118 protein-coding genes and 1 tRNA gene (2 of these 119 cut by a window edge) are annotated in these 113,570 nt (G+C 54.4%); 86 read left to right on the forward strand and 33 right to left on the reverse strand.

Translation table 11 applies throughout. The annotated features are described in order from the left end of the window. From WG31_RS04745 to WG31_RS04795, 10 genes are all read left to right on the forward strand, one after another. On the forward strand, positions 1–182 hold the 3' portion of the coding sequence (locus tag WG31_RS04745; RefSeq protein ID WP_063353805.1) for a hypothetical protein. It extends 97 nt beyond the left edge of the window; the window shows 182 of its 279 coding nt (coding positions 98–279); its start codon lies beyond the left edge, outside the window; it ends in the stop codon at positions 180–182. Next, on the forward strand, positions 182–769 hold the full coding sequence (locus WG31_RS04750; protein ID WP_063353806.1) for a hypothetical protein: 588 nt from the start codon (positions 182–184) through the stop codon (positions 767–769). Before WG31_RS04745 ends, WG31_RS04750 begins: the two co-directional genes overlap by 1 nt. Then, on the forward strand, positions 766–1,026 hold the full coding sequence (locus WG31_RS04755; protein ID WP_063353807.1) for a hypothetical protein: 261 nt from the start codon (positions 766–768) through the stop codon (positions 1,024–1,026). The genes WG31_RS04750 and WG31_RS04755 overlap by 4 nt, the downstream gene beginning before the upstream one ends. Next, the gene (locus WG31_RS04760; RefSeq protein WP_063353808.1) at positions 1,023–1,274 is read left to right on the forward strand and encodes a hypothetical protein; all 252 of its coding nucleotides are present in this window, start codon (positions 1,023–1,025) and stop codon (positions 1,272–1,274) included. Before WG31_RS04755 ends, WG31_RS04760 begins: the two co-directional genes overlap by 4 nt. After that, positions 1,271–1,609, forward strand: coding sequence for an SANT/Myb-like DNA-binding domain-containing protein (locus WG31_RS04765; RefSeq protein ID WP_063353809.1), 339 nt, complete (start codon positions 1,271–1,273; stop codon positions 1,607–1,609). Before WG31_RS04760 ends, WG31_RS04765 begins: the two co-directional genes overlap by 4 nt. A gap of 816 nt (positions 1,610–2,425) precedes the next feature. Further along, complete coding sequence (locus WG31_RS04775; protein WP_006116136.1) at positions 2,426–2,674, forward strand: hypothetical protein; 249 nt, start codon at positions 2,426–2,428, stop codon at positions 2,672–2,674. An 11-nt stretch (positions 2,675–2,685) separates the two neighbouring features. Beyond that, positions 2,686–2,895, forward strand: coding sequence for a hypothetical protein (locus WG31_RS04780; protein ID WP_123809130.1), 210 nt, complete (start codon positions 2,686–2,688; stop codon positions 2,893–2,895). A gap of 103 nt (positions 2,896–2,998) precedes the next feature. After that, positions 2,999–3,382 carry a hypothetical protein gene (locus WG31_RS04785; RefSeq protein WP_082823134.1) on the forward strand — a complete coding sequence of 128 codons (384 nt, stop codon included), beginning with the start codon at positions 2,999–3,001 and terminating at the stop codon, positions 3,380–3,382. After that, positions 3,379–5,940, forward strand: a complete 2,562-nt coding sequence (locus WG31_RS04790; RefSeq protein ID WP_063353812.1) for a DUF927 domain-containing protein — start codon at positions 3,379–3,381, stop codon at positions 5,938–5,940. The genes WG31_RS04785 and WG31_RS04790 overlap by 4 nt, the downstream gene beginning before the upstream one ends. Before the next feature lie 157 nt (positions 5,941–6,097). After that, positions 6,098–6,529 carry a hypothetical protein gene (locus WG31_RS04795; RefSeq protein WP_245191562.1) on the forward strand — a complete coding sequence of 144 codons (432 nt, stop codon included), beginning with the start codon at positions 6,098–6,100 and terminating at the stop codon, positions 6,527–6,529. A 325-nt stretch (positions 6,530–6,854) separates the two neighbouring features. Here the strand turns inward: WG31_RS04795 and WG31_RS04800 are convergent. Continuing rightward, positions 6,855–6,940 (reverse strand) — tRNA-Tyr (locus WG31_RS04800). A 184-nt stretch (positions 6,941–7,124) separates the two neighbouring features. Here WG31_RS04800 and panB point away from each other — a divergent pair. Continuing rightward, entirely contained in the window at positions 7,125–7,943 is an 819-nt protein-coding gene (panB, locus tag WG31_RS04805; RefSeq protein WP_063353813.1) for a 3-methyl-2-oxobutanoate hydroxymethyltransferase, read from the forward strand. Between the two features lie 68 nt (positions 7,944–8,011). Here the strand turns inward: panB and WG31_RS04810 are convergent, their stop codons facing one another. Beyond that, a complete protein-coding gene (locus WG31_RS04810; protein ID WP_063353814.1) occupies positions 8,012–9,103 on the reverse strand; it encodes an NADH:flavin oxidoreductase/NADH oxidase in 1,092 nt (363 codons plus the stop codon). Positions 9,104–9,199: 96 nt separating this feature from the next. On the opposite strand from WG31_RS04810, the gene WG31_RS04815 reads away from it, so the two are divergent. After that, entirely contained in the window at positions 9,200–9,532 is a 333-nt protein-coding gene (locus WG31_RS04815) for an ArsR/SmtB family transcription factor (RefSeq protein WP_063353815.1), read from the forward strand. A 16-nt stretch (positions 9,533–9,548) separates the two neighbouring features. Here WG31_RS04815 and WG31_RS04820 read toward each other — a convergent pair whose 3' ends face one another. The 7 genes from WG31_RS04820 to argH all read right to left on the reverse strand — a co-directional run bounded on the left by WG31_RS04820 (position 9,549) and on the right by argH (position 18,324). Next, a complete protein-coding gene (locus WG31_RS04820; protein ID WP_063353816.1) occupies positions 9,549–10,532 on the reverse strand; it encodes a zinc-dependent alcohol dehydrogenase family protein in 984 nt (327 codons plus the stop codon). Between the two features lie 116 nt (positions 10,533–10,648). Then, on the reverse strand, positions 10,649–11,383 hold the full coding sequence (locus WG31_RS04825) for a trypsin-like serine peptidase (RefSeq protein WP_170315307.1): 735 nt from the start codon (positions 11,381–11,383) through the stop codon (positions 10,649–10,651). Positions 11,384–11,399: 16 nt separating this feature from the next. Then, the gene (galE, locus tag WG31_RS04830; RefSeq protein WP_006116444.1) at positions 11,400–12,386 is read right to left on the reverse strand and encodes a UDP-glucose 4-epimerase GalE; all 987 of its coding nucleotides are present in this window, start codon (positions 12,384–12,386) and stop codon (positions 11,400–11,402) included. Positions 12,387–12,472: 86 nt separating this feature from the next. Further along, positions 12,473–15,271, reverse strand: coding sequence for a DUF4175 domain-containing protein (locus WG31_RS04835; protein WP_063353817.1), 2,799 nt, complete (start codon positions 15,269–15,271; stop codon positions 12,473–12,475). Next, entirely contained in the window at positions 15,268–16,611 is a 1,344-nt protein-coding gene (gene lysA, locus WG31_RS04840; protein WP_063353818.1) for a diaminopimelate decarboxylase, read from the reverse strand. Before lysA ends, WG31_RS04835 begins: the two co-directional genes overlap by 4 nt. A gap of 116 nt (positions 16,612–16,727) precedes the next feature. Beyond that, positions 16,728–16,871: a hypothetical protein gene (locus WG31_RS15790; protein WP_162853387.1), complete on the reverse strand. Its 144-nt coding sequence runs from the start codon at positions 16,869–16,871 to the stop codon at positions 16,728–16,730. A gap of 4 nt (positions 16,872–16,875) precedes the next feature. Further along, positions 16,876–18,324 carry an argininosuccinate lyase gene (gene argH, locus WG31_RS04845; RefSeq protein WP_063353819.1) on the reverse strand — a complete coding sequence of 483 codons (1,449 nt, stop codon included), beginning with the start codon at positions 18,322–18,324 and terminating at the stop codon, positions 16,876–16,878. 239 nt (positions 18,325–18,563) lie between these two features. Here argH and WG31_RS04855 point away from each other — a divergent pair, with 239 nt between their 5' ends. The 6 genes from WG31_RS04855 to WG31_RS04880 all read left to right on the forward strand — a co-directional run bounded on the left by WG31_RS04855 (position 18,564) and on the right by WG31_RS04880 (position 22,581). Beyond that, positions 18,564–18,884, forward strand: a complete 321-nt coding sequence (locus tag WG31_RS04855) for a hypothetical protein (RefSeq protein ID WP_063353820.1) — start codon at positions 18,564–18,566, stop codon at positions 18,882–18,884. A 101-nt stretch (positions 18,885–18,985) separates the two neighbouring features. Further along, entirely contained in the window at positions 18,986–19,765 is a 780-nt protein-coding gene (locus tag WG31_RS04860; protein ID WP_035351679.1) for an N-formylglutamate amidohydrolase, read from the forward strand. Beyond that, positions 19,762–20,628, forward strand: coding sequence for a shikimate dehydrogenase (locus WG31_RS04865; RefSeq protein ID WP_063353821.1), 867 nt, complete (start codon positions 19,762–19,764; stop codon positions 20,626–20,628). The genes WG31_RS04860 and WG31_RS04865 overlap by 4 nt, the downstream gene beginning before the upstream one ends. Before the next feature lie 16 nt (positions 20,629–20,644). Then, positions 20,645–21,232: a dephospho-CoA kinase gene (gene coaE, locus WG31_RS04870; protein ID WP_063353822.1), complete on the forward strand. Its 588-nt coding sequence runs from the start codon at positions 20,645–20,647 to the stop codon at positions 21,230–21,232. Beyond that, positions 21,229–21,903 (forward strand): DNA polymerase III subunit epsilon, encoded by a 675-nt coding sequence (gene dnaQ / locus WG31_RS04875; protein ID WP_063353823.1) that lies wholly within the window; start codon positions 21,229–21,231, stop codon positions 21,901–21,903. Before coaE ends, dnaQ begins: the two co-directional genes overlap by 4 nt. Positions 21,904–22,062: 159 nt before the next feature. Then, the gene (locus WG31_RS04880) at positions 22,063–22,581 is read left to right on the forward strand and encodes a hypothetical protein (protein ID WP_170315300.1); all 519 of its coding nucleotides are present in this window, start codon (positions 22,063–22,065) and stop codon (positions 22,579–22,581) included. A gap of 25 nt (positions 22,582–22,606) precedes the next feature. Here the strand turns inward: WG31_RS04880 and WG31_RS04885 are convergent, their stop codons facing one another. The 6 genes from WG31_RS04885 to purM form a co-directional block, all read right to left on the reverse strand. Beyond that, positions 22,607–23,716, reverse strand: a complete 1,110-nt coding sequence (locus tag WG31_RS04885; RefSeq protein ID WP_063353824.1) for a glycosyltransferase family 4 protein — start codon at positions 23,714–23,716, stop codon at positions 22,607–22,609. Between the two features lie 9 nt (positions 23,717–23,725). After that, positions 23,726–25,513, reverse strand: coding sequence for a heparinase II/III family protein (locus WG31_RS04890; protein WP_063353825.1), 1,788 nt, complete (start codon positions 25,511–25,513; stop codon positions 23,726–23,728). Positions 25,514–25,615: 102 nt separating this feature from the next. Then, positions 25,616–26,293, reverse strand: a complete 678-nt coding sequence (gene rpe, locus WG31_RS04895; protein ID WP_063353826.1) for a ribulose-phosphate 3-epimerase — start codon at positions 26,291–26,293, stop codon at positions 25,616–25,618. A 73-nt stretch (positions 26,294–26,366) separates the two neighbouring features. Then, positions 26,367–27,689 carry an RsmB/NOP family class I SAM-dependent RNA methyltransferase gene (locus tag WG31_RS04900; RefSeq protein ID WP_063353827.1) on the reverse strand — a complete coding sequence of 441 codons (1,323 nt, stop codon included), beginning with the start codon at positions 27,687–27,689 and terminating at the stop codon, positions 26,367–26,369. A gap of 44 nt (positions 27,690–27,733) precedes the next feature. Next, the gene (purN, locus tag WG31_RS04905) at positions 27,734–28,357 is read right to left on the reverse strand and encodes a phosphoribosylglycinamide formyltransferase (RefSeq protein ID WP_063353828.1); all 624 of its coding nucleotides are present in this window, start codon (positions 28,355–28,357) and stop codon (positions 27,734–27,736) included. Further along, positions 28,354–29,436, reverse strand: a complete 1,083-nt coding sequence (gene purM, locus WG31_RS04910; RefSeq protein WP_063353829.1) for a phosphoribosylformylglycinamidine cyclo-ligase — start codon at positions 29,434–29,436, stop codon at positions 28,354–28,356. Before purM ends, purN begins: the two co-directional genes overlap by 4 nt. A 111-nt stretch (positions 29,437–29,547) precedes the next feature. Between purM and WG31_RS04915 the strand changes: the two genes are divergently transcribed. From WG31_RS04915 to WG31_RS04960, 10 genes are all read left to right on the forward strand, one after another. Continuing rightward, the gene (locus WG31_RS04915; RefSeq protein ID WP_063353830.1) at positions 29,548–30,315 is read left to right on the forward strand and encodes a P-loop NTPase family protein; all 768 of its coding nucleotides are present in this window, start codon (positions 29,548–29,550) and stop codon (positions 30,313–30,315) included. 161 nt (positions 30,316–30,476) lie between these two features. Further along, positions 30,477–32,762 carry an RNA degradosome polyphosphate kinase gene (locus WG31_RS04920; RefSeq protein WP_063353831.1) on the forward strand — a complete coding sequence of 762 codons (2,286 nt, stop codon included), beginning with the start codon at positions 30,477–30,479 and terminating at the stop codon, positions 32,760–32,762. Positions 32,763–32,859: 97 nt separating this feature from the next. Then, positions 32,860–34,350: a Ppx/GppA family phosphatase gene (locus tag WG31_RS04925; protein ID WP_063353832.1), complete on the forward strand. Its 1,491-nt coding sequence runs from the start codon at positions 32,860–32,862 to the stop codon at positions 34,348–34,350. A gap of 170 nt (positions 34,351–34,520) precedes the next feature. Then, positions 34,521–36,839, forward strand: a complete 2,319-nt coding sequence (locus WG31_RS04930) for an adenylate/guanylate cyclase domain-containing protein (RefSeq protein WP_063353833.1) — start codon at positions 34,521–34,523, stop codon at positions 36,837–36,839. Beyond that, positions 36,836–37,732 carry an MlaE family ABC transporter permease gene (locus WG31_RS04935; protein WP_006116100.1) on the forward strand — a complete coding sequence of 299 codons (897 nt, stop codon included), beginning with the start codon at positions 36,836–36,838 and terminating at the stop codon, positions 37,730–37,732. The genes WG31_RS04930 and WG31_RS04935 overlap by 4 nt, the downstream gene beginning before the upstream one ends. A gap of 1 nt (position 37,733) precedes the next feature. Further along, a complete protein-coding gene (locus WG31_RS04940) occupies positions 37,734–38,435 on the forward strand; it encodes an ABC transporter ATP-binding protein (protein WP_006116099.1) in 702 nt (233 codons plus the stop codon). Next, on the forward strand, positions 38,435–39,385 hold the full coding sequence (locus tag WG31_RS04945; protein WP_063353834.1) for an MlaD family protein: 951 nt from the start codon (positions 38,435–38,437) through the stop codon (positions 39,383–39,385). The genes WG31_RS04940 and WG31_RS04945 overlap by 1 nt, the downstream gene beginning before the upstream one ends. Further along, entirely contained in the window at positions 39,382–40,320 is a 939-nt protein-coding gene (locus WG31_RS04950) for a hypothetical protein (protein WP_063353835.1), read from the forward strand. The genes WG31_RS04945 and WG31_RS04950 overlap by 4 nt, the downstream gene beginning before the upstream one ends. A 28-nt stretch (positions 40,321–40,348) precedes the next feature. Then, positions 40,349–41,725: a discoidin domain-containing protein gene (locus WG31_RS04955; protein WP_063353836.1), complete on the forward strand. Its 1,377-nt coding sequence runs from the start codon at positions 40,349–40,351 to the stop codon at positions 41,723–41,725. 122 nt (positions 41,726–41,847) lie between these two features. Next, a complete protein-coding gene (locus WG31_RS04960) occupies positions 41,848–42,882 on the forward strand; it encodes an ion channel (protein ID WP_082823135.1) in 1,035 nt (344 codons plus the stop codon). Positions 42,883–42,888: 6 nt separating this feature from the next. On the opposite strand, the gene WG31_RS04965 is transcribed toward WG31_RS04960, so the two are convergent. Together WG31_RS04965 and WG31_RS04970 are read right to left on the reverse strand one after the other, a co-directional pair. Then, on the reverse strand, positions 42,889–45,093 hold the full coding sequence (locus WG31_RS04965; protein ID WP_063353837.1) for an FUSC family protein: 2,205 nt from the start codon (positions 45,091–45,093) through the stop codon (positions 42,889–42,891). A gap of 111 nt (positions 45,094–45,204) precedes the next feature. Further along, positions 45,205–47,391 carry an FUSC family protein gene (locus WG31_RS04970; RefSeq protein ID WP_006116094.1) on the reverse strand — a complete coding sequence of 729 codons (2,187 nt, stop codon included), beginning with the start codon at positions 47,389–47,391 and terminating at the stop codon, positions 45,205–45,207. Positions 47,392–47,630: 239 nt separating this feature from the next. Here WG31_RS04970 and WG31_RS04975 point away from each other — a divergent pair, with 239 nt between their 5' ends. Continuing rightward, a complete protein-coding gene (locus tag WG31_RS04975; protein WP_006116093.1) occupies positions 47,631–48,005 on the forward strand; it encodes a YidB family protein in 375 nt (124 codons plus the stop codon). 73 nt (positions 48,006–48,078) lie between these two features. Beyond that, complete coding sequence (locus WG31_RS04980) at positions 48,079–48,606, forward strand: hypothetical protein (RefSeq protein ID WP_063353838.1); 528 nt, start codon at positions 48,079–48,081, stop codon at positions 48,604–48,606. Between the two features lie 27 nt (positions 48,607–48,633). Here the strand turns inward: WG31_RS04980 and ccmI are convergent, their stop codons facing one another. Genes ccmI through WG31_RS05010 form a run of 7 tightly spaced genes read right to left on the reverse strand, consistent with a single transcriptional unit; the run spans position 48,634 to position 53,908 of the window. Then, the gene (gene ccmI, locus WG31_RS04985) at positions 48,634–49,365 is read right to left on the reverse strand and encodes a c-type cytochrome biogenesis protein CcmI (RefSeq protein ID WP_006116090.1); all 732 of its coding nucleotides are present in this window, start codon (positions 49,363–49,365) and stop codon (positions 48,634–48,636) included. Then, a complete protein-coding gene (locus WG31_RS04990) occupies positions 49,362–49,853 on the reverse strand; it encodes a cytochrome c-type biogenesis protein (protein ID WP_063353839.1) in 492 nt (163 codons plus the stop codon). The genes ccmI and WG31_RS04990 overlap by 4 nt, the downstream gene beginning before the upstream one ends. Continuing rightward, positions 49,850–50,431: a DsbE family thiol:disulfide interchange protein gene (locus tag WG31_RS04995; RefSeq protein WP_063353840.1), complete on the reverse strand. Its 582-nt coding sequence runs from the start codon at positions 50,429–50,431 to the stop codon at positions 49,850–49,852. Before WG31_RS04995 ends, WG31_RS04990 begins: the two co-directional genes overlap by 4 nt. Beyond that, positions 50,428–52,413, reverse strand: coding sequence for a heme lyase CcmF/NrfE family subunit (locus WG31_RS05000; protein WP_063353841.1), 1,986 nt, complete (start codon positions 52,411–52,413; stop codon positions 50,428–50,430). Before WG31_RS05000 ends, WG31_RS04995 begins: the two co-directional genes overlap by 4 nt. 36 nt (positions 52,414–52,449) lie before the next feature. Then, on the reverse strand, positions 52,450–52,980 hold the full coding sequence (gene ccmE / locus WG31_RS05005) for a cytochrome c maturation protein CcmE (RefSeq protein ID WP_006116086.1): 531 nt from the start codon (positions 52,978–52,980) through the stop codon (positions 52,450–52,452). Next, positions 52,977–53,138, reverse strand: coding sequence for a hypothetical protein (locus WG31_RS15795; RefSeq protein ID WP_162853386.1), 162 nt, complete (start codon positions 53,136–53,138; stop codon positions 52,977–52,979). The genes ccmE and WG31_RS15795 overlap by 4 nt, the downstream gene beginning before the upstream one ends. Next, positions 53,135–53,908 (reverse strand): heme ABC transporter permease, encoded by a 774-nt coding sequence (locus WG31_RS05010; RefSeq protein ID WP_006116085.1) that lies wholly within the window; start codon positions 53,906–53,908, stop codon positions 53,135–53,137. Before WG31_RS05010 ends, WG31_RS15795 begins: the two co-directional genes overlap by 4 nt. Before the next feature lie 171 nt (positions 53,909–54,079). Here WG31_RS05010 and WG31_RS05015 point away from each other — a divergent pair, with 171 nt between their 5' ends. Next, a complete protein-coding gene (locus WG31_RS05015; RefSeq protein ID WP_035351641.1) occupies positions 54,080–54,373 on the forward strand; it encodes a YciI family protein in 294 nt (97 codons plus the stop codon). Between the two features lie 2 nt (positions 54,374–54,375). Beyond that, entirely contained in the window at positions 54,376–54,795 is a 420-nt protein-coding gene (locus WG31_RS05020) for an EVE domain-containing protein (RefSeq protein WP_063353842.1), read from the forward strand. Between the two features lie 108 nt (positions 54,796–54,903). On the opposite strand, the gene WG31_RS05025 is transcribed toward WG31_RS05020, so the two are convergent. Both WG31_RS05025 and WG31_RS05030 read right to left on the reverse strand, forming a co-directional pair. Beyond that, positions 54,904–55,239 carry a TIGR01244 family sulfur transferase gene (locus WG31_RS05025; RefSeq protein WP_006116082.1) on the reverse strand — a complete coding sequence of 112 codons (336 nt, stop codon included), beginning with the start codon at positions 55,237–55,239 and terminating at the stop codon, positions 54,904–54,906. 110 nt (positions 55,240–55,349) lie between these two features. Continuing rightward, on the reverse strand, positions 55,350–56,027 hold the full coding sequence (locus WG31_RS05030) for a hypothetical protein (protein WP_063353843.1): 678 nt from the start codon (positions 56,025–56,027) through the stop codon (positions 55,350–55,352). 226 nt (positions 56,028–56,253) lie between these two features. Here WG31_RS05030 and WG31_RS05035 point away from each other — a divergent pair, with 226 nt between their 5' ends. Then, positions 56,254–57,111 (forward strand): EcsC family protein, encoded by an 858-nt coding sequence (locus WG31_RS05035; RefSeq protein WP_035351640.1) that lies wholly within the window; start codon positions 56,254–56,256, stop codon positions 57,109–57,111. Between the two features lie 69 nt (positions 57,112–57,180). Here the strand turns inward: WG31_RS05035 and WG31_RS15800 are convergent, their stop codons facing one another. Both WG31_RS15800 and WG31_RS05040 read right to left on the reverse strand, forming a co-directional pair. Then, a complete protein-coding gene (locus WG31_RS15800) occupies positions 57,181–57,357 on the reverse strand; it encodes a hypothetical protein (RefSeq protein ID WP_006116078.1) in 177 nt (58 codons plus the stop codon). Between the two features lie 15 nt (positions 57,358–57,372). Then, positions 57,373–58,347, reverse strand: coding sequence for a 2-hydroxyacid dehydrogenase (locus WG31_RS05040; RefSeq protein WP_063353844.1), 975 nt, complete (start codon positions 58,345–58,347; stop codon positions 57,373–57,375). 177 nt (positions 58,348–58,524) lie between these two features. On the opposite strand from WG31_RS05040, the gene aat reads away from it, so the two are divergent. From aat to WG31_RS05060, 4 genes are all read left to right on the forward strand, one after another. After that, positions 58,525–59,166 (forward strand): leucyl/phenylalanyl-tRNA--protein transferase, encoded by a 642-nt coding sequence (gene aat / locus WG31_RS05045; RefSeq protein ID WP_063354881.1) that lies wholly within the window; start codon positions 58,525–58,527, stop codon positions 59,164–59,166. A gap of 92 nt (positions 59,167–59,258) precedes the next feature. Further along, positions 59,259–60,074: a DUF4412 domain-containing protein gene (locus WG31_RS05050; protein ID WP_006116074.1), complete on the forward strand. Its 816-nt coding sequence runs from the start codon at positions 59,259–59,261 to the stop codon at positions 60,072–60,074. A gap of 1 nt (position 60,075) precedes the next feature. Further along, entirely contained in the window at positions 60,076–60,705 is a 630-nt protein-coding gene (locus tag WG31_RS05055) for a hypothetical protein (RefSeq protein WP_063353845.1), read from the forward strand. Positions 60,706–60,751: 46 nt separating this feature from the next. Continuing rightward, a complete protein-coding gene (locus WG31_RS05060) occupies positions 60,752–61,303 on the forward strand; it encodes a hypothetical protein (protein ID WP_063353846.1) in 552 nt (183 codons plus the stop codon). A gap of 30 nt (positions 61,304–61,333) precedes the next feature. On the opposite strand, the gene WG31_RS05065 is transcribed toward WG31_RS05060, so the two are convergent. Further along, positions 61,334–64,519 (reverse strand): AsmA-like C-terminal region-containing protein, encoded by a 3,186-nt coding sequence (locus tag WG31_RS05065; RefSeq protein WP_209439382.1) that lies wholly within the window; start codon positions 64,517–64,519, stop codon positions 61,334–61,336. A 116-nt stretch (positions 64,520–64,635) separates the two neighbouring features. On the opposite strand from WG31_RS05065, the gene WG31_RS05070 reads away from it, so the two are divergent. Both WG31_RS05070 and bcp read left to right on the forward strand, forming a co-directional pair. After that, positions 64,636–67,713 carry a bifunctional [glutamine synthetase] adenylyltransferase/[glutamine synthetase]-adenylyl-L-tyrosine phosphorylase gene (locus WG31_RS05070; protein WP_209439370.1) on the forward strand — a complete coding sequence of 1,026 codons (3,078 nt, stop codon included), beginning with the start codon at positions 64,636–64,638 and terminating at the stop codon, positions 67,711–67,713. A gap of 80 nt (positions 67,714–67,793) precedes the next feature. Continuing rightward, positions 67,794–68,282, forward strand: a complete 489-nt coding sequence (gene bcp / locus WG31_RS05075) for a thioredoxin-dependent thiol peroxidase (protein WP_063353849.1) — start codon at positions 67,794–67,796, stop codon at positions 68,280–68,282. A gap of 27 nt (positions 68,283–68,309) precedes the next feature. Here bcp and WG31_RS05080 read toward each other — a convergent pair whose 3' ends face one another. Both WG31_RS05080 and WG31_RS05085 read right to left on the reverse strand, forming a co-directional pair. Then, positions 68,310–68,714 carry a hypothetical protein gene (locus tag WG31_RS05080; protein WP_063353850.1) on the reverse strand — a complete coding sequence of 135 codons (405 nt, stop codon included), beginning with the start codon at positions 68,712–68,714 and terminating at the stop codon, positions 68,310–68,312. 199 nt (positions 68,715–68,913) lie between these two features. Further along, positions 68,914–70,197 carry an MFS transporter gene (locus WG31_RS05085; protein WP_063353851.1) on the reverse strand — a complete coding sequence of 428 codons (1,284 nt, stop codon included), beginning with the start codon at positions 70,195–70,197 and terminating at the stop codon, positions 68,914–68,916. 235 nt (positions 70,198–70,432) lie between these two features. Here WG31_RS05085 and WG31_RS05090 point away from each other — a divergent pair, with 235 nt between their 5' ends. The 47 genes from WG31_RS05090 (at position 70,433) to WG31_RS14920 (ending at position 111,248) form a co-directional block, all read left to right on the forward strand. Further along, positions 70,433–71,704 carry a DNA recombination protein RmuC gene (locus tag WG31_RS05090; RefSeq protein WP_063353852.1) on the forward strand — a complete coding sequence of 424 codons (1,272 nt, stop codon included), beginning with the start codon at positions 70,433–70,435 and terminating at the stop codon, positions 71,702–71,704. Positions 71,705–71,707: 3 nt separating this feature from the next. Continuing rightward, positions 71,708–72,439: a response regulator transcription factor gene (locus tag WG31_RS05095; RefSeq protein WP_006116065.1), complete on the forward strand. Its 732-nt coding sequence runs from the start codon at positions 71,708–71,710 to the stop codon at positions 72,437–72,439. Next, positions 72,426–73,817, forward strand: a complete 1,392-nt coding sequence (locus WG31_RS05100; protein ID WP_006116064.1) for a sensor histidine kinase — start codon at positions 72,426–72,428, stop codon at positions 73,815–73,817. Before WG31_RS05095 ends, WG31_RS05100 begins: the two co-directional genes overlap by 14 nt. A gap of 97 nt (positions 73,818–73,914) precedes the next feature. After that, a complete protein-coding gene (locus WG31_RS05105; RefSeq protein ID WP_035351625.1) occupies positions 73,915–77,088 on the forward strand; it encodes an efflux RND transporter permease subunit in 3,174 nt (1,057 codons plus the stop codon). Then, positions 77,085–78,437, forward strand: coding sequence for an efflux RND transporter periplasmic adaptor subunit (locus tag WG31_RS05110; protein ID WP_063353853.1), 1,353 nt, complete (start codon positions 77,085–77,087; stop codon positions 78,435–78,437). Before WG31_RS05105 ends, WG31_RS05110 begins: the two co-directional genes overlap by 4 nt. Beyond that, positions 78,434–80,044, forward strand: coding sequence for an efflux transporter outer membrane subunit (locus WG31_RS05115; protein ID WP_063353854.1), 1,611 nt, complete (start codon positions 78,434–78,436; stop codon positions 80,042–80,044). Before WG31_RS05110 ends, WG31_RS05115 begins: the two co-directional genes overlap by 4 nt. 104 nt (positions 80,045–80,148) lie before the next feature. Then, positions 80,149–80,583, forward strand: coding sequence for a 50S ribosomal protein L11 (gene rplK, locus WG31_RS05120; protein ID WP_003622680.1), 435 nt, complete (start codon positions 80,149–80,151; stop codon positions 80,581–80,583). A gap of 4 nt (positions 80,584–80,587) precedes the next feature. Next, positions 80,588–81,280, forward strand: coding sequence for a 50S ribosomal protein L1 (gene rplA, locus WG31_RS05125; RefSeq protein WP_035351622.1), 693 nt, complete (start codon positions 80,588–80,590; stop codon positions 81,278–81,280). 279 nt (positions 81,281–81,559) lie between these two features. Next, on the forward strand, positions 81,560–82,078 hold the full coding sequence (gene rplJ, locus WG31_RS05130) for a 50S ribosomal protein L10 (protein ID WP_003622686.1): 519 nt from the start codon (positions 81,560–81,562) through the stop codon (positions 82,076–82,078). A 100-nt stretch (positions 82,079–82,178) separates the two neighbouring features. Continuing rightward, positions 82,179–82,553 (forward strand): 50S ribosomal protein L7/L12, encoded by a 375-nt coding sequence (rplL, locus tag WG31_RS05135; protein WP_006116056.1) that lies wholly within the window; start codon positions 82,179–82,181, stop codon positions 82,551–82,553. 219 nt (positions 82,554–82,772) lie between these two features. Beyond that, positions 82,773–86,945: a DNA-directed RNA polymerase subunit beta gene (rpoB, locus tag WG31_RS05145; RefSeq protein WP_035351617.1), complete on the forward strand. Its 4,173-nt coding sequence runs from the start codon at positions 82,773–82,775 to the stop codon at positions 86,943–86,945. A gap of 93 nt (positions 86,946–87,038) precedes the next feature. After that, entirely contained in the window at positions 87,039–91,214 is a 4,176-nt protein-coding gene (rpoC, locus tag WG31_RS05150) for a DNA-directed RNA polymerase subunit beta' (RefSeq protein ID WP_063353856.1), read from the forward strand. 338 nt (positions 91,215–91,552) lie between these two features. Beyond that, the gene (rpsL, locus tag WG31_RS05155) at positions 91,553–91,924 is read left to right on the forward strand and encodes a 30S ribosomal protein S12 (protein ID WP_003622698.1); all 372 of its coding nucleotides are present in this window, start codon (positions 91,553–91,555) and stop codon (positions 91,922–91,924) included. A 14-nt stretch (positions 91,925–91,938) separates the two neighbouring features. Further along, a complete protein-coding gene (gene rpsG / locus WG31_RS05160; RefSeq protein ID WP_063353857.1) occupies positions 91,939–92,415 on the forward strand; it encodes a 30S ribosomal protein S7 in 477 nt (158 codons plus the stop codon). A gap of 90 nt (positions 92,416–92,505) precedes the next feature. Continuing rightward, positions 92,506–93,696: an elongation factor Tu gene (gene tuf, locus WG31_RS05165; protein ID WP_006116052.1), complete on the forward strand. Its 1,191-nt coding sequence runs from the start codon at positions 92,506–92,508 to the stop codon at positions 93,694–93,696. Positions 93,697–93,803: 107 nt separating this feature from the next. Then, entirely contained in the window at positions 93,804–94,112 is a 309-nt protein-coding gene (gene rpsJ / locus WG31_RS05170; RefSeq protein ID WP_007282720.1) for a 30S ribosomal protein S10, read from the forward strand. A gap of 10 nt (positions 94,113–94,122) precedes the next feature. Next, a complete protein-coding gene (gene rplC, locus WG31_RS05175; RefSeq protein WP_035351615.1) occupies positions 94,123–94,806 on the forward strand; it encodes a 50S ribosomal protein L3 in 684 nt (227 codons plus the stop codon). A 4-nt stretch (positions 94,807–94,810) separates the two neighbouring features. After that, positions 94,811–95,425 (forward strand): 50S ribosomal protein L4, encoded by a 615-nt coding sequence (gene rplD / locus WG31_RS05180; protein WP_006116050.1) that lies wholly within the window; start codon positions 94,811–94,813, stop codon positions 95,423–95,425. Then, a complete protein-coding gene (locus WG31_RS05185; protein WP_003622708.1) occupies positions 95,422–95,757 on the forward strand; it encodes a 50S ribosomal protein L23 in 336 nt (111 codons plus the stop codon). The genes rplD and WG31_RS05185 overlap by 4 nt, the downstream gene beginning before the upstream one ends. A 16-nt stretch (positions 95,758–95,773) precedes the next feature. Beyond that, the gene (gene rplB, locus WG31_RS05190; protein WP_003628218.1) at positions 95,774–96,604 is read left to right on the forward strand and encodes a 50S ribosomal protein L2; all 831 of its coding nucleotides are present in this window, start codon (positions 95,774–95,776) and stop codon (positions 96,602–96,604) included. A gap of 13 nt (positions 96,605–96,617) precedes the next feature. Next, positions 96,618–96,896, forward strand: coding sequence for a 30S ribosomal protein S19 (rpsS, locus tag WG31_RS05195; protein WP_012812769.1), 279 nt, complete (start codon positions 96,618–96,620; stop codon positions 96,894–96,896). A gap of 6 nt (positions 96,897–96,902) precedes the next feature. Next, entirely contained in the window at positions 96,903–97,313 is a 411-nt protein-coding gene (rplV, locus tag WG31_RS05200; RefSeq protein ID WP_003622713.1) for a 50S ribosomal protein L22, read from the forward strand. 3 nt (positions 97,314–97,316) lie between these two features. Beyond that, a complete protein-coding gene (gene rpsC, locus WG31_RS05205; RefSeq protein WP_003622715.1) occupies positions 97,317–97,994 on the forward strand; it encodes a 30S ribosomal protein S3 in 678 nt (225 codons plus the stop codon). Between the two features lie 18 nt (positions 97,995–98,012). Then, positions 98,013–98,429 carry a 50S ribosomal protein L16 gene (gene rplP / locus WG31_RS05210; RefSeq protein ID WP_035351612.1) on the forward strand — a complete coding sequence of 139 codons (417 nt, stop codon included), beginning with the start codon at positions 98,013–98,015 and terminating at the stop codon, positions 98,427–98,429. Position 98,430: 1 nt separating this feature from the next. Beyond that, positions 98,431–98,667, forward strand: a complete 237-nt coding sequence (rpmC, locus tag WG31_RS05215) for a 50S ribosomal protein L29 (RefSeq protein ID WP_006116047.1) — start codon at positions 98,431–98,433, stop codon at positions 98,665–98,667. Between the two features lie 13 nt (positions 98,668–98,680). After that, on the forward strand, positions 98,681–98,950 hold the full coding sequence (gene rpsQ, locus WG31_RS05220) for a 30S ribosomal protein S17 (protein ID WP_063353858.1): 270 nt from the start codon (positions 98,681–98,683) through the stop codon (positions 98,948–98,950). 18 nt (positions 98,951–98,968) lie between these two features. Beyond that, a complete protein-coding gene (rplN, locus tag WG31_RS05225; protein WP_012812770.1) occupies positions 98,969–99,337 on the forward strand; it encodes a 50S ribosomal protein L14 in 369 nt (122 codons plus the stop codon). After that, a complete protein-coding gene (rplX, locus tag WG31_RS05230; protein ID WP_063353859.1) occupies positions 99,337–99,657 on the forward strand; it encodes a 50S ribosomal protein L24 in 321 nt (106 codons plus the stop codon). The genes rplN and rplX overlap by 1 nt, the downstream gene beginning before the upstream one ends. A gap of 10 nt (positions 99,658–99,667) precedes the next feature. After that, a complete protein-coding gene (rplE, locus tag WG31_RS05235; protein ID WP_035351604.1) occupies positions 99,668–100,237 on the forward strand; it encodes a 50S ribosomal protein L5 in 570 nt (189 codons plus the stop codon). A gap of 79 nt (positions 100,238–100,316) precedes the next feature. Further along, on the forward strand, positions 100,317–100,622 hold the full coding sequence (rpsN, locus tag WG31_RS05240; RefSeq protein ID WP_003622728.1) for a 30S ribosomal protein S14: 306 nt from the start codon (positions 100,317–100,319) through the stop codon (positions 100,620–100,622). Positions 100,623–100,631: 9 nt separating this feature from the next. After that, on the forward strand, positions 100,632–101,030 hold the full coding sequence (rpsH, locus tag WG31_RS05245; RefSeq protein WP_003622730.1) for a 30S ribosomal protein S8: 399 nt from the start codon (positions 100,632–100,634) through the stop codon (positions 101,028–101,030). A 10-nt stretch (positions 101,031–101,040) separates the two neighbouring features. Continuing rightward, positions 101,041–101,574 (forward strand): 50S ribosomal protein L6, encoded by a 534-nt coding sequence (rplF, locus tag WG31_RS05250; protein ID WP_003622732.1) that lies wholly within the window; start codon positions 101,041–101,043, stop codon positions 101,572–101,574. Beyond that, positions 101,574–101,936, forward strand: coding sequence for a 50S ribosomal protein L18 (gene rplR, locus WG31_RS05255; RefSeq protein WP_019090051.1), 363 nt, complete (start codon positions 101,574–101,576; stop codon positions 101,934–101,936). Before rplF ends, rplR begins: the two co-directional genes overlap by 1 nt. A gap of 15 nt (positions 101,937–101,951) precedes the next feature. Continuing rightward, positions 101,952–102,527, forward strand: a complete 576-nt coding sequence (rpsE, locus tag WG31_RS05260) for a 30S ribosomal protein S5 (protein ID WP_063353860.1) — start codon at positions 101,952–101,954, stop codon at positions 102,525–102,527. Further along, entirely contained in the window at positions 102,520–102,705 is a 186-nt protein-coding gene (gene rpmD / locus WG31_RS05265) for a 50S ribosomal protein L30 (RefSeq protein WP_003622738.1), read from the forward strand. Before rpsE ends, rpmD begins: the two co-directional genes overlap by 8 nt. Before the next feature lies 1 nt (position 102,706). Next, positions 102,707–103,195, forward strand: coding sequence for a 50S ribosomal protein L15 (rplO, locus tag WG31_RS05270; protein ID WP_006116040.1), 489 nt, complete (start codon positions 102,707–102,709; stop codon positions 103,193–103,195). Between the two features lie 135 nt (positions 103,196–103,330). Then, positions 103,331–104,689, forward strand: coding sequence for a preprotein translocase subunit SecY (secY, locus tag WG31_RS05275; RefSeq protein WP_063353861.1), 1,359 nt, complete (start codon positions 103,331–103,333; stop codon positions 104,687–104,689). Next, on the forward strand, positions 104,686–105,354 hold the full coding sequence (locus WG31_RS05280) for an adenylate kinase (protein WP_063353862.1): 669 nt from the start codon (positions 104,686–104,688) through the stop codon (positions 105,352–105,354). Before secY ends, WG31_RS05280 begins: the two co-directional genes overlap by 4 nt. 113 nt (positions 105,355–105,467) lie before the next feature. Then, positions 105,468–105,845, forward strand: a complete 378-nt coding sequence (gene rpsM, locus WG31_RS05285; RefSeq protein ID WP_006116037.1) for a 30S ribosomal protein S13 — start codon at positions 105,468–105,470, stop codon at positions 105,843–105,845. A 66-nt stretch (positions 105,846–105,911) separates the two neighbouring features. Beyond that, positions 105,912–106,304 carry a 30S ribosomal protein S11 gene (gene rpsK / locus WG31_RS05290; protein WP_003622750.1) on the forward strand — a complete coding sequence of 131 codons (393 nt, stop codon included), beginning with the start codon at positions 105,912–105,914 and terminating at the stop codon, positions 106,302–106,304. Positions 106,305–106,413: 109 nt separating this feature from the next. Then, positions 106,414–107,433: a DNA-directed RNA polymerase subunit alpha gene (locus tag WG31_RS05295; RefSeq protein ID WP_003622752.1), complete on the forward strand. Its 1,020-nt coding sequence runs from the start codon at positions 106,414–106,416 to the stop codon at positions 107,431–107,433. A gap of 34 nt (positions 107,434–107,467) precedes the next feature. Beyond that, positions 107,468–107,893, forward strand: coding sequence for a 50S ribosomal protein L17 (gene rplQ / locus WG31_RS05300; RefSeq protein WP_006116036.1), 426 nt, complete (start codon positions 107,468–107,470; stop codon positions 107,891–107,893). Positions 107,894–108,068: 175 nt separating this feature from the next. Then, positions 108,069–109,130 (forward strand): ABC transporter substrate-binding protein, encoded by a 1,062-nt coding sequence (locus tag WG31_RS05305; protein WP_063354882.1) that lies wholly within the window; start codon positions 108,069–108,071, stop codon positions 109,128–109,130. Next, positions 109,127–109,891: an ABC transporter permease gene (locus tag WG31_RS05310; protein ID WP_035351599.1), complete on the forward strand. Its 765-nt coding sequence runs from the start codon at positions 109,127–109,129 to the stop codon at positions 109,889–109,891. Before WG31_RS05305 ends, WG31_RS05310 begins: the two co-directional genes overlap by 4 nt. Further along, a complete protein-coding gene (locus WG31_RS05315; protein WP_082823136.1) occupies positions 109,879–110,697 on the forward strand; it encodes an ABC transporter ATP-binding protein in 819 nt (272 codons plus the stop codon). Before WG31_RS05310 ends, WG31_RS05315 begins: the two co-directional genes overlap by 13 nt. 82 nt (positions 110,698–110,779) lie before the next feature. After that, a complete protein-coding gene (locus WG31_RS05320) occupies positions 110,780–111,013 on the forward strand; it encodes a hypothetical protein (protein ID WP_035351594.1) in 234 nt (77 codons plus the stop codon). Positions 111,014–111,071: 58 nt separating this feature from the next. Then, the gene (locus WG31_RS14920) at positions 111,072–111,248 is read left to right on the forward strand and encodes a DUF1328 domain-containing protein (protein ID WP_006116031.1); all 177 of its coding nucleotides are present in this window, start codon (positions 111,072–111,074) and stop codon (positions 111,246–111,248) included. Between the two features lie 87 nt (positions 111,249–111,335). Here the strand turns inward: WG31_RS14920 and WG31_RS05325 are convergent, their stop codons facing one another. Both WG31_RS05325 and WG31_RS05330 read right to left on the reverse strand, forming a co-directional pair. Beyond that, complete coding sequence (locus WG31_RS05325) at positions 111,336–112,901, reverse strand: efflux transporter outer membrane subunit (RefSeq protein ID WP_006116030.1); 1,566 nt, start codon at positions 112,899–112,901, stop codon at positions 111,336–111,338. Beyond that, positions 112,901–113,570: the end of an efflux RND transporter permease subunit gene (locus tag WG31_RS05330; protein WP_063353864.1), read on the reverse strand. 2,639 nt of this gene lie beyond the right edge of the window; only the last 670 of its 3,309 coding nucleotides appear in the window; its start codon lies beyond the right edge, outside the window — the gene reads right to left on this strand; it ends in the stop codon at positions 112,901–112,903. Before WG31_RS05330 ends, WG31_RS05325 begins: the two co-directional genes overlap by 1 nt.

A 113,570-nucleotide genomic window follows, 5' to 3' on the forward strand; every position in this document is an offset into this window, starting at 1 on the left:
TGGCTGACTATCTGACAGGTGCCGCTTACGCCATTGGGTTTTCTGCTTACCAGAATGGCAGAGTTCAAACACAGCAAACTGCTGCTTTGGCACAGACAATTTCAGAGGCCGGTATTAAGCGCTGGAAGGAACTTACTCTGGGTCAAATCCTGATGGAAACAGAAGCCGGAGGGCATGCGTGATGCCAAAGTATAGCAGCGCCAAGGATATGCCGGACAATCTCAAGAACCCGACTGCTTTCATCGCATGGGAGCATGTGCGCGGGGTTTTTGTTCAGGAATTGGGAGATGACAAGGAAGGCTGGGTGTTCTGGCCCTGCATCCATTTCCAAGATGATACATGGCACCCATTGGCCAAGGATGGTGACATAACCAAAGCCCGCCAGATATGTGCCAGCCTTTCTGCAATCCATGACAAGCCAATACAGGATTGGACGCGCCCAGCCCCACCTGGACTAACCCTTGCATCAACACGAGAACAGATTTCCAATTATCTCAAAGGCACAAAGGAATGGCTGGAAACCACACATCCAGAACCTTCGCCGCTCTGGGGTGCAGGCTGGGAATATACAGATCACCTGTTCCTTGATGGGTTCACCCACTTCGAGTTTGAAGAAGAAATGCGGGCTATGCACAAGGCTGCCTTGGAAGTCTTTGGCGGCATGGAGCCCAGTAAGCTCAAGGCTGGTCTTGCCATAGTCAAAGAACAGGCAACCCGGAGGTGGAGCCTGTTGCATGCAGCCAACATCAAGCCGGAGGAAGTGGCATGACCACTCCAATACAGGCCGCCACGGTCGCTGCCATCAATTCTGATCGCCGTAGCTGGAAAGCTCATAATTTCATGGAAGGAGAAACGGAAAGCCGTCGCTTCACGCAGGCCTGTCGCGCTGTTGCGAACACCAAAGCCCGGAACATCAAGGATTTGCAATGTAAGGCCCGTCTGGTTCTTCTTGTGTCCGAAGATGACAGAAGTATGGAAGCCAGTCTGGCGCGGGATGTGCTGGCACTTACGGGGGTGAGAGCATGAGCCAGAAACAAACTTCTGCATCACAACGGTGCAAAACCCCTGTGGTCACACCTGATCGGCTGAGCGTCATTCAGGACGCAACCAGCGAATTGTCCTGCATCGGGATATGCCTTCAGGCCATGAGCAACGGCATGCTTACGGGATCGGAAGAAAGCGGCCCCGGCATGTGTGCTGTGGGCATGGCTCTGGAATGGCTATCCGGTGAAATGGAACGCCGATGCGCAGCCATTGCGGAGGCAGCATCGTGACGGATGGGCGTTCAAATTGGACAAAGGAGGAAATTGACCTTGTGGTGAGCCTGCGCACTCAAGGTCATGCATGGCGGGCAATCGCGCGTAAACTTGGCCGGTCTGATACAATGTGTCGGTTTCAGTATGAGCGCTACACTGGCGAAAAGGTAAGCGGGGATTCCTGCTTGCCCCATAAGAGTGCAGCAGAAACGTCTCCTCAATTGAAGGTAAGCGATATCAGGGCCGAGCGGGCACCTAATAGTGAGCCGCTTCCTATTGGGCATCCCGTCATCATGAAAGGCTTATGGAACGGTTTGGAGCGGTGGCGAGATAGCACTGACATCGATCAATAAGCATGCGATTCGGAGAAGTATGGAAGCAAAATGCTCTGACTTCTCCGATATCTGCATCATGCTTGGTGAAAAAAAATGTGTGGGTTCGAAGGTGATTTTGGGCAGCCGATATCAGCAATTGGTTGGATGAGGATGATGTCTTTTGTGAGGAAAATTAGGGCTATGTTTCGGTCGAGTCTTTTCGTTCCTGTGAAGACTTTTTGAGAAAATGGAAAGCAAAGCTGGTTTTGCATAATGAGCATGGATAGGAGCACCAGAAAGGCCCTGTTTTTGGTCTTCTCAATCATGCCTTCAGCCCATTGATCATTATTTATGCCGTAAAAACCTCGTAAATCGTCACTGAGGGCTCTCTGTTTGGTCTGTGACCAACAACAATGCGCGCAGAATGAAGCGCTTATATAGGGCGTATTTTAAGAGAAACGAAGCGTATGGCACTGGTAGCGCAGATTTTTATCAGATAGAACAAATGGAGAAGGCGTGATCAATGCCGAATGATCTTTTATTGAAGAATATTAGGTAGATGTGTTGGCTCCGATCGGGAGCCCCACATTCAAAAGAAAACCGCCCAAGGTGCGCCAACACCGAGAGCGGCTTTCCGATGATGAAACGCCTTTGTCGAACGAATAGATATGACTTCCTGGGTCAATCTATACGAACGAAGACGAACAAAAACCTTTGGTAACGGTTTTGTAGTCTTTGTATGCGTACTGACTTTGTTTTGGGAAGACAAAAACGATTAAAGACATCGTTTTTCATTCCTGATGACTGTCGTATTTTTCGTTCGACACCTTCTAAATTCGTTTTGACAGGTGTCATATGACCGAAGAAAAACATGACTGGGTGCATCTGGCTGATGCACTTCTTGAATTGAATCAGGCTCGTTTGGAGAAGGACGCAACTGCGGCTTGTTATGCCCAGTCAACTGCTTATGGCTTTGCTGCGGCAGGCCGTATTCCGACTGAACGAAGAGGACGTGCTTATTTTGTACGTCGTTCTGATTTGCCGCTTATTGCGTCTCGTCTACCGCTTGGGCGCCGCCGCCGTGCCGCAGTTCCTGCCGTCTGATGGAGGCGGTCATGGATCAAAAGGTTCCGCGTGCCGATATACGATATGTGTCGGTTAGTGATTGGATAACCCGTACAGGGATGTCCCGCACGGACACATATCGCAAGCTAGGCGATGGATCTTTGCATGGGAAAAAGATTGGACGCAAAACGGTTATAGATTTTCAGGCCGGGTTAACTTGGCTTGCGTCTTTGCCAGATGCTGAAATCATCACGAAATAAAACAGCCACCTGTCATTTCTGAGAGGTGGCTGCTTATCATTCTGTACAAGAAGAAAACCGCTCTCTTCTTGTACAGAAAAGATGAGTTTTCGTCCAATAAGAAATGACGTCTGGTGCTAGACTGGGACGTATAATTATGGCTGATAAAATGCCATCAAGCTCGGACTTTGTACATCTGGGTAGGGCAATAGACTTTCAAACTGTCAATCGTGCCGCTATGGGTATTCTTCCTGCGCTGCTGGGCCGTTGGCTGCCAGACGGCAAGAAGCAGGGTCACGAGTGGGTAGCGCGCAATCCCAAACGGAGTGACAGGAAACCCGGTTCTTTTAGTGTGAACCTGAACACGGGCCGTTGGGCAGACTTTGCGCAGGCCAATGTGCGGGGCGGAGATGTGGTCTCCCTTGCCGCCTACCTGGCGGACTGTTCTCAATATGAAGCCGCTGTGATGCTGGCAAAAATGCTCGGGCTGGCAGGAGGTGCGCAATGAGCACTTCCCAGCATATTCCAGCCATGGCCTGCATAGATGAAAACGGTCTGTTCAAACCGCTGACAGATATGGAAAAGCGGGCAGCCCGTGGGCTTGCGGCAGATACCCATGGTGCAGAAATTTGGGAGCCGATGACGCCAGCTCCTTCCGAACCGGAGAAGCCCCGCAATGCCACAGATATGTGGGTGTATCGGGATGCGGAGGGGCGGCCTTTGTTCGCTCGTTTTCGGTACGATGGCAAACCCGGTGCAGATGGTATTCCGAAAAAGGAAGTCCGCCCGCTGACGTATGGCCGCCGTGCATGGACAGACACTAATGGGAAACATCAAGACGTTACCGGATGGCATTGGAAGCAACCAGCCAAGCCGTTGCCTCTCTATGGCCTAGATAAAATTGCAGCCCAGCCCGATGCACCGGTTCTTTTGGTGGAAGGTGAAAAAGCGGCTGGCGCGGCCGGTGACCTGTTTCCCGATCTGGTCGTGCTCACCAGCGGAGGGAGCACATCCGTCCGAAGCGCTGATTGGTCGCCACTGGCAGGCCGGGATGTCACGATCTGGCCTGATAATGACGAGGCCGGTGAGAAATATGCTGAGCATGCTATTGAGGCGTTACGGGATGCCGGGGCTGCGTCTGTGCGAATGGTCGCGCTTCCCGATACCTTGCCGCCCAAATGGGACTTGGCGGATGATCTACCCCTTGAAATGACGGGAGGCGATGCGGTCTCTGTGGCGGAAGCCCTCCGCCCGTTCATTGATGCCGCGCCACAGGCAGAAGCCAATGTAAAGATGCCGCCCGGTTACAGTATGACAAGCCGGGGCCTCTATTACACTCCAGAAGCAGGAGAAGATGGCCTTCCCAAACCAGCCATATGGGTTTGTGCCGCTTTTGATGTTGTTGCTGAAACACGAGATGAAAACGGGACAGGGTGGGGATTGCTGATCAACTGGCGAGATCATGACCGGCGCGCGCATCAATGGTCCATTCCGCGTAAAATGGTGCACGGGGAAGGCAAGGATATTGCGGGTGAACTGGAAGATGCAGGCCTGAACTGCAATATTTCTGCTACCCGACAGCTTCGTCAGTTCATTGCTTCCGTTCATACCAAAAGTCGTCTGCGCTGTGTCACCAATTCAGGTTGGCACAGGACGGATAATGGACCGGCTTTTGTGTTGCCCAATGGCATGACATTGGGGGAGGGCCGTCGGGCTGTGGCGTTTCAGACAACGCGCGCAGCTGCTGGCATGGAATATGCCACGGCAGGCAAGCTGGAGGATTGGCAGAACGACCTCGCTGTCTACGCCGTGGGAAACAGCCGTTTGGCATTCGCCTTGGCTGTGGCTTTCAGTGGGCCGCTTTTGGATATCATGGGTGAGCAGTCCGGCGGCTTTCATATTGTTGGCGCCAGCCAGGCCGGTAAATCTACGGCCCTGTTCGCGGCGGGCTCTGTCTGGGGCAAGGGCGATAGGGACGGGCAGATACGCTCATGGCGTGGCACGACAAATGGGACAGAGGGCATCGCTGCCGAGACTTCTGACACCTTGTTGATTCTGGATGAGATGGGGGCGGCAGACGGACGCGAGGTCGGGGACATTACCTATATGCTGGCCAACAATACCGGCAAGCAGCGCGCAGGACGGAACGGGGAAGCACGGACCCGCAAGACATGGAGGTCCCTGTTCCTATCAACGGGTGAAGTTACTCTCGCCACCAAGATGGGAGAGGCTGGCCGTCGGGTTATGGCGGGGCAGGAGGTGCGTCTTGTCAGTATTCAAGCAGATGCCGGAGCCGGTATGGGGCTGTTTGAAAATCTGCACGGAATGCCTGGCGCCGGGGATCTTGCTGACCATATCCGCAGGGCTGCGCGCACCCATTATGGTACGGCCAGTCGCGCCTATCTTGATGCTCTTGTCAAAGAACGGGCTGACGATGAAGCGGGCCTCGCATCCGGTATCAAGAGTCTTGTTGATCGGTTTGAGGCGGACTGTCTACCTAATGGCATAGCAACAAGCGGGCAGGTGCGTTCTGTTGTGCGCCGTTTTGGGTTGGCGGCTGCGGCTGGTGAAATGGCCGTGGCTTACAAGATTCTGCCGTGGCCATCAGGAGAAGCTACGCGGGCTGCGAAAGCCTGTTTTATGTCATGGCTGGATGATCGTGGCGGAACGCAGGCTGGGGAAGATCAGGAAGCAGTTGAGCAGGTGCGCCTGTTCATAGAACAACATGGAGAAAGTCGCTTTACCTTGCTGGGCGGCAATGAAGGTCAAGAGGATGCGTATAGCAAGACATTGAACCGCGTAGGCTACCGCCGCACCATGGCTACCTCAGAGGGACATAAGTGGGAATATCTCATTTTCCCGACATCATGGCGTGAAGTGGTTTGCAAGGGCATTGATCCCAAGCGCGCAGCACAAGCTCTTATCGCGGCGGGTTATCTTATCCCCAGCCCGGACGGTAAAGCATCCAAGTTGGTTAAATCTGCTGAAATAGCTCGGGAGGCTGGGACATCAAAAACCGGCCGTTTCTATATTGTTAGCGGAGACATTATCGGAGGTGACCGATGATGATCAGTCGATTGGTAACACCGGTAACACGGAGCAAAAGGGAGTGTGTTACCGTGCTGCTTCATGAAAATAGGCGGAAAACAGCCATTTTTACGCATGGTAACACCAGTAACACCGATAACACCGCAAAAACATATACCCGGAGGGCTTTCGTGTGGTGAGCCAAGTTCTTCGTGATCTGTTTGCTAGGGATAGCGATCCATTCCAAGTCAGATTCTTGGTCAAGGAAATAGAAAGTTTGGGGGCGCATATTGTTCTTGCTGATGAGCAGCCAGTTATACGAGGTGACCGATCCGTAATCTCTCCCGATTTACTGGTGCGACTCAAAGAAAATAGGGCACTCATTATTGAGCATCTGAAAGAACAGGCTGCTCATAGTGCGGAGAGAATGGAGGGCATAGAGCAAGAACGATCTGGCATCCGCAGAGATATGAAGACAGGCAAGCTGCATGTGTTTGGGAACCCCAGTTCCCAATGGTTAATGGCGGAAGGCTGGGAATGGGATAAGCATCGCCGCAAGGTTTATGGCTCCCTATCCATTCGACAGGGAAGACCCGCATCCAAGTTGTATGATTGGAGGAGGCCCTAAATTAACTGATGATTATCCGGAACTGATGTTTGAGCCGCAGAACGAGCAAGCGGCATAGGTCTTACGCAGGAAAGCTAGACAGGGACTTCCATCATGGAGGTCCCTTTTTTGTATGGGGCGCGGTTATACAAGCACAGCATTACAGGCTTCAATTCTATTAGGTGTCCGCATTTATTTAATAAATATATATCTCTCATACAAAAATATAAGATGCTGATTTTGTGAGTGTTTATGGTGATTGTTTTAAGAGGGGGGGGGGTAAGAGGGGTAACGCTCAATAAGCGACCGCTATCTTTTTGTTTTTACTGGATATTTTTCAGGAAAATGGTGGAGGGAGTTGGATTCGAACCAACGTAGGCGTACGCCAGCGGATTTACAGTCCGCCCCCTTTAGCCACTCGGGCATCCCTCCGATTTGTTGAGCCGTGATCTAAAGGGTTGGAGGAGTGTTGTCAATGCTTTGAAGGGTATTCTTTTTCTTTTTGTGGTTTTGCTTTGCTTCGGCCCGTGGCAGGGCTGGACAGCAGAGGAGGATAGAGGAAAGCTGCCCTCACTTTTGATCCATGATCCTGAATTGAAACAAGGAGAGAATACGCGTGAGCCGACATCAAACAGTTAAGCGGCACACACCGCGATCTTTAGTGGCGTTGGATGCTCCTATCGTGTCTCTTACCGCTTATACGGCCCCTATGGCCCGCTTGCTGGATGCGCATTGTGATCTGCTATTGGTGGGGGATTCTTTAGGCATGGTGGTGTACGGCATGGATTCCACTTTGGCCGTAACCCCGGAAATGATGATAGCCCACGGCCAGGCTGTTGTGCGTGGCAGCCAGCAGGCCTGTGTGGCGGTGGATATGCCTTTTGGCAGTTATCAGGAAAGCCCGCAGCAGGCGTTCCGGGTGGCGGCGCAGATTATGGCGCAAACAGGGGCCGGGAGCGTAAAGCTGGAAGGCGGGCAGGAAATGGCCGAGACCATTCAGTTTTTGGTGCAGCGCGGCATTCCGGTTGTGGGGCATATCGGGCTTAAACCACAGGCCGTGCACGCGCATGGCGGCTTCCGCACCGTTGGCCGAGGCGATGAGGCCGAACAGATTCTAGCAGATGCACGCGCTGTGCAGGATGCTGGCGCATGGGCGGTGGTGATTGAAAGCACAATGGAACCGCTTTCCCGCAAGATCAGCGAGATCTTGCATATTCCGACTATTGGCATTGGGGCTTCTCCCGCATGTGGCGGGCAGGTGCTGGTTACAGAGGATATGCTAGGGCTGTTTCCTGATTTCACACCCAGATTTGTGAGAAAATTTGCTGATCTGGGCAAGGAGGTTGAGCAAGCCGCCGCTGCATATGCCCAAGCCGTGCGCAATCGTAGTTTCCCCGGTCCGGCTGAATGTGTGGGAATGCCAGAGAAGAAATAAGTGCTTCCAGTGTTCCGGGCCACTTTAGAGTGAACCCGGAATACTGGAAATACAAAGGTAACGCCGTGTTACTGATAACGGGCCAACCACCACCCGTAAGAGGGCGGCAGCACATTTCCCGCATTTTTAACGTGTAAAGCGCGTGCGGCTTCATACGGCCAGTGCGGGTTGGCAAGGAATGGCCGCCCAAGCGTTGCCAGATCCAGCGCACCTGTGCGGATAAGCGCATCAGCTTGCCTGCCTTCGCTGATATACCATGAGGTTGTGACAGGCAGCGCGGCTTCCTGTTTTACGCGTTGAGCGTAAGGCGCCATAAACCCGGCACCCCACGGAATATTGGCTGTGGGGGTAGAAAACCCGATGCTGACATCCAGAAAATCCAAGCCTGCCCCTTTCATTTTCTGAACAAGGGTAATGGATTCTGCCAGCGTTTGTTCATCCTGCCCATCAAATTCAATCACGCCAAAGCGGGCGGAAAGGGGCAGGTTTTCAGGCCATACAGCACGCACGGCTTCCAACGTTTCCAGCAAAAAACGACCACGATTTTCGGCCGAGCCACCGTATTGATCCGTGCGTTTGTTGGAGTGGGTGGACCAAAAACTTTGTGCCAGATAACCGTGCGCAAAATGCAGCATCAGCCATTTAAAACCGGCATCTCGCGCACGTTCTGCGGCGCGCACAAAATCGGCTTTTACGCGGGCAATATCATCCAACGTCATTTCCGTGGGCACGCGGGGCAGGTTGGCTCCAAATGCTACAGGTGAAGGCGCAATGGGTTGCCAACCTTCTGGGTCTGATTTCGGAATATGGTCATCACCTTCCCAAGGCACATGCGCACTGGCTTTGCGGCCGGCATGGGCAAGCTGGATGCCGGGCACTGCGCCTGCTTTGCTTATAGCCGCTGTAATAGGGGCAAAGGCAGCAGCCTGCTCATCATTCCATAAACCAAGGCAGCCGGGGGTAATGCGCCCTTCGGGGGAAACGGCTGTGGCTTCTACAACAACAAGAGCCGCACCGCCGCGGGCGAGAGTAGGATAATGCACGGTATGCCAATCATTCGGCACGCCCTCATGTGCTGTGTATTGGCACATAGGGCCAACCACAATACGGTTGCGTAAGGTAATATCTTTGAGGGTATAAGTATCAAACAGTGTCGGCATGCGTAGTCTCCGTTACGGATCAGGTCTGCACGACCATTAGTTCGACTATAATCGAACTAATTCTATAGGCAAGAGTTAAGGGCTCAAGCGCAATCCATGAAGCAGTATGACCATCCTGCGCCCGAAGCGTTCAAGTTGGCGGATATTCTGCACGCGCTGGCAGATCCTTTTCGGCTTTCTGTTGTGCGTAAGCTTGTGCAGCATCAGCCTCAGGCTTGTGCGCCATTGCAGGATGGGCGGCCCAAATCTTCTATTTCCCACCATTTTGCGGTGCTGCGTAAATCTGGTTTGTTACGCACGGAAGTTGTGGGCGTAACCCACATGAACAGCCTGCGTTTGCAGGAGATGGAAGCACGCTTTCCCGGTCTGCTGGCGGCCATTCTGGCTGCTGCGGAGCAAGAGGAAATGCCTGCTCCACAACCAGCCTGATATATTCATCTAGGGTTTAGGGCACCAGTACGGCGGCACCATCAAACCGACCATGCCGTAAATCATCCAGCGCTTTGTTGGCGTCTTTTAGGGCATATGTGGTTGTGGTGGTGTGGATGCCGATTTTTGGCGCAATGGACAGAAAATCTAACCCATCCTGACGCGTAAGATTGGCAACAGAAACAATTTCACGCTCTTCCCACAAGGTATCGTAAGAAAAGGCAGGTATTTCGCTCATATGGATACCAGCACATACCACACGGCCACCTTTGCGCAGGGTTTTGAGCGCTGCTGGCACCAAAGAACCTACGGGTGCAAAAATAATGGTGGCATCCAGTTGTTCTGGCGGCAGCTCATCCGAACCTCCGGCCCATGTTGCTCCTAATTCACGCGCAAAAGCTTGCGTTTTGGTATCACCGGGGCGGGTAAAGGCGTAAACCTGCTTTTTCTGCCACACCAGAACCTGCGCAATAATATGGGCGGCAGCCCCAAAACCATAGAGCCCAACTTTTTGTGCATTTCCGGTTTTTGCCAAGGAACGCCAGCCAATAAGCCCAGCACATAATAGGGGCGCTACTTCTACATCAGAGCCTTCTTCCCCCAATGGAAAAGCAAAGCGGGCATCTGCTACGGCCATTGTGGCGTAGCCGCCATCCCGCGTATATCCGGTAAATACGGGATGGTCACACAGATTTTCATGATGATCACTGCAATAAAAGCAGTGTCCGCATGTGTGCCCAAGCCACGGAATACCCACGCGCTGCCCAACAGATAAAGAGGTAACGCCAGAGCCAATTTGGTCAATCCGCCCGACAATTTCGTGGCCGGGGATAATAGGTAGTTTGGGGTGTGTAAGGTCTCCATCCACCACGTGTAAATCTGTGCGACATACACCACAGGCCAACACTTTTACCCGAATTTCACCGGGGCCGGGCACAGGGTCTGGCACTTCTTCCCATTGCAGGGGCGTTTTGGGCTGGTGCAGACGCATGGCAAACATGGGAGGCTTCCTTTTTGCGGTATCAAACCTTGGTATTTTCTACCAGAATGAAAGATATCCTGCGCAGCAGAAAGTGAGATGTCTTTGATCTGCCGCAGTTTGCAGCAGGGTTTTTGCTAGTTCTGGCTTAAAAGTGGCACAGCACGGCCACCGGCACCATTGGTGAATGCCTGCACCTGCACACCAATAACGTGCCACCCGCCCTGATCATGAAACAGTAAAGGTGCGCCGCTGCTGCCATGTGTGCCCGCGCAATTATGCACCAGTAGCGTGTTACCGCCCCCATCTTGTGTCATATTCAAAAAATGGCAGTTTTGGTCAGCGGTAATAATATCAGGCTGGTTTTGCTCATACCCGCCCAATACAACAGGCAATCCGGGTGTAAGGGCCTGTAGAGGTGTATCGATATGGAAAACCTCGTTCGGCTTGGCGATAGCATGATCCAGAATAAGCGTGGCATGGTCTAACCCGCCACTATTGCCTTCCTGATCTGTTCTGTAACCGGGGGGGATAATAATTTGCACGGCACGGGCATGGGCCATGTAATGGTCACCCGTATAAGCACGCAAAAAATGCACGCTTTCAGGCCGCACAAACCCACGCACATGGCTCAGCCACAGGCAGTGCCCGGCAGTTTCCACCACGTTGGGTGCAATTAAAAAGCCGGTGCATCTGCTGCCCAGTTCTGTTTGCACACGCCCCACGGCAGACCAAGGCGGCTGCATGGCATCCACTTTTTGGCGTGGGTCTTGCAGCCCTACGCCAGCCAGATGCGTGCGATAGGCTGGGCCTTCTGCGTTGGCGGCATGGCTTACCAAGGCGGCGTGCATGGCAGCGGTAAAGGCCACCATGCAGGAAAAAAGAAGGTTACGCGCCATAACCCTGCGGGTGGTTTTTGCGCCAGTTAAAGGCTGTTTCCACAATCCGATCAATATCCGTAAATTCTGGCGCCCAACCTGTTGCTTCCATCAGGCGCGCTGGGCTGGCCACCAGGCTGGCCGGATCACCCGCGCGGCGTGGGCCTGCCTGCCAAGGCACTTCCAGATTGCTCACGCGGCCAACGGCATCAATAATTTCGCGGTTGGAATTGCCGCGCCCTGTGCCAACGTTAAACACCACGCTTTTATCATTCAGAAGCGGCAGCACAGCCAGATGGGCGCGCGCCAGATCTGTAACATGCACATAATCACGGATACAGGTGCCATCTGGTGTGGGGTAATCCTCACCAAACAGCGTAAGGGCTGGGCGACGCTTCAGGGCGGCATCAATAACCAGCGGGATCAGATGCGTTTCAGGGCGATGGTCTTCCCCCGCACGGCCAGCCGGATCAGCCCCAGCGGCGTTGAAATAGCGCAGGCAGGCACTTTTTAGCCCATGAATTTTGTCAGCCCAGTACAGGGCGCGTTCCACCATATATTTGCTCTCGCCATACGGAGAGCCGGGGTTGATGGGGGCATCCTCGTTAATCGGGCCTTCCCCAGCAGAACCAAACAGGTTGGCTGTGGAGGAAAACACAAAGCGTTTTACACCGTGGCGCACGCAGGCATCAATCAGCCCAAAACCATAGCCAGCATTGGCTGTCATGTACATCATGGGGTTTTGCATGCTTTCTCCTACCAAGGAGAGGGCTGCAAAATGCAGAATGCCATCCCACGTGCCGGAGGAAAGAACCTTATCCAGACAATCAATGTCTGAAATATCACCTTGCACGAAGGTCGCCTGTTCTGGCACCGCGGCGCGGTGGCCAGTGCGCAGGTTGTCCAGCACAACAACGTCGTGCCCATCATCCAGCAGGGCAAGAACAACGTGGCTGCCAACATACCCAGCGCCACCGGTTACCAGAAAACGAGCCATACTCTCTTTTCGCTCCGTGCAATGTAAAAAGTCATACCCGGTTATCTTGCTGATAAGTCCAGGAAAGAGTTCGCTTCATTTCCGCTTCAGAACGGCTTAAGCAAACGGTCAAGATAATCCAGTTCCTGCTGTGGGCGGGTGCGGTCTGAATCACGCCGCCGCAGTTCCTGCTCAATTTCTCTGGCGCGCTGGCGGGCCACGTTATCTGGAATGTGGGTAGAATCATCTTCGGTCTGATCCTTGCCTTCACCCAGTTTACGGCCCAGCGGATCGCGCTTGCCGCCCTGTTTGTCTTCTTCCTCCTGATTTTCTGAGGAATCAGAGGGAGAGCCAGAACCATTCTGGCCATCGGATGCACTGCCAGAACCAGAAGATCCATCAGACGGGCTGCCCAGAGCGGGCAAAAAGCTGGGGATACTGTTTTTGCCGTTACCCTTAACGGCATCCTGCATTTGCTGGCGTGTTTTGCGCAGGGCTTCCAGTGCTTTTTCTTCAGCATTGGCGGCGGCGGCATCATCCCCATCGGCCAGCGCCTTGCGGGCATCCTGCATGCTTTTGCGGGCTTCATCAAAAGCACCGGGGGTTTTGCCTGTCAGATCCTTAAATTCGTCTTTCAATTCATCCAGCGCGTGTTCCAACGCATGCTGCGTGGCGCGCTCATTACGCCGGGCTGCGGCTTGTGCCTCTGCTTTTGCTGGGTCAGGCATAAGCGGTGTTTCAGGCTGCGAGGGCGGAGGTGGGGGTGCAGGCTGCGCTCCTTCCGAACCCGGAGGCATAGGCAGGCCCAAACGGCGCAACAGTTCGGATGTGGGCATGTTGGCGTAATCGGCCTCACCATCACCATCGTCTGCCAGATCACTTTGCTTCTGGGCCTGCGCTTTCAGGTTTTCATCAAGGCGAGATTGTGCATGATCCAACAAGGCGGTTTGTTTGCTTGCCAGATCATGTAGGGCGGCAGCCTGTTCACGCATTTTTTGTTGCGCCACCATCTGCTGCGCCAAGTTTGCCATATCCTGTGGCGTGGCGTTGCGCATGCGCTCGGTGGCGTTTTCCATATCCTGCAAACGCTTCAGCGCTTCATCTGCATGACCATTGGAGGCATCGGACTGGAGTTGGCGCATCAGGCGTGAAAAGGCCTGATTCCCTGCACTGGTAAAACCCGGAAGATCAGGAATAACCGTGTGATCTTTCATGGCCTGATTTGCTAGTGCCTGCATTTTGCGGCTGATGGCGCTTTGCAGGGTTTTGAGTCTTTCTTCCAGTTCCTGCTGGGCCTGTTGTCCTTGTTGCCCATTTTCGTGCATGTGCTGGAGTTGCTGCGCTACGGCGGCTTGGGCCGCGCGCACATCAATGGATGCCTGAGCACTGGCATCATCCCCTGTGCGGCGGTCTTCTATATCCAGAGCCAGATCCCACAGCAGGTTTGTGGCGCCAGCGCGGGCAGTGGCCGTGTCTGTCAGGTTGTTATCCAGCATGGCCACCACGCTGCTGAGCGCCAGCAACATACCGGTATGCTCACGCACCGGGCCGGGTGCATCGGCCAGTGCTTCCAGATCTAGTGCGGCATCCTGCCGGCTTTCCTGTCCCAAAGCGAAGCGCTTACGCACGTCCAACAGTGCGCGGGCAATGGGGGAATGGAAAACACGTGCGCCCATACGGAATGTGGCGGGGGCACTTTTGCCCTCATGCCCACTTACGGACGAGGCAATCACACGGCCGGTTACGGTTTCTCCTGCCCACGGATCTTCCGACAGATCGGGACTAATGGCACCTTTTACAGATTTGGGATGCCCAACAAGAGGAAGGGGAATGGTGAGTGTACGTTCTGACCCGCGTTTGGCGTGGGCCAGATGCAGCTCTACCTTAAGGGATGCCAGCCCATAAGCATGGCTGGCCTCATACGGCAGAAGAGTGCGCCATTCTTCTTTACGGGGAGAGCCGGGGTTTGGCCCCCATTTCACGCTGGGGTCTGCATCTGGCAGTACGGTTACGGGCCATTGGGCTAATGTTCGGCCGCGGCCTGTAAGGCGTACGGTGCCAGAATGCTCCAGCACCACATCCAGCTTCCAGCTATGGGCATCCAGTTTGTGGCGTGTGGCATCATGCAGCACCATGCCGCCCTGTTCCCGCAAGGTAGGGTGTGAGGCTAGGCCCGTGACAATGGCAGTAAGATGGGCCCCTTGCGGCGTTTGTGGGGGTGTTTTGATATTGCCCAAAAAAACAGGGGCATCTGGCGCGTAAGTAGGTGGGGTTATCCATGCCTCTACACGCGGGAAGGGGACATCAGGATCATCCCGCCCCGGAATAAACCCAGCAAGGATACGCCCCGGCGCGGAGGAACCTGCAAGCCCGGCTGTGCCAGCAAGGGCTGCAACCAATACCCATGCCCCAATCTGCTGCATGCGGCCTTGCGGCCAAAGGCGCGGCAAACCCACCCGCAGCCTGCCAAGTGATGCCAGAATACGCTGCTGATGCGCCTGCCATAAGATGGTGGAACTTTGCGAGGATGTGCCTGCGGGATGGTCTGTTAGTGTAGCGAGGGGGCGGTTGTGTAGGCCGGATGCCTGTTCAATTCGCCGGTCAACTTCGCTTGGGGTGGGGGGCGCAAGGTTTTCAATATCCTTGTGCAGTCGCCAGCCGCATAGGCTCAGCCATCCGGCCACCAGCAGCAGCCGGATGCCATCTGGCAGATGCTGAGGAATGCGTAGCAAAGAAGCTACACAGTAAACCCCCAGCAGGGCAAAAGTGGGCTGAAGCGCAGGCCACAGCCGTTCTATCCGCAAAACAATGGCGGCATGGCGGCGTGCGGTGGCAAGGCGCTCCGCCAGCGCTCCATCCTCAGCGGTGGAGGCGGTCAGGAATTGGTGCAGACCGCCTTGGTTCATGTGGCTTTGGCAAGGTGGGAGGGCACAGTTTCATCCTGCCACAGTTCTTCAACACTCTGCCTTTGGCGTATCACCTGCCATTGGCCATCTTCAACCAGAACTTCTGCAGCAAGCGGGCGGCTGTTGTAAGTGGAACTCATAACTGCACCATACGCGCCTGTATCCAGCAGGGCTATACGTGCATTGCGGGCCAGCGGGGGCAAAAGCCTATCCCGCGCAAATGTATCTCCACTTTCACACACAGGGCCGACCACATGGGCCAAGGAAACAGGTTGGCTGAACGCCTGCGGTGCAAGTGGTAAAATGCCATGCCACGCATCATACATGCTGGGGCGCAGCAGTTCGTTCATGGCCGTATCCAGCACAAGGAAAGGCACATCCATGCCTTGTTCCTTACGCAAGATCACGCTGCTCAGCAGCACACCAGCCGGGCCAATGGGCCAACGCCCCGGCTCAATTGCCAGCTTTACGCCCAGATCACCCAGTTCTGCCTTAATGGCGCCAGCTAGCGCTTCGGGCTGACCTTCGGTTTCATTGCGGTAGCAAATGCCAAGGCCACCGCCACAATCCACTACGCTTACGGCATTGCCAGCGGCGCGCACGGTACGCACCAGTTCCGCCACGCGGGCATAGGCTGCACGATAAGGGGTGGTGGTTAAAATCTGGCTGCCAATATGGGTGGCAAAACCAACAGGCCGCACGCCAGAGAGGGTGAACGCGTGGGCATAAAGTGCTGCGGCATCTTGAAATGGAATGCCAAATTTATTGGCAGCCAAGCCGGTTGTAATTTTGGCGTGGGTTTTGGCATCCACATCCGGGTTTATGCGCAGGGTAATGGTGGCCTGCTTTCCCAGTTTGGTGGCAATGGCTGAAATAGCTTCCAGCTCTTCTGCGCTTTCTACGTTAATCTGGCCAATGCTGTGGCTAATGGCCTGTTCCAGTTCGGCATCTGTTTTGCCAACGCCGGAAAACACAATGCGGCTTGCTGGAATACCGGCCTTTATGGCGCGCGCCAGTTCACCACCGCTTACAATATCCGCCCCAAAACCTTCCTGACCGATTAGGGTAAGAATGGCCAGATGATCATTGGCTTTCACGGCATAGTGGATGGAAACATCCAGCCCGGCATCTCGCATGGCAGCGTGCATCCGGCGCATACGCGTGCGCAGCGTACCCGCTCCCAATACCCAACAGGGTGTGCCAACAGAATCAGCTATGGCGTTTAGGGCCACGCCTTCCAGCATCAGCCCACAGGTAGGGCTAACCGTAAGCTGCGGGTGCGTTTGTAACAGTTCTGCCAGTGTTGGGTCGGCATCGGTATAAACAGGTGTTTCGGCCATGAGGCGTAAAGGCTCTGATTGCAAAAAAGGAGCAGGATGCCACACCAAGAAACTCTTGGCATGGCAGGTTATGCAGTGCGGTGCGTTATGAAACCCATATAGTGCGCACTGTGGTCTTATTCATCCGGCGGATACATACGCGGGTAAGAAATTTTGTTTTGCGGGCCGGGCTGATGCGGCGTGCCCTTTTTGCCGCATGCCGCCAGAGGCAGAAACAGGATAGTAGCCAGCGCAAGGCCAAAAATCAGGCGGTAGTTCATGGTTTTACTGCCCTGCTGTGGTGGGTTCTGCACCCAGAGCCTTCAGCCAGCGCTGAGCCTGCGCGCTGACGTTGCCGGATGCGGTGCCACCTTCGCTGGTGCGAGATGCAATGGAGGCATCTACGCTGAGAACCGAATAGATATCATCCGTAATGCCGGGTTCTTCTGCCTGCATTTCCTGCAATGTCAGATCTGCCAGCCCCACGCCTTTTTCCTCGGCTTTGGCAACCAGGCGGCCTGTTACGTGGTGCGCGGTGCGGAATGGCACTTTCAGCACGCGCACCAACCAGTCTGCAATATCTGTAGCGGTGGAATAGCCAGAACCTGCCAGTGCACGCATTTGGGCGGTGTTGGCTGTCATGTCCCGCACCATACCATCGCATGCGGCAAGAGAGAGGGCAGCGGCATCCGTGGCTTCAAACACGGGTTCCTTATCTTCCTGCATATCCTTGGCGTAGGCCAGCGGCAGGCCTTTCATAACAGTTAGCAGGCTTACAAGGCTGCCGGTGATGCGGCCAGTTTTGGCACGCACCAGTTCTGCGGCATCCGGGTTACGCTTTTGCGGCATGATGGAAGAGCCGGTGGTGAACGCATCTGAAAGGCGGATGAAAGAGAAAGGTGAGGAGCACCAGATGACAATTTCTTCCGCCATACGTGAAAGATGCATGGCCATGATGGACAGCGCAGAAAGATATTCCAGCGCAAAATCACGATCAGATACAGAATCCAAAGAATTGGCGGTGGGGCGGTCAAAATGCAGCAGTTCGGCAGTCATCTTCCGGTCAATGGGGAAGGATGTCCCAGCCAGCGCGGCAGAACCCAGCGGGCATTCGTTCAGGCGCTTGCGTGTGTCTGCTAGGCGGCCCCGGTCACGCGCCAGCATTTCCACATATGCCATCAAATGATGGCCGAATGTTACAGGCTGGGCTGTTTGCAGGTGGGTAAAGCCCGGCATGGGAGTGGCGGCATGTTCCTCCGCCCGGCGGGCAAGGGAGCGCATAAGGGCGGCAACCTGTTGATCCAGCCCATCAATGGCATCCCGCACCCATAGACGAAAATCCGTTGCAACCTGATCATTGCGAGAGCGGGCAGTATGCAGGCGCTTACCGGCCTCACCAATACGGTCAGACAGGCGGGCTTCGATATTCATGTGAATATCTTCCAGCGCTTCGGAAAAGGGAAAGTTGCCAGCAGCAATTTCCTGCCCGATTTCTGTTAGCCCCTTGCGGATTGTGGCTTCATCATCCTTGGAGATAATGCCTACATGCGCCAACATGGCAGCATGGGCGAGGGAGCCAGCAATATCCTGCTTCCACATTACCTTATCAAAGCCAATGGAGGCATTGATGGCCTGCATGATCTCAGAAGGGCCACCGGCAAACCGCCCGCCCCACTGGACATTGGCGTTTTTCTGGTTTTCCGTTTCCGTGCTGTTCTGGCTGTTCAGAGACATTTTAGGCCCTAATTCCGTCCTGCTGCGTAAGATGTGCTCAGGCGTTGGCTTATACTGCCGCGGCGCGGATGCAAAGATGCCACAGTAATGTTGCGCGCCCTAGGGCGCAAATGCCGGTTTTGGCAAAGAGCGTGGCAGAGCCGATCCTGCGGCGGGGCTGTTCTGTGCATTGCAGTGCGGGAAAGGGCTGTGCCCAGCGGCATTTCTCTGCTTAAAAGCAAGTGAAATTCAGGGAGTTCATGAACATGACAACACCACACAAGCTTACAACCTTTGCCGTAATCGACCCCGGCCCGAATGTGCTTTTGGAAGTTATTCGCGCAGAAAGCCCGATTGTGGCTGTTGAACGTCTGGAAAGCAAAATGCGCGGCCCGGAATATGTGGCAGCCCGTAGCTACGATGTTGGCGGCGAAGAATCGCTGGATGGCGCAGATCCGGCCTATCTGGTGTACGAGCTGGATGATAGTGGGCTGGATGCAGAGGGCCTGACAGGGGAAGACGCAGGGCAGGTGCGCGCGCAGGCTGATCTGGCTGCGGTTGTGGTATCTTCCGCCAAATAAGTTTTCAAACACGAACAAGAGTGTTTTGCTGCATGGCGGAAAGGGCGGGTAATGCGTGCCGATCTTTCCGCCATGCCGTGCGATGCAGGAGGTGGAAAGGCATGTCTGTGGATCAGGTGCTGATGGCAGAAAGTTTTGTGGTGCATGGTCGGGATGAAGGTGGCCCCTTTGTGCTGGTAAGTGACCATGCAGGCCGTGCCATTCCGCCTGAATTGGGTGATCTGGGGTTAAGTGCGCAGGAACGTGCGCGCCATATTGGCTGGGATATCGGCATAGATGGCGTAGGCCGTAAACTGGCTGACCTGCTGCCTGCTGTGTTGATTGAGCAGGTGTATTCCCGCTTGGTGATTGACTGTAACCGCGCCCCCGGCCACCCAACCTCTATCGTGCAGGTAAGTGATGGCACAACAGTGCCGCGCAACCAGAATATCTCTGCGCAGGATCGGGCATGGCGGGAGCAGACAATTCTGCACCCTTATCACGCCCGTATCCGGCAGGAACTGGATGCCCATATGGCCGCAGGCCGCCAGACGGTGGTTGTGGCGCTACACAGTTTTACACCATTTATGCATGGCAAACAGCGCCCGTGGCATGCCGGACTTTTGCATAATCATGATTCCCGGCTGGCCCGGATCATGATTGCACTTTTGCAACAGGATGGCTTGGTGGTGGGGGATAACGAACCCTACGCCCTCACAGATACATCGGACTACACCATTCCCCAGCATGGTGAACGGCGTGAACTGCCACATATTGAAATTGAAATTCGGCAGGATTTGATTGCTGATGATGCCGGGCAGACCGAATGGGCTAATCGTCTGGCCCGTTTGCTGCCACAGGCATGGCGCCAGTTTTGTGAACAGTATGGAGAAAACGCATGACCGCCACAGATATAGCCAAGCCGCAGATTATTACAGGCAAGGCAAAGCTGGCAGGTGTTCTGGGTTGGCCCGTAGCGCATTCGCGTTCTCCGGTTCTGCACAATTACTGGCTGCGGCGTTATGAGGTAGATGGTGCCTATGTGCCGCTGCCGGTTGAGCCAGATGCGTTTGTGGCAGCCGTTCTGGGCTTACAGGCTGCGGGCTTTCGGGGCGCAAATGTAACCATTCCGCACAAGGAAGCCGCCTTTAAAATTGCCGATGTGCTGGATCATTCCGCCCAGCGTGCAGGTGCAGTGAATACACTTGTGTTTGAAGATGACGGCAAAATTCACGGTTACTCAACCGATGGCGCAGGTTTTGTGGCCAGCATGGAATCGGCTGGGTTCAATCTGCCTGAACAAGCGCAGGTTCTGCTGTTGGGCGCTGGCGGTGCTGCGCGGTCTGTTGCTGCCGCGTTACAGGATTGTGGCCTACGTGTTGCCGTGACCAATCGCACCCAAGGGCGGGCAGAAGAACTGGCAAAAGCCCTGCCGGGGCTGGACGTGGTGCCGTGGAATATGTGGGAAGACCGCCTTGGCGCGTATAGTTTGCTGGTAAATACCACCTCTTTGGGGATGGAAGGCGGCCCGGATGCTGCGTTTCGTCCTTCTCTGGCACATGCGGCCAAGGAACTGGTGGTGGCAGATATCGTTTATGTACCACGCGTAACGCCTTTGTTGGCAGAGGCGCAATCTGCTGGCCTACGTACTTTGGGCGGGCTTGGTATGTTGCTGCATCAGGCGCGGCTGGGTTTTCAGAAATGGTACGGCGTGAACCCGGAAGTGGATGCCGCAACGGAAGCTTTTGTGCAGGAAAGTTTCTAAGGGCTACGGTAAGGGCATGAAAATTCTGGGCCTTACCGGCGGTATGGGCATGGGCAAAAGCACTGTAGCCACGTTGTTGCGGCATGCAGGCTTGCCGGTGTTTGATGCAGATGCCGAAGTGCGCCAATTGCAGGCAGATCATGGGGCAGCCTTGCCAGCTATCGCCCAACTGGTGCCGCATGCTGTGCAGAACGGGCATTTGGATAGAGCCGTATTGCGGCAAGCCGTTATAAAAGAACCGGCGCTGCTCAAAAAACTGGAGCAGATTATTCACCCTATGGTGCGGGCTGCACGGGCAAAGTTTTTGCGTGCACAGCGTTTGCGTGGGGCGCGCTGTGTGGTGCTGGATATTCCACTGCTTTATGAAACAGGCGCTCAGCGAGAATGCGATGATGTTTTGGTGGTATCTGCCCCACATTGGGTACAAGCACGCCGTGTGGCCAAAAGGCGCGGGATGCCTCCAGCCGAGGCTTGCAAATTGATTGCTCGGCAAATGCCAGATGCCCAACGCGTGCGCCAAGCGGGCAAGGTTATTCGCACCGGCGGCAGTATGCGAGAAACAGAACGGCAAGTGCGCCAGTTCATCAGGAGCCTAAGGGCATGAAAAGATCCATTCTGTTTGATACAGAAACCACAGGGCTAGACCCGGCAACGGGAGACCGGGTGATTGAAATTGCAGCCCTTGAATTGGTAGGAGACCTGCCAACAGGGCGCACTTTTCATAAGCTTATAGACCCGGAGCGCGATGTGCCGGAGGAGGCTTCCCGCGTGCATGGCTTTACGCGGGCGGATCTGGAAGGCAAACCCAAATTTGCTGAAGTGGCGGATGACTTCCTGGCCTTTGTGGGGGATGACCCACTCATTGCGCACAATGCCCGGTTTGACTTTGGTTTTATGAATGCGGAGCTCAAACGCGCAGGCAAAAAAACGCTGGGTTTGGATCGCATGGTGGATACGCTGGATATGGCGCGTGAGCGCTTTCCCGGCATGCCCAACAGTTTGGATGCCTTGTGCCGCCGTTTTGGCGTAGATCTTTCTGCCCGAACCACCCATAACGCGCTGCTGGACTGCAAACTGCTGGCTGATGTGTATGTGGAGCTTATGGGGGGCCGCCAGCACGGTCTTGGGCTGATGGCGGAAGATGGGCAACTGCCTTCTGTGATGTATGAAGGCCCGGTGAACCGTAAGGTTGTGCGTGTGCAGCCAACACCGCAAGAGCTGGCTGCACATGTGGCATTTGTTGCGGGCCTGAAAGAGCCGATTTGGGAACACTGACCGCACATTGAAACCGTGTAGTGAAATCTTGCGAAAAGGGCTTTGCAGGGGCGGGTGGGTATGCCATCCTTGATTCTACAAAACGTGACAAAACGTACAAAAATGTTTTGTCAGCCGTTTCCACCGCTTTTTACGCAACGGAAAAGGTAAGTTGTTTCAATGAATTCGGGGAGCCCTTTGATGCGTTCTGCATCCCGCCATTTTGCTGCTGCCTTGGCGCTGTGCGGAGCATGGTTCATGCCTGCGGGCGCAGAAACCATGCTTGGCCCGGTTACGGCAACAGTTACATTTAATACGCGTTCGGCGGATCTGGGTGTAGGATATACATGGGGCCGGGGTGTGCTGACATATGGCGGCCGCCAGTATCCGTTTGAAATCAAGGGTGCTTCCGCTATTGCTGTTGGGTATTCTTCTGGCCACAGCGTAGGCAAGGTGTACAACCTTCAGCGTATTGAAGACTTTGAAGGCACATTCTGGGCGCTTTCGGGTGAGGCCACAGTGGGCCGTGGTGTTGGCGGCCTGCTGATGGAAAATAATGACGGCGTGCGCATCCGGTTAGATGAATGTCGTTCTGGGGGCCGTATTGCGGCATCACCCTCGCGTTTGACAATTCATTTGCTGGATAAAACAGGCACACCCATTACAACAGCGCCGGTTGCCCAGAAGTCAGCTCACTAAATACATTACACCCACGCCTGGTGGCTTAATGTGTCAGCAGGCGTGTGGTGGTTTGTAGAATTGTTTTTTCATCAAATAAGCGTAGAGCACGTTTTAGCCCAGCAGTACCCATGTGCTGGCATAAAGCTGGGTTTTGCACCAGCGTTGTAAGGGCTTCTGCCAGTTCTGCCGTAGTGCCGGGGGGCACAAGTAGCCCTGTTTCATGCGGCACAACCTGCTCGCGCGAGCCTCTAATATTAGTGGCCACAACTGGCAATCCGCACAACATGGCTTCAATAATAGACATAGGCAGGCCTTCAAAATGGCTGGGCAGCACAAAAATATCTGCTGCGGCCAATAAAGCCGGAATATCAGCCCGATAACCAAGGCATTTTAGTCGCGGGCCAAGTGCAGCTCGCGCTTTAGCAAGGTATTCATCCATATTGGCACCGTGGTCTGATGCCAGTCTTTCCCCCACAATCCATAATTCTGCATCTGGCACGCGCTCCATGGCGGCCAGGAGTTCTGGATACCCTTTGTGGCGCACAAGGCGAGAGACAACAATAATTACAGGCGTTTGCGCGGATGTGCCAAGTTCTGCCCGGATACGTGTTCTGGCTTGCGCATCTGGGTGAAACTGGGCTGGATCTCGCCCATTCCCAATTGCAACGGGGTGGGGGTGAACATGCAGGCGTTTGGCATCCTGCGCTTCTTCACGGCTGACGGTCAGATAAACATCAGTTATGTGCCCGCATAGAACTTCCAGCACCAATGCTAATCCGCGCCGTAGGTGAGAGCCGGGTTGGTTGAATAAAAAACCGTGGCACGTATAGGCAATGCGTGGCACGCCACATAACTTGGCTGCCGCCCGCGCCAGAATGCCACTGATAGGCATATGTGTATGCACCAAATCCGGCTTTTCTTTTTTTATAAGCCGAACAAGAGCCCAAAAGGCTCGAAGTTGCGCGGGCACAGAAAATGAACGGGCAAAGGGCAGTGTTTCAACCCGAAACCCCTCGTTTCTGGGGTGTTGAAGCAAAGGGCCATCCGCACAAACGCCTATCACTTCATGTCCTTCTGCCCTTAATTCTCGCATAAGGGGCAGTAGAAAATGGGTGAGTGAAAAATCGACGTTTGTGATTTCCAGAATCTTCACGTCAGCCCATTACGCGTTTTTGAGGGAGAGCGACCAACGGATAGGTGGCTTGCTTGGAGCCTGCGGCACCGGGGGCGGTGGTAGCAGCGTGTTTTCCAAGCCATTGGCATCGGGGCCCGAAGGTTCTGCCAGTAAACCGGTTCCCACCTCTGGTACTTCTGGAGTGTGATCCATGGGGGAAATAGCTTCCGCAGGTAAAGCAGCTTCTTCTGCGGGGTGCGTATCCAAAGGATCGTGTGCTTCTTCCGCAGTCTGTTCTGCTACAGCCGGGGTGAGCACAAATTGCCGTGTAGGCTGGTGCTGTCCTTGCCCCAGATAAACGCTTTCTTCTATTTCAATATCAGCGTCAGACCAGAAGAACCATGTTTCTTCCGGCGTGTGTAGCAAGTAGCCATCTTCTTCCTGCTCAATGCTTACATCAGGGTGCAAGTGGAAGCGGATGCAAAGCGGCACCGGAATGCTGACATCTTCCAGCTTTTCTATGCCCTGTAGAACCGTGCCGTCTTTATCCAGATAAATCTTGCGAGAATACAGGCCACCGCCTTGGGGCTTGTAGCCATCATGCGTCATGCTCAGGCAATGCACACCGTCTTGCACAGACATTTGGCGTGTGACCTGTGGTTTTTGCGAGATACCGCCATTGGCATCAAACCGCATGGGGGTAAGGTCTGCCAGTTCCAGAACAGAATGTGCAGCCGGGTAGCGCAAGGCTTCTGCCCAACCACGTTGGATGCTGCTGCCGCAATTGACAATTAACCGTTGCCTGCCGGATGAAAATTCAAAGGACAACATGCCCGCATGCGCGCTGCTATCATAGCCCGCAGGGGCAACCGTGGCGGCATCAGCAATCAGCAAGGCACGCCCATTGTTCAGGCGGGCAAAGCCAGATTCTGGCAGGCCAGCCGCCACAACACGCGTGCGGGATGCGCGGTTGAGCACGTGTTCAATAAATTGCGGGTTTTGTTCACTGCTGCCATTAAAGAGGGCCAACCCGCCATCACCATGCCGCATGGCCCGCAAGGCTGGGGCGCTGCGGTTGGCGGCATCCAGTACGCTGGTGGGTAAGGGTACGCGGGCAACCTGTAAAATATATAGCATTTCTGCCAGTTCGCGCACGCACTGCAACAGGTCTTCCGGGCAGCGGGTAATGTGGCCGCCATCGGGCAAAATCTGCTGGCTGATGGTGGCGTCAATCAAGCGCAGATAGCGTGTAAGAAATTCTGGATAATCAGGTAGGGAAACCGCAACAGCCAACAGCCCTTTAAGGGCCGTAAGAGCACGCCAGCCTGTGGTTTCCTCCGGCATCAGCGCCATTATGGAGCGTGCTTCCATAATCAGCGACGCCATAAGCTGCTGGCGGAAGGAATCATCTGCCGAGGCCGCAAAAAATTCGTAACACCCAAGCCAAGCCGCCAAGCGGGCACCAGTTATGGATGGGTCTGAAATAGGACGCTCCGCCGGGGTTTGCTCCATCCATTGGGCAACCAATGTGCGGGCCTTGATGCGGGCAGATTCAGCCCCCAGCTCGCGCAGATCCTGCAACCACGTAAAGCCTTGCAACCAGCGGCGATAGGCTTCTGGCCATTGGGAGTTATCCCATTCCCCATCAATCAGAGGGCGTTGGGTGCCTTCAAAAAGTGTCTGGTTGCGAACAAGCCGTTCACCCCCAGCAGCGTTTCCAGACCACAGATCCCGTAAAGCAACGGCAGGGGCTGCCGGTACGCGGGCAAACCCTCCCAACGGGTTGCGCATGGCGTAGGCAAGGCGGGCTCCGCGGGTCCAGCGACGCAGGGGCATTGGAAGTTTAGAACTCCATCAAGGCAGGTGCAGAAAATTAAGGTGTGATCGGTTTATGGCAGAATATTCATGTGAAGAATGATTTATTTGCCGGATGTGGCTTTATTTTGGCTTGGCAACATGTGTGCGCAATGCAGCAATGGCGGCTGCATAATCTTTTTTTCCATATACGGCGCTGCCAGCAATAAGCACATCTGCGCCAGCATCTATGGCCAGAGGAGCGGTTGAGGCATCTATGCCGCCATCTACCGCCAGCCGGATATCACGCCCGCTTTGGGTGATCATTTCCCGAATACGCCGAATTTTGGGAAGCTGGCTGGACAGGAACTTTTGCCCACCAAAGCCGGGGTTAACAGTCATAACCAGAACAATATCCACCAGATCCAGCACTTCACCAATGGCTTCTGGCGGTGTTGCAGGGCACAGCACAATGCCCGGCTTGGCTCCTAGATCCCGAATACGCTGTAAGGAGCGGTGAGTATGTGGCCCGGCTTCAATATGGATCAGAATCTGGTCTGCCCCGGCTTGTGCAAAGGCTTCCAGATACGGATCTACCGGTGCAATCATCAGATGCACATCAAATGGCAGGTCGGAACAGGGGCGGAGCGCCTTGACCACACCTGGCCCGAACGAAATGTTGGGCACAAAATGCCCATCCATGACATCCAGATGCACCCAATCCGCCCCAGCTTGCTTGAGTGCTGAAACTTCTTCTCCCAACCGGGTAAAATCGGCAGCGAGAACACTTGGAGCGATAAGGGGGTAAGATACAGGGCGCATACCCTGTTTATCGGCAATCCTACGCCCATGCGCAACAGTATGTTTGCTATTTTTTCAAACAGTTTTGCAAATGTTATGCGCGGGTAAAGCGGGCGGCAAAAAATCCATCCATGCTGCCTTTATCTGCCCACATTCCGGGATGAGTGCGCAGCCATCCCTCAGGTGTTCTGGCTTCTGGTAGAAAGGCGAGTTCTTCAGGTGTAAACGGGTCTGGCGCCAGCCCCATGGCTTCTGCTGCACGGGCACGGTCTGGCCCTTCTTCCTGCTGCAAGGAGCACACGGCGTACACCAGGCGGCCACCGGGGCGCAGCATGTTTTTGGCAGCTTCTAGCAAACGATCCTGCCCAGCCGTTAGCGTTGTGAGATCACGCGGGCGTTTCACCCACAAAACATCTGGATGGCGGCGTGCTGTACCCGTGGCAGAGCAGGGGGCATCCAGCAAAATGGCATCAAGGGGGGCATCGGGCTGCCATGTGCCAGCATCTGCTTGCAGGGTGGTAACGTTGGTAAAGCCCAGGCGTGCCAGATTTTCCTTTAGCCGAGCCATGCGGTTGGGGTTGTTCTCAATGGCAGAGACATGCGCGCCGGTTGCAGCAAGCTGCGCAGTTTTGCCGCCCGGTGCTGCGCACAGGTCTGCCACTTTTTCGCCTGCTTGCGCATTAAGCAAACGTGCAGGGAATGTAGCTGCCGCATCCTGCACCCAAAAAGCACCTTCCTCATACCCGGCTAGTTCAGCAACGCGGGTGCCTGCCGGATAACGTACAGACCCATTGGGTAGCACAATACCGCCTTCCGGTGCTGTGGCACCGGGGCGCATGGTAATATCCAGCGGGGCTTCGTGGCTGATGCCTTCAGCTATCGCGCGGGGCACACCACGGCCCAGCACGCTCCATGAACTCCATAGCCATGCAGGAATGTTTAGCCGCGCCTGATCCAGACCTTCCAACACGTTTTGCCCTTCTGCCGCCACCTTGCGCAGCACGGCGTTGGCCAACCCGGCAAATGGGGCCAGCTTACGCCGACGTAGGAGGGAAACGGTGGTGCCAACGGCAGCATGAGGAGGTGTTTCTAAAAATAGAAGTTGCGCGCAGCCAATCATAAGCGCCACGCGTACGGGTTCGGGTGGTTCTTTGCGTAAAAACGGTTCTAGCACAGTGCGCAGTGTGCCCAGATGGCGCAATGTGGCTGCGGCCAAGCGGTGCGCTGCGGCTCTGTCTCGTGGTTCGGCCTTATGTGCTTCGGCAGAGCGAGACAGGCTGTTTTCCAGCATACGCCGGTGTTCCACCACGCCGCACAGAATATCAAAAGCGATATCGCGCGTAGGATCAGACTGCGGAGGGGCAGGGCGGCCTTTTCCACGCTTTGGAGAACGGGGGGCGCGTGCAGGTGTGTTCATAAGACTGTCAGAACCGTTCAGGAAAACAGAAAAGAAAAAGCGCCTTAGCCAACAAGCAGGGCGCACTCTGCCGGAGCAGAAGCAGGGCGTTGAAGCAGAAAGTGGCGGAGCACTTGCGGGTAAAGATGGTGTTCCTGCCGCAAAACGCGAGCCCCAAGGGTATCTGCGGTATCATCCGGCAGAACAGGCACAGCAGCTTGGCCTAAAATAGGCCCTTCATCCATGCCTTCTGTTACCAGATGCACGGTGCACCCATGCACACGCACACCTGCTTGCAGCGCACGTTCATGCGTGTGCAGGCCGGGGAATACAGGCAGCAGGCTGGGGTGGATGTTCAGCATACGGCCAGCCCATGCGCTGGTTAAAAACGGAGTCAGCAAGCGCATATAGCCAGCAAGGCAGATGGCCTGAGCGCCTGCTGCCGTTAAAGCAGCATGCACGGCGCGTTCATGCGCTTCACGGTCTTTACCAAAATCACGATGGTTGATGGCCAGCGTGCGTAGGCCTGCTTTTTTTGCCATTTCCAGCCCCGGTGCATCCGGGTTGTTGCTTAAAACAAGGCAGATGCGGGCAGGAAAGGAAGGATCTTCACACGCACGGATCAAGGCCGTGGCATTGCTGCCCCGGCCACTGATCAAAATGGCAATGGGTGTTTTTTCAACGCTCATGCTGCGCGAAAATCCGGAATGGCCTGCATTTTCAGATCAGGCTTGGCAGTAGGGGAAGCTGCTTTGGCAATATGCCCAATACGCACAGCCGGTTCACCCATATCATGCAGGCGGGCCAGAACAGCATCGGGTTCTGGCGTAATCAGGATCATGCCGATACCGCAGTTGAACACGCGCAGCATTTCCTCTGTATCCACATTGCCGATGCGGGCCAGCCATTTGAACACAGGTGCTACGGGCCATTCCTGATCAATCACCGCATCCAAGCCATTTGGCAGCACGCGGGGCAGATTGCCGGGCAGGCCGCCGCCGGTAATGTGGGCAGCGCCATGCAGCAGGCCAGCTTTATGCAGCGCCAGAACCGGGCGCACATATAGGCGTGTGGGTTCTAAAAAGGCTTCACCCAGATTTTTACCCGGTGCAAAGGCTGCCGGGTCTGTCCATGCCAGATGGGCATCTGCCACAATGCGCCGCACTAAAGAAAAGCCGTTGGAGTGCACGCCAGAAGAAGGCAGCGCAATAAGGGCATCACCTTCTGCTATGCCAGCGGGCAGGAGCGCGCCGCGTTCTGCCGCACCAACGGAAAAACCAGCCAGATCATAATGTCCATCGGCATACATACCGGGCATTTCTGCTGTTTCACCGCCTACAAGCGCGCAGCCAGACTGTTCACACCCGGTGGCAATGCCGCGCACAACCTTGGCCGCACTGTTAACAGACAGGCGGCCCGTGGCGAAGTAATCCAGAAAGAACAGGGGTTCCGCACCCTGCACAATCAGATCGTTCACGCACATGGCTACCAGATCAATCCCCACGGTTTCGTGCAGGTCATTATCAATAGCCAGTGTCAGCTTGGTGCCTACGCCATCTGTGCAGGATACAAGCACGGGGTCTTTAAAGCCTGCGGCCTTTAGATCAAACAGTGCGCCAAATCCGCCAAGGCCCCCCATTGTGCCGGGGCGGTCTGTGGCTTTGGCCGCCGGGCGAATGGCGTCAACAAGGGCTTCGCCTGCTTCAATGTCCACGCCGGAATCACGGTAAGTGAGGCCGGAGGAAGGGGTGCTAGGTGAAGACGTCATGCGCGTGCTCTTGGTCCGAATGAGAATAAGGGTCGATGTGCGGGACAGGGTGGGTTAGGATTCCCGCTCGAGCACAGTCTTTACGGCAGGAGAAGCGGCGCGCAAAGCGGCATGACACGGATTGATGAAACAAAAAGCCCTTTAAACGCGCCTTCGGGCGGGCAAAAGCGCCAAAATGAGGCCACCGAGGCAGAACAGATTGCCTTGCCCTTTGCGCATCGCCCCCGATTCGGAAGGTCGGACTTTGTGGCGGCACCCTCTAATGCCGCAGCACGGGCATGGGTGCTGGATGCCGAGGCCGCTGCGCGTTGGCCAGAAGGCCGCATGGCCCTCTGGGGGGAAAGTGGCACGGGCAAAACGCACCTTCTTTCTATTTGGGCGGGCCGTTATGGCGCCCCCATTATGGAAGGCAGCCGCCTGAACACGCATGAAGCCGCAATGCTGTTTGAAGATGGCGGGTTTCGGGCCGCTGCATTGGATAATGCAGATAAAGTGCCCAATGAGCGAGATCTTCTGCACCTTATCAATCTGGCGCGGGAACGGCGGGTGGCTTTGCTTATGGCCGCCCGGAGGCCGCCTGCGCGTTGGCCGGTTGTGCTGCCAGATCTGGCAAGCAGGCTACGAGCCACGGCTTCTGTGCCGTTAGGCCCGGCGGAGGAAGGGCTTTTACACCGCCTTTTGCTGCGGCTATTGGCTGAACGCCAGATTGTGGTGGGCGCACAGGTAACGGAGTGGCTGTTGCGCCGCCTGCCGCGCCGGGCAAGTGCCATGCGCGATTGTGTGGCCATGCTGGATCAAGCCGCATTAGAATCGGGCGGGCGTATTACACGCGCCTTGGCCGCCAATGTGCTGGAAAGCCTGCTGGCGCGCGAAGAATAGTGAACATATGCGCTATAAGCCTGTTGTGATGTTTCAGTTTTATGACAATCATCACCAGATTGATGAGCTGAACTTTTCGCGCTGCCTACGTTTGCGTAAAGCTTTGCTTGCCCCAAGGCGGGAAACGGGGCGCATGATGCAGCACAAGGAAAGGAAGAAACGTGACGGCGCAGGATAAAAAAGAACAGGCCCCTGTAAAAGCTCGTTCACCAGCCCGAAAAGCAGCGCCCAGAAAACCTTCTACCCGCCCACCTCGGCAGAGCAGAAAAACGGCAGAGCGGAAGATCACTCTGGAAATGCCGGAACGGTTTATCAACCGCGAGCTGTCTTGGCTGGATTTCAACCAGCGCGTGGTGGAAGAGGCCGATAACGCCCGCAACCCCCTGCTGGAACGTCTGCGCTTTTTATCTATCAGCGCCAGCAATCTGGATGAATTCTATTCCGTGCGTGTGGCCGGGCTTGTCGGGCAGGTGCGTGAGGGGTTAACCAAACTTTCCCCCGATGGCCGCACCCCCGCCCAGCAGCTTGAGGCTGTGCGCGAACGCTGCGCCCGCCTGCTGCGTGAACAGCAGCGAATCTGGACAGAACTGCGCGGCCTGTTGGCAGAAGCAGGCGTAGAGCTGTGCGAACCAGATGCGCTGACAGAGGCTGATCAGGAACATCTGGCCAAAATCTTTATGGACAGGGTGTTTCCGGTTCTCACACCTCTTGCCGTGGACCCTGCGCATCCGCTGCCGTTTATCCCCAATATGGGGTTGGCACTGGGTTTGCGCCTGCTTTACGCAGATACGGGCCTGTTCGCCATGAACGCTCTTATTCTGCTGCCTGCGCAGATAGAGCGTTTTATCCGCCTGCCATCTCCTGCCCCAGCAGCAGATGCGACAACCCCGCCAAAGGTGCGCTTCTTCCGTCTGGAAGACCTGATTACCCTGTTTATTGACCGTCTGTTTGATGGTCTGGAAGTGGGTGAAAGCGGTGTGTTGCGCGTGGTGCGCGATACCGACGTGGAATTTGAAGATGAGGCGGAAGACCTTGTCCGCTCCTACGAAACGGCTCTAAAGCGCCGCCGCCGTGGGGTTGTTATCCATCTGGATATGGAAAAGCGGGTGCCGACGGAACTGGCAGAAGCCATTGCCTCGGATCTTGATTTGCCGCCCGACGAAATTGCCGTGCATTCCGGCATGATTGGCGTGGTGGATCTTAAGCAGATGATTGTGGATGACAGGCCAGACCTGTTGTTCCCGCCCTATACTCCGCGCTTTCCTGAGCGTATCCGGGATTTTAACGGTGATTGCTTTGCCGCTATCCGCGCCAAGGACTTGCTGGTGCATCACCCGTTTGAAAGTTTTGATGTGGTGGTGCAGTTTCTGCGGCAGGCAGCGCTGGACCCCAACGTGATTGCTATCAAGCAGACGCTGTATCGCACATCGCGCGATTCACCCATTGTAAAGGCGCTGATTGAGGCGGCGGAGTCCGGTAAATCCGTTACTGCCATGGTGGAATTGCGCGCTCGATTTGATGAGGAAGCCAATATTCGCCTTTCCCGCGCGCTGGAAGCTGCGGGTGTGCAGGTCGTGTTTGGCTTTGCGGATTTAAAAACCCACGCCAAGCTCAGCCTTGTGGTACGGCGAGAAGGGGGGCTTGTGCGCTCTTACGCGCATTTTGGCACAGGCAACTACCACCCCATTACGGCCCGTATTTATACAGATCTTTCCTTCTTTACGTGTGATCCGGCATTGGCGCGGGATTCTGCACGCCTGTTCAATTACGTTACAGGCTACGCCATGCCTGCGCAGATGGAGAAAATTGCCTTTTCCCCCATCACCATCCGCAGCACGTTGAAGGAACTGATTCAGGAAGAAATTGATCACGTTAAAGCGGGTAAGCCCGGCAGCATCTGGTTGAAGATGAATGCGCTGGTGGACCCGGATCTGATTGATTGCCTGTACAAAGCTTCCTGCGCGGGGGTGAAGATTGTGGGCGTTGTGCGCGGCATTTGCTGCCTGCGCCCCGGAGTTCCCGGTCTTTCAGAAAACATCCGCATTAAATCTATTGTCGGGCGCTTTTTAGAACATTCGCGCATTTTTGTGTTTGGTAACGAACATCGTCTGCCATCGCGCTATGCCAAGGTCTTTATTTCCTCGGCAGATTGGATGACGCGAAATATGGATTGGCGCGTGGAAAGCATGGTGCCCATTACCAACTCCACGGTGCATGCGCAGGTTTTGGGGCAGATCATGGTGTCCAACATTCGTGATACCCTACAATCATGGATGCTGGAGCAGAACGGAGAATGGCGGCGCGTAAACCCCGGAAACCGGCCTTTTTCCGCACATGAGTGGTTTATGACACATCCTTCACTTTCCGGTCGGGGCTCAGCCGCGCATGACACACCAATCCGCGCCCCGGCGTCTTTGACCTCTTCACAGGACTTGCTGATAGATTGATGTCTGAAATCATGAGCTTTTTTCTTGCGTCGGGATTATCCCATCCCCGTTGTTCCAAACTGTGCAGCCAGTTTTTGCAAACGGGGAGGGGGTTTTAATGGAAGCTGATCAACCGTGCCGTTCCGCAGTGGTGGATCTTGGCTCCAATTCTGTAAGGCTTGTGGTTTTTGAAGGGCGCTCGCGCAATCCGCTTCCCATTTTCAATGAAAAAGCCGTGCTGCGTTTGGGGCGCGGGCTGACAGAAACCGGGAAGCTGAATGAAGAAGGCGTGGAAATGGCAAAGGAAGTGCTCAGCCGCTTCCATGCCATTGCCCGCGCCATGAAGGCCGATCCGTTTGAAATTCTGGCAACCGCTGCTGTGCGGGATGCCAGCAATGGGCCCGCTTTTGTGCAAGCCCTGCGTGAAAGCATGCCCGGCGTGCCCATCCGCATTCTTTCTGGTGAGGAAGAAGCCGATCATTCCGCTATTGGCGTTATGTGCGGTATTCCCGGCGCTTCCGGTCTGGTGGCCGATGTGGGCGGTGGGTCTTTAGAGCTTATTCGCCTTACGCCACAGGGGCGGCATGATGCCACAACCCTGCCTCTGGGCATGATCCGGCTTGCGGATCGTTCTGGCCGAGATCTGGATAAAGCCAAAACGCTGGCAGATAAGGATATTGGCGGCGTAGAGTGGTTGCCCAAGGTAAAGGGCGGCACACTTTATCTGGTAGGCGGAGCTTTTCGTGCGTTGGCGCGGCTCCAGATTGCGCGCACGCAATATCCGCTCAACATCGTGCACTATTATACAATGGATGTGCAGGAAGCGCGGGAGATGACGGGCTGGCTGCAAAACAGTTCGCGCCGTAGTTTGGAACGTCTGCCCGGTGCACCACGCAAGCGGTTGGATGATACGCCTTTTGCAGCCATGGTGCTGCGGCGGCTGATGAAAAAGGTGCAGCCGGATAAAATTGTTTTTTGCGTGGATGGCCTGCGTGAGGGCTGGTACATGCTTAAGGTTGCGCCAGATATTCTGGCCCAGAACCCGATGGATGTGGTGGCGCGTGAAATGTGTGCCCGTTTTGGGCGTAGCAATTCACTTCCTTATGCCTTGATGCAGTGGACAGATTTTTTGCGGCCGGAGGAAACGACAGAAGAAAAATACCTGCGGCATCTAGCCTGTTATCTGTCTGATATCGGCAGCCACGATCACCCTGAATATCGGGCGGAGCAAACGTACTGGCGTATCTTGCGCGTGCAGAGTGGTGGATTTGACCATCCTTCCCGCGCATGGTTGGCGTTGGCGTTGGCTATTCGTTACGCAGCAGATCAGCAGGCACTTTTTCTGGCAACGTCTCGCGCATTATTGAGTGAGCAGGACTGGAAGAGCGCCGTAGTGCTGGGGCTGGCCCTGCGGCTGGCTTATTCTCTCTCCGGCGGTGCGGGGCGGTTGCTGGAAGGCACATCCTTGGAATGGGAAGAAGACGCGCTGGTGCTGATCCTGACATCTACCCGTGTGGCCGTAAAAGGCGAGAGCGTGCGCCGCGGGCTGGAACGTCTGGGCCAAGCCTTGGGTGTTGCAACACGTTTCGAGATTGAATTGGTCGGCTGATATGCCCTAAACAGGATACAGGTGCGGGGTGGACAACCCCCATCTATCGGGGCACATTACGGTTTATACATCCTGATATGGTGCAGTAGCGCGGTTGGTTAGCCGGCTTGCTGTAACTGTCGGCCAGAATCAGGTTTTGAATAACCGGTAAAGCAGCGGAACCTTATCTCGTGTCTTCTGAAGAGATCATAGATCCCACAGTCCAGCACGATGCTTCTGTCCGAAGGGTTCTGCTGCACCTTGTTCTGCCATTTGTTGTTACGGTTATGGCCGTGTTGGCCATTGCGCTGGTGGGCGTAAATTCCTACCGTACCACCAAGGAAGGTGTTTCCACCCTTACGCACCAGCTTATGGGTGCTGTGCAGCAGTATATTGTGCAGCAGGTTACAGATTATATTCAGCCTGCCGCAAACGGTAATCTGATTGCTTCGGGCATGATTGAGCATGCCCCTACGCAGGTGGCGGACAAGGTTTTTTATTCTTACGGCAGCACCATGTTGCGGAAAATTCCGCAGTTGCAGTCTTTCTATCTGGCGGATGATGATGGGCACTTCATGCTTATCGCCCGTGCAGCGCAAAAAGGCGTGCAGGAGCATGTGCGCCTGATTGAAAAAAACGGCCACACATATTTCCATCACGCATTTTGGGATGATAGCGGGCAGAAAATTTCCGAAACGGAAGAAGATGCCAAGGGGTATGATCCACGCACGCGGGATTGGTATAAAAATACTGCCGCAACAGATAAAGTAACGTGGACAAAGCCACACCTGTTCCCCACCACCAGCCAGTTTGTCATGACCAGTTCTTTGCGGTTCAAGACAGACGCTGGCCATACAATGGTGTTTGCCACCAATATTTCCCTGAACGAGCTCAGCTCTTATCTGGATCAGATCAAAGTTGGTAAAACTGGCTCCGCCATGATTGTGGATAGCAAGGGCCTGTTTATTGCCGGTAAAAATCTCACGCAGCAGGCCAAGGCCGCGGGGTGGGACCCAGATAAAATGGTGCTGGACCGCAATGCCTATCCGGTTTTTGCGTTGGGGTATGATCATTACCGAGTGCGTGGTGTTGGGCCACGGCATGTTACATGGGATGGCACGGATTACATCACCATTGCCGCAGCTTTGCCGCACTATTCCGATAGCTGGATTTTGCTGATGGCCGCGCCCGAAAGTGATTTCGGGTCCTTCGCACGCCAAAGCAGCCACCAGAGCTTGCAGTTTTTGGCCATTATCACGGTTTTCTCTCTTGTGCTTGCAGGGCTGCTGGTGCGGCAGGTGCGGCGGACAGAATACAACACGCGCCTGTTGGGGAAACAGAAAGAGCAGATCCAGCGCGAAAGTTCTGCTGTGCAGCAGGTGGCCGTTGCGCCGCGTTTGTTTGATCCCACGGTGGAACCACTTAGCCTGACAGAGCAGTTAACGCTTGTAACAGGTGCCCGGCGTGCCACGCTTTGGCGTTTCCTGCATGATGGTGCAGCTATGGTGTGTGAAGATGCGTATGACCAAACGCAAAACACACATTCCGGTGGTTTTGAAATGGCCCGCACAGAATTGGGGCCGTTCTTTTCCGCGATAGAGGAAGGAAATGCGTTCTCGGTTGAAAATGCAGCCGTAGACCCGCGCACCACGCGGTTTGAACGTTTAACCATGCGTGAACTGGGCACAAAAGCATTGGCTGTGTGCCCCGTGCATGGCCCGCATGGGGTGGAAGGTGCGATTATGCTGGAAGATCCGCATCTTCAGCCGCATCTGCTTTACTTTCTTGATCTTATGGCCGGAGTAGCGGCCCTGCGTTTTGCCGCACAGGTGCAACTGCTCAATAACCAGACCAGCCAGATTGTAGATGCCGGGCAGCAGGTTGCCACCCTGGATGTGCCAGCACCTAAATCTGATAATATACTGATGAAGGCGCCAGAAGCCGCAGCCGTTAATTCTGCCAGTATTTATCCGTCTGTTGCTGTGTTGGTCATCACATTCTCAGACCCCGTAGTGGAAGGGGAAAAAGAAACCGAGGCCCTGATCGCGCTTATCAACCAACTGGCGACAGATGTGCAGTCTGTCGCGCAGGAAGAAAAACTGTTTGCCGTAGAAGTGGCGGGCCATCGCATGATTTGCATGGCAGGTTGCCTGCCAACTCCAGATGTTACAGCCATTGTTCGTATTGCAGATGCTGCGCTTAAAATGCGTGAAATCTTCATGGCGTCACTGGCCGCAGCAGATCTGGAGCCAGTGTTTACCATGGGCATTGATTATGGGCCGGCATTTGGTGGTGCAGTTGGGAACGAACCCAAGGTGTTTAACCTGTGGGGGCAAACCGTCTCTTTGGCTGAGCTGATGGCACAGGGGGCGGCAGATCCCGGCACTATTCAGGTTACAGAGCGTGTTTATGGCGTGTTGCGTGACAGGTATCTGTTCCGGAGCCGTGGCTCCTTTTTTGCACCGCATCTGGGGCTGGGGCGTGCCTATACATTGGCGGCAAGGCGATGAGCGGGAGCCAGCAAACAGGCGGCCCTAATCTGCCGTCGGATGATGAACCAGATCTGATCCTGCAAACAGATGCGCATAAACCTGCCAAGCGTGTTCCGCTGCACGAATGGATACGCAGAAAGCTGGCATGGATTGGCCGGCTTGTGCGCAGGCAGGCGCGGTTTTTTCTGGTTGTTCTGGGGGCAGGCTGGGGCGTTATTTTTGAGAGTTTTCGTTCTCACGCATGGCGCCGCACGGTAAGGTACGAATTTGTAACCACCATGAACAACATTATCGGCGGGGGTGTGAGTGCATCACTGTTTGCCGGTATGCTTACGGGTGTGGCTGCCGTTTCTCAGGTTATTTACTGGTTGGGTCTTACCGGCCTTGCCAAAATGACAGGCTCCATTCTGGTCAATGTGGTTATCCGTGAAATAGCACCCATTCTGGTGGGCATTCTGCTGCTGGGGCGCAATGGCATGCTGTCCGCTACAGAGCTAGGGTTGCTGACCATTGGCGGGCAGGTGCGGTCTATGCAGTCTGTCGGGATGGATCCGTTTCTGTTGCTGGTTCTGCCGCGCACGCTGGCGTTTACCGTGGCTGGGTTTACGCTGGGCATTCTGTTTTCCATGTCATCATTGATAACCGGGTATGTCATGAGCCGTATTTCTGGCGTGATTACAAACCCGATCTGGACGTTTCTGGATGATGTGGCTGCGGCCATGTCTGTAACTGATTATGCCATTATTCCGCTTAAATTTATCATGGTTGGTTTTGTGGTGGGGCTTGGCGGCTGCCTGACGGGCCTGACCGCCACCAATGAAGATTCACTACGCACCTTGCTGCCACGCGGCTTTTCCCGCGGGATGCTGATTGTGATGATGGTGAGCGTTCTGTTTAGTCTGGATCTGTAAGATGGAGGCGTATTCAGCAGGCCCACTTCTGGAATTAAACAAGGCGGTGCCTTCCTTTGAGGATAGCGGCTTGCCGCCAGTGCCCTTCAGCATGAAGCTGATGCCCGGTGAATGTATGATTGTGGAAGCGCGAGACCCAAGCCGCGCCACCATGTTTGCAGATTTGTGCAGCGGTATGGTGGAGCTGGAAAGTGGGCAGGTCAGCTTTATGGGGCTGGATTGGGCAAACCTGAAAGATCGGGAACTGAACGCACTGCGCGGGCGTATCGGACGCATTACACGCCGGGCCAGTTGGGCGGAGTTTATGCCCACGCATCTGGGTATTATTTTGCAGCAGTTGCACCATACCACCCGCACTTTGGATGATCTGGTGGCAGAGGCTGTGCGACGTTCAGAAAGTTTTGGCTTGCCGGGTGTGCCTACAATTAGCCCATCCTTGCTTTCTGATACGGATCTTACGCGCGTTTCATGCGTGCGGGCTTTTATGGGGCAGCCGCATTTGCTGCTTTTGGAAGACCCGCTGGAGGGTGGCCCGCCCGAACTGTACAACTCTTTCCTATCTTCGATAACAGAAGCGCGGGATAGAGGGGCAGGCGTAATCTGGCTGGTGCGCAGCAATGCCGTTTGGCAAAGTTACCGGCAGGGTATTACCTCCACATGGCGTCTTGCTGATGATGGCCTAGTAGCAGTACGGATGGCATAATGTTCCAGCTCCGCTTAAGACAGAAAGTGAAACCTCTTATTTCTCTGCGTTATGCAGATGAATGGGTTGGATTTCTTGTTCTTCTCAGCCTTGTTATTTTTGCAGGCGCGGTGATTGAAGCCGGTGTGCTGCGAGATTGGTTAACCCCGCCAGCGCGCTTGCGCGTGGTGCTGCCAGCTTCTGGCGTGGGTGGCCTTACGGTTGGGGGCGATGTGCAACTTATGGGTGCACATGCAGGCACCATCCGTTCCATTAAGCTCAACCCGTCTGGCAGCATGTATGCGCTGGTGGATCTGGACCCACAGGCCAAGCCATTTATCCGGCGCGATAGTTCGGCCATTATTCGCAAACAGTTAATTGTAACAGGTGCCGCTTATCTGGATCTCAGCCGCGGGCATGGGGAGCCAATGGATTGGAGCTACGCAGTTGTAAGCGCAACGCCAGCGCCTAACCCGGCAGACCAGATTACCGCTACGCTCAACAGCATTCAGGCCGAAATCATGCCCGCACTGGCAAGTGCACGGCACATGATGGCACAGCTTGATGGCACCATTAGTGATATGCACGCAGGCAAGGGCACAGTTGGCCAGTTGATGACGAATGATCAACTGATCAAACAGGCAGAAGCCACTATTGTTTCGCTCAATGGGGTGATTGACCGCCTGAAGCCGATTGAAAACCAGATTTCTGGCATCATGAACAAAACCGATGCCACAGTGGCAAACCTGAAAGGGGCCTCGCACGATTTAAAGGGCGCAACACCGCATCTGCCGGGTATTGCGGCTAATCTGGATGCCAGCACCGCAGATCTGCCAGCATTGCTGGCGCAGGCGCAAACCACACTTTACGGGCTGGAAAAACTAACAGACCAGCTACGGGGTATGTGGCTACTGGGGGGACAAAAAGTGATACGGCATAACCGTCTGTCACCTAAGCAGGTGCGGCCATGAGGTATTTTTCTCCCGCTGCGGCTGTGTTGTGTTTACCTCTTTTGTTGGCCGGGTGTGGCGGTGCAGCGCAGGATAAACCCACCGCGCAGGATGATGCCGCATGGGATCAGGCCATGACAGCCGGGCGAGATTCCTTTGAGCTGGGGCGTTATACTGTGGCCGTTACGCAGTATCGCAAAGCCGCAGATATGGCTTTGCTGCGGGATGATGTTAGCGCGATAACAGAGGCTGGGTATGATCTGGCAGTAGCGCAACTGGCAGCAAACACGCCGGATAAAGCTTTGCAAACCGCACAGGCCACACGGCAGGCCGCTGGTGTGCGTGGGCAAACGCAGTTGTACTCGCTTGATCTGGTAGAAGCCGCTGCACATTACAGGCTGGGCCATTACAGTTCTGCCATATCATCTGCCACACAGGCCATGCAGTCATCCGATAGTGCGTTGGCGGGCAGGGCTGCCTTGGTGCTGGGGCTTGCTGCGGATGCGCAATCTGATAGCGCGAATCTGCAAAAAGCTGCGGCTTATCTTGCAAGCCTTAAAAAGCCGCTTTCTGCCACACAGCAGGCAGATCAGGCGGAAATTCAGGCCCGTGTGTTACGCCAATCCGCACCACAGCAGGCAGAAGCCTTAGCTGTGCAGGCGGCTGATCTGCGGCGTAATGATGGATCTTACCGTGATATGGCACGGGCACTTGCACTTGCCGCACGTATTGCTTCTGCTCAGGGGGATCAGCAAAAAGCCCATGCGTTGTGGGAACGTGCAGCGCAAAGCGCGGCAGCGCAGTCTAGCGGCTTGAACCGGATGGATGTGCAAACACTGGCGCATGGTTCCATCACCAAAGGCAATTACGTGCCGCCAGAGGATGATGCCGCAGCCTGGGCGCGAGATGCCGGAGGTGTTTCCCTGCGTCCGTTTGAAGAAAAAGACGCACAGTAAAACGTGTAAGGCGTAAACGGCTGGGGTAATGCAGCGAAATCTGATTATTGCACGCTGTGGTGCTCGCTCCCTGCACCCAGAATGGCTGAAAGGGGCCGTGCCGGAATGGGATCTGGTTTTATGCCCGTTTCAGCCAGTGGATATGCAAGGTCTTCCCGGCCAGATAGTGCCGGGCCATAAGTGGGATGGTCTGTATCGTTTTTTAACAGAGTGGGATGGCTGGAAGCAGTACGATTATATCTGTTTACCGGATGATGATCTGTTGGCTACGGCAGAAACGTGGAACTATTTTTTTGCTGCGTGCAGGCAGTATAAAGCCAAATTGGCGGCTCCGGCACTTACGCCTGGTTCTTTTTGTAGCCATCTTTCTACTTTGCAGAATCAAAATTTTGTGGCGCGCGCCTCTACGTTTGCAGAAATTATGGCACCATGCATGCAGCGCGATTTTTTGCATCAGGCACTGCCCACTTTCCGCTTTTCACGCGCAGGCACAGGCTTCGGGCTGGATCTGCTTTGGCCCATGATGCTGGGTTGGCGCGATATATGGGTTATGGATGCCAGCCCAGTAGAACATACACGCCCAGTAGGGCAGCAGAGATCTTCCGCATTGGGCGAAATCAGCCAGTATGATTTTCGCTTTATTGCAGGTTTGGGCGTGGTAGGGGCTACGTGGTCTTATGGTGGTTACACGCAGCAAGGCACGTATCTGGATTATCAGGACAGCCGCTTTGCAGACCTTTATCGGCAGGGCTACGCTTATGTGCAGCAAAAGTATCCGCAATACTGGCCAGAAGTATGTGCGTTTCAGTCTTGTGCGCCCCCGCAAGCCAGTGCGCAGGTGCTTGATAGGCTGGAACAGGCTCTGTTTCATTTAAACAAGGATACCGGGCACGTTCTTTCCCGCCATCGGCCCGCCATGTTGTCCACCGTATCACAATGGTCATGGTCTCATGATGCTGCGCGCGAAGCCTCTGGTGGGAATGATGGGCTGATAAACGGCGGATACGGTTTTCATACAGATTTTGAAGATGATCCGTGGTGGCAGGTTGATCTGGAGCAGATGTGCAGTGTGCAGGACGTTGTGCTGTACAATCGGCTAGATCAAAAAGAATGCTGTGTGCAGTTGAATATTCTTGTCTCTCATAACGGCACAGATTGGCATACGGTTTTTACCAAAAGGGATGATACGCATTTTGGCGGCGCGGATTCTGCACCCTTGCGTGTGGTTTTGCCCAAACCCGTTATGGCGTGTTTTGTGCGTGTGCAAGCCCTTGGGCACACAGTGCTGCATCTGGATCAGGTAGAAGTGATAGGCACGCCCAGCAGCATGAGGGCGCAAAACGGTTTTTTTGAAAAGATTATCTACAAAACCGCACGTTTTCTAAACGCAATCCGCTCTTCATAAAAACTTAGCGTTTTTATCTATTTTTGGCGGGATTTTGCAGGGGTTCCATGCAGAATTGTTGAGGCACGCTAACGCTGTGCCGTGTATCACCGCAACAGAGGGCGCATCCCCATACCGGGCCGGTGCGTGGAGCGGTGATTATGAAAAGACTATTGCGCAATTACAGGAAGAAAAGCCAGATAGATAAGGAAATTCGCCATACACCGTTAGAGGATGTGGGTGGGTCTTCTGCAGCGCAGAAAAAGAAGGAAAGCAGGCGTTTTTCTTTAAGCACGCGTGAAGCCGCTAAGCGTTTTAGAGCGCATGCGCTGGTGGAAGAAAAAGGCCACCACGATGTTGTGCGTGTGGGGCTGAAGGATAGCGTATGGACAGATTTGTACCATCACGCCCTTACAGCAAGCTGGCCTGCTTTTACGGCTGTGGCTGTGTTTTCTTACCTGCTTATCAATTTTATATTTGCGTTGCTGTATATGGTGGCACCAAACCAGATTACGAGCGACGGCCAGCATACTCTGCTTTCACTGTTCTTTTTCAGTGTGCAAACACTTTCCACCGTGGGTTACGGGGGCATGACACCTGTTGGCATTTACGCCAATGCCATTGTCTCGTTGGAAGTGTTTATCGGCATGATGTTAACAGCCGTGGCAACCGGCTTGCTCTTTGCCCGTTTTGCCCGGCCACGTGCTCGCATCATGTTCAGTAATACTGCTGTTGTCAGTAGTGAAAGTGGTATTCCCGCGCTGTGTATTCGTATTGCCAATTTGCGTGTCAGCGTCATTCTTTCTGTGGATGTAGAAGTAGCACTTTCCCGCTTGGTTATGGGGGAAAATGGACATCTGGTGCGCAAGTTTGACCAGCTATTACTTGTGCAATCTCATGTGCCCGTGCTGCGGTTTGCCTTTGTAATGGCGCATGTGATCGGGCCGGATAGCCCCTTACACGGTAAAACAATGGCGGAACTGGAAGCCGAGGAAGCCGAAATTATTGTAACAGTTACCGGCACGGATGAGGCCTTGGGCCAAACAGTGTTTGCCAGAACAGCTTACAGGTTTGACCGTGTGCGCAATAACCATCGGTTTGTAGATATTGTGGTCTCTCGCCCAGATGGCCGCATTGCGGTGGATTACACGCGCTTCCATGATGTGGAGCAGCACTAAAGGGGGTTAGGCTGCCAGTCGCTCCGGGGCGTCAACAAGGTGAAAGCGCTGGGTGATATCCATAAATGCGGCATGGGCTGTAAACTCATGCCGCAACACCTCCAGCGCCCCTATGGCCCGCACAAGGTCTATTTGTTGGGATAGGTTTCGTTCAACCATAGCCGCTGGCAAAAGGGCCTGCATGGCGTGGGCAGAAGCAAGGGCCGGGGCTTGTGTGTAGCCTTTGATGTGGCTGATTGTTTCCAGCACATGTGCAATTTGCTGACCCTGATCGGCAGATAAAAGCTTGTGAGACAGCACATTGTGCAGGCGTAAAATAAGCAAACCAGTTGCCATCGCACTCATGGCGCCTGTTAGGTAGGCTTCCACCAGGGCATTCGGGTGGGTGCCAGCGTGGCGGATAATCTGCGCAAGCCTGTCCCCCGAACGTGCTATCCATTGGGCAGAGGTAAATGTCAGGCGGCCTTTGGCCATCAGGCGTAAATCACGCACCATTTTGCGGCGCAGCCTCCAGCGTTCTGCGGCCGCATCAAATGGCAGCACAAGCCGAAAAACCCATATTCCCAACCCAATACCCAGAACAACGGCAGGAGTGGTGTTAAACCATGTCAGCTCATCCATGCGGTTATGGTTGGCTGGCCCCACCATAAAAGGCAGGAAGTTATTATAGGCCGCTGCTGTGCCTGCAATGCTGCCGGGGGCGCGCAAGGCCAGCCCACCGACCAACATGGGGAAAAAGAGTGATGCCAGCAGCGTTTCTATCCCAGACTGCTGCGGCAACACCACAAAACAAAGAATAAAGGAAATAACAGCCGCCCATACCGCGCCACGGAAAAAGCCGCTGGCCGCATGTACCGGATCTTCAAAAGAAGAAAAGCGCGTGCTGGTAACAGCCACAAACATGGCAAGGGTAGAGCCATCGGGCCATGCCGTAACTTCCCATAACAAACCACCCGCGCAAATGGCTGCGGCAGACCGGATGCCGTTATTGGTGGCTAGAAGCACATCTTTTGCAGGATGACGGTCAAACCGGAAGTGATCAGACTTGCTGGGGATTTGGGTGGCAATAAAGTGCTCCAGAACAAGGTCCAGTTCCATCAACAATTTGGCCAAGGCAGATTCCAGAATACGCCCTTCAAGCAAATCACGCCGTTGCTGTTGGGTGGTGGGGGCATCTTGCTGTTGTAGAAGCTGGAACCGCACCAGCCGGTCTATGCCACGTTGTTGGCTGCGGGTGCGATAAAGCCGGATTTGGGCGCGTGCCCGTGTTGCCGCCGTTATGGTGGCATCTTGTTGCAGTTCTGCCGGTAATACCGTGAGAAGCGTGCAGATATCATCAATAGCGTGCTGAAAATCTGGTGGTACAGGGGAGGCTGCTTGCATGTGAATATGCAGTGTCATCCCGCGGGCCAAAAAGGCGGAAACAGCGTTCAGGCTGGCGCGTGCGTGGTCTCCCGCATGGTTGTGAGGGCCCATTTCAATTTCACTGAACTCTGTCTGATCTGCCAGAGATGGAATGCTGCCCAGCAAAGCGCGGGAGCGTAGTAGCCCATCGGGCTGGTTGCGCAGCAGCCCTTGCACGCCAGAGCACGCCCCCTGCAAGGCTCCTAGCAAGCGCTCTCGCATTTCCTGCTGGGCTACGTGCTCAAGGCGTGGGGCAAACAAGGCAGCCAGCAGGCTTTCGCATACAATACCCAGCGTAATGTAGGTGGTGCGGGAAAGCGCGATCATGAACACATTGTCAGGCTGGTTGGCGGCGCTCAGCACAATAATGGTGGTAGTGAAGGACACAAGAACCAGCGCGTAAGACCGAAAATTGCGCAGAAATGTTGCAATGGCACAGCAACCACCAGCCCATATGGCCAGAAAGGGAAAAACAAGCCACGGCTCCAGCGGAAAAGCAGCCAAAAATGCAATACCAGCTACAGCGCCAATACAAGTGCCAATCAACCGCCATTTGGCTTTGGAAACACTTTGCCCGCGAGAGTTCTGCGCCACAATCCATGTGGTCATGGCGGCCCATTGGGGGCTGTCCATTTCCATCCACAATGCCAAGCTAAGAGCAATAAATGCCGCTACGGTGGTGCGCAGGGCAAAGCCTAGATCAGCCGGGGCTGGGGCAATAAGCCATGATAGCGGGAAGGAAGACCCGCTGTGTATTCTGGCATGCAGGCCGCGATACCATTGTAATGGAAATGAAAATGAAACCACGCAGCCAGACGCCCCAGATTGAAGATATTGTTATAACAACTTCTTGAGCATCTGACAAAAAAAGAGCCGGAACAAAAGCCCGGCTCTTTAACAGCTTGATTATAGGTGCGTTTACACAGCGCGGTAGGGCTTGGAAGCATCCAAAAATACAGCGTTGGCATCCAACTCGTGCGAGACCACAATCAGGTAGGCAATGGCGCGTGTAAGCTCGATGCGGGTAGAAATGTTGGGCTCCATTGCTTCCATGCGGCGCAGGGCAGATGTTGCAACCCTTGCTGCATGTGCCGTGTGGCCATATTTGCCGGTAAAGCCGCTCATACGCTTCATAACAATTTCAATGGCGCGTTTGGCTGCTGGTGGAATCTGGTTGCGTTTAAGCAGCGTGCGCAAACGGATAATATTGAGCCCGATAGTCATGGCAGCCAGCGTGCCCTGCAAGCAGCCTTCAATGGTGGGGGAAGGCGTGGGGCCTGCATGGCGGATCAGGCGGGCAAACCGGTCAATATTGCGGCCAATCCAGTCTCGCGTTTCAGGCATGGGCTCGGCAGATGCCAGTGTGCGCAAATCATGCAGCATAGTGCGGCGCATGCGCCAGCGTTCTGCATTATTGTTAAAGGGCAGCACGGCCCGGAAAATCAGCACGGCAAAAAACACGCCCAACAACACGGCTGCGGTGGAGTTAAACCACGCCACTTCGTTCTGGCGGCCTTGGTTGAGCGGGTGCACAAAGTTTGGCAGCAACAGCGTATAAGCGGCAGAATGCAGAGCTGTGCCCGCGTTACGGGCTGCCAAGCCGCCTGCAATCATGGGCAAGGCCAGCGTGCCCACCAGCATTTCGTAATCTGCCTGTGTCGGCAGTACAAGAAACACCAGAAAGAATGAGACAATAGCCGCCCATATGCCACCGATCATGAATTGTGATGAGGCAACAACCGGGTTTTCTCGCGTGGCAAACAGCCCGCAAACAATGGCCACAAAGGTAATAAAGCCCAAACCTGCCGGCCACGCTGTACATTCCCACACCAGCCCGGCAGCCGTAATGGCCACCATGGCACGCACACCATTATAAATGGCCTCGCGCTTATCTACGTGGGCTTGCAAACGGAAGTGGAAGTGATCCCCACGGATAAAGTGCTGGCTGGCATCATATTCCCGGATGGCCTGTTCCAGTTCACCCAGCAGTTCATCCAGCGCGTTGTGCAGAATGCGGCCATCCAACAGGGCGGGAATGTCCGTATCATTTGCGGGGTTGTCATCAAACGCCGTGTCAATTTCCTGCGAAAGCGCATCGACCACACGCTGATGGCATTCAGCGCGCAGCAATTGCAGATCATGCAACAGTTCCTGCACGCTTTCATCAGAATCAAGCCGGTTGGGAACGGTGGTCAGAAACTCGCTCACATGGGCTGCTGTCTCACGGAAAGCGGGCTGATCTGTCTGCACATATTGCAGGCGCACAGCCATACCCAGACCGCGTGAAAGCAGCACAGAAACGGCTGCCAGTGCAGCGCGTGCATGGTCACCTTCATGCCCGTGCGGGCCCATTTCCACTTCGGAGAATTCGATCTGGTCATTAATCGAAATCAACGGGCCAAACATGGCGCGCGAACGCACCAGTGCTTCCTCATCCCCCGCCAAGAGGCTGGAAACAGAGGTAGATACGTTGGAAAGTGCCGTACGCAGTTTATCACGCATATTGCGGCGGGCTGTTTCAGCCAGATTATGGGCAAACAGACCAGCCAACGTGCCCTCACACACAATGCCCAGCACAATATAAGATGCGCGGGACATGGCCGTCATAAACACGTTTTCTGGGTGCGGAATGGCGCCAATGGCAATAATGGCTGTGGTGTAACCGGCCAGCACCAGTGCGTAGGAACGGAAGTTACGCACCAATGTGGCCATGGTGCAGCATGTGCCAACCCAAATAGACAGAATGGGGAAGAACAGCCATGCATTCTGGTTAAAGGCCGAAATAAGGGTAATGGACATCACCACCCCTATGGCCGTGCCCACCAGACGCCATCTGGCTTTGGAAAGACTTTCCCCGCGAGAGCCCTGCGCCACAATCCATACGGTCATGGCCGCCCATTGCGGGTCATCTAGTTCCATCCACAGCGCAATCACCAACGCAAGCAGGGCTGCGGCAGTGGTGCGCACGGCAAAACCGATGGCGGCAGGTGTAGGAGAGATCAACCAGGCAAGAGGCAACTTCCCGCGTTCACCCGGCCGGTGCAGGGGGCGGAAATTGCGCAGGGGGCCGATCCGGTCAAGGATAAACATAGGGAGACTGGGCACGGCGACTATTTTATCCTGACAACGAAAAACAGGGAGGAACGCCGCACAGGGTAGCCTGATTCCCTGCTTTTTCCTTGTGGGTTCAGACGCATATCAGCTATCAGTCTTCCGGCGATGAACGCGCGTGGGATCAGAAATTATTTATAAATCTTGCGCATATAAGCTATCATGTTCCCAGATAGAAAAATACTGTGAATATTATGTTCGCAGTTGCGGTAAGATAAACGAAAGTAGGCGCGATGTCTGATTTCCTTCAAAACATTCTTGGTAAAGTAGAAAGCGCTTTGGGCGTGGATGTGCAGGGGGCATTGCAGCAGCAGTTGCAGTCTTTGCTACAGCCGCAGAATCTGGAGGCGCTGCTTACGCGGGCAGATCAGGCCGGGCTGGGTGATAAAGTGCGTTCATGGGTTAGCCAAGGTGGCAACGTGCCTGCTACTCCAGATGAAATTCAGACCATTCTGGGTAGCGATATAGTGCATAACCTGATCGCAAAAACAGGCTTGCCCGCAGATACGGTGCTGACGGCTTTGGCACATTTTCTGCCTGCCGCAGTGGATAAGCAAACCCCACAGGGCGTGCTGCCAGAAGCCGGAGCAGAAACCAAACAGGCGTAACATTTTCTGCACGCCTGCAATGCGCATGTGTTGAGGGCGTGCATCCTGCGTATGAATCCGGTAGAATTACGCCATGGATTTGGGCGAACGTATTAAACGCATGGATAGCTGGCTGCTGGATGAAGTCTGCCAGCCCTTGGCAGATAAATTGCCAGAACGTCTCACCGCTTTTGAAGTGGGGATGAGCTGCCAGCTCGGCTCTTTGTTGCTGTCTGCTGTTTCCATTATTGCCGTATTTATTGTAACCGGCATGAACGATTTTGGAAACATGATCTTTAACGTGCTGGTATGGGCATTGTGCGTTACATTTTTTATAGGGTTGAGCCGCCTGCGCGTATTGGTGCAGCCAGGCAAGGCCAACCCTTTGCGTTACATGCTGATTAGCGTGCGCATTATCTCTATTCCATTTACATTTTACGTGATTTATCAAGCCATTACATCGCCGGTAACGTTCAGTTCGGCCATGTGGTTTAATGCGTTTTCTAATATTGTTTTTGTAGTTGGGCTGTATTTTATTTCCTGCCAGCCCCGTCCGCCCCAGCGGCGGGCGAAGGAAGAAATCTGGGGCCGTGTTATAGCCCCAGAAGGTAGCGGCCTTTAATGCTTAAAATAATATGAGGAACGCCGATCAGGGATTATCCTGATCGTGCTCTCCTTGCGCAATGCGTGCCTGCACCGCACTGCGCCATGTGGCATCCTGTGGGGCCGCATCCAGCGCCTTGCGGAAAAGTGCGAGTGCTTGCGGTGTAACCTGATGGTTAGTGCGCGTGATGGCTTCTGCCGTGCGGGCGGCCAGTTCGGCATCAAAACCCATATCCAGAGCATGGTTCCACGCATCTGCGGCTTCTGCATAATGCTCGCGGGAGGCTTCAACCTGCCCAAGAAGCAGATAGCCTTGGCGTAGCGCAGGGTCACCCGGTGGTAGGGTAGCCAATGTCTGCTTCAGGCGGGCAACCAGCATATCATTTTTTGTGTCCTGCATATGCTCGGCCGCAAGGCGTGGGCCAAGTGGCTGGGCAGGCAGGGAAGGCACGCCATTTGTCAGATACAGGCCCACCGCCAGCACAGGTGCAAGGCCAAGGCCAATCCAACCTGCTGTGGCGGCACGAGAGTTATCGGCGGAGGATGGTGCTTTATCTGCCGCCAGAATGCGACGCTGAATTTCCAGCCGTGCAATTTCGTGCTCAGTTGGGGCAATCAGCCCTATTGTCAGGTCACGGTCCACTTCCGCCAATTGAGCTTCGTGTAGGGCAAGAGCGGCGCTGCGTTCATCCCGCACGGTGCGGGTGCGTTTCCATAATGTGGCGCAGGCGGGGGCTAGAGCCAGCAGGCTGAGCAGGGCAATGGAAAGCCAGATCATGGGGCGTTATCCTTATCCTTTGTCAGCTGGGCCAGCCGGGCTTTTTCTTCTTCTGTGAGTGGTGGTGGAGAGGGCGGAGCAGCCGCGCGGCGGCGATAAAAGATAAGGGCCGATACAAGCCCTAGCAGCAGCGCCAGAACTGGCATGCACCACAACAGCAAGGTGCTGAATGAAAACGCAGGTTTCAGGCGGATAAAGTTGCCATAGCGGTTTACCATCCAGTCCATAATCTGCTGGTTGTTTTCACCCTTGGCAACGTGTTCACGCACCACACGGCGCAGGTCTCGCGCCAAGCCAGCACTACTGTCCTCGATAGATTCGTTTTGGCAAACAAGGCAGCGCAGTTGGGAGCCAATGGCTTCAGCCCGTGCTTCATCCTGGGGGTTGGGCAGCATTTCCATGGGGTCATCCACCGCCAGCACCAGAGCAGGCGCCGCAATAAGGGAGAACCCAACGCAGGAGGCAGCCAGAAAACGGCACATGTTCATGGCGTTTTCAACTTTTCAACCAAAGGCAGAAGTGTCTGACTCAGAATGTCATCCGTAAGGGGGGCTGCGGTGTGCCAGCGGATAACACCGCCGGGGCCGATTAGGAATGTTTCTGGCACGCCAGAAATACCCCATTCGATACCCACCCGGCCTTCATGGTCACTCCCAAGGCGGGAGAACGGGTTGCCGGAATGCTTAAGAAAGTTTTCCGCATTTTCTGGCCTGTCCTTGTAGGCAATGCCCCACATGGTCAGCTTGTCTTTCAGTGTCATCAGGGTTGGCATTTCCGCAAGGCAGGGAATGCACCACGACGCAAAAAAGTTCACCAGCACAGGTTGTGTCAGGTTGCGTAAGTCCTGCGTGTTAAAGCCCTGCATGGGGGGCTGATCTGGCAGCGTGAAATCTGGCACGGGCCGGTTAAGCACTGGCGCGTTGATATCATGCGGGTTGAAGGAGCCATGCTCCATACCGGAAAGCATTTTCCAAAACGCAACGCCAACTACGCCAGCCCCTGCCAATGGCAAAGCCATAAGCAGCCGACGGCGGGAAGCATTGGGGGGTGTTTCTGAATTGCTCATGATGCTGCACTCATTTCGGCAGAAGATTTGGCACGCTGCGGCGCACCCACACGCACACGCCGGTCAGATAGGGAAAGCGCGCCACCAAAAGCCATAACCAGCGCACCCAGCCACATCCAAGGAGCTAACGGATTATAGTGTAAGCGCAGTACGTAGGTTGGGTTGCTATCCGGCCCATGTTTGTCACCCAGTACACCGTACAGATCTGCCAGCAGGTTGGTATGGATGGCAACATCGGTTGTGGTCTGGTTTTGCGTATTAAAGCTGCGTTTGGAAGGGTGCATAACGGTTATAAGGTGCCCGTTGCGCCGCACTTCTAACGTGCCCACCATGGCGGTATAGTTTGGCCCCGGTTCCTGCTTTACGTTTGTAAGTGTCCAGTCATACCCAGCCAGATGTTCTGTAGTGCCAATGGGCACTTCCACAATTTTATGCTGGGCCTGAGACATGGCGGAAAGCCCAAGCACCGTAATGCCCACGCCAATATGTGCAATGGCGGTGCCAATAATGGCGCGGGGCAACATACGTGCACGCTGAATGCTTGTGGCAAGCGGCGCACGGAACAAGCGCACGCGTTCTACTACATCCGTGATGGTGGATGTAATAATCCAGATAGAAGCTGCGGCGCACAGAATTGGCAGAACGCCAGAAAGGCGAAAGGCTGCAACGGCGCAAGCAATGGCGGTGATAACAGCAGCAATCCATAGCTTTTGCAAAATGGGCCAAAGCTGCGCACGCTTCCACGGCAGCATGGGGCCAAACCCCATGAAGATGAAAAGCGGCAGAGCCAGCGGAATGGTGGTGGCATCAAAAAACGGTTTGCCCACAGAAATGGTGCGGTCAAACAGCAGGGACATAAACGGCGGATACATTGTGCCCGTTAGCACCACGGCGCAGAGCGAACACAGCAAAATGTTGTTCAGCACCAAAGCCCCTTCGCGCGAGACTGGGGCAAACAGCCCGCCGGAGGTAAGCGAAGGCGCGCGATAAGCAAATAGCGCCAGAGAGCCACCAATCACCACAGCCAGCAGGCCCAGAATAAACACCCCGCGTGCAGGGTCATTCGCAAAGGCATGCACAGAGTTCAGGATGCCCGAACGCACAAGGAATGTGCCGGAAAGCGAGAACGAGAACGTGCCAATAGCCAGCAGTACTGTCCAGATTTTAAGGGCTTCGCGCTTTTCCACCACAATGGCGGAATGAATAAGGGCGGTGCCTGTTAGCCACGGAATGAGCGAGGCATTTTCCACCGGATCCCAAAACCAGTAACCACCCCAACCCAGCACGTAATAAGACCACCAAGATCCCATTGCGATTCCGCAGGTTAGGAAGCACCATGCGGCCACGGCCCACGGGCGCACCCAACGGCCCCATGCGGCATCTACCCGGCCTTCTAGCAAAGCGGCAATGGCAAAAGCAAACGGCACGGCAAAGCCGACATAACCCGTGTAGAGAATAGGTGGGTGGAAAGCCAGACCGGGGTCTTGCAGCAGGGGGTTCATGCCCTGCCCATCCATAGGCGCAGGCCAGATACGGGCAAATGGATCAGACGTGGTAAGGCAGAACAGTTCAAACCCGGTGGCCACCAGCCCCAGCACGCCAATAACGCGGGCGCGCAGGGCAGAAGGCAGGTTGCGCCCAAAAGCGGCAACAGCCGCGCCGCATAAGCCCAGAATAAGCGCCCATAAAAGAATGGAGCCTTCGTGGTTTCCCCACACGCCGGTAATTTTATACAGCAGCGGTTTGGAAACCGCGCTGTTGGCCGCAATGTTCTGGACAGAAAAATCATCCGTAACAGCGGCGTAAACCAGGCAGAGAAAAGAGGTTAGCAGTGCAATAAGCTGGCCAATGGCAAGGCCGGGGGCCAATGCCATCAGCCGCACATCGCGGCGGCGTGCACCCATAAGGGGGAGAATACCTTGTATGGCAGCAAGCACGCAGGCCAGCGCAAGGGCGTAGTGTCCGAGTTCGGGGCTCAGCATGTCAGGGGGTAGGCTCCCGCTTTTTCAGGTCTGTATTTAGTTGGTGGCAGGCTGGGTGGCGGTGTTTTTGCGGGCATCCTGCACCGTCATTTTGTTCCAGCTATCCGCACTGGGGGGCGGGCCAAAACGTGGGTCCCACTTCCCGGCCTTTTTCAGGGCCTCGGCCACTTCCTTGGGCATGTAGGTTTCATCATGCTTGGCCAGCACTTCGGTAGCGGTAAAATCGTGCGAAGGCTGCACGGTGCCAATGGCGACAACGCTCTGCCCTTCACGGAACAGGTCTGGCAAAATGCCCTCGTAATGCACGGTAACAGCGGCCTGACCATCTGTGACGTTAAACGTGGCCACAGGTGTTTCACCCTTGCGTTCACGGTGCACAGAGCCAGCAACCACCATACCGCCCAGCTTAACGGTTCTATCCGCAGGTGGGGGAGAAGCCATAACCTGTGAAGGTGTGACAAAAAACACGATATCGGAAGAAAAAGCCCGCAGGATCAAAGCTGCGGCGGTGCCAAGGCACGCCACGCAGGCAATGACAAGCCAAAGGCGACGGGTTTTGCGGGTCATGATTGTGGGGCGGCTCCTGCCTTGCGGGGGGCTTTTTGTTCAAGGGTGGCCAGCCGGATGCGGTCGCGCTTCAGGCGCAGGGCAGCACCAATAGAAAACACAAGCGCCATAATGGCAAACAGGCCGTAGCTGGCGGCAATATAAGGCAGATGGGTCATGCAGCGTTGCCTCTGCGGCGGGGGGAGGACAGCAGGGCGCGAATGCGGCTTTCCATTACGGCGGCGCGGGTGCGGGCCACAACAATGGCGGCAAACCCAAGCCCCATACCCAAGGCAGACAAAGCCAAAGGCCACAGCATGGAGGAAGACATGGTGGGCGCACCCGTAAGGGTAATGCTGTCTGGCTGATGCAGGGTATTCCACCACTGCACACTAAACTTGATAATGGGCAAATCCACCGCACCAGCAAGGGCCAAAATAGCGGCAGCTTTGTACCCTCGCTGCGGATCATCAAATGCCCGAATAAGGGCAATATGGCCCAGATACAGGAAAAACAGCACTAAAACGGAGGTCAACCGTGCATCCCACACCCACCACGTCCCCCACATGGGTTTACCCCAAAGGGAACCCGTAGCAAGGCAAAGCGCGGTGATAGATGCCCCAACAGGCCCAATTTCCACCGCTGCCAAGTCAGCCAGCGGGTGCCGCCATACAAGTGAAAGCAGGCCGCATATGGCCAGCCCAGCATACCCGGCGGAAGCCAGCATGGCGGCAGGCACATGCACATACATAATGCGCACGGAATCGCCCTGCTGCCAGTCTGCGGGGGAGAAAAACAACCCCCAGCCCAACCCCGTAAGGGTAAGAATAATGGCAGGCCACGTTAGCCACGGCTGTAGGCGTGCCCCCAGCTTAAGAAACTGGCCGGGATTGGCATACCGATGGAAAAAATTGCCGGTACGCGCGACAAAGGTCGGAGAGGCGCTCAAAAGTCAGTCCGTTCCATCTGTATCTGGTTCAATCCTGTGGTCTTCCTCTTTCACCGCCATTGTGGAAGTGGGAAAAGGACTACCTGTGTCCCCTTTTACAACATTCCGTGCCTCTTGACACGATGCAGTTGTTCATGGGCGTCTTGCCCGCACAACACAACGGAGGAAATTATGCTGTTTGCCATTACCTGTACGGATCGTCCCGGCGCGCTGGAATTGCGCAAGGCCACACGTGCGCAGCATCTGGCATTTTTGGAAGCCCATAAAGACGGTATCCTTTTTGCAGGCCCGCAACTGGATGCCAATAGCGCCCCCTGTGGCAGCCTTGTTCTGCTGGAAGCCCCAGATCGCGCCACGGCAGAAGGTTTTGCTGCGGCAGACCCATACGCAAAGGTTAATCTGTTTGAAAGCGTGATTATTCGCCCGTTGCGGACTGTGTTCCGTGATGGCCAGATGGCAGAATAATCATGGCCTACTGGCTGGTGAAAAGTGAGCCGGATGCTTTTAGCTGGGATGAGCAGGTGGCTAATGGCGTAGAGCCATGGACAGGTGTGCGCAACCACCAGGCTAAAAAGAACCTTGCGGCCATGAAGGCGGGAGACCGCGCTTTTTTCTACCATTCCAACGTGCAGCGCGCCATTGTTGGCGTGGTGGAAGTGGTGCGTGAAGGTTATCCAGACCCAACGGCAGAAACAGACAAATGGGTATGTGTGGATGTGAAAGCCATAGCCCCCATGCCTACCCCTGTAACACTGGCGCAGATTAAGGCCGAACCTACGCTGGAAGATTTGGCTTTGGTGCGGCAGTCTCGCTTATCTGTCTGCCCTGTATCGGCAGCACACTGGCAGATTTTGTGTGAGATGGGAGGGTGGCAAGAGCCTGCCTGAAACACAGCCCGTGTTCACGATATTTTGTAGTGCTGGGCAAATTACACACAAACAAAAAAGGCCGCTCCATAAAGGGCGGCCTTTTTTGCAAGCAATGCAGAGTAAAAATTAGCTCTGTGTTGCCAGTGTCCATGCCTGAGCGGAACGGTTGCCAGAACGGCAATAGGCAAAAATTGGGCCAGGCAGGGTGTTGATGGCTTCCTGCGTTTCAATCACGGCATCGGAAGAAGGTGTGAGCGGTGCAGAAACGGGAATGGCAATAAAGGAAAGGCCCGCTTTGCGTGCAGCTTCACCAATGGTTTCAGCAGATGGCTGGCCAGCTTCTTCACCGTCTGGGCGGTTACAAATAATGGTTTTGAACCCTGCACCATGAATAAGCGGAATATCATCCACTGTAATCTGGGGGGAAACGGCAAAATCGGGGGAAACAGAATGATACTGCATGGGAATAGGTATCCTGAAAGCTAAAAAGAACTGCCGTACAATGCGGCTTTTGGGGCTGAATGCAAGATCAAAGCAGCCAGACCCAAAAGCGGGTATGCCCGGATATTTGTTTAGCGGTGAATGAAGTACATGTCTGAGTACAGGTTTTTTAATGCAGCATGGTCTGCCAGGCAGTGGCGCACCAACACAGCACGCAGGCTGATAGCAGCCTGCTGTACGGCTGGATCTGTGCTGTTTGGGTGCAGGTCTGGGTAATGCCGCATGCAGGCTTTTAGGGTTGGATTGTTCATATCCACGCCAGAGCGGATCTTTTCTTTCAGCTCGTTATAGTAGTCGGAAACCTCTTTATCAGAATCCCACAATGGCACGGAGGTATCCACCTTGCCGTTGTGCATAAAGTAAGCCACCGTAAAAAAGCCTGTTTCAGGCGCAGCCGTGCCAGATTGAACTGTCATGCGGCAAGAGCGTTGTGAATAAGGCGGAAAGCTTACATCCGGCATGGCGGAAGAAGCCTGTACCTGTATGGCGGGTGCAGGCGTATTGGGGTTGGGAGAGGCATCTTCTACATCTGCACCACCGGCTTCATGTGCCTTTTCCCATGCTTTTGCCACCAGAATGTGGAAACGGTCAGACTGGCACAGATCTGGTGCAGTGCGCGCTTCAGCCAGCCGGGTTTCATATGTCTGCTGCTGTTGGGTGGCGCAGGCAGCGGTTGCAACAAGGGCAGCCAGCGGCGCCAGCCGCAGAAAGCGCCGCACGGAACGCTGGGTGGGTGAAGGATCGGTCATGTCAGGATACTCTGCAATAAGGTGTGCGCCTGGGTGGAGAACGGTATTTCTGCTTTGGAGTGTGTAAGGGCTTTATGCAAGCCTTACAACGGCGCGGGCCGCGTATGCAGGGTGGATAAGGTGCTGGGTGCTGTTTTTCGTGCTCTGTGCCTGTTATGATTACAACGGAATAGAGAAAAATAAGGCGCCAGAGTGCGTCGCTGCTTCGTTCGCAAACGGGCGTGGCATGCAGCAGGCAGGAGAGGCACGGATGAGCACACAAAAAACAGCAGGGAATGCCCTGGCCCCCATGCTTTTGGATGGGCACGAACTGGCAGAACTGGAACAGGCTCTGGCTGATGTGGAATCTGGCCGGGGCGTTCTGGTGCGTTTGGCAGACCTTATGGGCGGCGCCGTGGGGCATGCTGCACGTTTGGGCCTGCGTGGTTTGGGCATGGCCCCCAATATGGAAGAAAAAATGCGCGGGCTGGCAGAAACTGCCATTGCACGTGCGTTTGATGTTGCCATTGTGGGCATGAAAGGCCGCGCAGATAGCCAGATGGCAGAAGCCCGTTGGCGTGGCCCGGCACTGCAAGCCGCTGTAGCTGTTTCTGGTGCAGTTGGTGGGTTTAGCGGCTTGGCCGGTTTGGGCCCGGATATTGGTTTTACAACGCTTACAATCATGCGCGAAATTGCACGCGTTGCGCGGGAAGAAGGGGAAGACCTGTCTGACCCCGATGCCCGCCGTGCATGTTTGGAAGTGTTTGCCCTTAAAGCCTTCCCGAACAGCAGAGCGGGCGAAGAAAGCGAACTGGGCTATTTTTCGGCCCGTGCCGTGTTGCGTGGCCGCCCGGTTGTGATGTTGATTGCTGAAGTGGCCTCGCATTACGGCTTGGCGCTGGGGCAGAAAATTTCTCTCCAGCTTATGCCTGTAGCAGGCGCGCTGTGTGGGGCTTCTTTGAATACGGCGTTCTTCAACCATTACCGTGCGCTTGCCCGTGCACATTTCACCATTCGGCGCTTGGAGCGTGAACACGGGCCGGTTGTGCGTGATACCGCTATGTCTATGCGTGAAGATCTGGCCGAACGTGGGGCGGAAGCCTAAACTGCTTTTTGTCAAAGTAAGAGAGACGCAAAAAAGGCCAGCACCTTTATGGGCTGGCCTTTTTGCTGCTTAGGCGGTTTTTTTCGTGATCTTGCGGGGAGGTTCACCCTCCAGAAACGTAGTGAGAATGGCAAATCCAAGCAGCGTGATGCCAATAACCTTGGCCGCCAAATGGTAATGCGGCGCCCACATACTCACGGCAAAGCACACTACAATACCAATCAGGCAAGACAGGCGCATGTTCATGGCAAAGGTTGCTCCTTACACCGTAACGGGAGAGGGCATGGGCAAGCCTTTTGCCAAAGCCTCAACATTATCTAGCGCCAACATGCACATGGCGGTGCGCGTTTCTATGGTGGCGCTGCCTGCGTGCGGTGTCATGAAGATATTGGGCAAGGCTGTCAGCCTTGGGTTGGGGTTGGGTTCCTGCCGGTAAACGTCCAGCCCAGCTCCAAACAGATGGCCAGATTCCAGAGCCTCTATCAGCGCATCTTCATCCACCAAAGACCCGCGCGCCGCATTTACAAACACGCTCCCTTTGGGCAGCAGAGAAAATGTCTGGCTGTTCATGAGGGGGGGCGCAGAAGGTGAACCCGGCATGTGCAATGTTAGCACATCGCAATGGGGCAACATGTCTTCCAGCTTTTCAAAATAGGTGGCACCGGCTTCTTCCGCGGCGGAAAGGCGGCTGCGGTTGTGGTACAGAATGGTCATGTCAAAGCCACGCGCGCGCTTTGCCACAGCCTGCCCAATACGGCCCATACCCACAATGCCCAGCCGTTTGCCGGTAACGCGGTGGCCCAACATGCCGCCCATACCCATGCCGCGGTGCCAGCCTTTTTTCATGAGCGTATAATATTCGGCAGCGCGGCGGCAGGCGGCCAGAATCAGCATCATGCTTAAATCAGCATTACAATCTGTCAGCACATTTGGGGTGTTGGAAACCGCAATACCACGCGCATGTAGGGCGGGAAGATCCAGATGGTCTAGCCCAACGCTTACAGTAGAAACCAGTTTTACGCATTCTGGCAGAGCTTCTACATCCTTGCCTTTAAGAGGTGCGTTATTGGTAACCACAACAGCAAAAGGCTGAAATGCCTTAGCTAATTCCAGAAGGGCCTGTGTGTTCAGGCTTTTTTCTGGCGGAGGCGGGGCTGTAAATTGTGTTTTAATACGATCTTCCGCAGCATCTAACAGGCGGATGGAGCGGATAAGGCGAGGTGCTTCTGTGCTCACAGGCAACTCCGTAGGCTGGTGAGTCGGTGGCTGTCTGGCACAAGTTTGTGCCCAATGCGGGCTGGCATCAAGCAGGGTCAGACAACATATGGGCTATGACACTCCATAACGGAATGCAAAGCCAGAGGTTGCCTTGGCTTGCGGGATGATGGGTTGCAGGAAAGGAACATGCAGCAGATGGCACAGGAACTTACCCCACAGATCATGCTGGGTGCATATGCGGCGGGGCTGTTTCCTATGGCGTCCGATGCAACGGATACGACCCTGCGGTGGTATGACCCCGACCCCCGCGGTATTTTGCCGCTTGATGGTTTTCATCTTCCGCGCCGCTTGCGCCGTACTGTGTTGTCTGGCCAGTTTGATGTGTGTGTGGATAGGGATTTTCCCGCTATTATGCGTGCATGTGCCGCCCCCGCGCCGGGGCGCGAAACCACATGGATAAATAGCGAGATCTACCGCTTGTTCTGTGCTCTGCATAACATGGGCTTCAGCCACAGTGTGGAGTGTTGGCAAAATGGTAATCTGGTTGGCGGTCTGTACGGCGTAGCCCTTGGTGGTGCTTTTTTTGGAGAAAGCATGTTCAGCCGCACAACAGATGCTTCCAAGGTGGCTTTGGTGCATTTGGTGGCACGGTTGCGCGTGTGTGGGTTTGTTGTGCTGGACACACAATTTGGCACCGAACATCTGGCCCGCTTTGGGGGAGAGGAAATACCAGCAGTCGAATATAAAGCCATGTTGGAAAAGGCCGTAAGCATGCAGCCGCGCTGGCAGCAGAATATTCCGGCTGATGTGCTGGAAGCAGAAATCCGAAACATGTAAGTAACTGCCATATTCCGGCCCGTGGCATACCTTAGGCTTGCAGCATGTTGCTTGCGCCCAAGGTGGTAACCAAGTGCGGGCCTGTAATTTGAATGACTGGAATGGATGATATCATGAGCACACGCCTGTATGGTCGTATGCGTTTTTTTTGCCTGATGGGTGTTCTGGGGGCGGCTGTGCCTGTGCTGGGCACGGTGTTTTCTGGGCAGGCACAGGCACAGGTTGCGCTGGATCATCCACGCCTAACGCCCGCGCGTGATGCTATTATTGATTACAGCTTTCAGCCCCAGCCCACAGCGCAGGATTTGGAAAATGGTGTTAAGCCAGACACCCCCATAGCAACGCGCCATGTGCAGGTGATGTTCTCTGGCGATGGCGGGTTGATGCGCATTAATTACATGACCAGCATGGAAGGGGATGATAGCCGCGGGGCTGTAATTATCAACCGCGCTTCACAGGAAGTGTTGGTGCTTTTGAATGATCGGCATATCTACACCCGCCTTGTACAGCAGGAAGGTATCCGCAACCCGTTTCTGCTTGATCTGTCCATGCAGTTTACGCGCAAGGGCAGTGATGTTGTGGCCGGGCAACCCTGCACTGTCTGGGCTGCACAATCTGCCCAAGGGCAGGCTACGGCTTGCGTCACGGATGATGGCTTTATTCTTTCCCAAACCGGTATTGATGTGGATGGGCTAAATGGCCGTATCCGCGCCATGAAAGTGTCTTACGAGCCCGTGCCCGATAGCGTATTTCAACCGCCTGCAGGCTTTCAGGAAGTTAACCCGCATAGTGGCAATAAAAACGGCGGAGGTTCAGCGGGTGGCGCTTCGGCACAACCTGCTGCGCCTTCTGGCGTAGGGCCAATGATATCTACCCCAGCTCCAAATAGCGCGGAAGGAACACCGTAAGATGGTTGCAAAACGCTTTCTTGCCGGTGTGGGGGGGGTGTTGTTGGGGGCTGCGGCTTCTGGTGGTGTCGCCCATGCCCAGATACAGCCGCAAACGCCAGAGCCAACACAAATAAGCCCCACAGATGCGCCGGTGGTAACGCCATCTGTTGATGCGGATGTGTTGTATGAGCTGAACTCCGCCCAAGGGGATGCCCCCACCCAGCAACGTATGCGCTGGCAGGTTAGCTCCTTGCGCCAGCGGCTGGACCCGCAGAATTCTGATGTGTTCATGATTACATCATGGACAGATCACACCCTTACAGTGGTGGATACCGCACGCAAGCGGGCCAGTGTGATGCCTGTGCCGGGCCCACAGCAGATTACCCCCCCAGGGCAGCCCGCAGCGGCTGGCACCTATGCACGATTGGGGAATTCCGTTGTGGCGGGTGAACAGTGCACATTGTGGCGCACAACGGATGCCGAGGGGCATCCAACAGATGCATGCTATACGCCAGACGGCCTGCTTTTGCAGGTTGCACAGAAAGGGCAGGTTACGGTGCGCGCAGTAAGTGTAAGCCGCGCCACCCAGCCAGATAGCGTGTTTGCCATTCCGTCCGGGCTGAAGCGGGAAGCCCCTGCACACCCATAAGGTTTGATGTTTCGGGCGGCAGAAAACGGAAAAAGAGAACGTCGCCATGAAAATTCGCCCCAGCTTTGTAATTTTCTATCTGTTTCTTGCTGGGGTAAGCCTGCCAGCTCTTGCGCAGGCGGATGATGGAAGTTCCGGCACGGTTTCCGTATGTTTGCGTGCGGATATTGCACAACCTCCCCAAGCCATGCAGGTGGTGGCATCTGGCACCGTGTTTGCTGCGCAAGCCAAAGCCGGTGGCCCTAAGGCTGAGGAAGAAAACGAAGCCTTGGTTACCACAGAAACTGTTACTCTTACCCATATGCAGCCGTGTATGGATGCAGATGCATCCTCCGTTATCTCGCATACACGGCATTGGCTGGTTTCCCCCGTAACCGCGCAATCTGGCGTGGTGTTTCATGCCATAGGGGAAGTCAGCGGCAACGGTCTGGATACTGCTTTTGATGATGAGGGCGCATCTTTTCGGGATATCGTGCGGGCAGGGGGCATTACAGCCACTGTGCGCAGCCCGCTAACAGATGTTGTATCTCTGATGGAAGGGGCGGCTGATCTTCCCCCTAATGCGGATGGAGAAGATCCAGCTATTGATGATAAATAATATGGCCCCTGCAAAGGGGCCGCAACCGGGTTAAAAAATCCGGCGCAAGGCCCCCGGCAGAAAGATGGAATAGGGGTTTACGTGCAGGGAAGGGTTGCTCATCTGCCCGGCCACACCAAAGGTTATGGCCACAAGCCCCCCGTCTTTTTCCGGGCTAAACACCCAGCCAATGCCCGGCAGCTTTCCGGGCAGTTTGTTGATAGCAAAAATAGGCACCACGGTGCCGTGTAAATCTATGCTGTTCTTATCCAGATTAACGTCGCCTTCAAGTGTTGCGCCCAGTGCATTGTTGCCTGTTCTGCCATCACGAATATTCAGCACGCCATCTTTGAAGGTTACGGGTAGCACAAGATGTGTAACGGTGAATTCCGATGTATTATGTGCGGCCAACCAGCCATAAAATGAGATATTCCGTGCCATACGCAGGGCTGTTGGGGCTTTTTTGAGCACAAATGGCGTTACGGTTATGCGACCGTTAAACGGGGCGGAAGCCTCCGTATCATCAAAAGATCCGCTTAAAACGGCATGACCACCTTCTACATCCGGCACAATTTTAAAGTCAGACAGAAACGCGCCCATGTTTGGGATAGAAACGCGCAGGTCTCGCCCCGCACCTTTGGGGGTAAGTGTCATGCTTACGGGAGTTGGCCCGTGCATGGCAAAATACATTTTTTCCAGACGTTGGCCGTTATCCTCAAAATAGGCTTTTACAGCTTTCAAAGATGGTTTGTCTGGATTGTAGCGCAATGTGTTGGCTGTCAGATCAATAGCCCATGCTGTACCCGGAGGGCCGTGTAGCTTGCCTGTTGCCGCCTCTGGCACGTGGTAGCCAGTGCTGGCGGGCTGTGCGGGTTTGGGGTCTGATGGATCACCCGTTACCAAAGGGGAAAGATCCAGCATGTCTGCATAGACGCCAACATGAATGACCGAGCCTGCCACGCCTTTTTGTGGCAGTTCCAGCATGGCATGGCCGGTGGAATGAGCAACCCGGAAGGAAGAGATAATCAGTTGTGGCGCATGATTGGGGCGTAGGCGGGCCTTGCCACGTACATCCAAATCCGGCCCTGTAGCCAAAATACGATCTACCGCAACAATCTGGCTGTTTTTCAGCCCCAGCGTAGCGGTGGCCTGTGCAGCCCGCCCCGGTGCCTTATGCCAGAGCGGAATGCGGATTTGGGAGTTTTTGAGGTTGAGGTTGATATCCACCAACCCGTGGTGATCTCCATATTGGCGGTAATCCACCACGGCATCAGCAGAGCCACCAAAATGGTCTCCCGTTGCAAAACCGGCGGCTGTTGCGGTTTGTGGGGTAATGCGGGATGTCAGATGCGCCTGTTCCAAAAGCCCGGTCGGCGGTACATGCCGGAAATCTGTTGAATAGGAGATGTTGGAGGGCAGCCCACCCAACACGCCATGCCCGGCAAGAGAAAGGCCGTCTGCCGTGGCATCCAGCTTGATATCAGCGCGCCTTACACCGCGCCCGGCGACCACATTATCAAGCGATGCCTGCGTGATATCGGCATGGCCCTTAATGTCCATGTCATCAATGCTGACATCGTCTTTCAAAGGGAGGCTGAGCATAAGCTGAAGTTTGGCGCGCCCACGTGGGTTGCGAAGATCCAGCGGGTGGCGAGAAAGCAGGTGCAGGCGTGGTTCGGCCAAAAGAGCCATCACATCCTGTAATTTGCCATCCAGTTGCGTGTTGATAATACCGGTCTGGTCTTTTTTGGTCAGGCCCACAATATCCATGCTGCCGGGGCCAGCAGCAATGCGGCCAATACCATTTTGGCCTACGTTTTTTCCGGCACGGTCAACAAGCTGGTAACCGTGGTCAAACTTGATGCTTAGCTTGTCCAGTCCGTCCACATCCATATGGGCATCCATGCCCCTTAGTGGGGAAATAGGCCGCAGCCAGTAGATGGTCAGCCCTTTGGCATCCAGCCCGCCAGCAATGTTGCTAACATCCACACCATTCCAGCCTGTTTTGCTGGATAGAGAAACAGTGGTGTGCAGGTTGTAGGCCACGCCATCTGTAATATTCTTGGTTACCCATTTTTTGCCGCCTTTGGCGGCCTTGTCTGGCCAATAATAAACCAGATCGGGAAAGTACACCTGCGGAATATCGGCTGTAACCTGCCCGGAAACCGTGGTGGGGTTTATCAGATCTGTAGCATCTACTTGCCCGGATACAGCCAGATGAAGCCCTCTGGCCTCATCTTCCGGGTGGTCTGGATTGCGCAGGTTGGCGGTGATGTTGTGCACAATAATATGTGCAGGCGTGTTGCCATCCTTAAGATGGTCAAGCCGCAGGGTAATATTGGCAGAGCCGCCATTTAAAAAATAGCGTGCTCCAGCGGCAGTAACCTTGCCGCTTTGTGCATCTGCATGCAGTTCCATCGCGCCAGGCATCAGCCATTCCGAACCCGGCGCGGGCAGAAAGCTGACATCGGATGTCACCGTAATGGGTGTTCTGATATGTTGCAGATCATGCGAGATATGGGAAAAGCTGGCTGGCTTAACGGCATTGGTTGCCAGATGCCATACAATACCTTTGCCATCTGTATCTGGCAGACTGTTGGCTTTTACCTCTATGTGGCAATCAGGGTTTTCTTCCCCCGTTACGGCAAATTGCACGGCACCCGTTATGCCCTTTTTGCCTTGGGCTGATGCCATATGCAGTGTGGCATCTAGCGGAGAAGCCACCCAATGCGTGCCGGTGAGTTGGTCATTCATACGCACAACAGCGTGGGAGATTACGGCACGATCCAGTCCGGCGGTATCTACACTTCCGCTATCACTTGCGCCAACGGTCGGAGGGGTATCAAAATCAAACCCCACAGCACCGTTTTTACCGCGCCGGAGGGCAAGGTTTACGCCTTCCAACTCTACAGCGCGCAGGGCAATGCCACCATGTAGCAGGGCCAGTGTATCCAGCGTAACATGGGCTTCGTGCACGGTATCAACTACTGTGCGATCCGGCCCTTTAACGGCAATATCATGCAGCGCAAGCATGAGCGGAGATGTGAACCCATCGCGCAGGCCGTTCCATTCCAGATAGGCGCGCCTTAACCCCAGCGTAGCGACCGGAGGCTGTTTTTTGCCGCCGGAAATAACGGTAACAGGCAAAAAAGGGCGCACCAACGGCGTAACATTTATTGGCCCAAGCGCCATGCGCGCAAACAGCAAAACTGTGCCCACAACAGGCAGCCCCACCATGCCATAGGCACCATAGACCAGAAATTGCCGGGTTTTTGTGCGCCGTGGGCGCGTGGTGTCTTGACCGTTGGAAGTCAACGCAGCAAGCCTTTATTGTTCACAGCACGGGCCAGATCATGACGCAGGCAGACCATTCCCTTTTTCGAGACGTAAGGCAACCTAGAGGGCACGGTTCCCGCATGTGGCCAGATGCAGACTGGCCCGCCCCAGCAGATACACGTGCGGCTGATCTGTTTACGCAGGACATGCTGGTTCTGGCGCAGGAAGCAGGTGTTGCGCAATCTGTCATGATACAGCCGGGCGCGCGGGAACTGCTGGCGTGTCTTGGGGGCAACAGTCCGTATCTGGCAGATCTGGCGCGAGAAGACGTTCTGGCCTTTGCGGCCCTGCTGGAGCAGGGGCCGGATATGTGTGTGCAGGATGCGTTTGCAACATGCGCAAAATTTGACACAACATCGGGGCGAGAGTGTGTCGCGGCTTTTTTGCGGCATACAAAAAAACGCATAGCTTTTATTTGTGCTGTGGCGGATCTGGGTGGCTTCTGGTCTTTGGAGGAAGTAACACATGCCCTGAGCCGCCTGGCTGATACCGCGCTGGATCTGGCTGTCAGGCATTTGTTGTGGTGTGCCTTTCAGGCGGGGCAACTGGCTTTACCCAACCCGGAACACCCCGCACAGGGCTGCGGCTTTGTAATTCTGGCCATGGGCAAGTTAGGCGCGCGGGAGCTGAATTTTTCATCCGATATAGACCTGATGGTGCTGTATGATCCCACAGCGTACCCTCAGTCGGACACAGTGCGGCGTGTGTTCGTGCGTATGACTAGCGATCTTGTCAGCCTGATGGAAGCACGAGATGCCAACGGATACGTTTTTCGCACAGATTTAAGGCTGCGGCCCGATCCATCTTCCACCCCTCCGGCGGTAACGGTGCAGGCCGCCATCCTGTATTATGAAAGCCTCGGCCAAACGTGGGAACGTGCGGCCATGACAAAAGCGCGTCCTGTGGCGGGAGATCTCACACTGGGGCGGCGTTTTCTGGTGGCTATTCGCCCGTTTATCTGGCGCAGGCATCTGGATTTTGCACTGATTGATGATCTGCATGACATGAAGGCCCGGATAGACCGTTACCGTAAGGCGGGCCGGACAGATTTAAGTAACCTACCAGATGCCGTGCTGGCAGATCCTTCCGCCAGCATAGAGTGGTTGTTGGGGCATAACCTCAAGCTGGGGCAAGGCGGGATTCGTGAAATTGAATTTATCGCGCAGGCCATGCAGCTTGTCTGGGGTGGGCGTGAGCCTACCTTGCGAGATAAAACTACCTTTGGTGCGCTTAAAAAGCTTGTAGGCTCAGGCCGCCTGCCGCGAGAAGAAGCCGAGGTTCTGGCCCGCACCTATCGTTTTTTGCGTGATGCCGAACACCGTTTGCAAATGCGTGCAGACCACCAAACCCACAGCTTGCCAGACACGCGGGAAGGGTTCGAGGCCTTTGCCATTTTCATGAACTATCCGGATGCCGAGGTTCTGGCGCTGGATATGTTGCCCCGTATGCGTGAGGCACGGCGCATTTTCGAGCGACATTTTGTGCTGCATTCCGCCCAGCCCGAAGAAGTGGAAGGCAGTGTGCTGGTGCCGGGGCCGGAAGATGGGCAAACGGCGGAACTCTTGCAAAAGCACGGTTTTCCGCCCGAACAGGTGCAGGAAGCCACACAGGTTCTTACCCGTTGGCGCGGCAACAGCTTGCGGGCTCTGCGGTCTGAGCGCGCGCATGCGTTGTTGCGTGTGCTGTTGCCCACATTGCTGGCCAGCTTTGGTGTGCGCAGCAATCCGCTGGCCTGTTTACGTCGGTTTGATGCGTTGCTGGCGCGGCAACATGCTGGGGTGCAGCTTCTTTCTCTGTTTGAACGCAATCCGGCATTAGTAGACCGCATTGCCAATATTTTTGATGCCTCCGTTTTTCTGGCAGATTATCTGGCAGACAAACCTTCTGCGCTGGAAGGGCTTTTGGAATCCGCGCCAGAAGAAGGGCGTACGGTTGTCGCACGCCTTCAACATCTGGCGGAAGAAATGGCAGATGTTGAAGAGCTGGTAACGGCTTTGCGCCCACTTTTGCGTGGGGAGGAGTTTCGTCTATCTGTTGCCCTGCTGGAAAGCCGCATAACGGAAAACGAGGCCGAAAAGCAGCGCACGGTGCTGGCGGATACCATTATCACCATTGTAAAACAGGCGGTGGAAATAGAACACACACGCCGGTACGGGCATGTTCCGGGTGGTGGCATGGCCATTGTAGCACTTGGCAAAGCCGGTTCGCGCGAGATGATGCCGCGGTCTGACCTTGATTTGCTGATGGTGTTTGATCATCCCGAAGATGTGCAGGCCAGCGAGGTACCGCAGGCGGATACAAAAGCAGAGCGTCCGCTGTTTTCTGCCCCGCGTTCTGTGGGGGTCGCACAATATTACACACGGCTGGCCCACGCCTTTATTGCGGCGCTGACAGCACCAGGCCCAGAAGGGCCCTTATATGCGGTAGATATGCGGTTGCGTCCTTCTGGTGCGGCGGGGCCGGTTGCTGTCTCGCGCCCTGCTTTTTTGCGTTACCACACGGAATCCGCATGGACATGGGAGTGTATGGCCCTGACCCGTGCCCGTATTGTGGCCGCTCCAGCAGAATTGAAGCATGTTTTAAGGCAGGATCTGGATACCATTCTGGATGGGCGTTTACGGGCCGAGCCAGCATCTCGTGCAACGCTGCTCAAAGATGCCAGCGCCATGCGCGCACGCTTGGCGCGCGATCTGCCTGCATCTTCTGTGTGGGATGTGAAGCGGCGGCTGGGTGGGTTGATAGATGTGGAATTTATTGCCCAGATTTATCAGTTGATTGGCGCAAATAGTGCCGTGCGGGATGTGAGCACGCGTTTGGCGCTGGGGCGGCTGGAAAAGGCAGGGCTGCTAAGTGCCGAGGATACTCAGTTTTTAAAGCAGGCTGAACTGTTCTGGCGGCAGCTTCAGGCTGTGTTGCGGCTGCTGTGCGGGGCCACGCCGCCTGTTGATCTGGAGCGTGATCTGGCTCCGGCATCGTTAAACGTGCTGCTGAAAGCCATGAAGTTGGAAACGCTGCCAGATCTGATTGAAAAGGCGAATATTCTGGCGCGTGATGTGCATGCAGTTTTTGCCCGGCTGGTTGGCCCGGTGGAATAAGGTAGGCTTGGCGCTGGAACAGCTTGCAGATCCTGCACGTTCACTTTGGCGTAAGAGATTTTAAAAGAAGGAAAACAAGCATGACGGAAAAACACACGCTTCAGGTAGGTGATGCTGCGCCTGCGTTTGATATGGAAGCAAGCGGTGGCCGTAAGGTGACGTTGGCAGATTTTAAGGGCAAGCCGTTTGTTCTGTATTTCTACCCCAAGGCAGATACACCCGGATGCACAAAAGAAGCCTGCGGATTTAACGAGGCCCTAAAGGATTTTGATAAAGCCGGACTAACCGTTATTGGCGTTTCGCGCGATCCGGTTAAAAAGCTGGATGCCTTTGCTGCCAAATATGATCTGACATTTCCCTTGGCATCAGATGAATCTGGCAGCGTGACAGAGGCCTATGGCGTGTGGGTGGAAAAAACCAATTATGGCCGCCAGTATATGGGTATTGAGCGCACAACCTTCCTGATTGGGGCGGATGGCAAAATTGCGCATATCTGGCCCAAGGTTAAGGTGCCGGGCCATGTTGAAGCTGTGCTGGAAGCTGCCCGCACATTGGCGGGCAGTGCCTGATTTTTTACTTTCAGGCTGTAGCTTCTTTTACCATGCTTGGTAATATCCGCGCGGGCCGTAATAGCCGTAACCGGGGCCGGGCATAACTGGCACAGCGGGCACCACGTAAGCTGTTGGCGGCGGCGGAGGGGGCGGCGGTGGCGCGTAAACTACAGGCGGGCCGCCAGCTATTGTGGCGCCAGCCAACGCCCCTACGGCCAAGCCGCCAATAAGGGCACCTGCAATGGCACCGCCGCCGGGGCCACGATGATGGTAATAACCACCTCTGGGGCCACCCCAACCGGGGCCGCCCGGTCCGCCACGTGGGCCACCACCCCAACCTGGGCCGCCCATCATATGTGGGCCGGGTTGTGCCTGCGCCATCGGCACGCTTGCCAAGCCAAGGCCTGTAATAACGGGCAGGGCCATAAGAAGTTTGGTAATCTGGCGCATGAAATGAGCCTCCTTGAAACAGGATTACACCTGCGTTCTTTGTCTCATCTCAAATAATGGCGCGTCTTATGGCAAATTAAAGGCGTATCCGCGGCGTTATTTTGCAATCTGATTTTATGAAACAACAAGGCCCGTACTTGATTACCCGAAATGGGCATGCTGTTTTTTAAACAAAGAGCAACATGCCGTGCACCGAATATCAGGAGCGTGCAGACGCATCGGTTGGCGCGGTAATGCGGTCTGTCTGTTTTAAACGCAAAACCGTAAACAGGGTTACGGCCGCACAGATGGAAACATATCCGGCAAACCAGTTTTCGTGCCCGATCTGTTTACACCACAGGGCAATATATTCCGTGGTGCCACCAAAAATGGAAACCGTAAGCGCATAAGGCAGGGCCACACCCAAAGCGCGAATACGGGTGGGAAAGAGTTCTGCTTTTACAATGGCGTTAATGGATGTGTAGCCAGAAGCAATAAACAGTGCCGTAACAATCAGGGCAAAAGCCGTCCAAGGGGATGAGGCCTCCGCAAGCACATGCAGCAGCGGAATGGTGCCAAATGTTGCGCCAAAGCCAAAAAACAGCAGCAATGGCTTGCGACCAATTTTATCTGAAAGAGCCCCAAAAACTGGCTGCATGGCAGCAAACACCACAAGGCTGGCAGTAGAAATAAGGGTTGCTGTTTCCTTAGGAAAACCCAGCGTGTTGGCCAGATATTTCTGCATGTAAATGGTGTAGGTATAAAAGGCTACGGTGCCACCAAGGGTAAGGCCACATACCGTTAATACAGCCCGCCAATGGCGCAGAAGAACGCGAATGCCGCCTTTTTCTTCTTCTGTATGCGCGTTTTTAAAGCTGTCACTTTCTGTCATCTGGCGGCGTAGCCAGAACACAAGCACAGCCCCCAAAGCACCTATCAGAAACGGCACACGCCAGCCCCAGCTTGCAATCTGCTGGGGTGTAAGCAGCACGTATTGCATGAGCAGGAGCAGAACAAGGGCGAGCAGTTGGCCCATAACCAGCGTAACATACAAAAAACCAGACCAGAATCCGCGGTGCTTGGGTGTGGCTACTTCTGCCAGATAGGTGGCGGATGCTCCGTATTCTCCCCCAAGGCTTAGGCCTTGCAACAGGCGGGCAATTAACAGGAGCAGAGGGGCGGCAAGGCCGATCTGGTCATATGTTGGGCATACGGCAATGGCCAAAGACCCTAAACACATTGTGAGCACCGAAATGGTAAGTGCGCTGCGTCGGCCATACCGATCTGCCGCCATACCCAACAGCCACCCACCCACAGGGCGCATAAAAAAGCCCACAGCAAATACCGCAGCCGCATTTAGCAGCTCGACCGTGGGGTTGCCGTGCGGGAAAAAGGCATGCGCAAAGTAAATGGTGAAAGAGGAATAAACATACCAATCAAAATATTCCAGCAGGTTGCCTGCGGAACCTGCCACAATGCCGCGGATGCGTTGTGCCGTGTTCACTCTATTGTTCTCCTGTCCGGAAAGGGCACGGTGTTATTTAAATCCGCGGCCTGAATGACGTGTTTTTATTGGCCTGCCACACAGCGTATGTTCTGCACGCAAGGCAGGCTAAGGGGTAGGTCATACCATTGCCGGTGGTCGATTGTCATTACGGTGCCGCGATAAAGCTGTTCTGGTGGGCACTCTATGCGTTTCTGGTGCTTGCTCTTGTTGCGGACATAAGACAAAACGGGGCATGAGTTCTGTAATTGTTCTTTTAAGTGTTGCTGTGTGCGCCTTGTTGTTGGGGGCAGGTCTTGTTGTGGTGCTGCGCCCTAAAGCAGGAGGTGGCACGGATGCAGATTTGCTGGCCCGGCTGTATGTTCTGGTAGAGCATGAGAGCGCGACGGCACGTTCCGAGAGTGCCGCGCAACGCAATGGCATGATGGAAATGGAACGCGCCATGGGTGGGCGTATTGAGCGTATGCGCACGGAGCTGGCGGAACAGCTTGGTGCATTGGCCGGAGGTCTGGGGCGAGAACAGGCGGAGGCTCGTGCCGCTCAGGCCGAAGCCCTACGCAATCTGGCGGATACATCTGCCCAGCAGTTGGCCTCTATCCGGCACGCGGTTACGGAGCAACTGCACGAAGCTGTAGAGCAGCAGATGCAAACTTCGTTCCAGCGTGTGTTGGAGCAATTTTCCGCCATGCAAAAAGCCATGGGCGAAGTAAGGGCCATGACGGGCCAGATTGGAGACCTCAAGCGCCTGTTCAGCAATGTCAAAACCCGTGGTGGCTGGGGGGAAGCCCAGCTACGCGCCATTTTGGATGATGTACTGCCACCCGGCACGTATGAAAGCAATGTGCGGATTGGCAACGGAAACGATGTGGTGGAATTTGCCATCCGTATGCCTGTTAAATCCAGCACGCCTCCGCTTTTGCCTGTGGATAGCAAATTTCCCACAGAAGCCTATGAGCGGCTGCTCAACGCTGCGGATGAAGGTGATGCAGCGGCAGAAAAAGCTGCACGTAAATCTCTGGAAAACACCATGCGGGTGGAAGCGCGCAAGATTTCCAGCAAATATATTCATCCACCCAAAACGGTGGAGTTTGCCGTACTGTATCTGCCCACAGATGGGTTATATACAGAAGTGGCACGTATGCCGGGGCTGATTGATGAACTGGGGCGGCAGTTTCGGGTTATGGTTATGGGGCCTGCTCTTATGCCAGCCATGTTGCGCACAATCCATCTGGGGTACGTTACACTTGCGCTGGAAGAGCGGACAGAAACCATTGCGCGCCTGCTGGGGGCCACGCGGCAGGAAATGATCAAGATGGATGGCGTGCTGGATAAACTGGCACGAAATGCACAGGCCATGTCTTTTTCTATCGAGGAAGCCCGTAGGCGCACTCGTTCGGTTAGCCGCAAGTTGCGTGAACTGGATGAACCGGAAGACAATGCCGCCGGAATAGAAGAGTCTGAAATTGAATTTACTGGTGTTGATTCAAATGGAGCGGCATCAGTGTAAAAGATGAATGGAACAGCGGATATGCTTAAGGAAGATGCCGATTTTTTCTCACCCAATGGGAAAGCGGTGCTTCTGGTAGAAGATGACAGCACCATAGCCGAGGAAATTGCAGCTGAACTGACAGCCCGCGGTTTTAAAGTGCTGCACGAAGCCACAGGTGATGCCGGGCTGGAAGCTGCCTTACGGTTAGAAGCAGACGTTATGGTGGTGGATCGTCTTTTGCCCGGTCTGGATGGTTTGAGCGTTATAGAAACCATGCGCCAGCAGGGCATACGCCTGCCTGTGCTGGTGCTTTCTGCCCTTTCTGCGGTGGATGATCGGGTAACAGGCCTTAAGGCTGGGGGCGATGATTATCTAACCAAGCCCTTCGCCATAGAAGAACTGGTGGCCCGGATAGAAGCCCTGTTGCGTAGGCCGGATGATACGCGCAGCACCAAGTTGCATCTGGGCCCAATTGATATGGATCTGATAGAACGCCGCGTCTGGCGCGATGGGCGGGAAATAGAGCTGCTGCCGCGTGAGTTCCGTTTGCTTGAATACCTTATGCGCAGGCCGGGGCAGGTGCTTACACGTTCCATGTTGTTGGAGGATGTGTGGCAATATCGGTTTATTCCGCGCACCAATCTGGTGGATGTGCATATTGGCAAGTTGCGGCGCAAAATTGATGGGCCGGGAGAGGAACCGTTGATCGAAAGTATTCGCGGAACGGGATTCCGGCTGCGTGTTCCTGACTGAACTTTTTCGCACAGCTACTTTTCGCATCACCCTTATGGCGCTGGCCGCCATGGCGGGGGTGATGGTCATGCAGTTTGGTCTGGTTTACGCGCAGCTTGAGGCCGTGGAATCGCGCCGTTCCACCGAGTTGCTGAAAGGTGAGGCCGAACTGCTGGCCCAGATGTCTCCCGAGCATCTGGAATACGTTATCCGCCGCCGTGCCACGGATGATCTGCGGCTGATTATTAACAGTGCTGGGCTGTTTGATTCCGGGCATGCTCTTATCGCAGGGGATTTGCGCACTTGGCCCAAGGGCCTAAAGGCAGATGGCAAACCCCACAATGTAGAAATTTACCCCGAAGAAGGGGATTCGTACCCCTTGCGTGTGCTGGCGGAAAAACTGCCAGATGGCACCATTCTGGTGTTGGGGCGCAGCTTCCATCTGCTTTCCGAACAAAAGCTCATGCTGCGCCACACCATGCTGGTGGCGGCTATTCCTACCTTTGTGTTTGCGTTGTTTCTGGGCATCGTGCTCAGCCATCGTGCTCTTTCCCGCGTGAAGGAAATGCACGAGGCCATAGACCGCATTATGGCCGGAGATATCCATGAACGTTTGCCCGCTGCCAAGGAGCGGGATGATCTGGAACGCTTGGCCGGTAGTGTAAACCGTATGCTGGATCGGCTGGAGCGGTTGATGGACGATATGCGGGAAGTGGGGAATGATATTGCGCATGATTTGCGCACCCCGCTTTCTCGCATGCGTGCCAGATTGGAGCGGGCTCTTTCTGCTTGCACAGAGCCAGAGGCGCTGGAGGCGGCCGTAGGGCGTGCTGTAGATGATCTGGACCAGTGCATGGGTATTATCACTGCGTTGCTGCGTATTGCGGAAATAGAAAACAGCCGCAGAAAAGCAGGCTTTGGGCAAGTGCTTTTAGCCGATCTGGTGGCAGACGTATTTGATTTGTATGAACCCATAGCTGAAATGGAAGATAAAGTGCTGGTTACAAAGGAGGGGGAAGCCCCCTGCTTTGTATGGGGGGATCGGCACTTGTTGATCGAGCTTTTGGCCAATCTGGTGGATAATGCCATAAAGTTCACACCAGAAGGTGGGCGCATTATGCTTGGCTCGCAACGCATCAACGGTGCGGCATCTCTGTTTGTTACGGATACGGGCGTAGGTATTGCACCGGCTGAAAGAGAAGCTGTTCTTTCACGCTTTTATCGGTCGGACAAAAGCCGCCACGTACCGGGGAGTGGGCTGGGGCTTAGCCTTGTGTGTGCCATTGCGCATCTGCACGAAGCCCATGTCACCATTGAAACAGGGGCGGAGGGTGTTGGCACCTGTTTCAGAATTACCTTTCCATCCGCTTTTTTACAAAAGGTTGAAGATTGCACGTAATGATGTTGGCGGGCCGCAGATATGTATGTAACGATAAAACCATGCCAAATCTGCCTGTCTGCAATGCAGCGTCTCTAACTATGCAAGGTTGGAGCGCATGAACGAAATTGTCGTTACCGCGCTTAAAAAGCCGTATACGTTTGTGGTGCTTTCCATCCTGATTCTGGTGTTCGGAATCAGGGGAATATTCAATACGCCTACAGACGTATTTCCCAGCATTCGTATTCCTGTTGTGGCAGTGGTCTGGACCTATACGGGCCTGATGCCAGAGGATATGTCTGGCCGCGTCGTGTATTATTACGAGCGCGCTCTCACCGCGACCGTGAATAATATCGAGCATATCGAGAGCCAATCGTATTATGGCCGCGGGATTGTGAAGATCTACTTCCAGCCCGGTACAGATACATCTGTGGCGCAAACTCAGATTACCTCGGTATCGCAGACAGTTATCAAGCAGATGCCCACGGGCTCTACACCGCCGCTGGTGTTGGCTTATAACGCATCCTCTGTGCCGGTTGTGACGTTGCAGGTGTCTTCCACCTCCATGACGGCTTCACAAATTTACGACATGTCCTCCAACCTTATCCGTCCGGCGCTTGTTTCCGTGGCGGGGGCTGCCATTCCCAACCCGTACGGCGGGCAGCCAGGTAATATCATGGTGGATCTGGACCCGGTAAAACTGCTGGCGCATCGGCTTTCCCCGGTTGATGTCTCGCGCGCGTTGAACAGCCAGAACATTGTGCTGCCTGCGGGGGATCAGCGTATTGGCCCGTTTGACTGGATGGTGCAGACCAACGCCTCTCCCAAAAACATGGAAGAGCTGAACATGATCCCCATCAAACAGGTGGGGGATGCCGTGGTGCGGTTGCAGGATGTGGCATGGGTGCATGCAGGCGGCCCGCCACAAACCAACCTTGTGCTGGTTAAAGGGCAGCAGGGCGTTCTGATTGTTATTATGAAAAGTGGCGATGCCTCTACGCTGGATGTTGTGGCGGGGGTTAAAAAGCTGCTGCCGGGCATTGTAAAAACTCTGCCAGAGGGCGTGAGCATCAAGATTTTGAATGATGCCTCTACCTTTGTGAAGGAATCCGTGCAGGACGTGGTGCGTGAAATGCTCACTGCTGCGTGCCTCACCGGGCTTGTGGTGCTGCTGTTTCTGGGCTCTTGGCGTTCTACCGTTATTATTGCCACCTCCATTCCGCTGGCCATGCTGTGCTCGGTTATTGGGCTGGGTTGGGCCGGGCAGACCATCAATGTCATGACACTGGGCGGCTTGGCGCTGGCCGTGGGGATTTTGGTGGATGACGCCACGGTGATGATCGAAAACATCGACGCGCATCTTGAGATGGAAAAGGATCTGGAAACGGCCATTATTGATGCCGCAAACCAGATTGTTATCCCCACCTTTGTATCCACCATGTGTATCTGCATTGTGTGGATGCCGCTATTCCAGCTTACGGGTGTTGCGGGCTGGCTGTTCATGCCCATGGCAGAAGCCATCATTTTTGCCATGATCGCCTCCTTTATCCTGTCCCGAACACTGGTGCCCACTATGGCCAAATACATGCTGGCGGCACAGGTGGCCGCACATGCACATGGCCCGCAGGAGCCCAAAACCATTTTTGGCCGCTTTCAGCGTGGGTTTGAGCATAAGTTCGAGCAGTTCCGGCATCGCTATCACGAGCTGCTGTCTCATCTGGTGGCAACGCGTGGTACGTTTGTGCCGGTGTTTGTGCTGTGCTCGCTTGGTTCCTTGGGGCTGCTGTTCTTTGTGGGGCAGGATTTCTTTCCCGAAGTGAACTCAGATGCCATTGCCCTGCATATGCGTGCGCCCATTGGCACAAGGTTGGAAGAATCCGGCAAGATTTCCCAGCTTGTGAATGATGAGATCGAACGTACATTGCCGGGGCAGGTAGAAGGGTTGGTTGATAACTGCGGTCTGCCCTTCAGCCCGTTGAATCAGGCTTATATTCCAACGCCAACAGTGGGCACGCAGGATTGCGATATTACGGTTTCACTTAAAAATCCGGCATCTCCTGTGGCCGAATATCGGCGGCTTTTGCGCCATAACCTGAACATGAAGTTTCCCGGCACGCAGTTTTCCTTCCTGCCGGGGGATCTGACAGCCAAAATCCTGAACTTTGGTTTGCCATCACCTATTGATGTGCAGGTGGTTGGGCGCAATCTGGCGGACAATTTCCGATTTGCGAACCGTCTGGCAGAACGTCTGCGCCATGTTACGGGCCTGACAGACGTGTTTGTGCAACAGCCCATGACAACCCCCACACTTATGGTGAATACCCGCCGTACTTACGCGCTGGGAACTGGCATTACAGAATCCGATGTTGCCAATAACGCACTGGTTTCTCTGTCTGGTAGTTCTCAGGTGGGGCAGGTTTACTGGTTGGATACCAAAACCGGTGTTTCGCATCTGATTGATATTCAAACGCCAGCGCCCTTCCTCCAGACCATGAATGATCTGGAAATTACGCCTGTTGATAAAGGGGATGGCAACCCATCTGGCCAAGATCCGCAAATCTTGGGTGGGTTGAGCAAGATCGATCAGATCGGCACCCCGGCGGAGGTGGCGCATTACAATATCATGCCGGTGTTTGATATTTACGCCACGAATGAGGGGATAGACCTCGGCACGGTCTCACGCGAGGTGTCGCGTATTGTAGACGAAGTGCAGGGTGACCTGCCGCATGGCTCCTCCCTCAGTGTGCTGGGGCAGGCTGTTACCATGAACAGCGCTTACGCCCAGTTGCTGGGTGGCTTGGCCATGTCTGTGCTGTTGGTTTACCTGCTGATTGTGGTGAACTTTCAGTCCTGGTTGGACCCGTTCATCATCATCACCGCGTTGCCCGGCGCACTGGCTGGTATTTCATGGAGCCTGTTTCTAACGCACACCACGCTTTCCGTGCCAGCCCTTACAGGGGCCATTATGTGCATGGGTACGGCCACGGCCAATGCTATTCTGGTTGTAGCTTTTGCGCGTGAACGTCTGGAAGAACATGGTGATGCCATTCAGGCCGCGCTGGAAGCTGGGTTTGAGCGTATTCGCCCAGTGCTGATGACAGCCTCCGCCATGATTATCGGCATGTTGCCCATGTCTTTAAGTAACTCGCAAAACGCACCCTTGGGTAAGGCCGTTATGGGCGGCCTGATAGTGGCAACAGTTGCCACTCTGCTGTTCGTACCCTGTGTTTTTGCCATGCTGCACACACGTAAAAAACCGCATGAAACCGAACAAGAGGAAGCTGCCGCATGACCCAAGAGCATCCAGACGCTTCAGGGCCTCAATCTCCCACACCGGCTGGCAGCACACGTAAGCGCAAAATCGGGTTTGTGGCTGTTGGCGGGGTTGCCATCCTGCTGGCAGTGGTGGGTATTGTTCAGCGCCATACGCAGTACGTTAATCTGGCGCACGAAACAGCACATAACGCTATTCCATCCGTGCAGGTTATCTACCCCCAGCCGGGCCCGGATGAACGCACCCTTTCCCTGCCTGCCAATATAGCAGCATGGTATCAGGCACCCATTTATGCGCAGGTCTCTGGCTACGTGAAAATGTGGTACAAAGATTTCGGTGCCAAGGTGAAGGCGGGCGATGTGCTGGCCGAAATTGATACACCGGGGTTAGATGCTCAATTTGCCGCAGCTAAAGCCAACCTGAATGTGGCGTTGGCGCGGTATAAACTGGCCCAGATTACAGCAAAACGCTGGAAGGCCCTGCAAGGCACGCAAGCTGTTTCTCAGCAGGAAGTGGATGTGCAGGCAGCCAATGCAGAAGCCCAAAAGGCCGAGGTAGAAGCAGCGCAGCATGATGTAGAGCGTTATGCTGCGCTGGAAGCGTTCAAAAAAATTGTTGCGCCTTTTGATGGCGTTGTGACATCGCGCTTGGCGGATGTGGGGGATTACGTCAACGCAGGGCGTGGGGATGTAGATGCTCACGGCAATGCCACTGAATTGTTTAGTGTGGCGGATGTGCACGCCATGCGTGTGTTTGTAGCGGTGCCGCAAGATTATGCAGATATTATCTCCCCGCGGTTGGAGGCAGATTTAAGTATTCCGCAATATCCTGAACGCACATTCCGGGCACATTTTCTGGCCACGGCTTCGGCCTTTAATGCATCTACCCGTACCGTTACAACAGAACTTACACTGGACAATAAATCTGGTGAACTCTGGCCCAATTCCTACGCCACAGCCACGTTCCATGCCCCCGGTGATACGGAAGAGCTGATTTTGCCACTGGGTGCTATTGTGTTCAGGGCGGAAGGCACGCAGGTTGCGCTGGTGGATGATACCAACCACGTGCATCTGGTGAATGTTACCCTAGGCACCAACTTCGGAACCACGGTGCAGATTCTGCGTGGTGTGAAGAAAACGGATCGGGTGATCAACAATCCATCTGCTGGGCTGCTGGATGGGCAGGAAGTGCGCATTGTTAAAGGCACACCCGGCTATAACATGCCCAGCACGCCGCCAGCTGTTAAAAAAGCAGAACCCAAAAAGCCAGCGCCTCCCACCAAATCATCCCAAGGGGAAGATGGGGATGACACCCGCGCGATGCCTGATGATAACGCGGATATGTCTGAAGCTGGGGCTCGCCCATGAGGAAAGGGAACATTCTGCCGCGTAAAGTTACACATATTCTGTTGGTAGGGGTGGCAACATCGGCCTTGGTGGGCTGCGATATGGCACCCCGCTATAAGCCTGCGCAATTTGTGCTGCCCGATAACTGGAGCGGGCAGGGCGTGATGAAGCCCGCCCACCCATCGGATGATGCCATTCGGCCTGATTGGTGGACAATGCTGGGTGATCCGGAACTCAACCGGCTGGAAGATCAGGCCATGCGCCTGAACCCGGATTTGCAGGCGCAGGCAGAGGCGTTCATGCAATCGCGCGATATGGCAGCGGAAGCCAAATCCCACCTTTACCCGCAGTTAAATGGGGCGGCGAGTGGGGCAAAATATAAAGGCTCCCAACACCGGCTATGGCGTGGGGCTGGGGCAACCGGGCCGATGTATATGTCGTCCGAGCAGTATTCGGCCACCGCAACGTGGGAGCCGGATTTCTGGTCTGCCATCCGCAACCGTATCCGTATGGCCAAGCAGGGTGTGCAGGAAGATGCCGCAAATTATGCCTCTGCACGCTTGAGCCTTCAGGCAGAACTAGCATCGGATTACGTTATTCTGCGTGGATTGGATGCGCAGGATGCGGTGTATAAGGATTCTATCCGGTATTATCAGACAGCCGTGCAAGTTACGCGCATGCGTCTGGCTGGGGCCATTGCGCCGGGTATGGATGTTTCCCGCGCAGAAGCTCAGCTTTACACCACGCAGGCGCAGGAAACCGATATTCGCACCCAGCGTGATGTTATGGAACACGCCATAGCCGTGCTGGTTAATCAGGCTCCGGCCTCATTCCATATCGCGCCGGTTACAAAGCTGACGTTTGAGGAAAAAGAGCCACCTATAGCGCTGCCATCCACTTTGCTGGAACGCAGGCCAGATATTGCCGCAGCAGAACGGCGCATGGCACAAGCAAACAGAGCCATCGGTGTGTCTCGCGCCGCGTTTTATCCGCACGTTACGTTTAACGCCATGACAGGCTTTATGGATAACGGGTTCGATCTGGCTTCGTTGTATAACGCTATGTATCAGTTTGGGGCACAAGCAGTGCTGCCGTTGTTCCAAGGTGGTTTGCGGCGTGCAGAATTGCAGCGCACGTGGTCGGGTTATCGGCAAACGGAAGATATTTACCGCAGCACGGTGTTAGATGCCTTTCAGGAAGTGGAAGACAATCTCACGCGCACCAATCGTTTGAAAACGCAGGTTAAGCAGGAAAGCAACGCCGTAGATGCCGCTTTGCGCACGCAGGGCATGACTATGGCGCTCTATACCGGTGGCCTAACCAATTATCTGGATGTTGTGGTGGCGCAGGTGGCGGCGCTGAATGCCCGCATTTCATTAGTGCAGGCGCAAACCCGACAGGTGGATGCGCGTGTGCAGCTTGTGCGTGCCCTTGGTGGTGGGTGGTCTCGTAGCCAATTGCCGCACGGTGAGGAAACCATCATGCCTTTCAAGCCCTTGCAGTATGAAAACCTGCGTCATGCAGCGCCTTTGGGTGGCATTAGCACCCAGACAGATCCGCTTTCCAATGATCTGACAGGCGGCATGAAAAATACACAACCACTTGACACGCAGCCAGCGCCCCGGTAAGCGCGGCACTTCTGATCGGAACGCGGGAGATTCTTGTCTGCGCCCTGTGCGTGGTGTGGAATCGAGAGAACCGCGGTTCGGGTTCATTTTGAGGAGTCCCGGATATGGCCAAAAAAGTTGTTGGCTACATCAAACTTCAGATCCCCGCTGGTAAGGCTAATCCTTCCCCGCCGGTTGGTCCGGCACTGGGTCAGCGCGGTCTGAACATCATGGAATTCTGTAAGGCATTTAACGCCAAGACCCAGGGTCTTGAGCCGGGTATGCCGATTCCGGTGGTTATCACCGCATATGCAGACCGTACGTTCAGCTTCATCACCAAAACCCCGCCGAACACCTACTTCCTGCTGAAGGCCGCCAAAATTTCCAAAGGCAGCCAGACAGTTGGCAAGGGTGGTAGCGTTGGTAAGGTGACCATGAGCCAGCTTCGTGAAATTGCTGAACAGAAACAGCAGGACATGAACGCAAACGATCTGGATGGCGCAGTGCGCATGCTGATCGGCTCTGCCCGCTCCATGGGCATTGATGTGGTGGAGGGCTAATATCATGGCAAAGAACAAGCGTATTGCTGCTGCACGTGCCAAGATTGAAGCTGGTAAAGTTTACGGCATTGATGAAGCTATCGCGCTGGTAAAAGGCAATGCGACAGCTAAATTTGATGAAACCGTTGAAATTGCACTGAACTTGGGCATTGACCCGCGTCATGCAGACCAGATGGTTCGTGGCTTTGTTTCCCTGCCGAATGGCACAGGCAAAACCCTGCGCGTTGCCGTGTTTGCACGTGGCCCGAAAGCTGAAGAAGCTCAGGCTGCTGGTGCAGACATCGTGGGTGCAGAAGACCTGATGGAAAAAGTGCAGGCTGGCGAAATCAACTTCGACCGCTGCATTGCTACGCCTGACATGATGGCTCTGGTGGGCCGTCTGGGTAAGATCCTCGGCCCGCGTGGGCTGATGCCGAACCCCAAGCTGGGCACCGTGACCATGAACGTAAAGGGCGCTGTTGAAGCGGCTAAGTCTGGTCAGGTTGAATATCGCGCTGAAAAGAGCGGTATTGTGCATGCTGGTGTTGGCAAGGCTTCCTTCAGTGAAGACAAGCTGGCTGAAAACGTACGTGCATTTATTGATGCCGTGCAGAAGGCCCGTCCGTCTGGCGCAAAAGGTGCTTACATGAAGAAGGGCGCTCTGTCCTCCACCATGGGCCCTGGCGTTCAGTTGGATCTCTCTGCCTTCGCTGGCTGAGAAAGAATGACGCCGCACTCGCTTTCGGGTTGGTGCGGTGCATGAAGGGGTGGTTACGGCTGCTCCTTCTTCCTGTCCGAGACCGTGCGCAACTTCGGTTTTAATCAGCCTTCGGGTTGGCGAGCGGTAAGACGGGAATGCTGGTTACAGGTCGTATTTACGGCACGCCAGATATTCCGTTTCAAGGACAGGCGAGCGGGTTCCGTTATGTATAACGGAACCTAAAGGGCAACCCGTTCTGTTGGGCGCAAGCTTAATGGAACAAGACGGAGACGGGATTTGAACCGTACGGAAAAGAAGGCCTTTATCGCCTCTCTGGCCGCCGTTTTCGCCCAGACGTCCATGGTTGTAGTCACCCGTAATGACGGGCTGACTGTGGCTGCTGTGACGGAGCTGCGGCGTAAGGTGCGTGCAGCGGGTGCGAACTATAAGGTCGCTAAAAACCGGCTGGCAACTCTCGCCCTGGATGGGACCCAGTTCAACGGCATCGCGCCGCTGCTGCAAGGCCCGACCGCGCTTGCGTGGTCTGAAGACCCTGTGGCTGTGGCTAAGGCTGTCGTTGAGTTCGCCAAAACAAATGACAAGCTTGTGCTGCTTGGTGGTTCTCTTGGTTCTCAGGTGCTTGACGCCGATGGAATCAAGGCTCTGGCCGAGCTGCCGTCTCTTGATGCGCTGCGCGCGCAGCTCGTGGGTCTTATCTCCACGCCAGCTACGCGTATCGCCAGCGTTACTCAGGCGCCGGCAGGCCAGCTTGCACGTGTTTTTGGGGCCTATGCCAAAACGGGTGAAGCTGCCTGATTTCATTCCTTTGCATGAAGGAATGTTAAAGAATTTTGCGCTGCCTTCGTGCTTGAAGGTTGCGTTCTGCTAACCAGTATCTATATTAGGAAGTCAAACTATGGCTGATCTTGCTAAGCTTGTTGACGAACTGTCCGCTCTGACCGTTCTTGAAGCTGCTGAACTTTCCAAGCTGCTCGAAGAAAAATGGGGCGTTTCCGCTGCTGCTCCTGTAGCAGTTGCTGCTGCTGCACCTGGTGCTGCTGCTGCTCCGGCTGAAGAAAAAACCGAATTCACGGTTGTTCTGGCTAGCGCTGGCGACAAGAAGATCAACGTGATTAAGGAAATCCGCGGCATCACCGGTCTGGGCCTGAAAGAAGCCAAGGATCTGGTTGAAGGTGCGCCGAAGACCGTTAAAGAAGGTGTCAGCAAGGACGAAGCTGACAAGATCAAAAAGGCTCTTGAAGACGCCGGGGCAACCGTCGAAGTCAAGTAAGTTTGCCAAATTTCTGATGCATGGCATCAGGGAAATGGAAAAAAGGTTTTCGGGTAGGGGCGCTGTGCCTCTGCCCGTTTGCCTGTTTCGGGTTGATCTGAAACAGGAGCCGGGTAAAACCCGGTATGGGCTTGAGACCAAAATTAGGTCGGACCATCAGGCTCGCGGGATAACCACGGGCATGATGGTCCGAGATAAATGGGCGGGGCAGGAGCGACGATGAACGCAATCACTAAATCGTTCACAGGACGGAAGCGGATTCGCAAAAGTTTCGGGCGGATTCCCGAAATCGCCCCGATGCCGAACCTGATTGACGTGCAGCGTGCGTCTTACGAGACATTTCTTCAGGCAAATGTATCGCCTGATGCACGTACTCCAACAGGTTTGCAGGAGGTATTCCGTTCCGTTTTCCCCATCAATGATTTTGCGGGGCGGGGGCGTCTGGAATTCGTCAGTTACGAATTTGAAGAGCCTAAATATGATGTGGAAGAATGCATTCAGCGTGGTCTGACATATGCCGCACCGCTGAAGGTTATTCTGCGCTTGATCGTGTGGGATGTGGACGAAGATACGGGGTCTCGTTCCATTCGCGATATTAAGGAACAGCCAGTCTATATGGGCGATATGCCGCTCATGACAGACAATGGCACCTTTATCGTTAACGGTACGGAGCGTGTTATCGTCAGCCAGATGCACCGTTCACCCGGTGTGTTCTTTGATCATGATAAAGGTAAAACGCATTCTTCTGGCAAATATCTGTTTGCTGCGCGTGTTATCCCTTACCGTGGTTCCTGGCTGGACTTCGAGTTTGACGCCAAAGATCTGCTTTACGTTCGTATCGACCGTAAGCGTAAGCTGCCTGTCACCACGCTGCTGTATGCGCTTGAAGGTGCAGCTTCTGAGGCTGCACGCAAAGCTAAAGCGGCTGAAGGCGGTGATGTTGACTCTATGGAAATCAAGGGGATGGATGCCAATGAAATCCTCTCCTACTTCTATAATGCTGTCACATTCATAAAAACAGCCAAAGGCTGGGCCCGCCCGTTTGACGCGGATTCCTTCCGTGGTCTCAAGCTGCTGGCGCCGCTGGTGGATGCAGAAACAGGTGAAGTGGTGGCGGAAGCCGAAACCAAGCTGACAGCCCGCATGGTGCGCAAGATCGCGGAAAAAACGCGTGAAGTGCTGGTGGGTGAGATCGATCTGCTTGGCCGTTACATTGCCCATGATATCGTCAATATGCAGACTGGCGAAATCTATGGCGAAGCTGGTGAAGAAATCACTGAAGCACGTCTTGCTGCTTTGGAAGAAGCCGGAATTACGGAACTTCCCTTGCTGGCAATTGACGCAGCTAACGGACCGTGGATCCGTGATACGCTCACAGTAGATAAAAACAGCACGCGTGATGAAGCGCTGATTGATATCTACCGTGTAATGCGCCCCGGTGAGCCGCCAACGGCTGAAACAGCCGAAGCCATGCTGAATGGCTTGTTCTTTGATCCCGACCGTTATGATCTTTCCGCTGTTGGCCGCGTGAAGATGAACATGCGTCTGGATATGGACGTGCCAGACACAGTGCGTGTGCTGCGTAAAGAAGATATTCTGCGCACCATTAAAACACTGTGCGACCTGAAAGACGGTCGCGGTCAGATTGACGATATTGATAACCTTGGTAACCGCCGCGTGCGCTCGGTTGGTGAACTGATGGAAAATCAGTACCGCATTGGTCTGTTGCGGATGGAGCGCGCTATCCGTGAGCGTATGGGTTCTGTGGATATTGATACGGTCATGCCGCATGATCTGATCAACGCCAAACCTGCTGCTGCTGCTGTGCGTGAGTTCTTTGGTTCTTCTCAGCTCAGCCAGTTTATGGATCAAACCAATCCGCTGTCTGAAGTGACGCATAAGCGTCGTCTTTCAGCGCTTGGCCCAGGTGGTTTGACCCGTGAGCGCGCAGGCTTTGAAGTGCGTGACGTTCACCCAACGCATTATGGTCGTATCTGCCCAATTGAAACGCCGGAAGGCCCGAACATTGGTCTGATCAACTCTCTGGCAACCTATGCCAAAGTGAACAAATACGGCTTTATCGAAACACCTTACCGTCTGGTGAAGGACGGCGTGCTACAGGACGGCTGGAAGTACCTCTCCGCTATGGAAGAGGAAAAGCTGGTTGTTGCGCAGGCCGATGCCAAGGTGAATGATCAGGGTGCGCTTACCAGCGATCTGATTTCTGTGCGTCGTAACGGTGATTTCCGTCTGGTTCCGCCAACGGAAGTAACGGCGTGTGACGTTTCGCCTAAGCAGCTCGTTTCCGTTGCTGCGGCGCTCATTCCGTTCCTGGAAAACGATGACGCGAACCGTGCACTGATGGGTTCCAACATGCAGCGTCAGGCTGTGCCGCTGGTGCGTTCCGATGCACCGTTGGTTGGCACAGGTATGGAAGCAGCTGTGGCGCGTGATTCCGGTGCAACAATTGTTGCCAAGCGCGAAGGTATTGTGGACCAGATTGACGGTGCCCGTATCGTAGTGCGTGCAACCAATGCGGCAGGTTCTACGCAGGGTGTAGATATCTACCGTCTGCGTAAGTATTCCCGTTCCAACCAGTCCACCTGTATTAACCAGCGTCCACTGGTGCATGTAGGTGACAATGTGCGGGCAGGCGATATTATTGCCGATGGTCCTTCCACAGAGCTGGGTGAACTAGCTCTGGGCCGTAACGTGCTGGTCGCGTTTATGCCTTGGAATGGTTACAACTTCGAAGACTCCATCCTGATTTCCGAACGGATTGCCAAGGATGACGTTTTTACCTCGATCCATATCGAGGAATTCGAAGTCATGGCCCGTGATACCAAGCTGGGTCAGGAAGAAATCACGCGTGATATTCCGAATGTGGGTGAAGAAGCCCTGCGGAATTTGGATGAAGCCGGCATTGTGTATGTAGGTGCTGAAGTTAATCCGGGCGATATTCTGATCGGCAAGGTAACGCCAAAAGGCGAAAGCCCAATGACACCGGAAGAAAAACTTCTGCGTGCCATCTTTGGTGAAAAAGCCTCCGATGTGCGTGATACGTCTCTGCGTCTGCCGCCTGGCACATCTGGCACAATTGTTGATGTGCGTGTGTTCTCCCGCCGTGGTGTGGATAAAGATGAACGCGCCATGGCCATTGAGCGTGCGGAAATCGAACGTCTTGCTAAAGACCGTGATGATGAACGCGCTATTCAGGAACGTTCTTTCTATAGCCGTTTGCGTGAAAAGCTTCTGGGGCAGGTTGCTGGCGCTGGGTTCAAGGGTATTCGCTCTGGAACCGAGATTACAGATGCCGTTCTGGATGAACATCCGCGTGCTACGTGGCGTCAGATTGTTGTCGCTTCTGACAGCGTTATGGCGGAACTGGAAACTTTGCGGCGTGAATTTGATGCGGCTATTGCACGTATTCAGGCACGTTTTGAAAGCAAGGTTGAAAAACTTCAGCGTGGTGATGAACTGCCACCTGGCGTGATGAAGATGGTCAAGGTTTTCGTGGCTGTTAAGCGTAAGCTGCAGCCAGGGGATAAAATGGCCGGTCGTCATGGTAACAAGGGTGTGGTGTCCCGCGTTGTTCCAGTTGAAGACATGCCGTTCCTGGAAGACGGCACGGCTGTTGATCTGGTGCTGAACCCGCTAGGTGTGCCTTCACGTATGAACGTGGGGCAGATTCTAGAAACGCATCTGGGTTGGGCTTGCGCTAAAATCGGCCGTGGCATTGGTGACATGGTGGATGAGTACCAGCGTAATGGCGAAAAACGTCAGGAACTGCTGGACCGTCTGAAAGATGTGTACGGGGATAAAGTTTACAGCGAAGACATTGCCAATATGAGCAATGATGAGCTGATTGAACTGGCCAATAACCTGCGCAAAGGCGTGCCGATTGCAACGCCAGTGTTCGATGGTGCTTCCATTCCGGATATTGAAGCCATGCTTGAAAAAGCTGGCGTTAATAAATCTGGTCAGTCTCAGTTGATTGACGGGCGTACGGGTGAACCGTTCGAACGTAAAACAACGGTTGGCTACATCTACATGCTCAAGCTGCATCATCTTGTTGATGACAAGATCCATGCACGCTCTATCGGCCCATACTCGCTGGTTACACAGCAGCCTCTGGGTGGTAAGGCGCAGTTTGGTGGTCAGCGCTTTGGGGAAATGGAAGTGTGGGCGCTGGAAGCATATGGCGCAGCTTACACTCTACAGGAAATGCTGACTGTGAAGTCGGATGACGTTTCTGGTCGAACCAAAGTTTATGAATCCATCGTGCGTGAGCAGGATGATTTTGAGGCCGGTATTCCGGAAAGCTTTAACGTTCTGATCAAAGAGCTGAAGTCTCTGGGTCTGAACGTAGAACTGGAGCAGGGGGCCGAGTGACGGTGAATTTCGCCACCACCATCCGTTCTTATTTCAAAGGGGAGGCTGGGGTAGAAACCTCGGCTCCCCGTTTCCCGCTGGGGGCTTCGGCACATGAATGAGCTCATGAAAATTCTTGGCCAGACCGGCCAGGCGATGACATTTGATCAGATTAAGATTCAGCTGGCATCGCCCGAACAAATCCGTTCCTGGTCTTATGGCGAAATCAAGAAGCCCGAGACCATCAACTATCGTACGTTCAAGCCAGAACGGGATGGCCTGTTCTGTGCGCGTATTTTTGGTCCGATCAAGGATTATGAATGCCTTTGCGGTAAATACAAGCGGATGAAATTCCGCGGTATTATCTGCGAAAAGTGCGGTGTTGAAGTTACGCTGGCCAAAGTGCGTCGTGAGCGCATGGGCCATATTCAGCTTGCCAGCCCCGTTGCCCATATCTGGTTCCTGAAGTCTCTGCCCAGCCGTATCGGCCTGATGGTTGATATGACGCTGAAAGATCTGGAAAAGGTGCTTTACTTTGAAAGCTACCTGGTTCTGGAACCCGGCACGTCTCCGCTGAAGCAGTATTCCTTGCTGACGGAAGAACAGTACCTTGATGCCATGGATGAATATGGTGATGAAGGTGTTGAAGTTGGTATTGGCGCAGAAGCCATTAAAAAGGTTCTGGAACGCATTGATTGTGATGCCGAAAAGGTAGAACTGCGTCAGGAACTTAAGGAAACAACTTCAGAAGCCAAGCGCAAAAAGCTTGTTAAGCGCCTGAAGCTGATTGAAGCGTTTGCAGAAAGCGGCTCACGTCCAGAATGGATGATTCTGGATCTGGTTCCGGTTATTCCGCCGGATCTGCGTCCGCTGGTGCCGCTGGATGGCGGTCGTTTTGCAACGTCTGACCTGAACGATCTGTATCGGCGTGTTATCAACCGTAATAACCGTCTGAAGCGCCTGATGGAACTGCGTGCGCCCGATATTATCGTGCGTAACGAAAAGCGTATGCTGCAGGAAGCTGTGGATGCGTTGTTCGATAACGGGCGTCGTGGCCGTGCGATTACGGGTGCTAACAAGCGCCCGCTGAAATCTCTTTCCGATATGCTTAAAGGTAAGCAGGGGCGTTTCCGTCAGAACCTGCTTGGTAAGCGCGTCGATTACTCTGGCCGTTCTGTTATTGTGGTGGGGCCGGAGCTTAAGCTCCATCAGTGTGGTCTTCCCAAAAAGATGGCGCTGGAGCTGTTCAAGCCGTTCATTTACGCCAAGCTGGAAAAATACGGTCATGCTACCACCATTAAAGCTGCAAAGCGGATGGTGGAAAAAGAGCGTCCAGAAGTTTGGGATATTCTTGAAGAAGTTATCCGCGAACATCCTGTTATGCTTAACCGTGCGCCTACGTTGCATCGCCTGGGTATTCAGGCGTTTGAACCGGTGCTGGTTGAAGGTAAGGCCATTCAGCTGCATCCGCTGGTCTGCACCGCGTTTAACGCAGACTTTGACGGTGACCAGATGGCCGTGCATGTGCCGCTGAGCCTTGAAGCCCAGCTTGAAGCACGTGTGCTGATGATGTCCACCAACAACATCCTCAGCCCAGCAAATGGTAAGCCGATTATCGTGCCTTCTCAGGATATCGTTTTGGGGCTGTATTATCTCAGCCTCGAAACACCTGAATTCAAGCTTACGCCAGATCGCTGTGAATATGATGAGAAGACAGGCGCTCTGGTCAAAGAAGGCGCGCCATCTTTCTCTTCTATTGGTGAAGTGGAATACGCACTCAGCGCCGGTGCACTGAAGCTGCATGATAAAATTCGCGCACGTTTCCAGAAGGTCGGTGCGGATGGCAAGGTCACCTACGAAACAGCCGTGACCACGCCTGGCCGTGTGTTGATTGCGCAGATCCTGCCGCAGCATGAAGCTGTGCCGTTCTCCCTCATCAACCGCCAGCTCACCAAAAAGGCCGTGTCTGACGTTATTGATACGGTGTATCGTCATTGTGGTCAGAAAGAAGCGGTTATCTTCTGTGATCGTCTGATGGCTCTGGGTTTCCGTCATGCTGCCAAGGCTGGTATTTCCTTTGGTAAGGATGACATGATCATCCCGCCTGAAAAGAAAGAACTGGTTGATCGCACGGCTGCCGAAGTTAAAGAGTTTGAACAGCAGTATCAGGATGGTCTGATCACGGCTGGCGAACGCTACAATAAGGTGGTGGATGCGTGGTCTCGTTGCACAGACGAAGTGCAGGCGGCCATGACCAAAGAAATTTCTCGTCAGGAAGTTGGTAAGCAGATCAACTCGGTGTGGATGATGAGCCACTCCGGGGCTCGTGGGTCGCCGGCTCAGATGAAACAGCTGGCCGGTATGCGTGGTCTGATGGCCAAGCCATCTGGTGAAATTATTGAGCAGCCGATTATTGCCAACTTTAAAGAAGGCCTGTCGGTTCTCGATTACTTCACCTCTACCCATGGTGCACGTAAAGGTCTGGCTGATACCGCGCTGAAAACCGCTAACTCTGGGTATCTCACCCGTCGTCTGGTGGATGTGGCGCAGGACAGCATCATTATCGAAGAAGATTGTGGTAGTGAACGCGGCCTGACGGTGCGTGCGGTAATGGATGGTGGGGAAGTTGTAGCTTCTCTCTCCGAACGTATCCTTGGCCGTACGGTTGCTTCCGATGTGGTAGCGCCAGGTACCAACGAAGTGATCGTTCCGCGCAATCATCTGATTGATGAGGCCGATGCCGAGCGGATTGAAAAATCTGGTGTGGAAACGGTTCATATCCGTTCTGTCCTGACCTGTGATAGCCGTGTTGGTGTATGTGGTCACTGCTATGGTCGTGATCTTGCACGCGGCACACCGGTTAACATCGGTGAAGCCGTGGGTGTTATCGCCGCTCAGTCCATTGGTGAGCCCGGCACACAGCTGACAATGCGTACCTTCCATATTGGTGGTGCGGCGCAGCGTGGTGCGGAACAGTCCATGATCGAAGCCTCTCGTGATGGTCAGGTCGTAATCCGTAACCGTAACGTTGTGCATAATAGTCAGAACGTGCCGATCGTGATGGCACGTAACTGTGAAATTCTTCTGTCTGACGAAAACGGTGTGGAGAAAGCCCGTTACCGTGTGCCGTACGGTGCTCGTTTGTTGACAGAAGAAGGGGCAAAAGTTGCTCGCGGTCAGAAACTGGCTGAGTGGGATCCGTACACCCTTCCGATTATCACGGAAAAAGCTGGTAAGGTTGAATACCTGGATCTGATTGACTCCATCACGCTTGTTGAGCGTATGGACGAAGTAACAGGCCTGACCTCCAAAGTGGTGGTTGACTATAAGCAGGCAGGTAAAGGTGTGGATCTGCGCCCACGTCTGCAGCTTAAGGATGCCAACGGTGATGTGGTGAAGTTGGATAACGGTTCAGATGCCCGTTACTTCCTCTCTCCCGAAACGCTTCTGTCTGTTGAAAACGGTACAGAAGTAAATGCCGGTGACGTTCTGGCGCGTCTGCCACGTGAAGGCTCCAAAACCCGTGATATTACGGGTGGTCTGCCCCGCGTTGCTGAATTGTTTGAAGCACGTCGGCCAAAAGACCACGCTATTATCGCGGAAATGGAAGGGCGCGTTGAATTCGGGAAAGATTACAAATCCAAGCGCCGTGTTATCGTGAAGAACGATGAAACGGGCGAGGAGCAGGAATACCTGATCCCGAAAGGCAAGCACATTTCCGTTCAGGAAGGTGACTTTGTGGAAAAAGGTGATCCGCTGGTCGATGGTCCGCGGGTGCCCCACGATATCCTGAAGGTGATGGGTGTAGAGGCTCTGTCTGATTACCTGATCAACGAAATTCAGGATGTGTATCGTCTTCAGGGTGTGAAGATTAACGATAAGCATATTGAAGTTATCGTGCGTCAGATGCTTCAGAAGGTAGAAATTCTGGAGCCGGGTGATACGACATATCTGATTGGCGAAACTGTTGACCGTATTGAGTTCGAGGCTGAAAATGCCAAGAGCCTCAAAGCAGGTGAGCGGCCAGCTCAGGGTATGCCGGTGCTGCAGGGCATCACCAAGGCTTCTCTGCAGACGCAGTCCTTTATTTCTGCTGCATCGTTCCAGGAAACCACACGCGTGCTCACAGAAGCTGCTACGGCAGGGAAAGTGGATAAGTTGATGGGCCTGAAGGAAAACGTAATTGTTGGGCGACTGATTCCAGCAGGTACGGGCAGTGTTATGAAGCGTCTGCGGGCTATTGCCGCAGAGCAGGATCGCCAACGTGTTGGGCGTTCTGCAGCCGAATAAACGTTGCAAATATGCTTCATGAAGGAAGGATCAGGGGAAACCTTGGTCCTTTTTTCATGTACAGCGTACGCAATTCTTTAAGAATCGCAGGGTAAAACTTGACTCCCAGCGGGGGGAGGGTTAGGTAGCAGCCCTCAGCTCTGGATATCCCTGTGGATAGAAAGAGCAATTAGGTTTTCTGTGTGAGTCTAGCATGCGGTTGGCTTCCGGGGTGGAAGCGGGGCCGGATGCCAACATAGCCCCATACAGGCAAATGCCTGATGGGATCTTTTTTAATGAAAGTCGGCAGTCAGAAATAATGGCGGCCGGCCGAACTGTGTAAGGATCGGGAAAGGCGCATGCCGACCATCAACCAGCTCATTGCCAAGGGGCGCAAGCCTGCGGTCAAGCGCAACAAGGTGCCCGCGCTGCAAGGATGCCCCCAAAAGCGCGGTGTTTGCACCCGCGTTTATACCACGACGCCAAAAAAGCCGAACTCCGCACTGCGTAAAGTCGCTAAGGTGCGTCTGACGAACGGCTATGAGGTGGTCAGCTATATTCCGGGTGAAGGTCATAACCTTCAGGAACATAGTGTTGTGCTGATCCGCGGCGGTCGTGTGAAGGATTTGCCGGGTGTGCGTTATCACATCCTTCGTGGTGTTCTGGATACGCAGGGTATTGCCAAGCGGCGTCAGCGTCGTTCGCTGTATGGCGCCAAGCGTCCGAAATAAGAGGAAGAACAGGTATGAGTCGCCGTCATCGCGCAGTAAAGCGCGAGATCCTTCCCGATCCGAAATTCGGAGATATCGTTGTCACGCGTTTCATGAATGCGCTGATGTACGATGGTAAGAAGTCTGCTGCAGAAAGAATCGTATACGGTGCGCTGGATGCCATGGTGCGTCGTAGCGGTAACAGTGCGGATGCAGTGGTGCTGTTCCACAGTGCGCTGGATAACGTAAAGCCGGCTGTTGAAGTGCGTTCTCGCCGTGTTGGTGGGGCAACCTACCAGGTGCCGGTTGAAGTTCGCGCAGACCGCCGTCAGGCGTTGGCGATCCGTTGGGTGATTGATGCTGCGCGCAAGCGTGGCGAAAACACCATGCAGGATCGGCTTTCCAATGAGCTTCTGGATGCCGTCAACAATCGTGGCGCAGCAGTGAAGAAGCGGGAAGATACCCACCGTATGGCGGAAGCTAACAAAGCATTCAGCCACTATCGCTGGTAATGAAAGAAGCTGCTGCATTTCCTCTTGCAGTGAGTTTGCAGGGCTTATAACAACTGCATCCCGAATGGTTTTTGGGGCATGGAGTAAAAAATGGCTAAGGCTAAATTTGAGCGGAATAAACCGCACTGCAACATCGGCACCATTGGTCACGTTGACCATGGTAAGACCTCTCTGACGGCAGCGATCACCAAGACGCTTGCAAAAAAGGGTGGCGCTGAATTTAAGGCGTATGATCAGATCGACGCTGCTCCGGAAGAACGCGCTCGCGGCATCACCATTTCCACAGCACACGTGGAATATGAAACCGACAAGCGCCACTACGCGCACGTTGACTGCCCCGGACATGCTGACTACGTGAAAAACATGATCACGGGTGCAGCGCAGATGGACGGCGCAATCCTGGTTGTGTCCGCAGCTGACGGCCCGATGCCGCAGACCCGCGAACACATCCTGCTTGCTCGTCAGGTCGGTGTGCCGGCTCTAGTTGTCTTCCTGAATAAGGTTGATCAGGTTGATGATCCGGAACTGCTTGAGCTGGTTGAGATGGAAGTTCGTGAACTTCTGTCTTCCTATCAGTTCCCTGGCGACGATGTGCCGATCATCAAGGGGTCCGCTCTGGTAACTCTGGAAGATGGTGATCCGGAAATCGGTGAAAACCGCGTTCGCGATCTGATGGACGCAGTTGATGCCTACATCCCGCAGCCGGAACGTCCGGTTGACCGTCCGTTCCTGATGCCGATCGAAGATGTGTTCTCCATCTCTGGTCGTGGTACCGTGGTAACGGGTCGTGTGGAGCGTGGCGTGATCAATGTTGGTGACGAAATTGAAATCGTTGGTCTGAAGCCGACCACGAAGACAACCGTAACCGGCGTTGAAATGTTCCGTAAGCTGCTTGATCGCGGTGAAGCTGGTGACAACATCGGCGCTCTGCTGCGTGGCACCAAGCGCGAAGATGTGGAACGTGGTCAGGTTCTGGCAAAGCCAGGCTCCATTACGCCGCATAAGAAGTTCAAGGCAGAAGCCTACATCCTGACGAAGGAAGAAGGTGGCCGTCATACGCCATTCTTCACCAACTATCGTCCGCAGTTCTACTTCCGTACGACTGACGTGACCGGTGTTGTGCACCTGCCGGAAGGCACCGAAATGGTGATGCCGGGCGACAACTGCGCCATGGAAGTTGAGCTGATTGCTCCAATCGCCATGGACGAAGGTCTGCGTTTCGCTATTCGCGAAGGTGGCCGCACGGTTGGTGCTGGCGTTGTTTCCTCCATTATCGAGTAATCGATAGAGGATATGAGCCTAAGTGGCCCCGACCGATTGATTTTGGTCGGGGTCTTACTTGGCGGCCGGGATTCCCCGGATAAGTAAAGTGTTGGACTAAAAAACAAATGGACAACCAGAACATCCGCATTCGCCTGAAAGCGTACGATCATCGGGTGCTGGATAACAGCACGAAAGAGATCGTGAATACGGCGAAGCGTACGGGTGCGCGGGTTCGGGGTCCTATCCCGCTGCCTACGCATATCGAACGGTTTACGGTTAACCGTTCTCCTCACGTTGATAAAAAGAGCCGCGAGCAGTTCGAAATTCGAACTCATCGCCGTCTGCTCGACATTGTTGAGCCCACTCCGCAGACCGTGGACGCTCTCATGAAGCTCGACCTCGCCGCTGGCGTTGATGTCGAGATCAAACTCTAAGGTCCAGACGATGCGCACCGGATTGATCGCAAAGAAGTTGGGCATGTCCCGACTGTTCAAGGAAGATGGCACGCATGTGCCTGTTACCGTCCTGCATGTTGATGATGTGCAGGTGGTTGATGTCCGTAACCAGGAGCGGGATGGCTACGTAGCTGTTCAGCTGGGTATGGGTAAAGCCAAGGTGAAAAACGTAACCAAGCCGAATCGTGGGCATTTTGCTCGCACGAAGGTGGAGCCCAAGCAGGCGCTTCGCGAATTTCGTGTAGCTGATGATGCCGCTCTTGAGGTTGGTGCTACCCTTTCAGCTTCTCACTTTGTTGTTGGCCAAAAGGTTGACGTTACAGGTGTAAGCAAAGGTAAGGGATTTGCTGGCGCAATGAAGCGCTGGAATTTTGCTGGTCTTGAAGCCACGCATGGTGTGTCTATTTCGCACCGTTCGCATGGTTCGACTGGTAATCGCCAGGATCCCGGCAAGACCTTTAAGAACAAGAAAATGGCTGGTCATCTCGGTGATGAACGCGTGACCACCTTGAATCTGGAAATCGCAGCGGTCGATCCGGAAAAGAATCTGATCATGGTTCGTGGCTCCGTGCCAGGAGCGAAGAACGGTGTTGTTCTGATCCGTGACGCCATTAAAAAAGCCCGCCATGATGACGCGCCTTATCCGGCCGGCCTCGTGAAGGCGGAGGGCTGAGGTCATGGAAATCGAAATCAAGACGCTAGATAACAGCAGCGCCGGTTCTGCAACGCTTCCGGACGAAATTTTCGCCGTTGCGCCGCGTGCAGATATCATGGCTCGTGTTGTGCACTGGCAGCTGGCTAAGCGCCGCGCAGGCACGCATAAGGTGAAGGGCATGGGCGAAGTGTCCGGCACCACCAAAAAGCCATACCGCCAGAAAGGCACAGGTAGCGCCCGTCAGGGTTCGTTACGTGCGCCACAGTATCGTACCGGTGGGGCAGTGCATGGCCCGGTTGTGCGTGACCACGGTTACGACCTGCCGAAAAAAGTGCGCCGCCTTGGCCTGATTTCTGCGCTTTCTCAAAAGGCAAAAGACGGTAAGCTTATTGTGCTGCAGTCTGCTTCTGGCGTTGATAAGACCAGCGAACTGGCAAAGAAACTGAAGTCTCTGGGTTGGACATCTGCTCTGATCGTGGATGCTGCTGTAGATGAGAGCTTCGGTCGTGCCGCCCGTAACCTGCCCAAGATCGACATTCTGCCGACCATTGGTGCGAATGTTTACGACATTCTGAACCACGAGGTGCTTGCGATTACGCAGGCCGGCCTTGAAGGACTGAAGGAGCGCCTGGCATGACGAATATTCTTGCCATTCGCAAGAAAGCCGAGCGTCTTTCCCGTGAAGCAATGTACGACATCGTGCGTACTCCTGTAATTACGGAAAAAGCTACGGCGCTTTCTGAAAAGAACCAGGTTGTTTTCAAAGTGGCAATGTCCGCTACGAAGCCTGAAATCAAGGTTGCGGTGGAAACGCTGTTCGGGGTCAAGGTTGTTGGTGTCAACACCTTGGTTCAGAAGGGAAAAACCAAACGCTTTAAAGGGCGTGTTGGGCAGCGTTCTGACGTGAAGAAGGCGTTCGTTCAGCTTGCGGAAGGTCAGTCCATTGATCTTACCGCCAAGCTGGCGTGACCGAAGGTAGAAATTCATGGCTCTGAAGCACTTTAATCCTGTCACGCCAAGCTTGCGTGGTACGGTGCTGGTTGATCGTGCTGACCTTTGGAAAGGTAAGCCGGTCAAACAGTTGACCGAAGGTAAAAATAAGACAGGCGGTCGTAATAATAATGGCCGTATCACTTCCCGTTTCCGTGGGGGTGGTCATAAGCAGTCTTACCGTTACGTAGACTTCAAACGTCGTAAGTTTGATGTTCTAGGTACGGTGGAACGTCTGGAATATGATCCGAACCGCACCGCATTTATTGCGCTGGTGAAGTACGAAGATGGCGAGCTTGCATATATTCTTGCTCCGCAGCGTCTGAAAGTTGGTGACAATGTCATCGCTGGTGCACGCGTGGATATTAAGCCTGGTAATGCTATGCCGCTGGCTTCCATCCCGGTGGGAACGATTATCCATAACATCGAACTGAAGCAGGGTGCAGGTGGTAAGCTCGCACGTTCTGCTGGCACATATGCCCAGCTCGTTGGTAAGGATTCCGGTTACGCCCAGATCAAGCTGCAGTCTGGTGAGCTGCGTGTTGTTCGTGGTGAGTGCATGGCGACCGTTGGTGCCGTGTCCAATCCGGATAACATGAACCAGCATATGGGTAAGGCTGGGCGTTCCCGTTGGTTGGGGCGTCGTCCTCATAACCGTGGTGTGGTGATGAACCCTGTTGATCATCCGCATGGTGGTGGTGAAGGTCGTACCTCTGGTGGCCGTCATCCGGTTACGCCATGGGGCAAGCCAACCAAAGGGTACAAAACTCGGGTCAACAAGCGGACGGACAGTCTGATTATCCGTCGTCGAAAGACCGGCAAGTAAGGGGCAATAGAAGATGGCACGTTCCGTCTGGAAAGGCCCGTTCGTCGACGGGTATCTGCTGAATAAAGCTGAGGTATCCCGCGCGTCGGGTCGTAACGAAGTGATCAAGATCTGGTCTCGTCGTTCTACAATTCTTCCGCAGTTCGTCGGTCTGACGTTCGGTGTTTATAACGGTCAGAAATTTCTGCCCGTACAGGTTACGGAAAACATGGTCGGACATAAGTTCGGCGAATTTTCTCCGACCCGTACATTCCATGGGCATGGTGCTGACAAGAAGTCTAAGCGGGGCTAAGCAGAGATGAGCAAGCCGAAGCATCCGCGCACACTCGCGGAAACAGAAGCGCAGGCAGTTACGCGCAACATCCGGGTTAGCCCCCGCAAGCTGAACCTTGTGGCCGGCCTGATCCGCAACAAGCCTGCTTCCCAGGCAGTTGCAACGTTGACGTTCTCTAAGCGCCGTATCGCTCAGGAAGTGAAAAAGACGCTGGAAAGCGCAATCGCTAATGCTGAAAACAATCACCAGCTGGACGTTGACCAGCTGGTGGTGAAAACAGCTGAAGTTGGAAAATCCATTGTCATGCGGCGTTTTCATGCCCGTGGTCGTGGGCGTTCTGCTCGTGTTGAAAAGTTTTTCAGTCACCTGAAGATTGTTGTAGCTGAACGGGCTGCTGAGCCTGAAGCAGCTTCTTCCGAACAGAAGGCGGCCTGAGGTATGGGACATAAAGTCAATCCAATCGGGCTGCGGCTCGGTATCAACCGCACGTGGGATAGCCGGTGGTATGCCGATTCCGACTATTCAAAATTGCTTCATGAAGATCTGAAGCTGCGTGCATTCCTGCGTCGCAAGCTGGTTGGCGCTGGTGTGTCTCGTGTCGTTATCGAACGTCCGGCCAAAAAGCCCCGCGTAACCATTTACGCCGCCCGTCCGGGTGTTGTGATTGGTAAGAAGGGTCAGGACATTGATGCGCTCCGTAAGGAGCTGACACGTATGGCTGGCACGGAAGTTGCGCTGAACATTGTTGAAATTCGCAAGCCAGAAATCGACGCTACACTGGTTGCAGAAAACATTGCTCAGCAGCTGGAACGCCGTGTGGCTTTCCGTCGTGCCATGAAGCGTGCAGTGCAGTCTGCTATGCGTCTGGGCGCACAGGGTATTCGTATCAACTGCTCTGGTCGTCTTGGCGGTGCGGAAATCGCACGTATCGAATGGTATCGTGAAGGTCGTGTGCCTCTGCACACCCTGCGTGCTGATATCGATTATGGCACAGCAACAGCAAAGACCACCTATGGCACTTGCGGTGTAAAAGTCTGGATCTTTAAGGGCGAAATTCTTGCTCATGATCCGATGGCTCAGGATCGCCGGGCGGCCGAACAGGCTCCTCAGCGCTGAGGAGAGGGATAAAACAACATGCTTTCCCCGAAGCGGACAAAATTCCGTAAAGCCCACAAAGGCCGTATCCACGGTCTTGCAAAAAGTGGCACCACGTTGAACTTCGGTACGTTTGGACTGAAGGCTCTTCAGCCGGAACGTATTACGGCACGCCAGATTGAAGCCTCCCGTCGGGCTATCACACGTGCCATGAAACGTGCAGGTCGCGTCTGGATTCGTATTTTTCCTGACCTTCCGGTCTCGACAAAACCTGCAGAAGTGCGTATGGGCTCCGGTAAGGGTTCCCCAGAATACTGGGTGGCCCGTGTGAAGCCAGGTCGCATTTTGTTTGAGATCGAAGGTGTGCCCCCTGAACTGGCGCGTGAAGCGTTGGCTCTGGGTGCAGCGAAACTGCCGATCAAGACCAAGTTTGTGACCCGAATTGGAGATGCGTGAGATGGTAAAGGCAACTAAGCCAGCCGATTTGCGCACCAAGACTCCAGACGAGCTTGAAGCTCGTCTGGTTGAATTGAAGCGTGAGCAGCTTAATCTGCGTTTCCAGCAGGCCACGGGTCAGACTGAAGCGCAGAGCCGTATGCGTGCGGTGCGCCGTGAGATTGCACGAATCAAGACGATTGCGGTGCAAAATGCAAAGACTGCAGCAGGTGCAAAAACATCTGCTGCCAATGCCTGAGGAGAGTTAGCCGATGCCAAGGCGCGTCCTGACCGGGCGTGTGACCAGCGATAAGATGGACAAAACCATTACGGTTCTTGTTGATCGTCGCGTCATGCATCCGCTCTATAAGAAATTCATTCGTCGCTCTAAAAAATATGCGGCGCATGATGAAGAAAATATCTGCAAGGTTGGTGACTCCGTGCGGATTGTTGAATGTCCGCCTATTTCACGCCGCAAGACGTGGACTGTGATTTCCCGCAACGGCGAAGTCGTTGGTGTGGAAGCCGGTGCATCGGCCTAACGTAAGGATATTTAGGTTATGATCCATCCCGAGACCAACCTTGACGTCGCCGATAATTCTGGCGCACGTCAGGTGCAGTGCATCAAGGTGCTGGGCGGCTCCAAGCGGAAGTCCGCCTCGGTCGGCGACGTGATCGTCGTTTCCGTCAAAGAAGCTATCCCCCGCGGGAAAGTGAAGAAGGGCGACGTTCACCAGGCTGTTATCGTGCGGACTTCCTATCCAGTCCGTCGGCCTGATGGTAGCGCGATCCGTTTCGATAAAAACGCAGCTGTGCTGATTAACAAGCAGCAGGAACCGATTGGTACGCGTATTTTTGGACCGGTTGTGCGCGAATTGCGTGCGAAGAAGTTCATGAAGATCATCTCTCTCGCGCCGGAGGTGTTGTAATGGCTGCCCGTATTAAAAAAGGCGATACGGTTGTCGTCATCAGCGGTTCCTCCAAGGGGACGCAGGGAGAAGTTCTGGAGGTTCGTCCTTCCGAAAGCCGTGCTGTTGTGCGTGGTGTGGCGCTAATTAAGCGTCATCAGCGTGCGCGCCGCATGGGTGAAGAAAGCGGGATTATTACCCGTGAAGCACCCATTCACCTTTCTAACCTGAAGCTGATTGATCCAGCCTCTAAAAAGCCGACACGAGTTGGTTTCCGAGTGCTGGAAAACGGCAAAAAAGTTCGCATCGCTAAGGCGACCGGCGAAGCTATTGAAGGTTGAGGGGCTACGAATGAGTGCGAAACAGGAAGGTCGTTCCCTGCCGCGCTTTCAGCAGCGGTATGAAAGCGAACTGCGTGCCAACCTGCGTAAGCAGTTTGGTTACAAAAATGAAATGCAGGTGCCTCACCTCGAAAAAATCGTCCTGAATATGGGCGTGGGTGAGGCTGCTGGCGATCAGAAGAAGCTAGATGCTGCTGTTGCAGAAATGGCGCTTATTGCTGGTCAGAAGCCTGTTAAAACAGTGGCGAAGAAAGCTATCGCTGGCTTCAAGATTCGTGAAGGTCTGCCGATTGGCTGTAAGGTCACTCTGCGCCGTGCACGGATGTATGAATTCCTTGATCGTCTGGTAACTATTGCTATGCCACGCATCCGCGATTTCCGCGGTCTGCCGGCTACCAAAGGTTTTGATGGTCGTGGTAACTTTGCTCTGGGCTTGAAAGAACAGATCATCTTCCCCGAAATCGAATACGATAAGGTAGATGAAATCCGCGGTATGGACGTGGTGTTCGTAACCAGTGCAAAGACAGATGCAGAAGCCAAGGCCCTGCTGAAGGCGTTTGATCTTCCTTTCGTGGGGTGATACAGACCCTGCTGGGTGTTTTAATGTGTGATCTTGGAAAACCGTCGAAGGTTTTCGAAGGGTTCCGGAGGTAATTTGTATGGCTAAGACTTCTGCCATTCTGCGTAACGCAAAGCGCGCGCGCATGGCGGCACGGGATAAAGAGAAGCGGGTAGCTCTCAAAAATATCGTTATGGATCGTTCTCTTCCCGTGGAGGATCGGTTTGATGCGTCTTTGAAGTTGGCTGAACTGCCGCGCAATGGTTCTCGCGTGCGGGTTCGTCTGCGTTGCAAACTGACAGGTCGTTCTCGCGGTAACTACCGCAAGTTTGAGCTGTGCCGTATTGCTTTCCGTGATCTGGCATCTGAAGGCCAGATTCCGGGCGTGGTTAAAGCAAGCTGGTAAGGGCGCGAGATGTCACTTTCTGATCCTTTGGGTGATATGCTCACCCGTATTCGTAATGCTCAGCGCGCGCGTCACAATGCTTGTGTTGCTCCGGCCTCTAAGCTGCGTGTGAGTGTTTTAGAAGCTCTGCAGCGTGAAGGCTACATTCGTGGCTATAAGCGTGAAGACGTCCGTAAGGGTATTGCTCAGTTGCATATTGAGCTGAAATACACCGACGGTGAGCCGGTTATTCGCGAAATTCAGCGTGTTTCACGTCCTGGTCGTCGCGTATATTCCAAAATTAAGGAACTTCCTCGCGTTTGTGCAGGTTTGGGTGTTTCTATCCTTTCCACACCGCGTGGTGTTCTTTCCGATGTTGAGGCTCGTGCTGCCAATGTTGGCGGTGAAGTCCTCTGCCGTGTTTTCTAAGGAGGGGTAAATGTCACGCGTAGGCAAGTATCCTGTTGAAGTGCCGGCAGGGGTAACCATCGCTATTGCAGATGGTGTTCTGAAGGCCAAAGGAAAATTGGGGGAGCTGGCTCTGCCGCTTTCTTCACATGTTTCCGTTGATGTGCAGGATGGTAAGGTTGTTGTGCAGCCAGTGGGTACTGCTGCTCAGGCTCGTATGATGTGGGGCACAACACGTGCTCTGATCGCAACGGCTGTTAAAGGGGTTTCGGAAGGTTTTTCCAAGGCTCTGGAAATTAACGGCACAGGTTACCGTGCAGCTGTGCAGGGTTCTAATCTGGTGATGAACCTTGGGTTCTCCCATGATGTTGTGTATCCGATTCCTGCAGGCATCAAGATTTCTACGCCGCGTCCGACGGCTATTGTGGTGGAGGGGATCGATAAGCAGCGGGTAGGCCAGGTGGCTCTTGATATCCGCAGCTTCCGTAAGCCTGAACCTTACAAGGGCAAAGGTGTTCGGTACGAAACGGAAACCATTCGTCGTAAGGAAGGCAAGAAGAAATAATGAGCACTCAGCAGGAATTGCGGAACCGCCGTCGGGCGCGTCTCCGTTTTCAGCTGCGCCGCAAGGCAGGTGGGCGTCCGCGTCTGTCTGTTTTCCGGTCTGGCAAGAACATTTATGCTCAGGTGATCGACGATGCGCAGGGCCGTACTTTGGCCTCAGCGTCCTCCTTGGATAAGGAGCTGCAGACGGATCTGAAAAAAGGTTCCACGCAGGAAAGCGCTGGCGCTGTCGGTAAGCTGGTTGCACAGCGCGCCGTTGCTGCAGGTGTATCTCAGGTCGTGTTCGACAGGGGGTCTTATCTTTATCACGGGCGCGTCAAGGCCCTGGCAGAGGCGGCCCGTGAGGGCGGTCTCTCCTTCTGAGGAAAGGATCACGGAATGGCTCGTGAACCAAGAGAAGGCGGTCGAGGCGGCCGTGAGCGTGAACGCGAAGGGGATGAACTGGTCGATAAGCTGGTAACCATCAATCGCGTTGCGAAAGTGGTTAAGGGTGGTCGTCGGTTTGCTTTCGCTGCGCTGGTTGTTGTTGGTGACCAGAAGGGGCGTGTTGGCTACGGTGCAGGTAAGGCGCGCGAAGTTCCTGAAGCAATTCGTAAGGCTACGGAGCGCGCCAAACGTGGCATGATCCGTGTCCCGATGAAGGAAGGCCGTACACTGCATCATGATGTTGCTGGTCACTTTGGTGCCGGTAAGGTTGTGCTGCGGTCTGCCGAAGCAGGGACGGGGATTATCGCTGGTGGTCCTATGCGTGCTGTATTCGAAAGCCTTGGTATTAACGATGTGGTTGCGAAGTCTCTGGGCACCCGGAACCCGCACAACATGGTTAAGGCAACTTTTGATGCGCTGGCACGTTGTGCAAGCCCACGTTCTGTAGCTAGCCGTCGCGGTAAGAAGGTTGCTGAAATCTTCGGTAAGCGTGAACAGGCTATTGCTGCGGAGGCCGCTGATGTCTGATAAAAAAACCTTTAAGGTTGTGCAGATTGCGTCCGGTAATGGACGTAAGCCTGGACAGCAGGCAACTTTGATCGGTCTGGGTCTGAACAAGATTGGCCGTGAACGCGTTCTGGAAGATACTCCGTCTGTCCGGGGTATGGTACGCAAAGTGGCCCACCTGGTGAAGGTGGAGGATTGAAATGAAGCTCAACGAACTTCGTGATAACGAAGGTTCCCGTTACCGGAAAAAGCGTCTTGGGCGCGGTATTGGTTCTGGTAAGGGTAAGACGTCTGGTAGGGGTGTAAAAGGCCAGAAAGCACGTGAAGGGGTTTCCCTGAACGGGTTTGAAGGTGGGCAGCTTCCTATCTATCGTCGTCTGCCTAAGCGTGGCTTCAAAAACATCTTCCGCAAGGTTTATGCTCCTGTAAACCTTGGTGCGGTGGAAAAAGCCTTGGCTGATGGCAAACTGGCAGCAGGCACACCTGTTACTGAAGAAGCTTTGAAAAAAGCTGGTCTGGTTGGCACTGGCAAATATGCTGGCGTGCGCATTCTGGCCGAAGGTGAGCTGACAAAAGCTGTTACGTTTGAAGTCTCTGGTGCATCAGCTTCTGCTGTTGCTGCAGTAGAAAAAGCCGGAGGTAGCGTTAAGCTGCTGCAGCCTAAAGCTGCTGAAGCCAGCGCTTCCTGATGTTGCAAAAAGGAGAGCAGTGTTCGCACTGTTCTCCTTTCTTGTTCCTTCTCAGAATGTTGTCTGAATTTTTCAGGCGATTGTGCCAGCGTCTCCACAGCCGTGGTGGCGCTGTTTGTATGAAAGGACGGATGCATGGCTTCCGCGGCCGAACAACTGGCTGCCAACTTTAATGTAGGCTCTTTTGCTAAAGCGACTGAACTTAAAAAGCGAATCTGGTTTACACTGGGTGCGCTGATTGTTTACCGCTTGGGCACATACATCCCGGTTCCAGGGGTGGATGCCACAGTTATGGGGCAGCTTCTGGCGCAGCATCAGGGTGGCATTCTGGGCATGTTCAATATGTTCACGGGGGGTGCGCTTGGGCGTATGACCGTGTTCGCGCTGAACATCATGCCATATATCTCTGCGTCTATTATTGTGCAGCTTATGTCTACTGCTGTGCCTTCTCTTGAGGCTCTCAAGAAGGAAGGTGAACAGGGGCGTAAAAAGCTTAATCAGTATACACGTTACCTGACTGTCCTTATTGCGCTGTTTCAGGCGTATGGGATAGCTGTGGGGCTGGAGAACGTGCATAGCGCTGCAGGCGCTGCCGTTGTTCATCCCGGTATGTTCTTTTTGCTTTCATGCGTAACCACGCTTGTTGGCGGAACCATGTTTCTGATGTGGCTGGGTGAGCAAATTACCGCGCGTGGTGTGGGTAATGGGATCTCGCTCATTATCTTTGCTGGTATTGTGGCAAACCTGCCGCATGCATTGGCAAGTCTCTTCCAGCTTGGTTACACGGGCGCGCTTTCGCCGTTCTTTGTGCTGCTTTTCTTGGTTCTTGCAGCACTTACCATCATGTTTATTGTGTTCATGGAACAGGCGCAGCGTCGGGTTGTTATCCAGTATCCAAAGCGCCAGATGGGGCAGCGGATGTTTGGGGGGGACACAACCCATATGCCACTGAAAGTGAATACGGCTGGCGTTATTCCACCGATTTTTGCCTCTTCAGTGCTCCTGATTCCGGTAACGATTGCTGGTTTTATGAATGGCAAATCACTGCCGGGCTGGCTTTCCTTTCTGGGGCAGGAACTTGGGCAGGGGCAGCCACTGTATATGCTGTTCTATGCTGCCATGATTATATTTTTCTCATACTTTTATGCGGCCGTTACCTTCAATCCGACGGAAACAGCCGATAATTTGAGAAAGCAGGGTGGTTTTATCCCTGGTGTGCGCCCAGGTGTTTCTACAGCATCGTATTTTGATAAAATTCTCACCCGCCTGACCACGATCGGTGCAGCGTATATGGTGGCAGTCTGTCTGTTGCCTCAGATCCTGATCAGTCACTACAACGTACCGTTCTATTTTGGTGGAACGAGTCTGATTATTATTGTGTCTGTAACTATTGATACGGTCACACAAATTCAGTCTCATCTGGTGGCGCATCAATATCAGGGGCTTATGCGTAAATCGCGCGGCGGTAGGAAGCAGAGGATCATCAGACGATGAATATTATTTTTCTGGGCCCTCCCGGCGCGGGAAAAGGTACACAGTCCAAACTTCTTGAAGAGCGGTATGGGCTGATTCAGATTTCTACGGGCGATATGCTGCGCGCAGAAGTGGCCAAGGGATCTGAAACAGGAAAGCAGGCAAAAGCTCTTATGGATGCCGGGAAACTGGTTCCTGATGAGTTGATTATTGCGATGCTGAAAAGCCGGATTGCGCAGGCAGATTGCCAGAATGGTTTCATTCTGGATGGTTTTCCGCGCACGCTGGCACAGGCTGAAGAGCTGGACAGCATGCTTTCTTCAGATGGGAAGAAAATTGATACTGTTCTCTTCCTGGATGTGGACGAAGAAATTCTGGCAGATCGGATTTCCGGTCGCTTTACTTGTGGCAACTGCGGCAAGACGTACAACGAGGTCTCTAACCCACCCAAGGTGGATGGGGTCTGTGATTCTTGCGGTAGCCATGAGTTCAAGCGCCGGGCGGACGATAAGCGGGAAACCGTTGTTGAACGGCTGAAAGAGTACCGGAAACTGACGGCACCGATTCTGCCGTTTTATGAAAAAACCGGACGGCTGCACAAAATTAACGGCATGCTGTCGGCCCCTGAAGTGACAGGCGAAATCGAAGATGCGCTTGCCAGCGAGGGGTTGATCACGAAAAAGTGATCCGTTTTCGTTGACTTGTGGCGGTGGCCGGTATATTTCGCGGCCACCAAGTGAAATCTGCCCCAAGGGCTATGAGCGTTCGTGGTTAAGGCGGGCGAACAGGAGTATAAGGCGTGGCACGTATTGCCGGCGTGAATGTCCCGACCAACAAACGGGTTGTTATCGGGCTTCAGTATATTTACGGGATTGGCGCAACTAAGGCTGCTGAAATCTGCAAGGCTCTGGAAATTCCAGAAGCAAAGCGGGTAAACGAGCTGAGCGACGACGAAATCCTGAAGGTGCGTGAACTGATCGACAGCAAGTATCGCGTTGAAGGCGATCTGCGTCGTGAAATCGCAATGAACATCAAGCGTCTGATGGATCTGGGCTGCTACCGCGGTCTGCGCCATCGTCGCGGTCTGCCTGTGCACGGTCAGCGCACACACACCAATGCTCGCACGCGCAAGGGCAAGGCTGTGGCGATTGCAGGCAAGAAAAAAGCAACGCGCTAATCCAACTGGTTAGGATGTCTAACCCTGCTGCGGCAGGCTCTGGGCAGGGACTGAGGTAGAAAAGACATGGCGAAAGCCGCAACTCCGCGTATTCGCAAAAAAGAGCGTAAGAACATTATTTCTGGCGTGGCGCATGTGCTCTCCACGTTCAACAACACCATGATCACCATCTCTGATGCACAGGGGAATGCCATTTCTTGGTCTTCCGCTGGCGCGCAGGGTTTTAAGGGGTCTCGGAAATCTACGCCTTATGCGGCGCAGGTTGCGGCGGAAGACGCAGGTCGCAAGGCTCGCGAACATGGTATGGAAACTCTGGAAATCGAAGTTTCCGGTCCTGGGTCAGGGCGTGAAAGCGCACTGCGTGCTTTGCAGGCTGTTGGTTTCACCATCACCTCCATCCGCGATATGACGCCGGTTCCGCATAATGGTTGCCGCCCGCGTAAGCGTCGCCGCGTCTAAGTCCTGAGCAGGAAGGCAGCTTACAATTTAAGCTGTCTTCCGGTTGTTGTGTCCACTTCAGAGAAATCGCTGCGATTGCAGTGGTTTTTCGTATTGAAAGGCCGGTACCTTGGTCCTTCAGAAAAACTGGCAATCTCTGATCAAGCCTGAAAAGCTTGAGGTCGAATCCGGTGTGGAGCCAGCACGCATCGCAACCGTGGTTGCAGAACCTCTGGAACGCGGGTTCGGGATGACACTGGGGAATGCGCTGCGGCGTGTTCTGCTGTCCTCGCTTCAGGGTGCGGCTGTTACTGCTGTGCAGATTGACGGCGTGCTGCATGAGTTCTCGTCTGTTGCGGGCGTTCGGGAAGATGTCACGGACATCGTGCTGAACATCAAGCAGCTGGCACTGCGTATGCATGGCGAAGGGCCAAAGCGTATGATGCTGACGGCCACGGGCCCCGGCGAAGTGCGCGCCCGCCAGATCCAGACCGGCCATGATATCGAGATCATGAACCCCGATCTTGTTATCTGCACGCTGGATGATGGCGTTAAGCTGGGCATGGAATTTATTGTTAACATGGGTAAAGGCTATGTGCCTGCCGCGGCTAACCGCCCGGAAGATGCACCAATTGGCCTGATTCCGGTGGATGCAATTTATTCCCCCGTAAAGCGCGTGTCTTATAAAGTTGAGCCTACCCGCGTGGGGCAGGTAACAGACTATGATAAGCTGCTGCTGACGGTTGAAACCAATGGTGCTGTCACACCTGAAGATGCTGTGGCTTTGGCTGCACGTATTCTGCAAGATCAGCTTCAGCTGTTCATTAACTTTGATGAGCCGCGCCCTGTGCAGGCTGAAGAGCCTGAAGATGATCTGCCGTTCAACCGTAATCTGCTGCGTAAGGTGGATGAACTTGAACTGTCTGTTCGTAGTGCAAACTGCCTGAAGAACGACAACATCATCTACATTGGGGATCTGGTGCAGAAGAGCGAGCAGGAAATGCTCCGTACTCCGAACTTTGGCCGGAAATCCCTGAACGAAATCAAGGAAGTTCTCACTTCTATGGGGCTGTCCTTGGGTATGAATGTGCCGGCTTGGCCGCCGGAAAATATTGAAGAGCTGGCAAAGCGGCTTGATGAGCCGTTTTGATCTGACTTTTCACACGATACGTAGGAACTGAACTATGCGTCACGGGATTGCCGGCAGAAAGCTCGGCGTTACTTCTTCTCACCGCGCAGCCATGTTTCGCAATATGGCTGTTGCACTGATCAAACACGAACAGATCACCACCACGCTGCCTAAAGCTAAGGAACTGCGTCCGGTTGTTGAAAAGCTGATTACGCTGGGTAAGCGGGGCGATCTGCATGCGCGCCGTCAGGCTTTTGCCATGCTGCGTGATGATGTGATCGTGAAAAAGCTGTTTGCTGCTATTGCAGAACGCTACAAGGCTCGTAACGGCGGTTACACGCGCGTTCTGCGTGCTGGCGTGCGTTATGGCGATGCCGCACCTATGGCTGTTATCGAACTGGTTGATCGCGATGTTTCTGCCAAAGGGCAGGACAGCGGCCCACGTCCGGAAGCAGAAGAAAAGCAGGATCTGGCTGCATAAGCCACGTATCTGGTTTTTAGAAAAAAGGCTGGCTCAGAAATGGGCTGGCCTTTTTTTATGCTCTCATAATTGCATGAGTGGTGCGATTTTATATCGTGAAATTGGCTGGAAAATTTACACCATTTCAACATGGTATATTGACAATATAGCCTTCTGGCACGTTAGTAATTGCAAAATGAATGGCGCAAACAAACACGGTGGCATTATGAGGCAAGTTTTTCTGCGGATTATGCTGGTGGTCAGCCTGCTTTTTGTAGGGCTGACACAGCAGGCACGGGCCGGAACCCCGGTGCGTATTGGGTATATTCCTGTTCTGGGTTCATCCGCCCTGTTTGTTCTGGATGGTGAAGGCTGGGCCAAGCAGGCTGGTTTGGATCTGCAACTTGTGCGCTTTGGTTCTGGCCCTCAGGCTATTCAGGCTTTGGTGTCTGGGCGTATTGATGCCTACGTCGCAGGTGTGTTGCCGTTGTTGCAGGCACGTGCGCATGGTGTGGATGTTAAGGTTGTGGCTTCTGGTTCGGTGGAGGAATTGGAGCTGGTGGCCCGTGGCCCGTTGGCTCAGATCGTGCCAGAAGGGCAGGAGGGTGGTCTGTCTGCTCAGGTCATTAAGGATGGCTTTGCCAAGTTCAAGCAGGAACAAGGGCATTTGCCGCGTGTTGCCGCACAGCCAGCCGGTTCCGTGCCGGATATCATGCTCCGTTACTGGCTGCAAAAACGCCTTAATATTGCGCAGCCTGCCTCTGTTATCAATATTGCCGGTGTGGATATTGATGCCGCACAGCAGGCTTTTCTGGCTGGTGCGGTAGATGCCGCCGTATTGCGCGAACCTTCTTTAACAGTTGCAAAAATGCGTGTGCCGGAAGCCAGAATTCTGGCCACGGGGCATGATATGCTGCCCGATCAGCCGGGCTCTGTTCTGGCTATTGTAAAGCCGACAGAAGTACCATGGGCAAAAACGCTTACAGGCCTGTTTGTTAAAGCCAACACCTTGGTGTCTCAGCATCCGGACGAAGCAGCTCCTTTCGTGCGCACGGCACTGGGTGGCGGTATGCTGAAGGAAGAAGTGTTGCAAAAAGCCCTTGCACGTTCTGCCCAGCATTTTGTGAGTGATCCTGCACGTATTGTAGAAGGCGTGCGGCAGTTACAGGATTTTGAGGTTGAACAGGGGCTTTTGCGTAAGGCCGAGCCAGTGGATAGCCTGTTTGATCTGGAGATGTGGAAGCAGAGCCAGCAGTGAGGGATAAAGTTTCGTTTTCAACAAAATGGGCGTTAGGTCTTATCGGGCTTATCGTCTTTTTTGGAGGGTGGGAGGCAGCAGTCCGAACAGGATTGCTGCCTTCTGGTATGGTGCCTGCTCCCAGTTCACTAGGGCCAGCCTGGCTGGATGAAGTGCGCGGGGGCTTTTGGCAGCAGGCCATTTTAGACAGTCTGCACCATTATCTGTTGGGCTTGCTTATTGGTTCCGTGCTGGGTGCTGGTTTAGGCATTCTGTGCGGCATGGCGGCTGTTGTGGATGGCTTGCTGGAAGGTATTGTCCGGCTGCTGCGGCCTGTGCCGGGCTTGGCGTGGGTGCCTTTTGCCATTTTGTGGTTTGGCCTGAACACATCGGGCGCCACCTTTGTGATTGCCATTTCAGTTTTCTGGATCAACTTTTACGCGGCCCACAGTGCCGTGCGCGGAGTGGACCCAGAACTGTATGAACTGGCAGCCGCTTTTGGGCATGGCAGCTTTTTGGGGCGTTTGTTCAAGGTGGTGCTGCCTGCGGCTTCTCCCGGCCTTATGTCTGGCCTGCGCACAGGTTTGGGGCAGGGCTGGATGTCTGTTGTGGCGGCGGAACTGTTTGGTGTTCCCGGTATTGGTGCGCGGATGATGCAGGCATCCAGCTTGTTGGCAACCGATGTTGTGGTTGTTTATATGCTCACCATGGCTTTGCTTTATGCGGTAACTGATTTTCTGTTCGGGTTTGTAAGAAAACGCGTGCTGAGGTGGCAACCATGAGCGACAAACACAGCGTTGCCAGCTTGGATAATGTCGGCCTCTCGCACGATGGCGGAGCTAATTTTGTGTTGCGCAATGTGAGCCTCACATTGGAGCAGGGTGAATTTGTTGCGCTTTTAGGCCCATCTGGTGTGGGGAAATCCACGCTTCTGCGCGTGTTTATGGGGCTCATGCAGCTTACGGAAGGCACAGTGGGTGGTTCGGCCTGCATAACAGATGCAGAGGAAACAGGCACCAAACGGCGTAGGCGGGCCTTGGTCTTTCAGGATGCGCGGTTGATGCCGTGGCGTTCTGTGCTGAAAAATGTTGAATTCGGCCTGGAAGGCTTGGGCCTAACGCGTGAAGAAAAGCACACACGCGCCATGGATGCGCTTAAACTGGTAGGGCTGGAGGAAGCAGCAGATAGGTGGCCCCGCCGTATGTCTGGTGGGCAGCGGCAGCGTGTAGGGGTTGCGCGTGCTTTTACAGTCAATCCTGATCTGCTGCTGATGGATGAGCCTTTTGGTGCCCTAGACCCTATTACACGCAGCAGCTTGCAAGAGGAGCTTCAACGTATCTGGCAACAAACGCATAAAACCGTGCTGTTTGTAACGCATGATATTGAGGAAGCCTTGCGCCTTGCTACCCGTGTAGTGGTGCTTGCGGGCGGCCCACCAGCAGGTATTACGGGTGAAATTGCCATTACGATGGATGAAAGAAACCCCGAAAGCACGGTGTTTAGAACCTATGCGGCCCGTTTGCGCGCTATGATTGCGGGGGAAAAAGACCCCGGTGGTGCTCCGTACTGGCGTTCTGCTGAAATTTAGTTGAAAAGCATATAAATAAAAGTCTCACGCATCCTTTTTGGGGTGTCGTGCGTTCACATGCAACAAAATGGGGAGACATCGCATGAGCGATGACAACACAAAGGATTACGCGCTGGAAGAAGGTATTGGCCGTGTTCAGGATGGTGCGGAAGGCTTGTTCAGCCAGCTCCCCAGTTATGATGAAATGAACCCGGCCAAGCGTTGTGCTGCAACGGAAGCTGTTCGGGATGTGGTGATTGACCAGCCCTTCCTGATTCTGCCGGTTGTGGGAATTTTCAGCTTTATTGTTGGTGGCCTGCTCCGGCGGCGACGTTAAAATTTTGATAGATTTTCAGTCAGAAAACTCTGCCTGAAGGTGTGAAGGAGATGATTACATGCTGAAGCTGGCACTGTTTTTTCTAGTTATTTCCCTTATTGCGGGACTGTTCGGTTTTGGTGGTATTTCCTCCGCAGCCGCGGGAATGGCAAAAATCCTGTTCTTTATCGCAATTATTCTGTTCGTTGTTTTTCTGGTGGTGGCCCTGTTGGCTGGGCGTGCCATTACAAAATAACCGCTTCTGAATAACCAGAGTATGAAAAAACCCCCGGTCTGAAAAGGCCGGGGGTTTTTTGTTTGTGCAGCTAAAAAGCAGGCCGCCCTAGTTTTTATCCTTTTGGATAAAGGATGGCAGAAGCGGGTTGTCTGTTTGCATGGAATCCTTGCTAGGCAGCGAGGATGCATCCCACCCACCACCAAGAGCTTCAATAAGCGTGACGGAATCCAGAATACGGCTTTGCTGAATTTGCAGTGCCGTTTCCGCATTGGAAAGAGCTGTTACTTCCGCCGTAATAACCGTGGTGTAAATCTGGGTGCCAGCCATGTACTGGTTGAAGGAAATCTGCACAGCCTTGTTGGCGGCTTCTACAGCAACAGCCTGTTGGTCTGCCTGGTCTGCTAGTACGCGCAGGTTGGCAAGCTGATCTTCTACTTGTTGCAGGGCTGTCAGCACGGTCTGGCGGTAGGCGGCTACGTAGTAATTATAATTGGTGTTGGCTTCACGCACAGCGGCGGTACGTGCGCCCCCCTCAAAGAGGGTTTCCGTAGCGGAAGCACCTAGCGCCCAGATACGGTTGGCTACCTGCACCAGTGCTCCCACCGGGTCACCACTGTAGGAGTAGCTGGCTGTTAATTTTACGTCCGGGTAAAATGCAGCAAGTGCTGCGCCAATCTGGGCGTTATATTCCTCCATCCTGCGTTCTGCGGCAGAAACATCTGGGCGGCGCTGCAAAAGCTCTGAGGGCACGGCAACAGGAATGGCCGGAATATCCCGCGTAAGCGCACCGTGGGGAATGGAAAGATCCGCCGGAGATTTGCCCATCAGAATGGCAATGGCATGTTCATACCCTGCGCGGGCGGCATCTGTTGCGGTGGCTTGGGCGCGTGTTTGCTCAAGCTGGGTTTTGGCCTGCATCAGTGTGGTGGGGTCAGCCGTGCCTGCATCATACTGGTTTTTGGTAATCTGGTAGGAGCGTTCGTAAAAATCTACGTTCTTTTGTAGCAGATCGTGCAAGCTATCCTGATACCGCAGGTTAAAATAAGCTGTTGCCAACTGCGCCTGATAGGAGAGTTTGGCATTGGCCAGATCAGCCGCAGAAGCCTGAGCCTCTGTTACCTGAGCCTGAATCTGACGGCGGATATTGCCCCACAAATCCAGATCCCACGAGGCGGAAGCACCCATTGCATAGGTATTTTCTGTGGTGTTGGAGGCAATGGAGGACGTTGTATCTCCGTAGTTAATAATCGTGCCTGATGAGCGCGAGCCACGGCCAGAACTCTGCCGGTTGAAGGAGAGGGCACCGCTTAATGTAGGATACAGCTCTGCCCGTATGGCGTTAATGGCGGCGCGGGCATTGCGGTATCTGGCCTCATACTGTGCGACGTTCTGGTTGTTGATTTCCACCTGAGATTCAAGCTGGTTCAGCAGCGGGTCATTATAAAGCGTCCACCATGCGCCTTTGGGAATGGCCGCCAAGCTGGGCTGTGCATAGTTCCACCCAGCCGCAGGCCGTAGCTCCTTGAACTGCGGAGAGATAATGGCCGAAGGGCGTTTATAATTGGGGCCAACCATGCAGCCCATAAGCGCCAGTGGTGCCATAAGGCTGGCAGCGCGGCGGGACAGTTTTTTGTGTTTGAGCATCATGCTGGAAAAAGAAGGCGAAACCATCAGCTATCCTGCCGGGAGGTGCGAGAAAAGAAAGAGCGCAGGCGTATTTTCTGAACACGCAGCCGCCACGTATCAAGCGTAAGATAAATAACAGGGGTGGTGTAAAGTGTAAGAGCCTGACTGACGAGCAACCCGCCCACAATGGCAATGCCCAACGGGTGGCGTAGTTCTGCCCCATAGCCATTGGTGATCATTAGCGGGGCAGCCCCCAGCGCTGCGGCAGCGGATGTCATGATAATAGGGCGGAAGCGGAGCAGGCAGGCTGTACGGATGGCCTCAAGCGAAGACATGCCATGTTCACGCTCTGCCACAAGGGCAAAGTCCACCAACATGATAGCGTTTTTCTTTACAATGCCAATCAGCAGAATCACCCCGATCATGGCGATAAGCGAGAATTCTTCCCCAGCCAGTTGCAGCGCCAACAGTGCTCCCACACCAGCAGAAGGAAGGGTGGAAAGAATGGTGAGCGGGTGCAGATAGCTTTCGTACAGAATACCCAGAACAATATACACGGCAGCCAAGGCGGCCAGTATCAGCAGGGGTTCATCATTCACGGCTTTCTGGAACTGTGCGGCATTTCCCGCAAAACTGCCGTGGATGGTGGATGGCATATGCAGCGTAACCTGTGCGGCGTTGATAATCTGCGTTGCCGTACTAAGCGAAACACCC

This window comes from Acetobacter oryzifermentans, assembly GCF_001628715.1.
Lineage (GTDB): Bacteria > Pseudomonadota > Alphaproteobacteria > Acetobacterales > Acetobacteraceae > Acetobacter > Acetobacter oryzifermentans.

Excerpts from the sequence above, each read along its gene's own strand:
- WG31_RS04750 (WP_063353806.1), top strand. The coding sequence starts at position 182 with ATGCCAAAGTATAGCAGCGCCAAGGATATGCCGGACAATCTCAAGAAC.
- WG31_RS04755 (WP_063353807.1), top strand. The coding sequence starts at position 766 with ATGACCACTCCAATACAGGCCGCCACGGTCGCTGCCATCAATTCTGAT.
- WG31_RS04760 (WP_063353808.1), top strand. The coding sequence starts at position 1,023 with ATGAGCCAGAAACAAACTTCTGCATCACAACGGTGCAAAACCCCTGTG.
- WG31_RS04775 (WP_006116136.1), top strand. The coding sequence starts at position 2,426 with ATGACCGAAGAAAAACATGACTGGGTGCATCTGGCTGATGCACTTCTT.
- WG31_RS04780 (WP_123809130.1), top strand. The coding sequence starts at position 2,686 with ATGGATCAAAAGGTTCCGCGTGCCGATATACGATATGTGTCGGTTAGT.
- WG31_RS04785 (WP_082823134.1), top strand. The coding sequence starts at position 2,999 with ATGACGTCTGGTGCTAGACTGGGACGTATAATTATGGCTGATAAAATG.
- WG31_RS04790 (WP_063353812.1), top strand. The coding sequence starts at position 3,379 with ATGAGCACTTCCCAGCATATTCCAGCCATGGCCTGCATAGATGAAAAC.
- WG31_RS04810 (WP_063353814.1), bottom strand. The coding sequence starts at position 9,103 with ATGCCGACACTGTTTGATACTTATACCCTCAAAGATATTACCTTACGC.
- WG31_RS04815 (WP_063353815.1), top strand. The coding sequence starts at position 9,200 with ATGAAGCAGTATGACCATCCTGCGCCCGAAGCGTTCAAGTTGGCGGAT.
- WG31_RS04820 (WP_063353816.1), bottom strand. The coding sequence starts at position 10,532 with ATGTTTGCCATGCGTCTGCACCAGCCCAAAACGCCCCTGCAATGGGAA.
- WG31_RS04825 (WP_170315307.1), bottom strand. The coding sequence starts at position 11,383 with ATGGTGGCCTTTACCGCTGCCATGCACGCCGCCTTGGTAAGCCATGCC.
- galE (WP_006116444.1), bottom strand. The coding sequence starts at position 12,386 with ATGGCTCGTTTTCTGGTAACCGGTGGCGCTGGGTATGTTGGCAGCCAC.
- WG31_RS04835 (WP_063353817.1), bottom strand. The coding sequence starts at position 15,271 with ATGAACCAAGGCGGTCTGCACCAATTCCTGACCGCCTCCACCGCTGAG.
- lysA (WP_063353818.1), bottom strand. The coding sequence starts at position 16,611 with ATGGCCGAAACACCTGTTTATACCGATGCCGACCCAACACTGGCAGAA.
- WG31_RS15790 (WP_162853387.1), bottom strand. The coding sequence starts at position 16,871 with ATGAACTACCGCCTGATTTTTGGCCTTGCGCTGGCTACTATCCTGTTT.
- argH (WP_063353819.1), bottom strand. The coding sequence starts at position 18,324 with ATGTCTCTGAACAGCCAGAACAGCACGGAAACGGAAAACCAGAAAAAC.
- WG31_RS04855 (WP_063353820.1), top strand. The coding sequence starts at position 18,564 with ATGAACATGACAACACCACACAAGCTTACAACCTTTGCCGTAATCGAC.
- WG31_RS04860 (WP_035351679.1), top strand. The coding sequence starts at position 18,986 with ATGTCTGTGGATCAGGTGCTGATGGCAGAAAGTTTTGTGGTGCATGGT.
- WG31_RS04865 (WP_063353821.1), top strand. The coding sequence starts at position 19,762 with ATGACCGCCACAGATATAGCCAAGCCGCAGATTATTACAGGCAAGGCA.
- coaE (WP_063353822.1), top strand. The coding sequence starts at position 20,645 with ATGAAAATTCTGGGCCTTACCGGCGGTATGGGCATGGGCAAAAGCACT.
- dnaQ (WP_063353823.1), top strand. The coding sequence starts at position 21,229 with ATGAAAAGATCCATTCTGTTTGATACAGAAACCACAGGGCTAGACCCG.
- WG31_RS04880 (WP_170315300.1), top strand. The coding sequence starts at position 22,063 with ATGAATTCGGGGAGCCCTTTGATGCGTTCTGCATCCCGCCATTTTGCT.
- WG31_RS04890 (WP_063353825.1), bottom strand. The coding sequence starts at position 25,513 with ATGCCCCTGCGTCGCTGGACCCGCGGAGCCCGCCTTGCCTACGCCATG.
- rpe (WP_063353826.1), bottom strand. The coding sequence starts at position 26,293 with ATGCGCCCTGTATCTTACCCCCTTATCGCTCCAAGTGTTCTCGCTGCC.
- WG31_RS04900 (WP_063353827.1), bottom strand. The coding sequence starts at position 27,689 with ATGAACACACCTGCACGCGCCCCCCGTTCTCCAAAGCGTGGAAAAGGC.
- purN (WP_063353828.1), bottom strand. The coding sequence starts at position 28,357 with ATGAGCGTTGAAAAAACACCCATTGCCATTTTGATCAGTGGCCGGGGC.
- purM (WP_063353829.1), bottom strand. The coding sequence starts at position 29,436 with ATGACGTCTTCACCTAGCACCCCTTCCTCCGGCCTCACTTACCGTGAT.
- WG31_RS04915 (WP_063353830.1), top strand. The coding sequence starts at position 29,548 with ATGACACGGATTGATGAAACAAAAAGCCCTTTAAACGCGCCTTCGGGC.
- WG31_RS04925 (WP_063353832.1), top strand. The coding sequence starts at position 32,860 with ATGGAAGCTGATCAACCGTGCCGTTCCGCAGTGGTGGATCTTGGCTCC.
- WG31_RS04935 (WP_006116100.1), top strand. The coding sequence starts at position 36,836 with ATGAGCGGGAGCCAGCAAACAGGCGGCCCTAATCTGCCGTCGGATGAT.
- WG31_RS04940 (WP_006116099.1), top strand. The coding sequence starts at position 37,734 with ATGGAGGCGTATTCAGCAGGCCCACTTCTGGAATTAAACAAGGCGGTG.
- WG31_RS04945 (WP_063353834.1), top strand. The coding sequence starts at position 38,435 with ATGTTCCAGCTCCGCTTAAGACAGAAAGTGAAACCTCTTATTTCTCTG.
- WG31_RS04950 (WP_063353835.1), top strand. The coding sequence starts at position 39,382 with ATGAGGTATTTTTCTCCCGCTGCGGCTGTGTTGTGTTTACCTCTTTTG.
- WG31_RS04955 (WP_063353836.1), top strand. The coding sequence starts at position 40,349 with ATGCAGCGAAATCTGATTATTGCACGCTGTGGTGCTCGCTCCCTGCAC.
- WG31_RS04975 (WP_006116093.1), top strand. The coding sequence starts at position 47,631 with ATGTCTGATTTCCTTCAAAACATTCTTGGTAAAGTAGAAAGCGCTTTG.
- WG31_RS04980 (WP_063353838.1), top strand. The coding sequence starts at position 48,079 with ATGGATTTGGGCGAACGTATTAAACGCATGGATAGCTGGCTGCTGGAT.
- ccmI (WP_006116090.1), bottom strand. The coding sequence starts at position 49,365 with ATGATCTGGCTTTCCATTGCCCTGCTCAGCCTGCTGGCTCTAGCCCCC.
- WG31_RS04990 (WP_063353839.1), bottom strand. The coding sequence starts at position 49,853 with ATGAACATGTGCCGTTTTCTGGCTGCCTCCTGCGTTGGGTTCTCCCTT.
- WG31_RS04995 (WP_063353840.1), bottom strand. The coding sequence starts at position 50,431 with ATGAGCAATTCAGAAACACCCCCCAATGCTTCCCGCCGTCGGCTGCTT.
- WG31_RS05000 (WP_063353841.1), bottom strand. The coding sequence starts at position 52,413 with ATGCTGAGCCCCGAACTCGGACACTACGCCCTTGCGCTGGCCTGCGTG.
- ccmE (WP_006116086.1), bottom strand. The coding sequence starts at position 52,980 with ATGACCCGCAAAACCCGTCGCCTTTGGCTTGTCATTGCCTGCGTGGCG.
- WG31_RS15795 (WP_162853386.1), bottom strand. The coding sequence starts at position 53,138 with ATGACCCATCTGCCTTATATTGCCGCCAGCTACGGCCTGTTTGCCATT.
- WG31_RS05015 (WP_035351641.1), top strand. The coding sequence starts at position 54,080 with ATGCTGTTTGCCATTACCTGTACGGATCGTCCCGGCGCGCTGGAATTG.
- WG31_RS05020 (WP_063353842.1), top strand. The coding sequence starts at position 54,376 with ATGGCCTACTGGCTGGTGAAAAGTGAGCCGGATGCTTTTAGCTGGGAT.
- WG31_RS05025 (WP_006116082.1), bottom strand. The coding sequence starts at position 55,239 with ATGCAGTATCATTCTGTTTCCCCCGATTTTGCCGTTTCCCCCCAGATT.
- WG31_RS05030 (WP_063353843.1), bottom strand. The coding sequence starts at position 56,027 with ATGACCGATCCTTCACCCACCCAGCGTTCCGTGCGGCGCTTTCTGCGG.
- WG31_RS05035 (WP_035351640.1), top strand. The coding sequence starts at position 56,254 with ATGCAGCAGGCAGGAGAGGCACGGATGAGCACACAAAAAACAGCAGGG.
- WG31_RS15800 (WP_006116078.1), bottom strand. The coding sequence starts at position 57,357 with ATGAACATGCGCCTGTCTTGCCTGATTGGTATTGTAGTGTGCTTTGCC.
- aat (WP_063354881.1), top strand. The coding sequence starts at position 58,525 with ATGGCACAGGAACTTACCCCACAGATCATGCTGGGTGCATATGCGGCG.
- WG31_RS05050 (WP_006116074.1), top strand. The coding sequence starts at position 59,259 with ATGACTGGAATGGATGATATCATGAGCACACGCCTGTATGGTCGTATG.
- WG31_RS05055 (WP_063353845.1), top strand. The coding sequence starts at position 60,076 with ATGGTTGCAAAACGCTTTCTTGCCGGTGTGGGGGGGGTGTTGTTGGGG.
- WG31_RS05060 (WP_063353846.1), top strand. The coding sequence starts at position 60,752 with ATGAAAATTCGCCCCAGCTTTGTAATTTTCTATCTGTTTCTTGCTGGG.
- WG31_RS05065 (WP_209439382.1), bottom strand. The coding sequence starts at position 64,519 with ATGGTGGGGCTGCCTGTTGTGGGCACAGTTTTGCTGTTTGCGCGCATG.
- WG31_RS05070 (WP_209439370.1), top strand. The coding sequence starts at position 64,636 with ATGACGCAGGCAGACCATTCCCTTTTTCGAGACGTAAGGCAACCTAGA.
- bcp (WP_063353849.1), top strand. The coding sequence starts at position 67,794 with ATGACGGAAAAACACACGCTTCAGGTAGGTGATGCTGCGCCTGCGTTT.
- WG31_RS05080 (WP_063353850.1), bottom strand. The coding sequence starts at position 68,714 with ATGCGCCAGATTACCAAACTTCTTATGGCCCTGCCCGTTATTACAGGC.
- WG31_RS05090 (WP_063353852.1), top strand. The coding sequence starts at position 70,433 with ATGAGTTCTGTAATTGTTCTTTTAAGTGTTGCTGTGTGCGCCTTGTTG.
- WG31_RS05095 (WP_006116065.1), top strand. The coding sequence starts at position 71,708 with ATGAATGGAACAGCGGATATGCTTAAGGAAGATGCCGATTTTTTCTCA.
- WG31_RS05105 (WP_035351625.1), top strand. The coding sequence starts at position 73,915 with ATGAACGAAATTGTCGTTACCGCGCTTAAAAAGCCGTATACGTTTGTG.
- WG31_RS05110 (WP_063353853.1), top strand. The coding sequence starts at position 77,085 with ATGACCCAAGAGCATCCAGACGCTTCAGGGCCTCAATCTCCCACACCG.
- WG31_RS05115 (WP_063353854.1), top strand. The coding sequence starts at position 78,434 with ATGAGGAAAGGGAACATTCTGCCGCGTAAAGTTACACATATTCTGTTG.
- rplK (WP_003622680.1), top strand. The coding sequence starts at position 80,149 with ATGGCCAAAAAAGTTGTTGGCTACATCAAACTTCAGATCCCCGCTGGT.
- rplA (WP_035351622.1), top strand. The coding sequence starts at position 80,588 with ATGGCAAAGAACAAGCGTATTGCTGCTGCACGTGCCAAGATTGAAGCT.
- rplL (WP_006116056.1), top strand. The coding sequence starts at position 82,179 with ATGGCTGATCTTGCTAAGCTTGTTGACGAACTGTCCGCTCTGACCGTT.
- rpoB (WP_035351617.1), top strand. The coding sequence starts at position 82,773 with ATGAACGCAATCACTAAATCGTTCACAGGACGGAAGCGGATTCGCAAA.
- rpoC (WP_063353856.1), top strand. The coding sequence starts at position 87,039 with ATGAATGAGCTCATGAAAATTCTTGGCCAGACCGGCCAGGCGATGACA.
- rpsL (WP_003622698.1), top strand. The coding sequence starts at position 91,553 with ATGCCGACCATCAACCAGCTCATTGCCAAGGGGCGCAAGCCTGCGGTC.
- rpsG (WP_063353857.1), top strand. The coding sequence starts at position 91,939 with ATGAGTCGCCGTCATCGCGCAGTAAAGCGCGAGATCCTTCCCGATCCG.
- tuf (WP_006116052.1), top strand. The coding sequence starts at position 92,506 with ATGGCTAAGGCTAAATTTGAGCGGAATAAACCGCACTGCAACATCGGC.
- rpsJ (WP_007282720.1), top strand. The coding sequence starts at position 93,804 with ATGGACAACCAGAACATCCGCATTCGCCTGAAAGCGTACGATCATCGG.
- rplC (WP_035351615.1), top strand. The coding sequence starts at position 94,123 with ATGCGCACCGGATTGATCGCAAAGAAGTTGGGCATGTCCCGACTGTTC.
- rplD (WP_006116050.1), top strand. The coding sequence starts at position 94,811 with ATGGAAATCGAAATCAAGACGCTAGATAACAGCAGCGCCGGTTCTGCA.
- WG31_RS05185 (WP_003622708.1), top strand. The coding sequence starts at position 95,422 with ATGACGAATATTCTTGCCATTCGCAAGAAAGCCGAGCGTCTTTCCCGT.
- rplB (WP_003628218.1), top strand. The coding sequence starts at position 95,774 with ATGGCTCTGAAGCACTTTAATCCTGTCACGCCAAGCTTGCGTGGTACG.
- rpsS (WP_012812769.1), top strand. The coding sequence starts at position 96,618 with ATGGCACGTTCCGTCTGGAAAGGCCCGTTCGTCGACGGGTATCTGCTG.
- rplV (WP_003622713.1), top strand. The coding sequence starts at position 96,903 with ATGAGCAAGCCGAAGCATCCGCGCACACTCGCGGAAACAGAAGCGCAG.
- rpsC (WP_003622715.1), top strand. The coding sequence starts at position 97,317 with ATGGGACATAAAGTCAATCCAATCGGGCTGCGGCTCGGTATCAACCGC.
- rplP (WP_035351612.1), top strand. The coding sequence starts at position 98,013 with ATGCTTTCCCCGAAGCGGACAAAATTCCGTAAAGCCCACAAAGGCCGT.
- rpmC (WP_006116047.1), top strand. The coding sequence starts at position 98,431 with ATGGTAAAGGCAACTAAGCCAGCCGATTTGCGCACCAAGACTCCAGAC.
- rpsQ (WP_063353858.1), top strand. The coding sequence starts at position 98,681 with ATGCCAAGGCGCGTCCTGACCGGGCGTGTGACCAGCGATAAGATGGAC.
- rplN (WP_012812770.1), top strand. The coding sequence starts at position 98,969 with ATGATCCATCCCGAGACCAACCTTGACGTCGCCGATAATTCTGGCGCA.
- rplX (WP_063353859.1), top strand. The coding sequence starts at position 99,337 with ATGGCTGCCCGTATTAAAAAAGGCGATACGGTTGTCGTCATCAGCGGT.
- rplE (WP_035351604.1), top strand. The coding sequence starts at position 99,668 with ATGAGTGCGAAACAGGAAGGTCGTTCCCTGCCGCGCTTTCAGCAGCGG.
- rpsN (WP_003622728.1), top strand. The coding sequence starts at position 100,317 with ATGGCTAAGACTTCTGCCATTCTGCGTAACGCAAAGCGCGCGCGCATG.
- rpsH (WP_003622730.1), top strand. The coding sequence starts at position 100,632 with ATGTCACTTTCTGATCCTTTGGGTGATATGCTCACCCGTATTCGTAAT.
- rplF (WP_003622732.1), top strand. The coding sequence starts at position 101,041 with ATGTCACGCGTAGGCAAGTATCCTGTTGAAGTGCCGGCAGGGGTAACC.
- rplR (WP_019090051.1), top strand. The coding sequence starts at position 101,574 with ATGAGCACTCAGCAGGAATTGCGGAACCGCCGTCGGGCGCGTCTCCGT.
- rpsE (WP_063353860.1), top strand. The coding sequence starts at position 101,952 with ATGGCTCGTGAACCAAGAGAAGGCGGTCGAGGCGGCCGTGAGCGTGAA.
- rpmD (WP_003622738.1), top strand. The coding sequence starts at position 102,520 with ATGTCTGATAAAAAAACCTTTAAGGTTGTGCAGATTGCGTCCGGTAAT.
- rplO (WP_006116040.1), top strand. The coding sequence starts at position 102,707 with ATGAAGCTCAACGAACTTCGTGATAACGAAGGTTCCCGTTACCGGAAA.
- secY (WP_063353861.1), top strand. The coding sequence starts at position 103,331 with ATGGCTTCCGCGGCCGAACAACTGGCTGCCAACTTTAATGTAGGCTCT.
- WG31_RS05280 (WP_063353862.1), top strand. The coding sequence starts at position 104,686 with ATGAATATTATTTTTCTGGGCCCTCCCGGCGCGGGAAAAGGTACACAG.
- rpsK (WP_003622750.1), top strand. The coding sequence starts at position 105,912 with ATGGCGAAAGCCGCAACTCCGCGTATTCGCAAAAAAGAGCGTAAGAAC.
- rplQ (WP_006116036.1), top strand. The coding sequence starts at position 107,468 with ATGCGTCACGGGATTGCCGGCAGAAAGCTCGGCGTTACTTCTTCTCAC.
- WG31_RS05305 (WP_063354882.1), top strand. The coding sequence starts at position 108,069 with ATGAATGGCGCAAACAAACACGGTGGCATTATGAGGCAAGTTTTTCTG.
- WG31_RS05320 (WP_035351594.1), top strand. The coding sequence starts at position 110,780 with ATGAGCGATGACAACACAAAGGATTACGCGCTGGAAGAAGGTATTGGC.
- WG31_RS14920 (WP_006116031.1), top strand. The coding sequence starts at position 111,072 with ATGCTGAAGCTGGCACTGTTTTTTCTAGTTATTTCCCTTATTGCGGGA.
- WG31_RS05325 (WP_006116030.1), bottom strand. The coding sequence starts at position 112,901 with ATGGTTTCGCCTTCTTTTTCCAGCATGATGCTCAAACACAAAAAACTG.